The organism is Tistrella mobilis (genome assembly GCF_041468085.1).
GTDB lineage: Bacteria > Pseudomonadota > Alphaproteobacteria > Tistrellales > Tistrellaceae > Tistrella > Tistrella mobilis_A.
Window position 1 is genome coordinate 4746812 of record NZ_CP121017.1, and the last position, 115343, is coordinate 4862154.

Genomic DNA, 115343 nt, shown 5'->3' on the forward strand with positions numbered 1-115343 from the left:
CCGTTCCGGTCGGCTGTTCAGGCCAACTGTTCAGATACGGTCATCGGGCTATGATGAGGCCGGCATCCCGGAAGACGGGGTGCCGGCCTCGTTTTTCTGCCTGCCCGATCGGATCCCCACCTCCCATGACGACATCCACCACGTCGCGCCCCCGCACCATCTTCGCCCGGGCGACGCCGCCCGGGCGCGGCGCCGTGGCGATCATCCGCCTGTCCGGCCCCGACACCGATGCCGCCCTTGCGGCCCTGACGCCTGGCCGTGCACTGCCCGAACCCCGCCTGGCCAGCCTGCGCCGGATCGCCGATCCGGTCTCGGGTCGGGCGATCGACGAGGCGCTGCTGCTGCGCTTCCGGGCACCCGCCAGCTATACCGGCGAGGATGCGGCCGAGCTGCATCTTCATGGCGGCCCGGCGGTGGTGGCGGCGGTGATCGATGTGTTGGGCCGTCTGCCCGGGCTCCGGCCGGCGGAGGCGGGGGAGTTCACCCGCCGCGCGGTGCTGTCCGGCCGGATGGATCTGACTGCGGCCGAAGCGGTCGCCGACCTGATCGCCGCCGATACCGCCGGCCAGGCGGTTCAGGCCCTGGCCCAGCTGGGCGGGCGGCTGGGGCGGCAGGTGGAGGACTGGCGGGCACGGCTGATCCGCGCCGCGGCGATGATCGAGGCCGAGATCGACTTCCCGGATGAAGAGGTACCCGACGGCATCGCCCTGGCTGTTGCGCCCGAGCTTGAGGCGATCGCGACCGAGTTCCGCGCCTGTCTGGCCGATGGCCGGTCGGGGGAGCGGCTGCGCGAAGGTGTGGTCGTGGCGGTGGTCGGTCGCCCCAATGCCGGCAAGTCGAGCCTGGTGAATGCGCTGGCCGGGCGCGAGATCGCGATCGTCACCGATCGGCCGGGCACCACCCGCGATGCGATCGAGGTCGCGCTCGATCTGGACGGCGTGGCGCTGACCCTGATCGATACCGCCGGGCTGCGCGACACTGACGACCCGATCGAGCAGGAAGGGGTGCGTCGCGCCCGGGCCCGCGCGGCCGAGGCCGATCTGCGCCTGGTGGTGATCGATCCCGAGACCGCCGATCCGTCCAAAGCGATGATCGAGGCGGGAGCGCGTCCGGGAGATCCGATCGTCTTCACCCGCCGGGATCGTCTGGCGGCCGATGCCGCCGACCGGCTTCGGGCGGCCGTGGCCGGGGACCATCCGATGGTCCTGGTCTCCTGCGTCTCCGGTGCCGGCATGGGGGATCTGGCGGCGATGCTGGCCGGGCTCGCCGCCGGGCTCACCGGCGGCGGGGAGGGGGCGATGATCACCCGTGCGCGCCATCGGGCGGCGCTCGATCAGGCGGCGGCGGCCCTCGATGCCGCGGTGGCCGGGCTCACCCATCCGCTGCCGATGCTGGAGCTGGTGGCGGAAGATGTCCGCCGGGCCTGTGATGCGCTGGGCCGGATCACCGGCCGGATCGATGTCGAACACCTTCTGGATGCGATCTTCCGTGAGTTCTGCATCGGGAAATGATATCTGAAGGGCGAGCCCGCGCCGTATCCATCCCTTCAGACCGTGTCTGAACTGCCCCGGCTTTTCGTGTGTGGCACAGGGGGTTGGCGGCGGATGTTCCACGTGAAACGCGGCGGCACCGCCGGCGGGTCCCAGGCCTGGCCGCCATCACCCGCCCGCCTGCCATCACCCGACGACCAGACGAGACCACGATGCCCAGCGATCTGCCCCGTTCCATCCCGGCCACGCCAGAGGCCGTCGTCGATCCGTCGGCGGTCGACGTCATCGTCATCGGCGGCGGCCATGCCGGCGTCGAGGCGGCCGCCGCTGCGGCACGGGTGGGGGCGCGGACCATCCTCGTCACCCACACCTTCGCAACCATCGGCGCGATGTCGTGCAACCCGGCGATCGGTGGGATCGGGAAGGGCACGCTGGTGCGCGAGGTCGATGCCCTCGACGGGCTGATGGCCCGGGTGATCGATCGGGCGGGGATCCAGTTCCGGGTGCTGAATGCCAGCCGCGGCCCTGCCGTGCACGGGCCGCGCGCCCAGGCCGATCGCCGGCTTTATGCCGCGGCGATGCAGAATCTCATCGCCGGCACTGCCGGGCTCGACGTGGTCGAAGGCGCGGTCGATGACCTGATCATGGCGGAAGAGGGCACGGCCCCGCGGGTTGCCGGGGTGGTGCTCGCCGATGGCCGCCGGATCCGGGCGGCCGCCGTGGTGCTGACCACCGGCACCTTCCTGCGCGGCATGATCCATATCGGCGACGCGCGCATCCCTGCGGGCCGGGTGGGGGAGGCGCCGGCCGCGGCGCTGGGGGCGCGGCTCGAAGCTCTGGGCCTGCCGATGGGTCGGTTGAAGACCGGCACGCCGCCCCGGCTCGACGGCCGGACCATCGATTGGGCATCGCTGACGGAGCAGCATGGCGACACGCCGCCGAAGCCCTTCTCGGTGCTCACCGACCGGATCACGGTGCCGCAGATCGCCTGCCATATCACCGCGACCACGCCGGCGGCTCATCAGGTGATCCGCGATCATCTGCACGAGAGCGCGGTCTATTCCGGCCGCATCGCCGGGCGGGGCCCCCGCTACTGCCCCTCGATCGAGGACAAGGTGGTGCGCTTCGCCGATCGCGACAGCCACCAGATCTTCCTGGAGCCCGAAGGCCTCGACGATCACACGGTGTATCCCAACGGCATTTCCACCAGCCTGTCGGCCGAGGCCCAGGCCCGGATGCTCCGCCATATCCCGGGGCTGGAGCGGGTCTCGATCATCCGGCCGGGCTATGCGATCGAATACGACTTCGTCGATCCGCGATCGCTGCTGCCGACGCTGGAGAGCCGGGTGATGCCCGGCCTTTACATGGCCGGCCAGATCAACGGCACCACCGGCTATGAAGAGGCGGCGGCGCAAGGTGTGCTGGCCGGTGCCAATGCCGCGCTGGCGGCGGGCGAGGCCGGCGGTGATCGCCGTCAGGGCGCCCGGTTGCTGCCCGACCGCGGCCGTTCGCTGACCGGGGTGATGATCGACGACCTCACCACCCGGGGCGCCGACGAGCCTTATCGCATGTTCACCTCGCGCGCCGAATACCGGCTGCTGCTCAGGGCCGACAATGCCGACCTGCGGCTGACGGGCGAGGCGATCGCCCTGGGGCTGGTCGGTGCCGAACGTCGTGCCGCTCATGAGGCGAAGCTGGCGGCCCTCGATGATGCCCGGCATCTGGCCCGCAGCCTGACCCTGACGCCGGAACAGGCCCGCACCCATGGTATCCCCGCCAATCGTGATGGCCGGCCGCGCTCCCTGCACCAGCTGCTGGTTCATGCTGAGGCGACCCGTCTGGTGCTGACCGGCATCTGGCCCGAGCTGGCCCGGATCCGCGCCGACGTCTACGAGCAGATCGAGATCGAGGCCCGCTATGACGGCTATCTCGGTCGCCAGGAGGCGGATGTCTCTGCCTGGCGGAGAGAGGGGGGGCTCGCCATTCCGCCCGGCTTCGACTATGGCCGTGTCGGCGGCCTGTCGGCCGAGATGCAGGAGAAGCTGAACCGGAATCGGCCGGCGACGATCGCCGCCGCTCAGGCAATCCCCGGGGTGACCCCGGCGGCGCTCAGCCTGGTGATCGGCGCCATCCGGCGCGGCGCGGCCCTGGCAGCGGAGTAGGGCAGATGGCACGCAAACCCGATGCCCGTCGCGGCGGCCCCAGGCCTGCGGCTCAGCCGCGCGCTGCCGGGCCGGCCGGTCCAGCCGGCGCCGACCACGACATCATCCGGCCGCGCATCGATGCGCTGCTTGCCGGGGTTCCACGTGAAACTCTCGACCGGCTGGAGATTTACGCCGAAAGGCTCATCCGCTGGCAGGGGGCGATCAATCTGGTGGGCCCCGCGACCCTGCCTGAACTCTGGCGCCGGCATATGCTCGATTCGGCCCAGCTTCTGCCGCTGATCGGTCCGGTCGCCGGCCGGCGTCTGGTCGATCTGGGCTCCGGTGCCGGCTTCCCCGGGCTGGTGTTGGCGGCGCTGGCTGATCTGGACGTCCATCTGGTCGAAAGCGACACCCGCAAGGCGATCTTCCTGCGGGAGACCGCCCGGGCGATGGGCATCGCCGTCACCGTCCATGCCGAGCGGATCGAGCGCCTGAAGCCCCTGGATGCCGACCTTGTGTCCGCCCGCGCGCTTGCCCCTTTGGACAAGCTTCTTGAGATGGCCATTCCGCTTGCCCGCCCTGATGCCGTATTCTGGTTTCTGAAAGGCGCCCAGGCCGATGCCGAGATTGCAGCCGCCCGCACCCGCTGGACAATGCAGGTGGTATGCCATAGAAGTATGACCGACGAGGGTGGCGTCATCCTTGAAGCGAAGGGGCTGTCTCGTGTCCAAGACCGTGACCAATCCCGCTGATGCGGCGCCTCAGGGCACCGGTCGCGTGCTGGCCATCGCAAACCAGAAGGGCGGCGTCGGTAAGACCACGACCGCAATCAATCTCGCGACCGCGCTGGCTGCGGCGCGCAAGCGGGTTCTGGTGATCGATCTCGATCCGCAGGGCAATGCGTCGACCGGGCTGGGCATCGGTGCCAGCCAGCGGGATCCGTCGAGCTATGACGTATTGATGGGCGAGGCGAGCCTTGCCGAGGCGATCGTCGAAACCGATGTGCCCGGGCTGGCGGTGGTGCCGGCTGTGGTCGACCTGACCGGTGCCGAAATCGAGCTGATCGAGCGCCCGGCCCGCGAACGCCGGCTGCGCATGGCGCTGGGTGCCGAGGGACTACCGCAGTACGACTACATCTTCATCGACTGCCCGCCTTCGCTCGGCATCCTGACCCTGAATTCCCTGGTCGCCGCCGATGCGGTGCTGGTGCCGCTGCAGTGTGAGTTCTTCGCGCTCGAAGGCGTTAGCCAGCTGGTTCGGACCGTCGACCGGGTGCGTCGTTCGCTCAATCCGCGGCTCGACATCCAGGGTGTGGTGCTGACCATGTTCGACAACCGCAACAACCTGTCCAATCAGGTGGCGGCCGATGTGCGCAACTTCTTCGGCGACAAGGTCTACAAGACCGTCATCCCGCGCAATGTCCGCGTCTCGGAAGCGCCCAGCCACGGCAAGCCGGTGCTGCTCTATGATCACCGCTGCGCCGGGGCCAAGGCCTATATCCATCTGGCGGGTGAGGTGCTGAAGCGCGAACGGGGGGTGGCCGCGTGAGTGCGGAAGAGACCGGCGGCCGCAAGCGCGGCCTGGCGCGCGGCCTGTCCGCGCTGCTTGGTGATACGGCGATCGAGGATGCGGCCCCCGCGGCCGCAACCGCCGATGTCCGGATGATGCCGGTAGAGCGGCTGCGCCCCGGCCGCTATCAGCCCCGCCGGCATTTCGACGAAGAGGCCCTGTCGCAGCTGGCCGCCAGCCTGCGTGAACGTGGTGTGGTCCAGCCGATCCTGGTCCGGCCGCTCGATGACGGCGGGTTCGAAATCGTCGCCGGCGAACGTCGGTGGCGGGCGGCGCAGCTTGCCCGGCTGCACGAGGTTCCGGTCATCGTCCGCCATATGGCGGATCATGATGCGCTGGAAATCGCCCTGGTCGAGAACATCCAGCGCCAGGATCTGACGCCGCTGGAAGAGGCTGACGGCTATCGCCGGCTGATGGGGGAGTTCTCCTACACCCAGGAGGAACTCGGCCGGGTGATCGGCAAGAGCCGCGCCCATGTCGCCAACATGCTCCGCCTGCTGAACCTGCCCGATGCGGTCAAGGAGATGCTCGACGACGGCCGGCTGTCCATGGGGCATGCCCGGGCGATCGCCACGGCTGAAGACCCTTCGGCCCTGGCGAAACGCATTGCCGATCGGGGGCTGACGGTGCGTGAGGCAGAAACTCTCGCACGGGGCGAAGCGGAAAAGCGGGCGACCCGCGATGGCAGCCAGCGCAAGCCTGTCGGTGGCCGGCCGCGCCGGGCCGAGGCCGCTGGTGGTTCTACCAAGGACAGCGATACACTGCGCCTGGAAGAGGATCTGAGCGAGAGCCTGGGGCTCAAGGTCTCGATCAACCCGATCTCGCCGACCGCCGGCTCGATGACCATCGCCTATGGGTCTCTCGAAGACCTCGATGACCTGCTTGCCCGGCTGGGCGGGCGGGGCTGAGGCATCGATCAGGGCCAGTTTACACCCAAAATATTATCGGTCGTGGAGGCTGGTTTTCAGGCCTCAACGGCGACGTTTCCGCTGCCCGGCTTCGGCAGCAAGACCGAGCAATGCCTGGCCGACCAGGGTTTCCTGAGGCAGCCCCTGTTTGGCCCGGGCCTCGGCATCGGCCAGCCGGCCCAGCGCCCGGGCCAGAGCCGCAGTCGGCCATACCGCCAATGCCGCCTTGAAGCCGCTGGTCTGCTTGAAGAAGACCGGCGGTTTCAGCGATTTCATCGCCGTCTCGGGATCCGCTCCCTCGTCGATCTCGGCCCGTGCCTGAAGCAGCCTGCCGAAATGGCGGGAGACCGCGCGCAGCAGGGCGATGGCCGATGTGCCCTCGGCGAAGGCCCGGTCCAGAGCCCGGTCCAGAGCCGCGGCATCGCCGCCGGCTGCGGCCAGCGCCACATCATCCAGTGCCACGGTCCGCGCATCGCCGATCACGGCTTCGACGTCATCGAGCGTGACCCGGCCGCGGCCATGGGCGTAGAGGGCCAGCTTGTCCAGCTCCATCCGGGTCATCGCCCGGTCGGCCCCCAGAGAACCGGCCAGCGCCATCAGCGCATCGGCATCGGCCTGGAGCCCTGACTCCGACAGGTGATTGCGGATCACTTCGGCCAGATCCCGGCCTTCATCGGCATAGCAGGCGATGGCGGCCGCGTTGGCGGCGGTTTCGAAGAGTTTGCGAAGCTTCGATCCGGGGCCCAGCTCGCCGCCATCGACCACGATCAGCGCGTCGCCGACCGGGTCGCCAAGGAAAGCGGCCAATGCCGCCGTCTGGCCATCGCCGATATCCCTGAGCCTGACCACCCGCCGTCCGCCACCAAAAGCAATGGCGGCCGCTTCATCGGCAAGCCGGGCAGGGTCCTCCGACAGGGTCTTGCCGTCGAGGGTGGCAATCCGGAAGGGGTCGGTAGGGTCCGGTACGACCGCGCGCACCAAACGGTCCGCCCGTTCCTTCACCAGCCCCCGATCGGGACCGTAGACCAGAACGGCCCGCCAGGCGGCATCGGGCCGGCCGCTTTTGGTATCCGCATCCCGGGGGGCGACCTTCACCATCCGTCTGCCGCCGCCTCAGACCTCGCCATGCTGGTCGAAATAGATCGCGAGCCGGGTATGAACCTCCCGTGCCGCTTCCTGCAGGGCACGCTCGATCGCATCCTGCCGGGACACCAGCGTTGCATAGGGGGCGGAGATCTGGTCATAGCCGTTGATCTGGGTGACCGTCCCGTCGGCCAGCAGCCTGTCGGTCTTGTTGTCGCCGGCATTCGGCGCGATCAGGCGGTAGGTCACGGCGACCCGCACATTATAGCGGCTGGCCGTCGCGTCTTCGTTGATTGCGAGGCCGGTTTCCGTGATCCGGATCGCGCTGTCCAGCCGGTAGCGCCCGGGATTGCCGCGGCCCTCCCCGGCAAGCAGACGCTCCAGACTGTTCCGGTAGATCTGGCCAGCCCGGTCGGGCACCGGTCCGACCGCGACAGCGGCCAGCTGTTCGGTGACCGCGGGGCGGCTGGCCGCCGTCTCGCTGTAGAGCGGCCGGAAGCCGCAGGCCGACAGCGTCAGCGCCGCCGTGGCCATCGCGGCCGCCAGCACCAGCCGCCTTGGGCGGCGGCTGGCGGGTCGGGTCGGAGCGTTGCGGTCAACCGATGAGGTTGAGGATGCGGTTCGGGACATAGATCACCTTCCGCGGGGTGCGGCCGTCGAGAGCGGTCTTGACCTTGTGGTCGGCGAGGGCACGTTCCACAGCCGCATCCTGATCCAGATCCGGCGCGACATCCAGCTTGCTGCGCACCTTGCCGTTGACCTGCACGGGCAGGGTGACGGTGTCGACCGTCACCAGGGCCGGGTCGAAATCGGGCCAGGGCTGTTCGGCCAGCAGGCCGTCATGGCCGGCCATCCGCCAGAGTTCCTCACCCAGATGCGGGGTCATCGGCCCGATCAGCCGGATGACGGCATCCACCGCCTCGCGGGCGACGGCGGTATCGGCGGGCGAGGCCGGGGTGAAGTCGAACAGCGCGTTCGACAGTTCGCGCAGCCGCGCCACACCCTTGTTGAAGTGGAAGCGCTCCAGATCCTCCGACAGGTCGCGGATCGTCCGGTGCAGCTTGCGGCGGATCTCCAGCGCCGTACCCTCGGCCGCCGCCAGATCGGCGCCGATATCGGTGCCGGGGGCGGGCAGGGCGGCCGCCCATTCATCCACCAGACGATACAGCCGGGCCAGATAGCGGTGCGCGCCTTCCGCACCCGCATCGGTCCATTCCAGATCGCGTTCCGGCGGGCTGTCGGACAGCATGAACAGCCGTGCGGTATCGGCGCCATAGGCCTCGATGATCGCCATCGGGTCCACGACGTTGCGCTTGGACTTGCTCATCTTCTCGATGCGGCCGCGGGTCACCGGCCGGCCGGTTTCCACATGGACCAGCTGGCCGTCGGCGTCTTTGGTCACCTCTTCGGGGAAGACCCAGCGGCCCTGATCGTCCTTGTAGGTCTCGTGCACCACCATGCCCTGGGTCAGCAGCCCGGCGAAGGGCTCCTTCACGTCCAGCAGCCCCACCTCGCGCATGGCGCGGGTGAAAAAGCGGGAATAGAGCAGGTGCAGCACGGCATGTTCGATGCCGCCGATATACTGGTCGACCGGCATCCACTTGTCGGCCGCGTCGCGCGGGAAGGGCCGGTCGGTGGTCAGGCCGGTATAGCGGGCGAAATACCAGCTGCTCTCGAAGAAGGTATCGAAAGTGTCGGTCTCACGCCGGGCCGGCTTGCCGCAATTCGGGCAGTCGACATGCGCCCAGCTGGGATGGCGGTCCAGCGGGTTGCCCTGGCCGTCGAACACCACATCCTCGGGCAGGGTGACCGGCAGCTGGTCTTCCGGCACCGGCACCACGCCGCAATCCGGGCAGTGGATCACCGGGATCGGGCAGCCCCAATAGCGCTGGCGCGACACGCCCCAGTCGCGCAGGCGGAAGGTGGTCTCACCCTTGCCGATGCCGATCTTCTCAAGTTCCTCGATCGCGCGGCGCTTGGCGTCTGCGACCGACAGCCCGTCCAGGAAGCCGGAATTCACGATCACGCCGTCGCCGGTCACCGCCTCGGTGCCGATCTCCAGCGAGGAAGCGTCGTCCATGCCTGCGGGCCGGACCACCGGCTTCACCGGCAGGTCGTATTTGCGGGCGAAATCCAGGTCGCGCTGGTCATGGGCCGGGCAGCCGAAGATCGCGCCAGAGCCGTATTCCATCAGCACGAAATTCGCCACATAGACCGGCAGTTTCAGCCCCGGCACGAAGGGATGTTCGGCATCGACCGGCAGCCGGTAGCCCTTCTTCTCGGCCTTCTCCAGCACCTCTTCGCTGGTGCCGGTGCGGTTGCACTCTTCGATGAAGGCGGCAAGCGCGGGGTCGGATGCCGCCAGCGCCTCGGCCAGCGGGTGGTTGGGGGCGATGCCGCAGAAGGCGGCGCCGAACAGCGTGTCGGGGCGGGTGGTGAAGACCTCCAGCCCGTCCAGCCCCTCGGGTGCACCCTCAAGACGGAAGCGCAGCCGGGCACCTTCGGAACGGCCGATCCAGCGCTCCTGCATGGTCTTCACCCGGTCGGGCCAGCGGTCCAGCGTCGACAGGCTGTCGAGCAGATCGTCGCCGAAGGCGGTGATCTTCAGGAACCACTGCGACAGCTTGCGCCGTTCCACCAGGGCGCCCGAACGCCAGCCACGGCCCTCGATCACCTGTTCATTGGCCAGCACCGTCTGGTCGACCGGATCCCAGTTGACCCAGCTTTCCTTGCGATAGGCGAGGCCGGCTTCCAGGAACTTCAGGAACATGCGCTGCTCGTGGACGTAATAGTCCGGTGCGCAGGTGAAGATCTCCCGGTTCCAGTCATAGGACAGGCCCATCGACTTCAGCTGGCCGCGCATGGCCGCGATGTTGTCGTAGGTCCATTTGCCCGGGTGGATGCCGCGCTCGATGGCGGCATTCTCGGCCGGCATGCCGAAGGCGTCCCAGCCCATCGGGTGCAGGACGTTATACCCCTTGGCGCGGCGGTAGCGCGCGGTCACGTCCCCCAGCGTATAGACGCGGACATGGCCGATATGGATGCGGCCGGAGGGGTAGGGGAACATCTCGAGCACGTAGTATTTCGGCTTCGACGACGCTTCATCGGTCGTGAAGGTGCCGTTCTCGTCCCACACCTGCTGCCACTTGGGCTCGATCGCCTTGGGGTTGTAGCGGGCCATTTTTCCGGTACGAAGTGCGGGTGACCGCAACCGGCACCGCCCCCCTTCTGTCAGGGGGCATGCCGCTGCCGGTCACCCGGTTGGAGAGGATGGCGGCAGGGCTGGCCCCGTCGCCGGACTTGTGACGCCGTCAGCTCGCCGTGCTTGACACGCGCAGCTGACGGGCGCGGGTGAGGATGGCGTCCTCGATACGGGTCGCGACCGCGGGCTCGACGGGCTGGTCGACCCAGGTGCCGGTTTCGTCGCGGCGCTGCTTGAAGGCAGCCACGCGGATGCCGTCGGCCCGGAGCTGGCGGTCGAGGATATAGACGGTGAGCTTCATCCGCTCACCCGGCGTTTCGGGCGCGCTGTACCAGTCGGTGATCAGCACACCGCCGAAGGGGTCGGCGGAGGCCAGCGGCATGAAGCTGATGGTGTCGAGCGAGGCCCGCCACAGGAAGCTGTTCACGCCGATCGGCGAGGCGCCGCCGGTGCCGTCGCGGCTCTTCTCATTGTCGAAGATATTGAGCCCGCCGTCGCCGAAGATGGTCTGGCGCTGGGTCTCGTAGGTGCCGCCGGTTCCGCCTGGCATCGAGCGCGGATAGCTGGCTTCGGTCTCCACGCCGCTGCAGCCCGCGAGCAGCGCGAGCGCGCCTGCGAGCGTCGCGAACCGCAAAAGATCCTTGCCCGTGACTGCCATGGCCGTTCCAAACCTCTCTGGCTATTGTCCGACGTGGTCCCGCCGGCGTTGTCTCTGGTCCCGACAGGGCGTCGCCGAAATCTGTCCGAGAGAGGCATTTGCACTCCGTCGGATGCTTCGGTCGGCTGAACTATATGGCAAGCCGCTTCCTGCCTCAACCGAAGCCGATAGCCCGCCGTCCGTGGCACCGGGCAGCCCCGGGGACCGGATCAGGGGGCCGTGACGCCGCCGTGTCATCCCTGTTGCAATCCTGCTACATTGTGACGGAAATCACTGACGCGTCGTATTGCGCCGCGTTGACGGCGCGTGCGCTGCGGAAGAACATGAACTTGCCGCATGGGCGAATTCCCCGCACGCCCGGCGTCCGGATGGCGGCCAAGACCGTCGACCGTCAAAGAGCTTCCGGCCAGCATCAGGCCAATCATGACCAGGCCGGAACCCGAAGCGGGCCGGCTGACCAGATCGTATCCCGGACGTCCCGGCACCCGGCCGGATTGAAGATTTCTGAACGTTCTCACCAGGGGACCCGACCCGATGAAGAAGATCCTGCTCGGCAGCACTGCCATCGTCGCCGCTGCCGCCGCTTTCGCCGCTCCCGCTTCGGCGGCCGAGAAGATCAAGCTCGGCCTCGGCGGCTATTATCAGAGCGCCTTCGTCCTGATCGACGAGGATGTGGCAGATACCCGCACCGACAGCATCAAGCAGGAAGGCGAGATCCACTTCCTGGGTGAGACCACGCTCGACAACGGTGTCACCGTCGGCGTGAACGTGCAGCTCGAGGGCTACACCACCGGCGACCAGATCGACGAGCACTTCGTCTATTTCGAGGGCGGCTTCGGCCGCGTGCAGCTGGGCGCCGCCGACTCGGCCGCCTATCTGATGCACTATTCGGCCCCGACCGCGATCGCAGGTCACGGCGTCGACAGCCCGAACTTCTTCCATGCCTCGCAGCCCGGCACCAATGTGCTGGCCTCGAACTACACCTTCCTGAACACCACCGGCGACGCCAACAAGCTGACCTATTTCACCCCGCGCTTCGCGGGCTTCCAGCTGGGCCTGTCGTACACGCCCAGCCTCGCGGCCGGCACGGGCGGCTCGTCGAACTCCTATGGCAACCTGCCGGATAACACCCCGGGCCAGCAGGAGCAGATCGTCGAGATCGGCGCCAACTACGTGAACAGCATCGGCGGCGTCGATGTGGCCTTCGCGCTGGGCTACCTCACCGGCAAGCAGGAAGTCGATGCCGCAGGCTTCGACGATCAGGAAGCCTTCACCGTGGGCGCGCAGCTGGGCTATGCCGGCTTCACCTTCGGCGGTGGCTACCAGAAGAACAATATGGGCCTGCAGCTCGAAGACGACATGGAGCAGTGGAACGTCGGCCTGACCTACGGCTTCGGTCCCTTCACCGTCGGCACCGGCTATGGCTATGGCAGCCAGACCAGCGGTGCCGGCGTCGAGGACGAGCTGTCGACCTTCGAGATCGGCGGCACCTACGAGATGGGCCCGGGCGTCAGCCTGATGGCCGGCTACTTCCACTACGACTTCGACTCGGATCTGGCGGCGAACCGGAACACCTCGGACGCCTTCATGGTCGGTACCTCGCTCGAATTCTGATCGGGCAGTCGTGGACGCCGCAGTTTCCGCGGCGTCCATCCCCCTCACATAACCGTCTGACGGCCGATCCGGCCCTGCCCGGAGTTGTTGCTTCACAGCCACAGTGTGGCGGGAAGCGCGACGGCAGGGGTGCACCTCGCTTGACCACCGCATGCGCGGGATGGAACATGGCGACGCACAGCGCTTCGGATACGGCTTCGACGGCACCCTATTTACGGGTCGTATCACCTGGCGCTCGATGCCGCGCCGGGCTTTTTTTGCTGGTCTGATGGCAGTTCGCCAGAGGGCCGGCCTCAAGCCTGGCTCCACCGGTTCTAGGGGAACTGACCGATGAAGAAGATTCTGCTTGGCACGTCGGCCATCGTCGCCGCCGGCCTGCTCGCCGCGCCGGCGTCGGCCGCTGAGAAGATCAAGCTGGGCCTGGGTGGCTACTACCAGAGCGCCTTCGTCCTGATCGACGAGGACGTCGAGAACACCCGCACCGACAGCATGAAGCAGGAAGGCGAGATCCACTTCCTGGGTGAGACCACGCTCGACAACGGCATCAAGGTTGGTGTCAACGTCCAGCTCGAGGCCTACACCACCTCGGATCAGGTCGACGAGCACTATGTCTACTTCGAGGGTGGCTTCGGTCGCGTCGTCCTCGGCGCCGAGAACTCGGCTCCGTACCTGATGCACTATTCGGCCCCGTCGGCCGTGGTGGGTCATGGCGTCGACAGCCCGAACTTCTTCCATGCCAGCCGTCCGTCCTACTCGGTTGGCGGCGCCACCGTTCAGAACGCGCTCGCCTCGAACGCGACCTTCCTGAACGCGACCAGCGACGCCAACAAGCTGACCTACTTCACCCCGCGCTTCGCCGGCTTCCAGCTCGGCCTGTCGTACACCCCGAGCCTCCAGGGCGGTCGTGGTGGTTCGTCGGGTGCCTATGGCAACCTGTCGGACAACAACGTCGGCGCGCAGGAGAAGCTCGTCGAGGTCGGCCTGAACTACGTCAACACCTTTGGTGGCATCAATGTGGCGGCCTCGGCCGGCTACAGCGGCGGCTCGCTTGAGCAGGAAGCTGCCGGCTTCGACGATCTCGAAGCCTGGAGCCTGGGTGCGAACCTCGGTTATGCCGGCTTCACCTTCGGTGGCGCCTACATGACCAGCAACCAGGGCCTGCAGCTCGAAGACGATCTCGAGCAGTGGAACGTCGGCCTGACCTATGGCTTCGGCCCGTACAAGGTCGGTGTTGCCTACGCCGATGGCGGCGTCACCCTCGGCACCGGTCGCCAGGACGAGCTGAAGATGATCGAGGTCGGCGGCACCTATGCCCTCGGCCCGGGCGTCAATCTGATGGCCGGCTACTACTACATCGATTTCGACTCGGACGATGCGGGTCTCCGCAACGAGGCGAACTCGTTCATGGTCGGTACCGCCCTGTCGTTCTGATCGACGGAGCAGCCGATCGGCCGGGTCACCGGCCAGACGTGAAAGAGGGGATGGGCTTCGGCCCATCCCCTTTTTTCTTGTCTGCGAGTCTGGTCGGACAGGGGGCGGAATGGTTGCACTGCACACCCGGGAAGGTCCGCAGGATCCCGCGGAATCCGGCACGGAATGCCGCACTGCAACGGTATACCGTTCGCGCCTGCGCTATGTGGCATTGGTGACACAGTGCGCGTCAACCGACACATCGGCGATCCCGGTTTCTTGACGACCCTCACCAGCCCGCGTTTATTTGGTGCGTCTCATGTGACGATGATCACGAAAACCCCGGGAGCGGGTGACGAAGATCACGTCCATCAAGCATCAGCCTTCGGGAGCACGGGCCCCGTCGGTGTATCGTCCGGGCAACACCGCCGGGCGACCTCGATCGAGAGTGAGGGAGAGCATGAAGAAGATTCTCATCGGCACCACGGCACTCGTCGCCGTCGGCCTCATCGCCGGCCAGGCTTCGGCGGCGGAGAAGATCAAGCTGGGTCTGGGCGGCTACTATCAGTCGTTCTTCAAGATCACCGACCAGGACGAGGTCAACGGCGTCGAGTACCGCTCCGACGAGATGGTTCAGGAAGGCGAAATCTTCTTCCTGGGCGAGACCGTCCTCGACAACGGCCTGAAGGTCGGCGTGCAGGTGCAGCTCGAGGGCTACACCACCGGTGACCAGATCGACGAGCACTATGTCTACTTCGACGGCTCGTGGGGCCGCGTGCTGCTGGGTGCCGAGAACTCGGCCCCGTATCTGATGCACTATGCCGCGCCGACCGCGATCGCCGGCCATGGCGTGTCGTCGCCGAACTTCTTCAACTTCTCGACCGGCACCAACCTCGCCGGCCGCGTTGGTCAGGCGCCGAGCACCCTGATCAACAACACCTCGGACGCCAACAAGCTGACCTACTTCACCCCGCGCATGGCCGGCTTCCAGCTCGGTCTGTCGTACACCCCGACCGTGAAGGCGGGTGTCGCGGCCGGCCAGAACGGCAGCGGCGGCGGTTGGTCGGGCTCCTATGGCAACACGGCTGACAACCAGCCCGGTCAGCAGGAGCAGATCGTCGAAATCGGTCTGAACTACGTCAACAAGCTGGGCCCGGTCGATCTGGCCGTGTCGGGTGGCTACCTGAAGGGCAGCCAGGAAGTCGACACCGCTGGCTTTGACGACCTGCAGGTCTGGAGCCTGGGCCTGAATGTCGGCTTCTCGGGCTTCACCTTCGGCGGTTCGTATGTGAACGACAACCGCGGCCTCGACGGCAACAACGACATCACCGGCTGGGACGTCGGCCTGGTCTATGCCTTCGGCCCCTACAAGGTCGGCGCGGCCTATGCCAACCATCAGCGTGAGTTCGACGTTGGTGGCGACGACGAGATCAAGTTCTACGAGATCGGTGGTTCGTACGCGATGGGCCCGGGCATCAGCCTGAATGCGGGCGTGCAGTTCCTCGATGCCGACAGCGACCGCGTTTCGGCTCGTCAGGACGGCACCTCGTTCCTGGTCGGTACCGCTCTCAGCTTCTGATCGGTGTCGCTCGGGCGGCCTTCGGGCCGGATGAGACGGGAAGGGCGGGTCTTCGGACCCGCCCTTTTCCGTATGTATCCTGTGCTTGTGACGCGGCTTTCTTTTGTCCGGCGCGGTTTTCGGCTATGGATTGGGGCTCGATGCCCGGCCGGCACGGTCTGCCGGCAGCCTTCAAGGGAGTCCCGCCGTCATGGGTGCGATCATCTGGCTCGCTTCCTATCCGAAATCGGGCAATACCTGGACGCGGGCGTTCCTGCACAACCTGCTGCGTGACGCCAAGGCGCCGGTTCATCCCGATCGTTTCGCCGATTTCTGCCTGGGCGAGAGCAAGCCCGAATGGTATCTGCGCTATCTGGACAAGCCCCTGTCGCAGGCGACCGAGCAGGAGATCATGAAGATCCGCCCGCTGGTCCATCGCGACATGACCCGGGCCTTTCCGGACAACGTCTTCGCCAAGACCCACAACATCCTGGCGGAGCGGGGCGGTTATCCGCTGATCAGCCTGAACCACACCGCCGGTGCCATCTATATCGTGCGCAACCCGTTGGACGTGGTCTCGTCGGTGGCCGACCATTTCGGTCTCGATATCGACGGGGCGATCGGCATGATGGCCACCGAGGGTGCCGTCACCGCCAATGACGACCGCAATGTCTTCGAGGTGCTCAGCACCTGGTCGCTGCATGTGAAGAGCTGGACCCAGGTGGCGAGCCCCGGCCTGCATGTCATGCGCTATGAAGACATGACCGACCGGCCGCTTCAGACCTTCCGCAAGCTGACCGACTTCCTGGGGCTGAAGCCCCCGCGGGAGCGGCTGGAACGGGCGATCCGCTTTTCCTCCTTCAAGATCCTGAAGCAGATGGAGGAACGCCACGGTTTCCGCGAACGCTCGGTCAATTCCAAGGCCTTCTTCCGCTCCGGCGGTGCCGGCAAATGGCGGGAGCGGCTGACATCCGATCAGATCCGCCGGATCATCGCCGATCATCACGAACAGATGGCGCGGTTCGGCTACATTCCCGCAGATTATGCCGATGCGGTTCCCGGTGCGGCCCTGCCGCAGCCGGCGGTCGCCGGCGAGGGGCCCCGATGAGCGAGCAGCGCGCCAGGCGTTTCGCATTGTCCACCGCACTCGGCTTCGGCAAGCGCGGCTATTTCATCCCGTACCGCTATGCCGAACAGGTGGAGGCGGTGAAGCCCAAGGGGCCGCATCCGGCCGCCGAGGCGCTGTTTCACGCCATGGAGCCGGTTTTCGGTGCGGTGCTGGATGCCGCGACCGATTATCGCGACGACCTGGCCCGGCTGGCGGGGGCCCGGCCGCCGGCACCGCGCTGGTCGCAGGACTGGTTCCCGCGGCTGGATGCGCTGGCCGCCTATACCATGGTGCGAGCGGCCCGGCCGCGGCGGATCATCGAGATCGGGTCGGGCCATTCCACCCGCTTCATCGCCCAGGCGTTGAAGGATGACGGCCATGGCGCCGAGATGACCGCGATCGACCCCGAACCCCGGGCCGCGATCGACGAACTGGGCATCCGGCTGATCCGCAAGCCGATGCAGAGCGTGCCGCTGAGGGAGTTCGCGGTGCTGGAGGCCGGCGACATGCTGGTCGTCGACAGCAGCCATATCCTGATGCCGGGCAGCGATGTCGACGTGGTGTTGAACCGCATCCTGCCGATGCTGCCCAAGGGCGTGCTGGTCCATTTCCACGACATCTTCCTGCCCGACGGCTATCCGCAGAGCTGGGCCTGGCGCGGCTATAACGAGCAGCCGGCCGTTGCCGCCCTGCTGTTCACCGGCGGCTACAAGCCGCTCTTCGCCAGCCGCTATGTCGCAACCCGGATGACCGGGCGGGTGCAGAACGGCATTGCCGGCGGGCTGCCGCTGCTGGAAGGTGCCTATGAATCCAGCCTCTGGCTGGAAAAGCTGGTCGACGCGGCGGTTGCTCCGCCCGAGTAGTCAGGCCAGGTAGTCAGGCCCAACCAGTCAGGCCGGCTTGAAAGCGTCGATGGCGGCAAAACCCGCCAGGTTGCGGCAGGGGGAAAGCTGCCGCAACCGGCTGCGGTCCATGCCGCCCAGCGCGACCACCGGCCGGTCGGCCTGCCGGGCGAGCGCCCGGAAGCGGAGCGGCCCCAGCACCCTGGCCCCCGGATGGCTGCGGGTCGGCAGCACGGGAGAGATCAGCAGCAGCTCTGCGCCCCGCCGCCGGGCCCGGACAAGATCCCGGCGGTCATGGACGGCGGCGCTGGCCGGCAAGGGGCGCGGCAGGCGGCGGATCTCGGGTCGGCGCAGCCGGTGGCCGGGCAGGTGCTGCCCGTCGGCACCAAGTGCAAGGGCCAGGCGACGATCGCCCGCGATCAGCAGCCCGATGCCCCGCGCCCGGGTCAGCCGTCGCCACAGCCGGCCGAGGGCCGGCCGGTCGGGGGCGCCGTAGTCGCGGAAGATCACCAGATCGCCGCGCTTAAGGCCGGTCAGCAGGGCCGGGCGGGGTGGTCCCTGCCGGTTCCGGTCGGTGATCAGCACCGCGATCCCGCGCGGGCCCGGCCGCTGAGAGTTGAGAAGCCCGCCGCCTCGGCTATGATGGCGCCCCATATCGCATCTGCCCGATCCGAAGGGTGGAGGCGGGGTACCGCCCCGCCGGTGATCCGTTCCGAGGGAGCCCGAGCCCCATGACCGACGTCAAGGCAAACCTCGCCCAGGTCCGGGCGGAGATCGATCGCGCCGCCCGCGATGCCGGCCGCGATCCTGCGGCGGTGACCCTGGTGGCGGTCTCCAAAACCCATGACGCGCCGGCCATCCTGCCGGCGATCGAGGCCGGCCAGCGGGTTTTCGGGGAAAACCGGGTGCAGGAAGCGGCCGGCAAATGGCCGGCCCTGCGCGAGCGTTTCCCCGATCTGGAGCTGCATCTGATCGGCCCGCTGCAGACCAACAAGCTGCGCGAGGCGCTGGCGCTGTTCGATGTGATCCAGAGCGTCGACCGCCCGAAGCTTGCCCGGATGCTGGCCGAAGAAGGGGCCAGGGCCGGCCGGCTGCCCCGGCTGCTGGTGCAGGTGAACACGGGTGAAGAGCCGCAGAAGGCGGGTGTGCTGCCCGCCGATCTGGACGGGTTCCTGCGGGAATGCCGCGAGGATCTGGGCCTGATCGTCGACGGGCTGATGTGCATCCCGCCGGTCGACGACCAGCCGGCACCGCATTTCGCCCTGCTGGCCGACATGGCGGCGGCCCATGGTCTTAAGCTGCTCAGCATGGGGATGAGCGGCGACTACCCCATGGCCATCCGCCTGGGCGCCACCCATGTCCGCGTCGGCACCGCCATCTTCGGCCACCGCGACTATTCTGCCCCTGCCGCGGGGTGATCCTCTAGAATCTCGCGCTGATGGTCAGGGTGTCGCCCGGGCCTGCATCCGCCAGCACCCGCACCAGATCTTCCATCGCCAGCGCCACGCAGCCCTCAGTGCCGGAGAAATCCGGCCGGGCGACATGCATAAAGATGGCGCTGCCACGCCCCGGCACCACCGGGGCATCGTTCCAGCCCAGCACCGCGATCAGGTCGTAGACATGGTCGTCGCGCCACAGCCGTTCATGGCGGGCGGGGAAGGGCAGGTCGACGGGCTTGTTGTACCAGGGGTTTTCAGGATCGTCGCACCAGCCGTCCTCAGGACGGATCGCCTGGACGGGCAGGCGGGTGCGTGGGGCCTCGATCCGGTCGGCGCGATACAGTACGCGCCGGATCGGCAGCGTGCCGATCGGTGTCGCGCCATCGCCTTCGCGCTTAGCGACGGTGATGCCGTTACGGCCGATGGCCACCGGCAGGCGCTCGTCCCGCCACCAGAAGCGGAACCGGGCGAGAAGGGGATCGTATCGAACCAACATGGACCCAGTCTGCCACGGCTCCGCCGGGCCCGTGAAGGCCACCGGGCCCCTGACGCGGATTTGTCACGCCGCCGATCGCCTGGTGAGGGCCGATTACAAGTTCCTTGAGACCGTCGCGCCCTTGCCCTGGCCGGCGCGCATCTGGGCCTGATAGCGGTCCAGCGCCTGGTTCATCCGCGCGGCGAAATCATCGAGCGGGATCGGGCCGGTCTCGGCGGCATCCGTGCCGGCGGCATTCATCTCGCGCAGCTGGGCTGCCCGTGCGGCATCGGTTGCCGTCCTGTCGTCCTGCTGTTCACGACCGCGTGGCGGGGTCGTGCGCGCGGCATAGGCTGAGGCACCCGGGGCCGATACCGGCGGGGCCGGCTTACGGGCGGTGGGGCCGTCGACGCCCATGAAGGCGGCTGCCGGGATGATCCGTCCCATCTCGGTATTGCCGCCGGCACTGCCGCCCGGCAGATCGGCGAGCGGCGTGCTGCCGGCGCCGCCTGCCGGTACGCTCTGGCGCAGCATGGCCTCGATCTCGCGCTCGCTGGGCCGGCCGTTGCGGCCGCGGGCGGTGGAGAGGTCGTTCGCTGCCAGGCGCTCCTCGGCCGGGGTGGTGGTGGTGCGGGTCTGCGCTGCCCGCGGCGCCCGGTCGGCGGTGGCGGCGATCGATGCCTGCGCCCCGGAGGATGCCTGCGCCCCGGAGGTCTGGGGCCCACCGCCGGCTGCCCCGTCGGCTGGCTGGTTGCCATTCGCCGCCGCCGGTGCCGGCGCGCCGAAGGCCCCCAGCAGGGCGGCGAACTGGGCCTCGCTCATCCCCTGATCGCCATCCGTGACGGGAATGTCCTTCGCGCCCACCGGCTTGCCCGCCGGCGCGGCGAGCGAGGCGATCTGGGAGCCGGCGACCCGTGCGCCGTCGTCGGCGGCGCTCTCCACCCGGCCGGAGGCGGCATCGGCTGCGGCCAGTGCCGTGCCGCCGGTATCCTCGTCTTCGCCGATCAGCGCTGCCAGCGCCCGATCACCGGCGGTCTTGCCCGCGGCGTCCATGGTGGCGTTTTCCATCATCGCGCCGATCATGCCCACCGGCCCGCCGAAAGCGATGCCGCCGATCATCCGGGCACCGGGCGAGACGGTATCGCCTGTGAGCGCGCGATAGACCGTGCCTACCACCGGCAGCTGCTGCAGCGGGTTCACGATATCGAGCAGGTCGCCGAAGCTGAAGCCGTCTTCGCCCCAGAAGCCGGCGGGTTCCGCGTTCGCGGTCCGGGTCGTCCGGTCGGCCTCTGCGGTGTCGGTCGAAGACGTGCGCGCAGGTTCCCCGCCGGCCCAGGCGGGCGTGTCGTAGCGGTAACCGCGGGAAGCGTCGACGAGCATGGCAGAAACCCCGGGGGCGCCCTGGCCGGCTGGCCTGTCGGGCGGGCGGTCGTGGCGCGCGGACCGGCGCCGTCCCGGATGTCGAATTCAAGCATCGTGCCAGTCGCGAACCGGCCCACATCGCTCCGATCCGGGCAAAAACCTGCCGCAAGCCATTGATGGCTGACATCCTGCCGTTCGTGGCGCCCTGATCGGCCCGGCAGGAACTGCCGGGCGGCAGGCATTGCCCGGCGGGCCGTGCCGCTATGCGGAGACGGCCCCTCCCGGCGTCTTGTCCCTGTAACGGCAGAGATCGGCCACGATGCAGGCGGGGCAGTCGGGCCTGCGGGCCTTGCAGACATAGCGGCCGTGCAGGATCAGCCAGTGATGGGCGTGCAGGCGATAGTGTTTCGGCACGCGGCGCTCCAGCCCGCGCTCGACATCGAGCGGGGTTTTGCCGGGGGCAAGGCCGGTGCGGTTGCCGACCCGGAAGATATGGGTGTCGACCGCAATCGTCGGCTCGCCGAAGGCCACGTTCAACACCACATTCGCGGTCTTGCGGCCGACCCCGGGCAGGGCCTCAAGGGCGACACGGTCGCGCGGCACCTCACCCCCATGCTGCTCCACCAGAATGCGGCTGAGCGCGATGACGTTCTTCGCCTTGGCATTGAACAGGCCGATGGTCTTGATATGGGCGCGCAGGCCCTCTTCGCCCAGCTCCAGCATCTGGCCCGGGGTGAAAACCTGCTGGAACAGCAGCCGGGTCGCCTTGTTGACGCCGATATCGGTCGCCTGGGCAGACAGCACCACCGCCACCAGCAGCTGGTAGACGTTGCCATAGGCAAGCTCGGTCTCGGGCGCCGGATCGGCGGCGGAGAGCCGGCGGAAGAATTCTTCGACATCGGCGCGCTTCATGGACGCTGACGATAGCCGCTTGGGCAGGCCTTGGGAAGCGGCGGCCGCATCCACGGATCAACCTGTCCCAGGTCCCTGAAGAATAACGGCTTGGCGGGCCGCCCGGCCGCTCCATATACTGAACCCATGAGCCAGCCAGAGACCAGAGACGAGAGCCGGCCATCTTCCGACGGTCCGCTCATTTTCGATGCGCTGCTGACCCCCCATCGCTCCCTGCCGCCCAGCGGGTTCAGATGGGTGATGTTCGGCATCGCAGGCGTGCTCGCGCCCATGGGCATCTATTTCATGACCCTGGGCGCCTGGCCGGTCTTCGGCTTCTGCGGGCTTGAAATCCTGCTGATCTGGCTGGGCTTCCGCGCCAGCTATATCAGCGGCCGCGCGTTTGAGCGGCTGCACCTCACCCATGAACGGCTGCGGGTGGAACAGACCGACCATCGCGGCCGCACCCGCGCCCATGATTTTCAGCCCTACTGGCTGCGGGTGGAACTGGTGGAGCCCGATGCCGGCGAGGAAGACGGCTTCGGCCCGCGCGAACTCGCCCTCACCAGCCATGGCCGGCGGCTGATCATCGGCCATTTCCTGACGCCCGAGGAACGGCGCGACCTGGCCCGGGCGCTGGAAACCGCGCTGCACCGGGCCAGGATGCCGCAGCCGACGGAGACGCTGCTCGCCTGAGGTGAACTGATCGATAGTGTTCGCCCACGCTCGGTGCATATATATATTTTAAATAAATTTTCAGATATGAAGAGTCTTAATTGAGACACCAAGAATTAATTATTTCTAGAGTCCAAATATTTTTGACAAAAAATTTGCCAATTTATTCCCTGGGATTCGTTTTCATTTCCACCTCAACGCCATATGAGATATGCTCTGAAACCGTATTTAAACCCCAAGGCGCAAGGTGCTACGACACGGATTTGTTGCTGGTCAGCCTGTGTCGTTTCCGCCGCAAAAACGAAGCTTCAGGCGCTATGGATCTGGAAACCATGGCGTTTGCAACCATTTTCCGATGGCGTAGCTGGGCGCACTTCGATAACGTCCACTAGACAAACTCCATCGTGCTGAAGGGGGAAGAGCTTTAGCAGCTCAAGCTCACAGCCACTGCGTGTCTTCTAAAGCACGCCGATCTAAAAATAAGAGCTGACAAAGCCTTTCCTTATGCACTCATCGGCCAATGAATGGGAAAGTATGAGATGAATGCGATGCGCAAGAATCGTGACTACGCCATTTATGGTCAGATGCGTCCAGATCGGGAAGCGTCCTGGTTAGACAGCTTTAGTGCGTTGACCCTTGACTTTAGCCCTACTCCATCTAGCTCTTATCGTAGCGACGGGCTATTCGGCGATGCCGTAAAAATACGACAGGACGCTGACAAAGTTATGAAAAATGCTGTATTGCGTCACATATTGTCACGGTCGCAGAATTTCTAATTTGGAAATTTTTATGAGATAATTTCATGAACGAACGCACGCCGAATCCAGAAGACAGCGAGATGGCTGAGCGCTTGAACGAGGTCATCCGCCAGAACGCCATCTCGAAACTTAAAGATCTGAATTCTAATACGGTTAAATCTAACAACAGAGAAGCGCTCGCCCAGCTTGTTGCAGATGTGGCGAGCGATTCTCTGTTGGAAATCATTGAAATTTCAGAGATTGAGAAAAGCCACTACCATATGGGTCCTTTACCGGATCCGGCTACGCTTCGTGGATATGACGAGGTTGTTCCAGGATCGGCAGCGCAAATCGTTAATTCCCTTGCAGAAGAACAGCGGCATCGGCACAATTGGGAGAATAAGGCGCTATCCTCTGCTTCCAAAGAACGTGTAAGACGAGACTTAATTGCCAGTTTTCTTGCCTCTCTAGCCTTCGTGGCTGGCATATATCTTATATATCTAGGAAATTCATGGGAGGCAGTCGCTCTTATTTTAGGCGTCGTCTTGGGTGGCAGTGCTCTTTTTCTGGGTAGACAGATACTTGTCAGATTGGGACAAAATATTCTGGTAGAGAGCCAATCAAACCATGATCCCTTGAACTCTAATGGTCGCAGGGAAAATATAAAATCCCAGAAAAAAATTCGAAAAAAATAGTCGATCTGAATTTACGAATATTTCGAATCCCCGGTTTTTCCAGCCGTCAGATTGACAAAGCTACCGCTTAAGAAAATGGGCGGATTTGAAAATCAGCCTGCGCCCAAGCCGTAGATATCCGCTGCATAATCTGAAAAATTATTTACCCTTGCACAAAAAAGGTGTGAAAGCCAAGCCGCCGTCCCGTCTCGAAATGGATCAGCACCGAGAAATACATCTGGCCAGAGCGGGCTGATTATCACTCTGGCGCCAGGGAGCTTGCAACATCTTCGCTGTCAACAGGCCTAGCGCCGACAGGCCACGAGGCAGACTTGGCCACATCCCGACAGGGTACCGGTCGCCTTGAGAGATGGGCGAGCGGAAAACCGATAGACGACGCCTGATCAACGCCGCCAACTCGGAGCGGCTGCCCTGTCGACGACACTTCTGCGGCCTAAAAAGCCTCAACCATGCCGCGTGACGTTTCACGAGCCCGGCCGATGATGACTCCGACGTCGGTCACCACGCAGGGATGTTACCCGACCCCTACCGCAATGGCTGGCAATTGCCCCAAATTATCAGCTCATTTCTTGACGCCCGAGGAACGGCGCGACCTGGCCCGGGCGCTGGAAACCGCGCTGCACCGGGCCAGGATGCCGCAGCCGACGGAGACGCTGCTCGCCTGAGCATGCAGTGTCTGCAGCAGCCTGACTGCCCAAGGCGATTCCCGAGTATTGCGACGCTGAAACGTGTCGCTCTATTTAAAAATTTCGGCAGACAAAACATGGGCCGCCTCCCCGGCGCCGATCCCACGCAACCTTTGCGGCATAAGTCCTTCTAAAACTACCGGGTGATAAGACAAAATGCCGCGAGCCGCGTATGATCACATGGAAGATTATTCGCCGGGCTTGATGTGTCGTATATTTTTTCGGGACTGCCGTTTCGCGCATGATATACGAAGAGAGCTCAATATGGGTTGAAGTTTAACGAGGCTGCGCAGCCTTCAATTTTCAACCCAAACCGTGAAGCCACTTGAACGGGTTCATTCTTCATACTTAACCGCCTCAGCCGAGCGAAATTCTTCTCATAGAAGTAAATTATCAATAATTTACTCGTTATAGTAGTCGCGTGTCTCCAGTTACACGTCAAGGTATTTATGCTTGTGTATGAACACGCATTAGCTGTAAATGACTCTGATAGCTTCGTTTTATCCCCATGATTATTGACGAAATCATGGTGGTCGACTAACGATCAGGTAGAACAGAGTCTGAAGAAAGCCAACACGCCACCCGCCGATGGCGTGTCGCGAAGGGGTTCGTGCGTGCGGACGTTGTGGACAGATCCACCGACCCGGATCGACAGATGCACCGATGGCCTCCCGGCCGGAAACCGGGGGCGACGCCGTTGACCGCGCGCGTCGATACCATCGCGCTGACCGGCATCCGGGCAGTCCCCGTCGAGGTTCAGGTGGCGATCTCGGCCGGGCTGCCGGCCTTTGCCGTGGTCGGTCTGGGCGACAAGGCGGTGACGGAAGCACGGGAACGGGTGCGTGCGGCGCTCGGCCGGCTGGGGCTGACCCTGCCGGCGAAGCGTATCCTGGTCAATCTGGCGCCGGCGGGTCTGGCCAAGGAAGGCTCGCATTACGATCTGCCGATCGCGCTCGCCCTGATGCTCGGCATCGGCGCCCTGCCGTCAGGGGTGTTGGACGGCCATCTGGCCCTGGGCGAACTGGCGTTGGACGGCACGCTTGCCGCGGTGGCCGGCGTGCTGCCGGCAGCCGTTCTTGCGGCGGAAACCGGCCGGCGGATCATCTGCCCGGCCGCATCGTCGGAAGAGGCGGCCTGGGCGGGCGATCGCCATGCGGTGATCGCGGCCCCCGATCTGCTGGGCCTGTTGGGCCATCTGACCGGGCGCAGCACGCTGCCGACACCGCCGGAACCCCGGCTGGAGGGGGAACCGTCCCTGCCCGACATGGCCGACATCCGCGGCCAGCCGGTGGCACGGCGGGCGCTGGAGATCGCCGCGGCCGGCCGCCACAATCTGCTGATGATCGGCCCGCCCGGTGCCGGAAAATCCATGCTGGCCCGGCGCCTGCCCGGCCTGCTGCCGCCGCTGGCCCCGGCGGAATCACTGGATCTGTGCCTGATCGAAAGCGTGGCCGGCCGCGGGCAGGTGCGGCCGCGGATCAGCCGGCCGTTCCGCGACCCGCATCATTCGGCATCGGCCGCAGCCCTGGTCGGCGGCGGCAACCGCGCCCGCCCGGGCGAAATCAGCCTGGCCCATGGCGGCGTGCTGTTCCTGGACGAGCTGCCGGAATTCGCCCGGCCGACGCTGGAAGCCCTGCGCCAGCCGGTGGAAAGCGGTGAGGCCGTGGTGTCGCGGGCGGCCTTGCATGTGTCCTATCCGGCGCGCGTACAGCTGCTGGCGGCGATGAATCCCTGCCGTTGCGGCCATGTCGCCGACCCGATGCTGGCCTGCAACCGCGCGCCGCGCTGTGCGGCGGATTATCAGAACCGCCTCTCCGGCCCGCTTCTCGACCGCTTCGACATGACGATCGAACTGGCGCCGACACCGCCGGCCGCGATTCTGGCCCACGGGCCGGGAGAGGCAAGCGCCCCGATCCGGGCGCGGGTGCTGGCGGCGCGCGCCCGTGCCGATGCCCGCAATCGCGGGCTCGCCGGGCTGGACGAGGCTCCGGCCCATCTGCGCCGGCCGATGACCAATGCCGAGCTGGAAGGCACGGCCCTTGATCAGGCGGCCGCACTCGACGGACCGGCGCGGGAATTGATGCTGCGCGCATCGGAACGGCTTCGTCTGTCGGCACGGGGCGTGACCCGGGTTCTGCGGGTTGCGCTGACCATCGCCGATCTGGCCGGCCGCGAGCGGATCGGCCGCACCCAATTGAGCGAGGCGCTGGCCTATCGCCGCCCGCCCGGCCCGGCGGCAGGGCTGCGCACCGCCGGGCAGCCCCATGATCGTGGTGGTCCGAACGCCCGGCCCTCCCATCCTCCACAGTGACCAACGGACCCCTTGGCCATGACCGACGACAACCAGCATGACGGCCCGAAGCGCCACACCAAGCCGACGCAAAAGGGCACGGAGCCCCAGAAGGGCGTACCGGCAGAAAAGAGCCCGGGCGGTGGATCGGGGGGCCCGTTGATCGCGGAAGGCGGCGTGCCCGACTGGCCGCCGGTCGAGCCCGCGCAAATCGATCCGGAAATCCGGTCGGCCAGCGCCCAGATGATCGATGCCCATGTCGGCGCGCGCCTGCTGGCCCTGCGCCAGATGCGCGAGATCAGCCAGCACCAGCTGGGCGAAGCCCTGGGCCTGACCTTTCAGCAGGTCCAGAAATACGAGCGCGGCCTGAACCGGATCAGCGCCGGCCGGCTGTACATCGCCGCTACCTTCCTGGGGGTGCCGGTCGCCTATTTCTTCGATGGTCTGCCGACCGGCACGGACCTGGAAGCCTGGCTGAGCGGCGACCAGCTGGCAGAGGCGCCTGCTACATTGTCGGCCGGCACACCGGTTACAACAGAAGATCGACAGCTTCAGGATCTGCTGGTTGCCTATGCCCGGATCGAGGATCCGGGGCGGCGGCAGGCGCTGGCGGCGGCCGTGCAGAACATCGCCGACGCCTGCGATGGTGTCGTGGGGGGCGAGGGGCGCCGTTCCCCCTTGCGCCGCCGCCGCGGCCGGCCGCCCAAGAAGCGGGATTGAGCGGACGATACCGGCGGGGACGGCGGCGTCATCCTGGAGGCTTGATCCGGGGCGGGCTTCGATCAACCATGCGTCGATCAGCCCCATGCCATTCCAGCCCGAAAGGACCTGCCGGATGATCGAGACCGCCCGCCTGGAGATTGCGGGGCCACGCGCCACCCTGACCCTGACCCGGCCGGCCAAGCGCAATGCGCTGCTGATGCGCGAGATCCCGGCAGTGATCGGGCTGATCGATCAGGCAGAAGCCACGCGCGGCGTGCGGGTGATGGTGGTGACGGGCGAGGGCGGGACCTTCTGTTCCGGCGTCGCCTTCGACGATCTGGCCGGGGTGGACTGGACCGACAACCCGCTGGAAAAGCTGTGCGAACGGGTGGCCCGGGTGGCGGTACCCACGATCTGCGCCCTGAATGGCGGGGTCCATGGCGGCGGGGTGGATCTGGCGCTGGCCTGCGACATCCGCATCGGCACCCCCGCCAGCCGGGCGGTGGCGCCGCCGGCGCGAATCGGGGTGATGTATCACGTGACGGGGCTTGAGCGTTTCGTCGCCAGACTGGGCATCACCGCCGCCAAACGCCTGCTGGCCCTGGCCGAGCCGATGGAGGCCGACGAGCTGCTGCGCATCGGCTTTCTGGATCAGCTGGCCGGCGGGGAAGAGGGGGCGCTGGCCGCCGCGGTGGATGCCCATGCCGCCCGCATCGCCGGGCTGGCCCCGCAAACGGTGCGCAATTTCAAGCGCCTGCTGGACGATATCGCCGCCGGCCGGCTGGACCGCGCGGCGGCGGTGGCCGAAATCGGCGCCAGCTTCACCTCGGCCGAGGCCCGGGAAGGCTATGCCGCGCTGACGGAGAAGCGGGCGCCGGTCTATGACGATGTCTGACGGAAGCCGTATCTGACGGAAGTCGTATCTGACGGAAGTCGTATCTGACGGAAAGGCGGCGTCTTAAAGCGCGGCCAGCACCAGCCGCGCCACCTCGCCCGAGCTTTGCGGGTTCTGGCCGGTGATCAGCCGGCCGTCCTGCACGGCCTTCACATTCCAGTCGGCAGCGCCTTCATGCAGCGCGCCCAGCTGCGTCAGCCGGGTTTCGAGCAGGAAGGGCACGTTCCGGGTGCCGCCCACCGCCGCTTCCTCGCTGTCGGTGAAGGCCGCAAGCCGGCGCCCCTTCACGAAGGGCGTGCCGTCGGGGCGGCGCATGTCGCCGAACACCGCCGGCGCATGACAGACGGCGGCGACCAGCCGGCCGCTGTCGGCAAAGGCGAAGAGCAGATCGTGGAGGCGGCGATTGAACGGCATGTCGAACATGGTGCCATGGCCGCCGGGCAGATAGACGGCATCGAAGCCGCTGGTATCGATGCGGTCATAGGCCGGCGTGCTCTTCAGCGCCGCGATCGCCGGCGCCCAGGCCGTCGCCTGTTCGGGGGAGGGGGTGCTGCCCGGATCGACCGGCACATCGCCGCCGGCCACCGAGGTGACCGTGACCTCGTGCCCGGCTTCGGTGAAGGCCATATAGGGCACGGCATGTTCTTCCAGCCAGAGCCCGGTGGGCTTGCCGTCGAGCAGGCGGTCATGGCTGGTGAGGATAAACAGGATGCGGCTCATGGGGATCGGACCTCCATTGATGAGGGTGATGATCTGTCCTGGTCGATCCTTCAGGTGGCAGCGGCCTCAGGCGGATTCAAATTCGCGGTGCCGATGCCAGATATCAGCTAGAATGATATCTGATGATGTATGACCTGAACCTGATGCGGATCTTCGCCGCCCTGATCGACGAGGGCAGCGTGACCCGCGCCGCCCACCGGCTGGGCATGACCCAGCCGGCGGTGAGCGGCGCGCTGACCCGGCTGCGCGCGCTGATCGGCGATCCGCTGTTCGTGCGCGAGCGCTATGGCATGCGGCCGACCGAAAAGGCCCTGGCACTGGCCCCGGCGATCACCCGGGCACTGGCCGGCATCGATGATGCGGTGATGGCGGCACAGGGCTTCGATCCGGCGACCGCGCGGCGCAGCTTCGTGATCTCGGCCAACAGCTATGCCGAATTCGTGCTGCTGCCGGCGCTGGTGGCGCGGGTTCAGGCCGAGGCCCCGGGGGTGCGGCTGCGCGTGCTGCCCTTCGGCGCAGATCTGGCCGAAACCGGGCTGCTGACAGGCGATACCGCCCTGGCACTCGGCCGGATCGTCGATCCGCCGGACACGCTGGTGGTGCAGGAAATTCTGACCGACGGGCTTTCCTGCGTGCTGCGCGCCGATCATCCCGATGCGGCGGGGGGCAGGCTGGACCGCGCGGCCTTCGAACGGCTGCGCCATGTGAACCTGCTGCCACCCGGCCGGCTGAAGGTCGGCCTGTTCCAGGTGCTGGAGCGGCTGGAGTTGCAGCGCGAGGTCGCGGTCTCGGTGACCCATTTCCTCGCCATCCCGGAACTGGTCGCAGCCACCGATCTCTGCGCAACCTTGCCGACGGCGATCTGCCGCAGGCTGGCCGGCGACGCGCGGCTGAAGGTGCTGGAGCCGCCTGCCGATTTCGGCCGTTTCCCGGGCCATATGGCCTGGCATCTCCGCCACCGCGAGGATGACGGCCATCGCTGGCTGCGCCGGCTGGTGCGCGAGATCGCGGCCGCAGCGGTCAGACCATGACGACCGTCAGAGATTGAGCCGGTAGCCGCCCGCCTCGGTGATCAGCAGGCGGGCATTGGCCGGGTCGGGCTCGATCTTCTGGCGCAGGCGATAGATATGGGTCTCCAGCGTATGGGTGGCGACCCCGGCATTATAGCCCCAGACCTCGTCGAGCAGCCGCTCACGCGGGACCGGCTTGTCGCCCGCGCGGTAGAGATATTTCAGGATCTGGGCTTCCTTGTCGGTGAGCCTGATCTTGCGCTTGCCGTCTTCGGTGACCAGCATCTTCACTGCCGGCCGGAACTGATAGGGGCCGATCGCAAACACCGCATCGTCGGATTGTTCATGCTGGCGCAGATGGGCGCGAACCCGCGCCAGCAGCACCGCGAAGCGAAAGGGCTTGGTGACGTAGTCGTTCGCCCCGGCATCCAGGCCCAGAATGGTGTCGGCCTCGGTATCGGCACCGGTCAGCATCACGATCGGCGCCTTCAGCCCGGCGCGGCGCATCAGCCGGCAGACCTCGCGGCCATCCAGATCGGGCAGGCCGATATCCAGGATGACCAGGTCGTGGGGGGCGGATTTCAGCGCCACCTTCACCTTCTCCAGCGCCTGGGCACCGCTCGCCGCCTCTTCGATCGCAAACTCCTCGTAGAGCGCCAGCTGCTCGGCAAGCGTCTGGCGCAGCAGGGGGTCGTCGTCGATCAGCAGGATGCGCTTCTGGGCGGTCATGGGCGGCGCTTTCCATCGATGGCGTCCCCCAAGGTTTTACGGGCCCCTTACCGGATCAGGCAAGTGCTGGATCAGGCAAGGCCCGGCGGTATGCCCAGCAGATCCAGATGCCCCACCACCAGCCGTCCCGGGCCGGCGGCGGCGCGGCCGGCCCGGAAATCCGCGACCAGCCCGGCCGGTGCCTCGCCGCTGTCGACCAGATCGACCAGGGCGCCTGCGATGCCGTCGACCATGGCCCGATGCATCGCCCGATGATCGGGGCCGATTTCCCAGTCGGAGCGGGCAAGGGTCACGTCGAAACCATGACGCCTCAGCGCCTCGGCAAAATACGGCGCCGCGCCAGGCCCGAGCGCCGGGCCACCCAGCCCCTTGTCACGACGCTGATGGCGGGCGAAGCCGGCCACCGCATCCGCATCGGGCGCGGCGGCCGGATCCCAGTTCATCCGCCCGTCCCAGGTCAGGGCGCCCAGCACCGGCACGCCGGCCCGGGCCAGGGCGTCGGCCAGGTCGTCCAGCCAGGCACGCCCGGCCAGATCAATGAGGGCGGTGAAATGGACGAGACCGGCACCTTCCAGAACCGGGGCCAGATCGGCGGTGGCGAGATCCGCCTCCAGCCAGTTGACCGAGACACCGGCGGCTTCGGGTTGCACCGACAGCCGGGCGCGACCGGCGGCGATCAACACCGGATCACGCTCCACCAGACACCAGGACTGACGGAGCTGTGCGCCCAGCCTTGGTGCCAGATGCACCAGCCCGGCACCCGTGCCGGCCCCCAGATCGACCACCCGCAGGTCTTGCAGACCGGCGATATGGCGGACCAGCCGCGCTTCAATCTCAGTCGCCCGCGCGGCGGTGTCGAAGCCGGCGCGCAGCGCCAGCCAATCGGGATCGAATCCCATCAGACCTCCGGGATCAGGGTGGCCAGCCGCCGGGCCTGATCGGGCCAGCGGGGCAGGCGGGCGCCGGCTTCTGTCGCCCCGCGGGCAAGACGGTGGCGCAGCGCCGCATCCGCCATCAGCCGCCGCAGGGCATCGGCCAGCGCATCGACATCGCCGGGCGGCACCAGGGTCCCGGCGCTGTCGGGCACCAGTTCCGGTACCGCACCGGCACGGGCGGCCACAACCGGCAGGCCGGCGGCCAGGGCCTCGGCAAAGGCCATGCCATAGCCCTCGAAGCGCGAGGGCAGCACGAAAAGATCGGCCGCGGCATAGCGCCGGGCAAGGTCGGTGCCCGAGAGCACGCCATGGAGGTGAATCCGGTCGCCCAGCCCGGCCGCCTGGATCGCCGCGCGCACCCGTGCGGCATGGGGCGGGTCCAGCGTGTCGGGACCGACGAGATCCAGCCGCCAGTCGTGATCACGGCCGATCTGGCCGAGCGCCGCCACCAGATCCTCATGGGCCTTGCGCGGGGTCAGGCTCGCAACCGTGAGCAGGCGCAGGGTGCCGTCCGCGGCGGCCTCGCGGGGGAGGGGCTCCACCGACAGACCCGGCTCGATCACCCGCACCGGCAGATCGGTCCAGCGCTGGTCACGCAGCAGGGTCGCGGTGGCGGGGCTGGTGGCGACCACGGCATCGACCCGGGCCAGCGCCGCCCGCTCCAGCCGCTCCAGATCGGCCGCGACCTCGGGCGCCAGACCGGTTTCGAGCGCACAGGGGTGGTGGACCAGCGCAATCCGCCGCGGCCCGCCCCGGGCGGGCGCAATCTCGTCCAGCAGCGGCGCCAGCCCCGGCAGGGCCAGCCCGTCGATCAGCAGCGCGCGAACCGGACCGGCGGCCAGCCGGTCACGCAGCACCGCAAGCGCCGGTGGCCCGACCGGCGGCGGCCCGCCGGGCAGGGCCAGCGTCTCGACGCCGAGCCCCAGCCCGGCGGCAGCCGCCATGATCCGGCGGTCATAAACATAGCCACCGGTGGCAAGATCGACCGGCCCCGGCACCGCAAGCAGAAGATCGACGGCGTCCGTCATCGCTGCGGGCCCCTCAGCCCGCGCGGGCGGCGTTGCCGACCGGGCCTTCATAGGCGGCCCAGGCGACATGGCTTTCATGGAGCACGATCCGGATCGCATCGATCCCGGCGGCCGAGGCACCGAGATCACCCGCATCGATCGCCGCCGCCATCCGGCCATGGATGTGGCGGGCCAGAAACTCGGTGGTGGTGTTCTGGCCGGCAAATTCCGGCAGATCGTCGAGATTGCGATAGGCCAGCGGCTCCAGCGCCGCCTTCAGCGCCTGATGGGCCAGGCCGATATCGACCACCAGACCGTCATCATCCAGCGCGCGCCGCCTGAATTCGACATCGACCACATAGGTCGCGCCATGCAGACGCTGGGCCGGGCCGAAGATCTCGCCACGGAAACTGTGGGCGATCATCACATGGTCGCGGACGCCGAGGGTGAACATCGGGTGCAGATCCTCAGATAAGGGGGCGCAGAGGGGAGAGCGTGGATCAATAGACGATACGCAGCACCGTGCCGCGCAGATCGGGATCCGGCCCGCAGAGATGGGTGGCGAGCCGGGCGGGAGCGGCGGCGAAGGCGACCTCGTCGACCACCAGCGCATCCAGTGCGGCATCGTCGAGCAGGCGGAGCGCCAGGTCCAGCCGGTCGGCATGGCTCCAGCGTGCCCGCCGGCCGGCCGAAACCTGGCCGACCTGCGACGAGATCAGCTTCAGGCGCCGGGCGTGGAAGGCGCGGCCCAGATTGATCGGGGTCTCGCGGTCGCCATGCCAGCTGGCCTCCACCACCCGCGCCTCCATGCCGGCCAGATCGAGCGCCAGATCGAGCCCGGCGGCGGAGGCGCTGGCATTGATCACCAGATCGCGGTCGGGGGTTGCGGCATCGGGCGCGCGGAAGGGCAGGTCGAGCGCCGCGGCCGCCGCGGCCCGGCCGGGATCGCGGTCGATGATTTCCACCGCGGCACCGGGCAGCCTGCGGGCCAGACGGGCGATGAGCAGCCCGACCAGACCGGCGCCGACCACCGTGATCCGGTCGCCCGGTCCGGCGCCTGCATCCCAGAGCACGTTCACCGCGGTTTCCATATTGGCGGCCAGCACCGCCCGGGCCGTCGGCACCGCCTCGGGCACCGGGCGGAGCATGGCGGCCGGGGCCAGAAACCGGTCCTGATGAGGATGGAGCACGAAGACGCGATCACCCTTCGGATCCAGCCCGACCATGGCGTAGCCATATTTGACCGGGAAGGGGAAATCGCCTTCCTGAAGCGGCGCACGCATCCGTTCGTATTCGCTTTCGGGCACCAGACCGCCGGCAACCAGCCGTTCGGTGCCCCGGCTGACCGCGCTTTGCAGGGCACGGACCTCGATCAGGCCGGGGGTATGGGCGGGGAGCGTGCCGGTGCGGATCTCGAAACGGCCGGGGCCGACCGTCCAGAGGGCGCGGGTCATCATCCGGGATGTCCTCCGTCAGGGCGCCGGACCAGATCCAGACAGCATTCGACCAGGATGTCGGCACCCATGATGAAATGGCGGACCGGCGGACGGATCGCCTGATCGAGATGATCGATTTCAGGCAGGCACAGCACCGGGCGGCCCGATCCGAGCAGCACCGGCGCGATTGCCATCTGCAGCCGGTCGACGGCGCCCGCCTGAATGAGCTTCGAAACCGTGACTCCGCCGCCTTCGACGAAGATCCGGCGAATGCCGCGGGCCCGCAGCTGCCGCAGCGCCTGATGCGGGTCGAGCGTACCACAGGGCCGGCGCGGCACGGCCACCGGCTCAACCTGATCGGTCGCCGGCGGGGGCGGGGTATCGGCGGCATGGAGAACCAGGGTACGGGCGGCACCGTCTCCGAACAGTTTGTGGCCGGCTTCAAGCCGTCCGCCGGCATCGATCACCACCCGGACCGGGTTGGGGCCGGGCACCAGACGCACGGTCAGGCGCGGGTCATCGGCCGCGACGGTGCCGGCGCCGACCAGCACCGCATCGGAAAGCGCACGCATGCGATGGGCGTGAACAAGGTCTTCCTCGCCCGACAGCCATTGCGAACAGCCGCTGGTGGTGGCGATGCGGCCGTCCAGGCTCTGGGCCAGATGGGCCGAGACCCGCGGCCGGTCGGCCGGGGCAGGGCGGAGCACCGGAAGATAAAGGTCGAGCAGCCGGGCGGCGGCCGGATCGAGCTCGATCCGTGTCGCCCAGCGCATGGCGGGCTCGTCCGCGTGGTCATCCAGCAGCACCGCATCGGCGGCAAGCGGCGTCGCCGCCGGCACCAGCCGGCCGTCGGGCCCCAGCGCCAGACCCGCCGGCAGATCGGGCGCGGCGGCAAGGGCCAGAAGCCCGTCCCAGACCGCGGCGGCATCAAGGCGAACCGGAGCGGGGCCAACCGGAGCGGGGCGGGCAGGACGCGGGCGCACCGGCCGGGGCGGGAATGCGACGGAACCAGCCCGGGCGGGGGCGGTTCCGTTCTCCGTCACCGGATTGCGGGCGGCAGGGACGGCATCGGCTGGTGGCATGTCCATCCTCCTGGTCTTTCTCCCCCTGCCCTCGACCCTTCGATCGGTGCCGCCCGGCATAACCGACAGACGGTGAGCGATCCGAAGGCGTGGCGATTGCGTAAAGCTATTGCAACTTACGCAAATGCCTGGCCGCCGGATCGGTTCCCGGGTCACATCCCGGATCAGGTTCCTGGTCTCCGTCGGCACGATCCGCCGTCTTTCCCGGCAGTCGCCCCATACAACCAGGGCGCTCCCGTCTCCATATGGTGATGCATGGCGAGGAAACGAGAGGCCGCTGCCCTGGCGCGGCTCAGACTGGATGCAGGCCTGCATGCAATCGGTGCGACCGGGCTGGTCGCGGCTGCGGCGGTGTTTGCCGCCGCGCGGGCAGGCGATGCGCTGGGACCGGCCTACCCGTTGAAGGCGGTGGCCTGGCTCGCCTTCGCGCTTGCCATTGCCGGCCCGGCCCTGGCCCAGCATCTGCCCCAGGCCCGTTTCGGCCCGGCCAATCGGGTGACCCTGCTGCGCGCCGGGCTGGTGGCACTGGTCGCGGCCACGATCGGCGAGCCGTTGATGGCGCTGGATCACGGTGCCGCCGCCGGGCCGGTCGCCTGGATGTTGTTTCTGACCGCGGCGATCTGTCTGGCGCTGGACGGCGTGGATGGCTGGATTGCCCGCAGGCGCGGCGTGGCCAGCCCCTTCGGCGCCCGGTTCGACATGGAACTGGATGCGCTGTTCGTGGCGGTGCTGTCCTGGGCGGCGCTGGATGCGGGGCGCGCAGGCCCCTGGGTGCTGGCGGCGGGCGCGCTGCGCTATCTGTGGGTGGCGGCGGCCTGGGCCTGGCCGCCCCTGAAAGCCCCCCTGCCCCCCAGCAACCGCCGCCGGGCCGCCTGCGCCTTCGGCGTGGCGGCGCTGGTCGGCGCGCTGAACCCGCTCTCCGCCACTGCCGGCATGGTTTCGGCCGCGATCGCGGTTGCCGTGCTCGGCTGGTCCTTCACCGTCGACCTTCTGGCCGTGATCAGGCTGCATCGCAGCCGCACCCCTCGCGAGGAGATCCCGAGATGACGATGCGTACCGCCCGGGCGGCGGCCCTGCTCGCCCTCCCCACCCTGCTCGCCCATCCCTTCCTGACGGCGCCGGCGGCGCTGCTGACGGCCGCAGCCCTGACCGCCCCCCCGGCAGCCGCCGCACCCGCAACCTACACGCTTGATCCGGAACATGCCGTGGTCGGCTTCCTGGTCATGCATGCGGGCTATGCCAACGTGCTGGGCCGGTTCCGCGAGGTCGAAGGCGAGATCAGCTTCGACGAGGCGACGAAACAACTCGGCGGCGGCGAGATCCGGGTGAAGACCGCCAGCGTCTTCACCGATCACGACAAGCGGGACGAGCACCTGCGCGGGCCCGATTTCCTGAATGCCGAGGAATTCCCCGACATGATCTTCCGACTGGAGGGCGCCGAGGCGACCGGCGAACGAACCGGGCGGATCACCGGCACGCTGGAGCTTCTGGGTGTGCGAAAGCCCATGTCACTCGACGTGACATGGAACAAGAGTGCCGAATACCCGTTCGGGACTGGCGTATTCGGTACGCGCCCCTATGTTATCGGAGTTTCTGCGCGTGGTACCATTCGCCGCAGCGACTTCGGCATGACCTATGGCCTGGACGGCGACCTCGTCGGTGACGAGATCTCCCTGATCCTTGAAATGGAGGCACGCCGGCAGTGAACGCGACATCCGGCTCCGACGGACTCCCCCCCGCGGACAGGTCCAATGACGAGGACGATCAGATGAGTGAGGCGACGGAGCGGCGACTTCAGCGTGCCCAGGCCGAATTGCGCGCCGGTGGCGCCGTGCTGCTGCGCGACGATCAGGCCGATGTGCTGGCGCTCTCTCCCGAACGGGCCTCACCCGATCGTCTTGCCGCCCTCGCCATTCTGACCGGTGCGCCGGCAGATCTGCTGATTTCCCGCCGCCGGGCCGCACTGGCCGGGCTGGTCGCGCCGATCGAGGCCGATGATCCGCGCGGCGTGGAGCCGGTGGCGGCCCCCATCCGCGACATCAGCGATCCGGCCTGGCGGCTGGCCGCCGACCCCACCCGCAGCGATGACGGCACGGCCGCCCGCGAACGCGCCCTCGGCCGGCTGCGCCCGGCCGGGCGGGCCTCGGCGGCAGCGATCGCACTGGCCAAGCGGGCGGGCCTGCTGCCGGCACTGGTCTCGGTGGAACTGCCCGCGGGCCGGCTGCCCGGCGGGGCCTCGGCACTCGACCCGGTGATCCTTGAGGCGAAGCTGCTGAAAGAGGGCCAGGTTGCGGCCGGCCGTCTGAAGCGGGTGGCAGAGGCCCGGGTGCCGCTGGCGGATGCCGAGAACTGCCGGATCATCGCCTTCCGCCCGTCGGATGGCGGGCCCGAACATCTGGCGATCGTGGTGGGAGAGCCGGCCGCGGATGCGCCGATCCTGGCCCGGCTGCATTCGGAATGCTTCACGGGCGATCTGCTCGGCTCTCTGCGCTGCGACTGCGGTGAACAGCTGAAGGGCGCGATCCGGACCATGGCCGCCGCAGGCGGTGGCGTGGTGCTGTACATGGCCCAGGAAGGCCGGGGCATCGGGCTGATCAACAAGCTGCGCGCCTATGATCTGCAGGACCGCGGGCTGGACACGGTGGATGCCAATCTGGCCCTGGGCTTTGAGGCCGACGAACGCGATTTCCGCCCGGCAGCCGAAATGCTGCGGGCGCTGGGCCATCAGCGCATCCGGCTGCTCACCAACAACCCCACCAAGGTGCAGGCGCTGGGCGCCCATGGCATCGAGGTGGTGGAGCGGGTGCCCCATGCCTTCCCCGCCAATGGCCACAATGCCGGCTATCTGTCGACCAAGGCCCGCCGGGCGGGCCACATGCTCTGACCACATGGTCCGGTCCTGCCCTGGTCCGACGCAGCTGCCCGAAGACGCCATCTGTTGATCAGGACAAAGGCCGGCGGAGCGATCCGCCGGCCTTTGCAGTCTGGTCGGGGTCTGATCGACGCCGGCTCACTTGCCGGCGCGGGCGACACCTTCCTCGATCAGCCGCTTGGCGGTGTCGATGTCGTCCCAGCCGGTGACCTTCACCCACTTGCCCTTCTCAAGGTCCTTGTAGCGGGTGAAGAAATGCTCGATCTGGCGGATCAGCAGCTCCGGCAGGTCGGTATAGCTCTGGACATGGTCGTAGAGCGCCGAGACCTTCTGGTGCGGAACGGCCAGGATCTTTTCGTCCATGCCGCTCTCGTCTTCCATCTTCAGCACGCCCACCGGCCGCGCGCGGATCACCGAGCCCGGCACGACGGGGTACGGCGTCACGACCATCACGTCCACCGGGTCGCCGTCATCGCCCAGGGTGTTGGGGATGAAGCCGTAATTGGCCGGGTAGAACATGGGCGTGGCGACGAAGCGGTCGACCAGGATGGCGCCGCTGTCCTTGTCCAGCTCGTACTTCACCGGATCGGCGTTGGCAGGGATCTCGATGACGACATTGATGTCCGCAGGCACCGCGCGGCCGGCGGCGATCTTGGTCACGTCCATTGGTCGGGCCTCTTTCCCCGGTGGTACAGAAATGGCGATGTACACCCGGGGGTCGAGACGGGACGGCCGGGTGCGACCTCGCCGATCGAGGTGCTAGATAGCACGATCTGCGGTTCTGCGCGAGACGAGCCGCAGCAGGATCAGCCCCGGAATCGCCGCAACCGTGGTGGCGAGGAAGAAGGCCGACCAGCCGAGTTCCTCGGCCATGATGCCGCTCGACGACGACAGCCAGGTCCGTGCCACCGCCATGAAGGACGACAGCAGCGCATACTGCGTGGCGGTATAGGAGACATTGCACAGGCTGGACATGTAGGCGACGAACACCGCCGTTCCCATGCCGCCGGCCAGGTTCTCGAAGCCGATCACCGCCGCCAGCACCGCGACATCGGGGCCGGCCTCGGCCTGCACCATGAAGGCAAGGTTCGACAGCGCCTGCAGGATGCCGCAGATCCAGAGCGAGCGGACCGTGCCCAGCGCCCCCAGCAGCGTGCCCCCGGCCCAGAAGCCGACCATCGAGGCCCAGAAGCCGAACAGTTTGGAAATCTCGGCGATCTGGGTCTTGTCGAAGCCGATATCGACCAGGAAGGGGTTGGTCATCACCCCGGCCAGGCTGTCGCCGAATTTGTAGAAGGCGACGAAGGCCAGGATCAGCCAGGCATGGGGGCGGGTCAGGAATTCCTGAAAGGGGGCCACCACCGCGGCATGAAGCCAGGCGCCGGCGCGGCCGATCGGCCCCCCGGCACCCAGCCGTTCCAGCACCCGTTCCGCCCGGGCTTCGGCCTCGGCCGCATGGCTGCGGTCGACCCGGGGTTCGGGGCCGGCGAGTACGGCGAGCACGCCCAGACCCATCGCCCCTGCCATCACGGCATAGGCGGTGAACCAGTCGAAATAGGCGGCGAGATAAAGCGCGCCCGCGCCCGAGGCGAGCATGCCCAGCCGGTAGCCGAACACCACCATCGCCGCACCGGCGCCCTGGCGATCTTCGGGCAGGCGCTCCACCCGATAGGCATCGATGACGATGTCCTGGCTGGCCGAGGCGAAGGCCAGCAGCACCGCCCAGAGCGCCGTGGTCCAGGGGTCGGCGGCGGGGTCGGACAGCCCCAGCCCCAGCATGGTCAGGATCACCGCCGCCTGGGTCAGCAGCAGCCAGGACCGGCGGTGGCCGAACAGCCGGGCCAGGCCCGGCAGCCGCAGCTGGTCGATCAGCGGCGCCCAGATGAATTTGAGCGCATAGGGCGTCCCCACGGCGGCGAACAGGCCGATCGCCGCCTTGGAGATGCCGTCTTCCGTCAGCCGGACGCTGAGCGTGCCGAAGCTGAGCGCCAGCGGCAGGCCGCTCGCAAAGCCCAGCAGCAGGATCTGGAGGAGGCGCGGTTCCAGATAGATCCGCGCCCCGGCAAGGAATCGGCTGCCCCTGCCTGTCTGATCCCTGCCCTCGCCACCATCGGGTGTCGTCATGCGGGCATCCGTCCGACGGGTGGGATCAGGCCGAAGCGACGGCGCGGGCCGCCTTCTTGCGGTCGTTGGGGTCCAGGAAGCGCTTGCGCAGCCGGATCGACTTGGGCGTGACCTCGATCAGCTCGTCCTCGTCGATATAGGCGATCGCCTCTTCCAGGCTCATGATCTTCGGCGGCGTCAGGCGGATGGCGTCGTCCTTGCCGGCCGAGCGGATATTGGTCAGCTGCTTGGCCTTCAGCGGGTTGACGTCCAGGTCGTTGCCGCGCGAATGCTCGCCGATCACCATGCCGCCATAGACCCGGGTCTGGGGCTCGACGAACAGGATGCCGCGCTCCTCCAGGTTCCACAGCGCATAGGCGACCGCCTCGCCGGTGCCGTTGGACACCAGCACGCCGTTGCGCCGGCCTTCCACCTCACCTTTGTGCGGGCCGTAATGCGAGAACAGCCGGTTCAGCACGCCGGTGCCGCGGGTGTCCGACAGGAACTCGCTGCGATAGCCGATCAGGCCGCGCGACGGCGCCATGAACACGATCCGGGTCTTGCCGCCGCCCGAGGGGCGCATGTCGGTCATTTCGGCCCGGCGCAGGCTCATCTTCTCCACCACGACGCCCGAATACTCTTCGTCGACGTCGATGTGGACTTCCTCGATCGGCTCTTCCAGCTGGCCGGTCTCGGCATTCTCGCGGAACAGCACGCGCGGGCGCGAGATCGACATCTCGAAGCCTTCGCGGCGCATGGTCTCGACCAGCACGCCCAGCTGAAGTTCACCGCGGCCGGCCACCTCGAAGGCGTCCTTGCTCGGCAGTTCGGTCACGCGGATCGCGACATTGCTTTCCGCCTCGCGGAACAGCCGGTCGCGGATCATGCGCGAGGTGACCTTGTCGCCTTCCTGGCCGGCCAGCGGGCTGTCGTTGACCGAGATGCTCACCGCCATGGTCGGCGGGTCGATCGGCCGGGCGGCCAGCGGCTCGGTGATGCCGACGGCGCCGATGGTGTCGGCGACCGTGGTCTTCGACAGGCCGGCGATCGAGACGATATCGCCGGCTTCCGCCTGGTCCACCGGTTCGCGCTTCAGCCCGTCGCTGCGCAGGATCTTGGTGATCCGCGCATCCTCGACCACCGTGCCGTCACGGCGCAGCGCCCGGACGGCCTGGTTCATCTTCACGACGCCCGAGGCGACCCGGCCGGTCAGCACGCGGCCGATATAGGGGTCGCTCTCGATCATGGTGGCGAGCATGGTGAACGGCGCCTCGCGATCCACATCCGGTGCGGGCACATGGGCGACGATCAGATCGAGCAGCGGGTGCAGGTTCTCGCCCGAGGTCACCGGCTCCATCGAGGCCCAGCCCGACCGGCCCGAGGCATAGGCCACGGGGAAGTCCAGCTGGTGCTCGTCGGCCCCCAGGGCCGCGAACAGGTCGAAGACCTCGTCGAGCACGGTGTCGGGGCGGGCGTCGGGGCGGTCCATCTTATTGACCACCACGATCGGGCGCAGGCCCTTGGCGAGCGCCTTGGAGAGCACGAACTTGGTCTGGGGCCGCACGCTTTCGGCCGAATCCACCAGAAGCAGCGCGCCGTCGACCATGTCGAGGATCCGCTCGACCTCACCGCCGAAATCGGCGTGGCCGGGGGTGTCGACGATGTTGAGGCGGTAATCCTTCCAGGCGACTGCCGTGCATTTGGCCAGGATGGTGATGCCGCGCTCGCGCTCGAGATCGTTCGAGTCCATCGCCCGTTCGGCGAGCTGCTGGTGGGCGCGCACGGCGCCGCTCTGCTGGAGCAGGGCGTCGATCAGCGTGGTTTTGCCGTGGTCGACGTGGGCGATGATCGCGAGATTGCGCAGGACGGTCATACGGGTCTGACAAGCCTTGAGAGATGACGGCGGCACCTCTTGTGCCGCCGTCCGCCCGCTTGAGCCCCGATTCAGGCCGATCGCGCGACGAGATCCGCGATCGATCCGGCAGGGCGCGGGCCGATTTGGCCGATGATTCCGGCAGCCGCCAGGCCGCCGAGTCGGGCGGACCGCGCGAGATCGAACCCGTGGGTCAGCCCGTAAAGGAAACCAGCCGCATAGAGATCACCGGCGCCGGTGGTATCGATCACCGCGTCGACCGGGCTCGCCTCCACCACGACCGGCGCCCCCTCGCGGGGCACGATCACCGATCCGTGTTCGCTGCGGGTCAGCGCCGCGATCTCCACCCGGCCCGCCACCGAACGCATGGCCGCGTCGAAGTCATCGGTCTCCGCCAGGGCGGTGATCTCGGCTTCGTTCGCGAACAGGATGTCGATGTGGTCGTCGATGAGCCGGTGGAACTCGGCACGGAAGCGGTCGACGCAGAACTTGTCGGACAGGCTGAAGGCCACCCGTGTCCCATTGCGCCGTGCCGCCCGCATCGCCTTGAGGCAGGCTTCCTTCGCGGGTGCAAGATCCCACAAATAGCCTTCCACGTACAGTATTTCGGCACGCGCGACTTCGTTTTCGTCGACATCGTCGGGCGACAGGTGGACGCTGGCCCCCAGATAGGTGTTCATCGTGCGCTGGCCGTCGGGGGTGATCAGCACGAAGCAGCGCGCGGTGGGCGGGGTCGGATCGGCGGCGGGCGTGTCGTAAGCCACGCCCAGCGCCCGGATGTCGTGCCGGAAAACCTGGCCCAGCGTGTCTTCGGCCACCCGGCCGATGAAGGCGGTGCGCGCGCCAAGCGCCGCCAGGCCCGCGATCGTGTTGGCCGCCGATCCGCCCGAGCTTTCGATCGCCGGGCCCATTGCCGCATAGATCGCCTCGGCCCGGTCGGTATCGATCAGGGCCATTGTGCCCTTGACCATGCCCTGGGCGTCGAGGAAACCGTCCTCCGTGCGGGCCAGGATGTCCAGGATGGCGTTGCCGAGGCCGAGCACGTGATAGGTCTTCTCCGTCATGATCGGTTCGTCTTCCTTTGCGCGGGAATGCGGGCTTCGTTCGAGGATACGGGCGGGGCCACCCGGGCATCCGGGAGGATCTCAACCAGCAGCTGCATGGGCGGTCGGCGGCAGTATAGCGACCCTGGTGCGCGGAGGCGATGCCGGGCGCGCGGCCATCCGTCCGCTTTTGCGACGCAATGTCCATTGGGCCCTTGAGTCCGGCCGGCCCCCGTCGTATGTATCGAAGCGGCTTCGCAGCTGCACCGCGACCGGGTCACGGACCGGGGGTGCAGCTGTCACGGGCTCCCTCCTGCCTCCCCTCCCCGCGCTCCCCGGAGACGACCTGCGCCATGGCGCTGATCACCACCACCGTCGGACGCACTGTCGGCAATCTCGACGATGCGCGCATGTGGCGCCCGCTCGGCATCGGCATCGTCGGTTCGGCGATCCTGATGGGGGTGTTGTGGTGGCTGGCGGTCGGCTGGGTTGATGCGACCGGGTTGACCGGCATCGGCTGGCTGGACACCACCATCTCTTATGCCGGCGATTTCGCCGTCGTCATCATCTCGGCCTGGCTGCTCTTCGTGCCGATCACCTCGGCGGTGATGTGTCTGGTGATCGACGAGGTCGCCGAGGTGGTGGAGCGGCGCAGCTATCCCGGATTGCCGCCGGCCAAGGGGGCCGGGTTCTGGGCCTCGCTCTGGTCCGGTGTCAGGTTCGGCGTCTTCGCGCTTCTGCTGAACCTGCTGGTGCTGCCGCTCTATTTCGTGCCGGTGGTCAACCTGGTCCTGTTCGTCGGGCTGAACGGTGTCCTGCTCAGCCGGGAATATTTCGAACTGGCGGCGCTGCGCCGTCTCGGCACCGCCGAGGCGAAGGCCATGCGGCTCCGCCACCGAACCACGCTCTTCGTGCATGGCGCCGCGGTTTCCTTCCTGTTCGCGATCCCCTTCGTGAACCTGACCGCGCCGATCATCGCCGCTGCCCTGTTCACCCATCTCTTCACCCTGATCCGGGAGCGCGAAGCCCGTGAGCTGCGCCGTCCGTAGCCAGATCGCCCGTCCTTTGGCCATTCTTCTTCTCGGCCTTACCGGCCTTGGCCTCGCCGGCTGCCAGACCACCGGCTCCGATATCGGTGCCGCCCAGATGCGCCCGGCACCCAAGCCCGTGCATGCAGTGCAGCCCTCGGGGGTGGCAGAGCTGCTGAAGCTGGATCAGAACGATCTGACCAGCCGGTTCGGCCGGCCTGCGGTGGCACGGCGCGAAGGCCAGTCGGTCTTCTGGCGCTATTCCGACAATCGCTGTGCGCTGATCCTCTATTTCCCGGCGATCGATGCGGCAAAGCCGGGCGGGGCCCGTCCCACTCATGGGGTGGTACGCTGGTTCGGTCCGCGGGCGGCGGGTGCGGGCGATGCCGATTGCGTGGCGGGGTTCGACCACGCCACCATTCAGGCCCGGCTGGCAGCGCCGGGCGTCTGAGCCTGTCTAGCCGGTTGCGGGCAGCAGGTTGATCGGTTTGCCCGGGGCGTCTGCAGGCGCCGTCTCGTCTGGATAAGGTGCCAGGCCCGACGGCGGCACCGGTCCCACCGGCGTGGCCGGCGCCGTCGGCGGTGGCGGCACCTCTCCGGGGGATGGAAGCGCCGGGGGTACCGGTACCACGGCCTCGGTTGCCGGGGGCGGCGTATCCGATGTAACGGGCGGGGGCGCCTGCATGGCGGCCTGCATTGCCTCCAGACGGCGGCGCATCTCGTCGATCTGCCGGCGCTCTGCCGCGGCTTCATTGGCGGTGATGACCCCCTGGCGCACCCAGCCGTCGATCCGCCGGCCATGGGCGTCCAGTTCTTCCATGGTCATTTCATTCGGGTAGGGCAGCGTTTCTGCCGGGGCGGGCGGCAACAGGGCATCGATGATCCGTGCCTGTTCGGCCCGCGCCTCTTCGATGGTCATCTCGCGCGCGGCGACCATCTGTTTCAGCGCCTCGAAGCGCGCCAGGGTCTCGCCGGGGGTGGGTGCCTGGGCGAGCGGGTCCACGGTGACCGACGGGGTATGCGACAGCGGCAGCAGCCCGCCCAGATTGGTCGCCCGGCGTTCCGCCGCCAGCCGGGCCGTCACCAGATCGGCGGCGCGCAACCGCTCCATGGTCTGGAAGCGCCGTACCAGGCCGGCGTCCAATGCCTGGTCCACCGGGGCGGGGCCCGGCCGTGGCCGGCTGCCGGGCGGCCAGACCACCGGCTGCCAGGCCACCATCTGCACCGCGACCGGCGATTCGACCGTGATCGGCGCCTCGACGATGATCGGGTCGGTGCTGGGCAGGATCCGTTCCTCATCCGCCGGCGGTTCGGTCGTCATGGTCTCCATGCAGCCGGTCAGGATCGCCGGCATGGCCAGCAGGGCCAGCAACAGGGCGATGGGGCGGCGCAGAAACAGGGGCATCGGGCGAACGGGTGTCATGCCCAAGAGAATAGGGTGTCCCGGCCGCGCCCGCCAGCCCTGCCCCTGCGGCAACATGCGGCGTCAGCCGATCCGCCGCCCGGCCTCGATATGGGCCCGACCGCCGCGCAGCCGGCGGTCCAGCCGCTGGGCGAACCGCCCGGTGCCCACGGTCAGGCTCTGAACCGTCTCGGGTTCGGCGGCCAGTTCGGCATGTCTGTCTGAGAAATAGCCGATTCGGCTATTTTGGCCCATATTCCTAGCCGATCCGTCAAGTGGGGTCATCGCTTCCCACACCGGGCGACCGCCATGGGGATCGGGTGCGATCGTATGTTCAAGCCCCATCATCGCCAGCATGGTCGGCATGATGTCGGCGGTACCGGTCGCGGTCTCGATCCTGGCCCCGCTCCGGAAGCAGTCACCGACCAGCGCCCCCAGGCTCAGGATCTCCTTCGGGTGCAGCCCGCCATGGATGCCCACCCCGTCGCCCAGCCCGTTGTCATGCAGACAGGTCCCCGTCAGGCCCCACTGATCCGGCGTATCGAAGTTCCGCAATACGAAAACCAGATCGGCTGCACGGGCATGGTCGATGCCCGCCAGCCGCCGGTCGAAGGTCCCCGGGGCCTGGCCTTCCACCCCGTCCCGGCCGGGGGCCGAAAACACCATGCCGATCTCGTCCATCTCCATCAGCGCTGCCGCCACTTTCGCCGCCAGCGCCGGGGAACGATCACGCACCAGCATGTTTCCGCAATAACCCGGAATCAGGGCCACATCGGCTCCGTCGGCCAGGTGCCGGTCGACCCTGAACCCCGCCGACCTCAGCGCAGCCGCCAGATCGAAGCGCCGTGTCTGGGTAACATGTGCATGATCGGACACGAAAATCAGCTGCACACCGGCAGCCCGGCCCTCGGCTTCCCACCAGTCGGCCACCCGGCCGATCTGATCATCCACCGCCCGCATCGCGCCCAGCGAGGTTTCGGATCCGATGCCGAAAACGTGGTAGGCATTATCGGGTTCGCCGTACCACAGAATGGTGACATCCGGCAGGTCTCGGGTGATGACCGTCAGGAAGGCATCGGTCATCCAGCGGGTGCCGGCCAGGTCCGGATACTGCTTGGGTGCCTCGGGCCGGCCCACCTCGTCCAGGATTGCCCGCACCTCGGCCTCAGGGAAGGAACTTTCGGGCTGGTGGACCGACAGGCACAGGGCATCCAGCCCGGTCATCGGCTGCTTCAGCCGCACGCTGCCGGCGGAATTGGCCGACAACACCTTCAGCCGCCGGCCGTTGGCCGCCAGAATCTCGCCCAGGGTCGGGGTCGTGAACAGCCGGCCGTCATAGGCCGCAGTCGCCTTCTCGATCTTGGCGATGTCGTAGCCCTCGAAGCGCTCGCGGGCATCCACCCGGGGATCCAGGAAGAAGTTCGCCACCATGCCGTGGCCCGACGGCCGGGCGCCGGTCACCAGGGTCGGCAGGTTGACATAGGTCTCGGTCGGGAAGGCGGCGGAATGGCGTGCCAGCACCGTGCCCCGCTTCAGCAGCGCCGTCAGCACCGGCATGCGATCGTGGGTGACGAGTTCCGGGCGCAGGCCGTCCAGGCCGATCAGCAGAAAGCGCATGGGGATGAACTCCGGGGGCGGCGGCTGCCGTGAGGATCGGAAGACGAGTGACATACCAGGATGATGTTGCACCTGTGCGGATGGCCTGCCTAGGGCTGACTGGTTTAACCCAGAAAAGGATCCTGTCTTCGGCTCTGGCGGCAGGTCCGCCGCTGCTGCTAGGTTGAACCGGTTTCCCCGGATGGACGATCGGATGACCCTGCGCGACCCCATCTATCTCAAGGCCAAGACATATCTGAGTGAAGGTCTGGACGAGGGCCGCTGGTGTCCGGGTGACAAGCTGCCCTCGGAACGCGATCTGGCGCGCCAGCTCCTGCTGGACCGCAATCTCGTCCGTCACGCCCTGATGGCGCTGGAAGGCGAAGGGCGGGTGATGCGGCTGGATCGCCGGGGCTGGTTCGCCACACCGCCGCGCCTGGCCTTCGACCCGGTCAACCACGTCAACTTCGCCCGGGCCGCGCGCGAACAGGGGCGGGAGCCCGGCTGGCAGTCGCTTCAGCGCGACATGGTGCCAGCCCCCGGGCCGGAGGCGCGGGCGATGCGGATCCCGGCCGGCACGCCGCTTCTGCGCACCTTTGCCTGGGGCGCGCTCGACGGGGTGAAGGTCTATGTGGAAGAGACTTTCTACAACCCTCGTCTCGGTCCGGTTGCCGACACGCGCTGGCACGGAAGATCCACCACCGAGGTCTGGGAACAGGAATTCGGGATCCGGCCCCGCCAGCGCAATCTTCTGGTCCGTCCCGTGCGGCTGGCGGGGGAGGTGCTTGAGGTTCTGGCACTGGCCCCGGGTGCTCCGGGCGTGTACATCCGTCGGATCAAGGTCGACGAGGTGGGGAATGTCATCGAGATCGACCATGAATACTGGCGGTTCGATGCCGTCGAATTCAGAATGTAGGCCTGACCATGCCACATGGGGAATCCGCCAGCGCGGGCCCCGTGCAGCTGCCCGAGGAGAGACCGGATGAAGACCCGCGCCGCCGTCGCTTTTGCGCCGAACACGCCGCTCGAGATCGTCGAGCTCGACCTGGAAGGTCCGAAAGAGGGCGAGGTTCTGGTCGAGATCATGGCCACCGGCATCTGCCATACCGATGCCTATACGCTGTCGGGCAAGGACAGCGAGGGCGTGTTCCCCAGCATTCTGGGGCACGAGGGCGCGGGCATTGTCCGCGAGGTCGGCGCCGGCGTCACCTCGGTCAAGCCGGGTGATCATGTGATCCCGCTCTACACGCCCGAATGCCGCCAGTGCAAGACCTGCCTGTCGCAGAAGTCGAACCTGTGCACGGCGATCCGCGCCACCCAGGGCAAGGGTCTGATGCCCGACGGCACCAGCCGTTTCTCGCTCAACGGTCAGCCGATCTACCACTATATGGGCTGCTCGACCTTCTCCAACTTCACCGTGATGCCCGAGATCGCGGTCGCGAAGATCCGTGAGGATGCCCCCTTCGACAAGGTCTGCTATATCGGCTGCGGCGTCACCACCGGTATCGGCGCGGTGATCTACACCGCCAAGGTGGAAGCGGGCGCCGATGTGGCCGTTTTCGGCCTGGGCGGCATCGGCCTCAACGTGATCCAGGGCGCGAAGATGGTCGGCGCCGACCGGATCATCGGCATCGACATCAACCCGGCCAAGCGGGCGATGGCCGAGGCTTTCGGCATGACCCACTTCATCAACCCCAAGGAGGTGGGTGCCGACAAGGTCGTGCAGGCGATCACCGATCTCACCGGCGGCGGCGTCGACTATTCCTTCGACTGCACCGGCAACACCACCGTGATGCGCCAGGCTCTGGAATGCTGCCATCGCGGCTGGGGCCAGTCGATCATCATCGGTGTCGCCGAGGCGGGGCAGGAAATCTCCACCCGTCCCTTCCAGCTGGTCACCGGCCGGGTCTGGCGCGGCTCGGCCTTCGGTGGCGCCCGCGGGCGGACCGACGTGCCGAAGATCGTCGACTGGTACATGCAGGGCAAGATCCGGATCGACGAGTTGATCACCGATGTCATGCCGCTGGATCAGATCAATCACGGCTTCGATCTGATGCATGAAGGCAAGTCGATCCGCTCGGTTGTGGTCTACTGACCCGATGATCGTGAAGAACATGGAGACGATCTCCACCAGCCGCTGTTTTGGCGGTACCCAGGGGATCTACGCCCATGCATCGGCCGAGACCCGCACCCGCATGCGGTTCTCGGTCTTCGTGCCGCCGCAGGCAGAGCAGGGGCCGGTGCCGGTGGTCTGGTTCCTGTCGGGGCTGACCTGCACGGAAGAGAACTTCACCGTCAAGGCCGGTGCCCAGCGCATGGCTGCGGCGCTTGGGCTGATGCTGGTCGCCCCCGATACCAGCCCGCGCGGGGTGGACGACGGCGGCGAGACGGTGCCCGACGATCCCGAGGGCGCCTGGGATTTCGGCCTGGGGGCCGGCTTCTATGTCGATGCCACCGAAGCCCCCTGGGCGCGCAACTACCGGATGTTCTCCTACATTTCGGACGAGTTGCCGCAGCTGATCGCCGGGGCCTTCCCGGCCGATATGGAGGCCCAGGGCATCATGGGCCATTCCATGGGCGGCCATGGTGCGCTGACCATCGCGCTGCGCCATCCCGGCCGGTTCCGGTCGGTCTCGGCCTTCGCGCCCATCGTGTCGCCGTTGAACTGCCCCTGGGGCGAAAAGGCGCTGGGCGGCTATCTGGGGCCCGATCGCAGCGGCTGGCGGGCCCATGACGCCGTCGCCCTGATCGAGGACGGCGCTCGCTGCCCGCATATCCTGGTCGACCAGGGCATGGCCGACGGGTTCGTCGCCAGCCAGCTGAAGCCCGAACTGCTGGAAGCCGCCTGCAATGCCGCCGGTCAGCCGCTGACGCTCAACCGGCGCGACGGCTATGACCACAGCTACTACTTCATCGCCAGCTTCATGGAAGACCATCTCCGCTGGCATGCGGCGGCGCTCAGGGACTGATATCGTCCATCGGCCCGGGGTGGGAGGGATGACGTCGGGCGAGATCAGGCCTCGTCCGGCTCCTCTCCGTCCCCGCCCTGCGGGCGCTTATCCGGATGGGCCGGAGCATCGGGGTCGGTGAGTGCCCGGATCAGATCGGCAATCGCCCGACGGGCCAGCGGATGCGATACCGCTTCGATACGTGGCGGTTCCGGAGGGCTGCGATCAGGCGTGCGGCGGCGCGGGGGGACCGTCATCGGGTCGGTGGTGTCGTCGAGCAGGGCGGAGGGAGCCACTTCCAGCACGTCTGCCAGCATCACCAGCGTGCTGGCGGCGATGCGGTTACGGCCCTTCTCGTATTTCTGAAGCTGCTGGAAACTGATGCCGAGCGCCGCGGCACAGCGTTGCTGGGTGAGCCCGCGCGCACGACGGATGGTGCGGATCCGTCGGCCGACCGCCGTAGCGAAGACCTCCTCCGTGACCTTCCCGCGCCGTGCGCCCGACGACGGCGCCAGATCGTCGCCATCATCCTCCCACAGGTCATCGGCTTCCCACAAAACGGTCGTGCCGGAATACAGCAGCTCCATCCACGTCCTCCCGTCGGCAGAGTACAGGCGTACTTCCACCTCAGATTGAAGCACATTTCGTGAGGAGAGCGCTACATATCAATCGCCATGCGAGATGGGCGGCAAGGCCTGTGCCACGTGATGAGAACTCGACCAGAGGTAATGCGACCGCCGATGAGCGACGGCAGCCGCATTTCAGGCGATCAGAGCAGGGTGTCGATGGCTTCGGTCGGGCGGCCGATCACGGCGCGGCTGCCGCGTAGCACAACCGGGCGCTCGATCAGCCGCGGCGTTGCGGCCATGGCGGCGACGAGATCGGCATCGTCCTTCGCCGGATCATCCAGGCCAAGCCCCTTGTATTCCGGTTCGGCCTTGCGGATCAGTGCTCTGGCGCCGCCCACCGCCGCGGCGACGCGGGCGATCTCTTCGGCCGAAGGTGGCGTGTCCAGATAGCGCAACACGTGTGGCGTCAGGCCACGAGCCTCGATCCGCTCAAGGGCTGCACGCGATTTGGAGCAGCGCGGGTTGTGCCAGATCACGATCTCGTCGGTGGTCATGGTGGGTATCCGTTCCGGTTCAGCTGCGCTTCGCTTCGATGGCATCCCAGATCGCCGCGGCGAGATCGGTGCCGTCGAAGCGCTCGATCTCCTGCAGGCCCGTGGGCGAGGTGACGTTGATTTCGGTCAGATAGTCGCCGATCACGTCGATGCCGACGAAGATCAGCCCCTGCCGGCGCAGTTCCGGGCCGATCGCCTCGCAGATCTCGCGCTCGCGCGGGGTGAGTGCCGTGGGCTCGGGGCGGCCGCCGACATGCATGTTCGACCGGGCCTCTCCCTCGGCCGGCACGCGGTTGATGGCGCCCAGCGGCTCACCATCGACCAGGATGATGCGCTTGTCGCCCTTGCGCACGTCGGACAGATAGCGCTGGGCGATGATCGGCTCGCGGCCCAGCCGGCTGAACACCTCGATCGCGCTGTTGAAGTTCTCGTCGTCCGGGCGGATGCGGAACACGGCCGCACCGCCATTGCCGTAGAGCGGCTTCAGGATGATGTCGCGGTGCTCGGCCCGGAAATCGCGCAGGGCCTGGACATCGGCCGTGATCAGGGTCGGCGGTGCCAGTTCGGGATAATGGGTCACCAGCAGCTTTTCGGGGGCATTGCGCACCGAATGCGGGTCGTTCACCACCAGGGTCCGGGGATGAACGTGCTCCAGGATATGGGTGGTGGTGATGTACGCCATGTCGAAGGGCGGATCCTGGCGGAGCAGCACGACGTCCATGGTGGTCAGGTCGCGCAGCTCCAGGGCTCCCAGGCGGAAATGGTCGCCGGCCATGCGGCGCACGGTGACCTCGTGGCCGCGGGCGGTGACCTTGCCGTCGCGCAGCGCCAGATCGCGGGGCAGGTAATAGAACAGGCTGTGCCCGCGACGCTCGGCCTCCAGCATCAGGGCGAATGTGCTGTCGGCATTGATGTCGATCGACTGGATCGGGTCCATCTGGACCGCGACGGCGAGGCTCATGGGACGGGAACTCCTCAGCGCGGATGAAGCCTGTGGCGGCCGATATGGGGTGGATCCGGGGGCGGCGGAAGACCGGGCGATCCTGATCCCACTCTATTGCGGATCCCGTCCCGGCTCAGTTCAGTTCGGCGCGCAGCCGTTCGACCAGGGTGAGGGCCCGCCGGCGGGGTTCTTCGGCAGTGGTGTTGGCGGCGAAGACCTCCAGAGCCTGCACGGCGCCCAGCTGTTCGCCCAGCCGGGCGCGCATCAGCCCCAGCTCGTACCACAGCGCCCAGTCGGTGGGGGCGATCAGCAGCATGCGCGCCAGCACGTCGCGGGCGCGGTCCAGCTCGCCTCGGCCGGCGGCGCGGATTTTCAGATTGTTCTGCAGGCGCAGCAGCACCGCCCGCCGGTCCACCGCCCGATAATGCTCGGGTTCCAGCTCGGCGGTGTCGCCCGCCACCTGCTTCAGCAGTGCGCGAAGATCCGAGGTTTCCACCACCCGGCCACGGTCGAAAGGATCGACCAGCACCCGGTCCATGCCGCCTTCCACCCGGATCAGGAAATGGGCGGGAAAATTGACCCCCACGACCGGCCAGCCCAGCGTTTCGCCCAGATGCATGGCCAGCACGCCCAGGGCCACCGGCAGGCCGCGGCGGCGTTCCAGCACCCGGGCCAGGCTCGCATTGTCGTCGTGGTCATAGGTCTCGTCGTCGCCGTCGAAACCGTAGCGGCCGTGAAGGATATCTGCGATCAGCACCGCCCGGTCGCGGGCGCCGTCATCGGCATCGGCGGCATCGACCCCGGTCTTCAGCCCGCGGGCCATGGCCTCGGTCTCGGCGGCCAGGGATATCTCTTCCAGCAGTGCCCGCGCCTTTGCGAGATCGGCTGTCGGATGGTCGAGTGCCGAGAGCAGCAGGGCTGTTTCCGCGATCGGGATCGCCTCGTCGTCCAGCCGGCCGACGGCTTCCAGTCTGCGGGCGATGGCCGCCCGCTCCGACGGGGCGCCCGCGCTCATGCCCCGGCCCCCGGCCGCTTGACCTCGACATAGGACACCACCCGTTTGACCCCTGAAATGCCGCGGGCGATCTCCACGGCGCGGGCATGTTCCGCATCGCTGGCCGCAAGCCCGATCAGATAGACCACGGCGCCAGAGACCTCGATGTTGTAGTTGAAGGAATTGACCGTCTTGTCGGCCAGAAGGGCGGCCCGGACCTTTGTGGTGAGCCAGGTGTCACGTGCGTAGTCGCCGAGATCGCCCTCCCCCACCACGCGGATCTCGTCCATCACCTGCGTGACGCCCGGAACGCCCCGCGCGATGCTCACCGCCTCGGACTTCCAGGTCTGGGTGGCCACCCGGCCGGTCAGCAGCACCCGGCCCTGATTGACCTGGATGTGCACCGGGCGGTAAAGCTCGTCGACCTGGCGCTCGAAGTAACGCCGGGCGATGCCGGCGCGGATATCGGCATCCGACACCACGCCGCCGACGCCGCGTTCATCCGCGGCGGCCGAGACGGCCGTGGCACCGCCGGTGGCCACGGCAGCGGCACAGGCCTGAAGCAGGCCGGCCAGGGCAATCGCGACCAGCGGCAGGGCCAGGCGACGGAGATGAGTGGTCCGGGAAAGAAGCTCGGTCATGGGCTCGGTCGTCGGGGGTGACGTCAGAAGTTGAACGGCTGGCGCATCCTAGCACCGCCTGCGGGCGCTGCGCCATGCGGTGTGCGCGGTCAGGATCCGTCAGGGCGCCAGGCATCGGGCAGATGGTGCGGCAGGCCCAGCCGGTCGACCCAGATCAGATCGAAGCGCAGGCCTTCGACACCGCCGGCCCCCAGCGCCTCGCCGCGCGCCAGCACCCAGTCGGCGGCGCGGGCCAGACGGTGGCGTTGGGCCGGCAGCACCGCCTCGCCGGCGGTTGCCCGATCCGGGCGGCGCTTGACCTCGACGACGGCGAGCATCCGCCCGCGCCGGGCCAGGATATCGATCTCGCCTGCGGGTGTCTTCAGCCGCCGGGCCAGGATCCGCCAGCCGGTGAGACGCAGGCGAAGTGCCGCCAGCGCCTCCGCCCGCCGGCCGGCACGTTCCGACGACCGGCCACGGGCGGCACGGGGGCCGCTCACCTCTCGTCTCCCTCACCGTCATCGCCGGTCAGCGCGGCAGCGCGGGCATAGAAGGTCTTTCGCGGTGCGCCGGTCAGCTCCGCCAGCAGCTTCGCCGCCCGATTGGCGCCCATCGCCTTGACCAGCGGCGGCATCAGCTTTTCCACCGCGGCCGAATCAAGAGCGCCACCGGCGGGCAGGCTGTCGTCCCCGGCCTCGCTTTCCCGCGCCGGCGTCCGATGGCCCTCGACCAGCAGCACGATCTCGCCCCGCGGGGGTGTCGCCTCGAAGCGAGCCGCAAGCTCAGGGAGCGGGCCGCGGACGACTTCCTCGAAAAGCTTGGTGAGTTCCCGCGCAACCGCCGCCTGGCGCGGCCCCAGGGCCTCGACCAGTTCGGCAAGGGTGCGGGCGATGCGGTTGGGGCTTTCATAGAACACCAGCGTCGCCGGCTCGTGGGCAAGGCCGGCAAAGGCACGTCGCCGTTCCCCGGCCTTTGCCGGCGGAAACCCCAGGAACAGCACCCGGTCGGTGGGCAGCCCCGCGATCGAGAGTGCGGCGGTCAGGGCCGAGGCGCCGGGCACCGCCCGGACCTGGTGGCCGGCACCTGCCGCGTCGCGCACCAGCTTGTAGCCGGGATCCGACACCAGCGGCGTCCCGGCATCCGAGACGAGTGCAATCCGTTCCCCCGCCTCCAGCCGGCGCAGCACCTCGGGTCGCATCCGGGCGGCATTGTGCTCGTGATACGGGGCGAGCTTCGCCCTGACACCCCAATGACCCAGCAGCCGGCCGGTGGTGCGGGTATCCTCGCACAGCACCAGGTCTGCCTGGCCCAGCACATCCAGGGCGCGCGGGGTCATGTCACCCAGATTGCCGATCGGGGTTGCCACGGCATAAAGCCCCGGATCGATCCGCCGGCCGGGCCGTGACGGCAGGCCTGCCTCACCCTCGGGGTCGTCCGTGTGTTGTCTCGGGCCGGGGCTGCCATTACTCTGATCGCCACCCTGGTCGCCGCAGTCCGGGCCGTGGCCGCTTCCGCAGTCCGCCGGGCCGGCCTCTGCCGCAACGACATCCGATGAGATCCGATCCCGTGAAAACTGACCGGTCCCGTGTCCGTCCGGCTGAACCCGGCCCGCTCCACCGCCTGCTTCGTCGCTCGCGCGCGTCGTCATTGCGTCTCTTGCCTCTTGCGGCGATGCTCGTGCTTGCCGCCTGTCAGAGCCAGAGGGTAGAGCCGCCGGCGCCTCCGGCACAAGTGCAGCCGCAGCAGCCCCAGCAGCCGGTGCAGGTTCTGCCCCAGGAGCCGCCGAAGCCGGCAGTGCCGGAAAGCCCGCTCGACCTGCCGCCGGGCGCACTGCGCGTCGGCCTGCTGGTGCCGATGACCGGCCCCCAGGCCGGTTTCGGCCAGGCCATGATCGATGCCGCCACGCTCGCGCTCTCGGATGTGAAGGCCGACGATGTGGTGCTGCTGCCCCGCGACAGCGGGGCGGAACCCCAGCAGACCGCCGCTGCCGCCCGCGATCTGGTCGAGAACCAGGCCGCGACCGTGCTTCTCGGCCCGATCTACGGCCGCAACGTGCCGGCCGTGGCCGAGGTCGCGGCCCCTCGCCAGGTGCCTGTGGTCGCCTTCTCGAACGATACCTCGGCGCTGCGCCCGGGTGTTCATCTGATCGGCCTTGCGCCCGAGGTGCAGGTCGAACGGGTGGTTGATTACGCCGTCCAGCAGGGCAAGAGCCGCTTTGCCGCCCTGCTGCCCTATGGCGCTTATGGCGACCGGCTGGCCGAGAGCTACCGCAAGGCGGTGTCCCGCACCGGAGCGGAGCTGGTCGATATCGTCCGCTATTCCGATCCCGGATCCGATGCCCAGGATGCCGTCCGGCGCCTGTCCGGCGGGCAGCAGACCCCGCCCTTCGACAGCCTGCTGCTGGCAGAGACCGGCGAGCGGCTGCGCGGCATCGCCAGCCTGTTGCCCTATTACGGCATCGATGCCGGCGAGGCGCAGATTCTGGGCACGGCCCTCTGGATGGACCAGCCGGTCGGTCGCGATCAGAACCTGCAGGGCGCCTGGTATGCAGCCCCCGACCGCGGTGCCTGGGACGGCTTCGTGCGCCGTTTCAGCGCGCTGTTCGGTGCCCAGCCGCCTGCGTTGGCAGGGCTTTCTTACGATGCGACCGCTCTTGCCGCGGTGCTCGGCCGCAAAGGCCAGCTCGCCCGCGAACTCGACAATCCGGACGGATTTGCCGGCGTGAACGGCCTGTTCCGTTTCGATCAGAAAGGGGCGGCCGAGCATGCGCTCGCCATCTATCAGGTGACGGCAGCCGGCGGCGAGCTGCTCGATCCGGCGGCCCAGCGGTTCACTGCCGGTGCACGGCCGGGGGAAGGCGCAATCCGCTCCAACCCGCTCGCAGCTCCCACCCAGCCGGCGGCGTCGAGCGTACCGCCCACCACCGGTGCCGCCCCGGCCAGCGGTGCCAATCCTGGGTCAGGCGTCGCTCCCGCCGCCGCTGCGACGACTGGCGCGCCGGCGACCGGTGCTGCAAGCGGCGCGGCACCGCAGGGACTTACCGGCACCACGCCGGCCGGTTCGGTACCACCGGTGCGCTGACGGCGCGCCGTCAGCTCTCGGGAAAACGCTCGTCCAGATCATCGGCGAGCAGATGGGCGGTCAGCGCCCCCAGCACCAGCCGGCCGGCGGGCGTTGCCACCAGCCGGTCGGTGCGGTCGGCGACGAAACCGCCCTCCACCGCCTGGGCAAGGCGGGTGGCGTCCACCGCATCGCGCAATGCCACGCCGGTGCGGCGCTCGAAGACCACGGGTTCGATGCCGGCATCGAGCCGAAGCCCCATCATCAGCGCCTCTTCCGCAGCCCGTGCCTGCCCTACCACCACGGCCTCATCGCGGCCGTGACCATGGGTATCGACCAGGTCGAGCCAGGTCTCGGGCGCACGGGCCCGCCGTGTGGCTTCGCGCCGGCCGCCCGGACCGGTCGGCACGCGGCCATGGGCACCGGGACCGATGCCGGCATAGTCGGCATAGGTCCAGTAGGCGAGATTGTGGCGGCATTCGAAACCCGGCCGGGCGTGGTTCGATACCTCATAGGCCGGCAACCCCGCGGCAGCGAGCCGCGCGGTCGTGGCCTCGTAAAGGTCGGCCGCTTCGTCATCCTCGGGCAGAATCAGTTCGCCACGGGCATGACGGGTGTGGAAAGCGGTGCCGGGCTCGATGGTCAGCTGATAGAGCGACAGATGATCGGCAGCCAGCCCGACCGCGCGGTCAAGCTCTGCCATCCAGGCGGCCATGGTCTGGCCCGGCCGGGCATAGATCAGGTCGAAGGACATGCGCGGGAAGATCTCCCGCGCATGTCCGATCGCATCCAGCGCCTCTGCCAGGTCATGCGCCCGCCCCAGCGCCTTCAGCGCGGTCTCGTCCAGCGCCTGGACACCGATCGACAGCCGCTCGACGCCGGCCGCGCGGAAATCCTTCAGCTTGGCGGCTTCGACCGTGGTCGGGTTGGCCTCCAGGCTGATCTCCGGCATGATTTCCGCCGGGAACAGGGCGCAGGCCCGGTCGATGATCCGTGCAGTGGTTGCCGGATCCATCAGCGAGGGCGTGCCGCCGCCGAAGAAGATCGATCCCAGGGGGCGCGGCCCCAGGCGTCGGGCTTCGTCTTCCAGTTCGGTCAGCAGGGCGCGTTCCCAGCGCGCGCCGTCGATCTTCTCCCGCACATGGCTGTTGAAGTCGCAATAGGGGCATTTGGAGACGCAGAACGGCCAGTGGACGTAGAGCGCGAGCGGTTCGGTTGCGGCAGTCGTCATCCCGGCGTTCAGTCAGGCTCGAAACAGGCGCGGACCAGCTGGCGGAAGGCGATGGCCCGATGGCTGATCGCATGCTTCTCCGCCGGCTCGAACTCGCCGAAAGTGCGGCTGTCGCCTTCGGGCACGAAGATCGGGTCGTAGCCGAAGCCGTTGCTGCCGCGCGGCGGGAATTCCAGATGTCCCTGAATGATGCCTTCGAAGGTCTCTACTGCGCCATCCGGCCAGGCCAGCGCCAGAGCGCAGACGAAGGCACCCCGGCGGTTGGGATCGTCGCCCATCCGGGTGCGGACCAGTTCGATCGCCACGGCGAAATCCTTGGACGGGCCGGCCCAGCGCGCGGAATAGATGCCGGGCGCCCCGTCCAGAGCCTCGACCGTCATGCCGCTGTCGTCGGCGAGGGCCGGCAGACCGGAGGCCTCGGCGGCAGCCCGCGCCTTGAGCACCGCATTCTCGATGAAGGTCAGGCCGGTCTCTTCGGGCTCGGGCAGTCCGAGGTCACCGGCCGAGACCACATCCACGCCGAAGGGCTCCAGCAGCTCGCGGATCTCGATCACCTTGCCCTTGTTGTGGCTGGCGATGACGAGGCGGTCTTCGGTGAAACGACGATGGGGAGTGGTCATCTGGCGATCTCCGGTCAGCGGTCCTTGCGCTGGGCGGCCGCCAGCGCATCGCCCAGGGTGCCGAGCGGCCGTCCCTGCTGGTTGCGGTCGCGATCGGGCGCGCGGCCGCCGCTGCCATTGTTGCCGCCGCCCTTGCCGCCACCGCCCTTGCCGCCACCGGCACTGCGGTTGCCACCGCCCGGCTTACCGCTGCCCTGTTTCTGCGCCTTCTGCTGCTGGGCCAGCTGTTCGGGCGACAGCGGCGGTGGGGTGGCGAGGTCGGGCCGGCCTTCCATGGCAGCGATGATCGCTTCTTTCTGCAGCTCGAACAGTCGTGCCGTGCCGATTTCGGCCAGCTCGATCAGGCGGCGGAACTGCGTGGGCGAGAACGGGTCGGCCTCGGCGGTCGCCTGAACCTCGACGATGCCCCCGCCTTCGGCGAGTACGAAATTGGCATCGGCCTCGGCGCGGCTGTCCTCTTCGTAGTCGAGATCGAGCACGGCCTCGCCGTCGACCAGGCCACAGGAGATGGCGGCCACCGCGCGGGTGATCGGGTGCTCGGCCAGATCGCGCGTCGCCACCAGCCTCTGCAGCGCCAGCCACAGCGCCACATAGCCACCGGTGATCGAGGCGGTGCGGGTACCGCCATCGGCCTGGATGACGTCGGCATCCACCCGGATCTGGCGCTCGCCCAGCTTCTGCATGTCGACGACCGCGCGCAGGCTCCGGCCGATCAGGCGCTGAATCTCGACCGTGCGGCCCTGCTGTTTGCCCTTGGCGGCCTCGCGATCGGTGCGGCTGTGGGTCGCGCGCGGCAGCATGCCGTATTCCGCGGTGACCCAGCCCTTGCCGGTGTTGCGCAGGAAGGGCGGCACCTTTTCTTCCACCGTCGCCGTCACCAGCACCTTGGTGTCGCCGAAATGGACCAGGCACGAGCCCTCGGCATATTTGTTCACCATCGGCTCGAACCGGATGACGCGGAGCGCATCGACGGCACGGCCGGACAGGCGCATCGGAGACTGACGCATGGGGAGACGAGGCCTCGGCAGCGGGCGATGCGGATGCATCGCGCCGGATAACGGATCGGGAGGGGGCGGTGCGAAGCACGGTTGCGACGACGCACCGGCCGGCTGGCTGGTAAAGCTACGCGCTCGGGCCCGGGCTTGCAATGTCGGGAGACTGTCGCCGCACTATGCGCCGACCTGCGCCATGTCCTAGAGTTGACGGTCGGATGCCCCCTGCTTACATACCGGCTCGGACCGTCACCCGGGCTGGTCGGACCGTGATCGACCCGGAGGGCCAAGGTGGAGCGGATCAGACCCATGTCGCGCGCAAATGACCGGGAGAACGTCGACCGTCAGGCGCTCGAAGCCCTGGAAGGTTTCGGGGGGCCGCCGCGCGTCTTCCAGCAGCTGAACGAGCGCTCCCGCGAGGTCTTCCGGCATGTCGTCGACGCCTTCGTCGAGACCGGTGAGCCGGTGGCGTCGCGGACCATCGCCCGCCGGCTGGGCAGCAGTCTGTCGGCCGCCACGATCCGCAATGTGATGGCCGATCTTGAAGAAAGCGGCCTGCTCTATGCGCCGCACACTTCGGCCGGGCGGCTGCCGACCGATATCGGGCTGCGGTTGTTCGTCGACGGCCTCCTTGAGATCGGTGATCTGTCCGACGACGAGCGCCGGACGATCGACAGCCAGTGCAATGGTGCCGGCCGCAGTATGGCTCAGGTCCTTGCCGAAGCGAGTGGCGTGGTTGCCGAGATGTCGCGCTGCGTCGGACTGGTGATCGCCCCCAAGAGCGAGGCCGGGCTCAAGCATGTGGAATTTGTGCCACTGTCGGAGAACCGGGCCCTGGTGATTCTGGTCGACGACAACGGGATGGTCGAGAACCGGGTGATGCCGCTGCCGCCCGGCCTGCCGCCGGCCAAGCTGATCGAGGCCGGCAATTATCTGAGCGCGAGGCTGCGTGGCCGCACGATGGACGAGGCCCGCCAGCTGATCGGCGACGAAATCGCCCGCAACGCCGCCGAGATCGACACCCTGACCGCCCGGGTGGTGGAACAGGGGCTGGCCACCTGGTCGGGTGGCCATGACGAGGGGTTGCTGATCGTGAGCGGCCAGTCGCGGCTGCTCGACAACGTCTCGGCCCTGTCGGATCTTGAGCGGATCCGCCGGCTGATGGAGGCGTTGGAAACCAAGAAGGACATCCTGCGTCTGCTGAATGAGAGCCAGCGGGCGGAGGGGGTCCAGATCTTCATCGGGGCGGAGAGTGCCTTGTTCGGCCTGAGCGGCTGTTCGGTGATCGCAGCTCCCCTGACCGACCAGAACCGGCGCTATGTGGGCGCGATCGGCGTGATCGGGCCCACCCGGGTGAACTATGCCCGGATCGTGCCGGTGGTGGATTACACGGCAAAACTGATCGGGCGGTTGATCGGCTGACGGTCTGGGGCAGAATGTCCCGGATCTCCGATCGGCCCCCATGGCGACGGATGCCGCGGCTGGGGTGGAACTGCCCGGCCGGGCCATCTGCGGAGCGCGGCCGGGGCAGGCCCCGAAGCGGGCGGCCCGGGCCGCGGGTTCGAATGAGAAGACGATGGAGCAGGCTTGAGATGACCGACCAGAACCAGACGCCCGAGGGCACCGAGGCCGAGGCCAGCCCTGAGACCGCCGCAGCCGAGAGCCCTGAGGCCCGGATTCAGGCGCTTGAGGCGGAGCTGGCACAGATCCGCGACCAGCATCTGCGCGCGCTGGCCGATATGGAAAACCTGCGCCGCCGTGCCCAGCGCGAGGTGGAGGATGCCGGCAAGTATGCGGTGACGAAATTCGCCCGCGACGTGCTCGCCGTCTCGGACAATCTGGAGCGTGCCGCCCAGGCTGTCCCCCCTGAGAAGCGCGGCGACGATCCGCTGGTCGACCAGCTGGCCCAGGGCGTGGACATGACCCTGTCCTCGTTCCGCCAGACGCTGGAGACCCACGGCATCCGACGCGTTGATCCGCTGGGTGAGCGCTTCGACAGCAAGCTCCATCAGGCGATGATGGAAGTCGAGGATCGCACGAAGCCGGCCGGCACCGTGGTCCAGGTCCTCCAGACCGGCTATGTCATCGCCGACCGCCTGCTTCGCCCGGCCATGGTCGCCGTCTCGCGCGGCGGCCCGAAGGAGGGGACGCCCGCGCCCGAAACCCCCGGCAGCCGGGTCGATACCTCGGCCTGACCTCCTCGGCCTGACACAGTGACGGTCCGGCTCTGACCGTTTTCCGGCCCGTTCCGCCTGCCGATCCCCTGAGGGACCGGCGGCGGGCGGGCCGTCGTCGTGTCGGGAGGGGGGGAACCGAGGCTGGCGTGGCCGTGCTGCCATGCGCGACATGTCGCAGCATTTCTGAGACGCCCCCATGGTTGCGCCCCCGCCCGGCCTTCCCTATATGACGCTCGACCGCAGATGTCGGGGCGAAATTGGGCATCGCTCCGCCATCTGCCTGGACCCTTCCACCCCTTCACGCATGGAAACGGGGGGGCCGTCGGCGCCGCTCTGATCAGGGCCGTCGGCGCCCGCTACCTGAGAGAGACCGAACCCATGAGCAAAGTCATCGGCATCGACCTGGGCACCACTAACTCTTGCGTCGCGATCATGGACGGCAAGAATGCCAGGGTCATCGAGAACAGCGAAGGTGCACGCACGACGCCCTCGATGGTGGCCTTCACCGAGGATGACGAAATTCTGGTCGGCCAGCCGGCAAAGCGCCAGGCGGTCACCAACCCCGAGAACACCATCTTCGCGGTCAAGCGCCTGATCGGCCGGACCTTCAACGACCCGACGACCCAGAAGGACGCCAAGATGGTGCCCTACCGGATCGTCAAGGCGGACAATGGCGACGCCTGGGTGGAAGTGCGCGGCAAGAAGCAGTCGCCGAGCCAGATCAGCGCGCAGATCCTGAAGAAGATGAAGGAAACCGCCGAGGCCTATCTGGGTGAGACCGTCACCCAGGCGGTCATCACGGTGCCGGCCTACTTCAACGACAGCCAGCGTCAGGCGACCAAGGATGCCGGCAAGATCGCCGGACTTGAGGTCCTGCGCATCATCAACGAGCCGACGGCGGCGGCGCTCGCCTATGGCCTTGAGAAGAACGACGGCAAGACCATTGCCGTCTACGACCTGGGCGGCGGCACCTTCGACGTGTCGATCCTGGAGATCGGTGACGGCGTGTTCGAGGTGAAGTCGACCAATGGCGACACCTTCCTCGGCGGCGAAGACTTCGACATGCGGATCGTCGATTACCTCGCCGACGAGTTCAAGAAGGAGAACGGCATCGACCTGCGCAGCGACCGTCTGGCCCTGCAGCGGCTGAAGGAAGCCGCCGAAAAGGCCAAGATCGAGCTGTCCAGCGGCATGCAGACCGAGGTCAACCTGCCCTTCATCACCGCCGACCAGACCGGGCCGAAGCATCTTGCGATCAAGGTGACCCGCGCCAAGCTGGAAGCCCTGGTGGGTGATCTGGTCGAGCGCACCATCGAGCCCTGCCGCAAGGCGCTGAAGGATGCGGGCCTCACTGCCGGTGAGATCGACGAGGTCGTGCTGGTCGGTGGCCAGACCCGCATGCCCAAGGTCATCGAGAAGGTGAAGGAGTTCTTCGGTCGCGAGCCCCATCGCGGTGTGAACCCGGACGAGGTGGTCGCCATCGGTGCCGCCATCCAGGCCGCCGTGCTGAAGGGCGAGGTGAAGGACGTCCTGCTGCTCGACGTGACCCCGCTGTCGCTGGGCATCGAGACGCTGGGTGGCGTGATGACCAAGCTGATCGAGCGCAACACCACCATCCCGACCAAGAAGAGCCAGGTGTTCTCCACCGCCGACGACAACCAGACGGCGGTGACCATCCGGGTCTTCCAGGGTGAGCGCGAGATGGCGGCGGACAACAAGCTGCTTGGCCAGTTCGATCTGGTCGGCATCCCGCCGGCGCCGCGTGGCGTGCCGCAGGTCGAGGTGACGTTCGACATCGACGCCAACGGCCTGGTAAACGTCTCGGCCAAAGACAAGGCGACCGGCAAGGAACAGGCGATCCGCATTCAGGCTTCGGGCGGCCTGTCCGATGCCGAGATCGAGCGGATGGTCAAGGAAGCCGAGGCGAATGCCGCCGAGGACAAGAAGCGCAAGGAGCTGGTCGAGGCCCGCAACCACGCCGACGGTCTGGTGCATTCGACCGAGAAGAGCCTGAAGGAGCACGGCGACAAGATCGGCGCGGAAGACCGCTCGGCGATCGAGGATGCCGTCACCGCGCTCAAGGCTGCGCTCAACGGCGATGATGCCGACGACATCAAGACCAAGACCGAGGCGCTGTCGATGGCGGCGATGAAGCTTGGCGAGGCGATGTACAAGGCCGGTGAGCAGGGCGATGGCCCGACCGCGTCGGGCCCGGGCGCCGGCGCCGGTGCCAGGGCGGCTGACGACGGTGTCGTCGACGCCGATTTCGAGGAAGTGAAGGACGACAAGGGCGGCCGGGCCTGAGGCCCGCCACCCGTTTCCGGGGGCGGTCGGTGCCGATAAGGCACCGGTCGCCCGCGGTCGTTTTCAGAGGGAGCTGCGCGGGGGTCCGGTTCTCGTGCGCGCGCCCATGATCGAAGGCACCGGCAGAGGCGTCCGCCACGGCAGGCGCGCGGATGCCCCGGCTCAAGGTACAGTCCACGACCATGGCGAAGGCCGATTACTACGAGATGCTCGGCGTTGCGCGAGACGCCGATGAAGCGACGCTCAAGAAGGCGTTCCGCAAGCTGGCGATGCAGTATCATCCGGACCGTAATCCGGGTGACGCCGAAGCGGAGAAGCGCTTCAAGGAAATCAACGAGGCTTACGAGGTCCTGAAAGACCCGAAGAAGCGTCAGGCCTATGACCAGTTCGGTCATGCAGCTTTCGAGGCGGGCATGGGCGGTGGTCGCGGGGGACCGCGCGGCTTCGACTTCGGCTCGTCCTTCGCCGATGTCTTCGAGGATATCTTCGGGGAGTTCATGGGCGGTGGCCGTGGCGGCGGTCGCAGTGGCGGCGGGGCCCGCGGGGCCGATATGCGCTTCGACCTCGAAATCACGCTTGAAGATGCCTTCAACGGCAAGCAGACCGAGATCACCGTCCCCGCTTCGGTGACCTGCGAGGTTTGTGACGGCTCTGGTGCGGCCGAAGGCACCCAGCCCGTGACCTGCCCTACCTGTAACGGCCATGGCAAGGTTCGCGCCACCCAGGGCTTCTTTACCATCGAACGCACCTGCCCCGCCTGCCATGGCGTCGGGCGGGTGATCAAGGAGCCGTGCAGGAATTGTGGCGGCGCCGGTCGTGTGCGTCGCGACAAGACGCTGGCGGTCAACATCCCGGCCGGTGTCGAGGACGGCATGCGCATTCGCCTGTCGGGCGAAGGCGAGGTCGGCGTCCGGGGTGGACCTCCGGGGGATCTCTACATCTTTCTGGCAGTGGCCCCCCATCCGGTGTTTCAGCGCGACGGTGTGGACGTGTCCTGTCGGGTGCCGATCCCGATGACCAGGGCAGCCCTCGGCGGCACGGTCGAGGTGCCGACCCTGGAAGGTGCACGGGTGCGGCTCAACATCCCCGCGGGCACCCAGTCGGGTCATCAGTTCCGCCTGCGTTCCAAGGGCATGCCCTCGGTTCAGGGGCGCGGCGGGCGCGGCGACATGTATGTGATCATCAATGTCGAGACGCCGGTCAATCTCTCGGCCCGCCAGCGGGAACTGCTCGAAGAATTCGAGCGCGAGGGATCGGAAGGCGGCACCTCGTCCAGTCCGCAGTCCGAGGGCTTCTTCGCCAAGGTGAAGGAGCTGTGGTCGGATCTGACCGATTGAGCCGATCTCAGCCTCGGGCGGGCCGGGATCGGCTTTCGCGGGGGCCTGAAACGCGGTAGGAAAGGGGCGCAGCCGTCTTGAAGCGGCTGTGCCCTTTTTTCGTGTCGGAACTCTCGAAAGGACCGGAAGATGAGCGCGAGCGGGATCGCGATCGGCGTGGTCGGCTGTGCCGGCCGGATGGGGCGCACCTTGCTGGCTGCCATCGCCACCACCCCGGGCTGCCGCATCGCCGGCGGCACCGAACGCCCCGGCAGCGATGAAATCGGCCAGGATCTGGGCCGGTTTGCCGGTGTCGACCCGCTGGGCATCGCCGTCGGTGACGATCCGGCGGTGCTGTTCGCGGCCGCCGATGTGGTGATCGACTTCACCCGGCCCGCCGCCACCACCGCCCATGCCCGCCTGGCTGCCGGCAGCAGCACCGCCCTCGTCATCGGCACCACCGGCCTGTCGGCGGAAGACGAAGCCGTGCTGGCCGATGCTGCCCGTTCGGTGCCGATGGTCTATGCGCCGAACATGTCGCTGGGCGTCACTCTGCTGATGCATCTGGTGGAGCAGGCGGCGGCACGGCTTGACCCGGATTACGATATCGAGATCGTCGAGATGCATCACCGCCACAAGGTCGACGCGCCCTCCGGCACCGCGCTCGGCCTGGCGCGAGCGGCTGCCCGTGGCCGCGAGGTCTCGCTCGACGATGTGGCGGATCGCGGTCGCGACGGTCTGACCGGCCCGCGCAAGCGCGGTGCCATCGGCATGGCGGCGCTGCGCGGTGGTGATGTGGTCGGTGACCATCAGGTCATCTTCGCAACCGATGGCGAGCGCCTGGAGCTGGGCCATCGTGCCTCGTCGCGCGAAACCTTCGCCCGCGGTGCGGTCAAGTCGGCACTCTGGGTTGCCGGACGGGCACCGGGGCTCTACGACATGCGCGACGTGCTGAACCTGCGCTGAGGCAGAAGGGCGGGGCGTTCAGCGTCTGCGGCGATTGGCGACTGTGATCGCCGACAGGATCAGCCCCAGCGCCAGAAAGGCGTTCAGGCTGGGCTGTTCACCCAGCAGCAGAATGCCCCACATCACGCCGAAGGCGGGGATGAGGTAGTTGTTGAGCGCAACCAGCACCGCCCCGCCCCGTGCCATCAGCCGGTAGAACAGCAGATAGGCAAGGCCGGTACAGGCGATGCCGAGCAGGGCGACGGCGGCCATCGCCTCCGGCGCCGGTGCCTGGGTCCAGGGCTGTTCCAGGACGGCGGCGACCGGCAGGGCCAGCACGGCCCCCGAGGTCAGGGTCGCGGTCGCCGAGACCAGCGGCGGCACATGGCGCACCCGCTCGGCATAGAGCGAGGCGACGGCATAGCAGAGGGCCGCGCCCAGGATCGCGAGTTCCCCGATCCCGCCGCCGGCCTCGGTCAGGGCCGAGGGGCCGACCAGCACGACTACGCCGGAAAAGCCGAGCGCAATACCCGCCACCCGCCCGGCGGTGATCGGGTTTTCCGCCGGTTTGGCGACTCGCGCCAGCACCAGGGTGAACAGCGGCATCGCCGCCATCAGGATCGCCGCCACCGCCGAGGGCACATGCTGCTGCCCCCAGGCGATCAGGGCGAAGGGGGCGAGATTGCCGATCGCGCCGAACACCACGAAGGGCAGCCAGTCGGCCGCCCGGGCGGGCAGGCGCAGCCCCCGAAGCTTCAGCACTGCATAAAGCGCCGCTGCTCCAAGCGCCAGCCTGCTGACCACGATGGTGAACGGCCCCATGGTCGGCAGGGCGGTCTTGATCAGCATGAAGGATCCGCCCCACAGCGCGGCGAGCAGGATCAGGCAGCCATAATCCGCCGGTCCGAAGCCGCGCGCGGCCAGGGCACCGGCAACGCCCGCCGGGCGCACGTCATCCGACATCGCCATCCTCGAAGCGTTGCGGGGGAGGGGATCGCGAAAGCCGGATGATCGCGCGTGGGGTGGGTGAAGGTCAAGACAAGGGCGGAAGGATCACTTCTGGAACACATAACTTCCCGGCGCCGCGCCCAGCGCCGGATAGCCCTTGTCCGGAGCGGCCATGGGCGGCGGGGCGACGGGGGCCGAGGAATGGGCGTGGAGCCAGTCGGTCCAGGCCGGCCACCATGAGCCGTCGCGGATTTCGGCGGCTGCCACCCAGGCGTCGGGGGCCTTGTAGAAGCCGTCGGCCGGGGTGGTCATGATCCGGAATTTGCGGCCCTTGTGACCGGGTTCGGAGACGATGCCGGCATTGTGGCCGCCGCCGGTGAGCACGAAGGTGACCTCGGTATCGGCGAGCAGGTGGATCTTGTAGGCCGAGACCCAGGGGGCGACATGGTCGCGTTCCGTCCCGACTGCGAAGATCGGTGCACGGATGTCCGAGAGACTGATCGGCTGACCGTCGACTTCGAAACGACCTGTGGCGAACTGGTTTTCGAGGAACAGCCGGCGCAGGTATTCGGAGTGCATCCGATACGGCATGCGGGTGGCATCGGCATTCCAGGCCATCAGCGCATTCATCGGCGTGCGCTGACCCATCATGTAGTCATGCACCATCCGCGACCAGATCAGGTCGTTGGAGCGCAGCAGCTGGAAGGCGCCGGCCATCTGGGTGGTGTCGAGGAAGCCCTGGGCCCACATCATGTCCTCAAGGAAGGTGACCTGGGCCTCGTCGATGAACAGGGTCAGCTCGCCCGCCTCGGTGAAATCCGCCTGGGCGGCGAAGAGGGTGACCGATCCCAGCCGCTCGTCGCCGTCGCGGGCCATGGTGGCGGCGGCGATGGTGAGCAGGGTGCCGCCCAGACAATAGCCGGTGGCATGGATGGGGTGCGGGCCGGCAATGGCCTCCACCGCATCGATCGCCGCCATCACGCCTTTCATCCGGTAGTCGTCGAAGCCGACATCCCGGTCGGCGGGGCCGGGATTGCGCCACGAGATCATGAATACGGTGAAACCCTGGGCGACCAGATACTCGGCGAGCGATTTACCGGGCTCCAGATCCAGGATGTAGTACTTCATGATCCAGGCCGGCACGATCAACACCGGTTCCGGATGCACGCTGTCGGTGGTGGGCGTGTAGCGAATCAGCTCGATCAGGTGGTTGCGGAACACCACCTCGCCCGGCGTCATGCCCATATTGCGGCCGACCGCGAAATCCTCGGTGCCGGCAGGGCCGGTGCCGGTGACCGTCCGCCACATATCGTCCCAGAAATGCAGGGCGCCGCGGACGAAATTGGCACCGCCTTCCTCGATGGTGCGGTTGATCACTTCGGGATTTGTCAGCGGATTGTTGGACGGCGAGAAGACGTCCAGCATCTGTCGGGCGGTGAACTCCATCACCTTTTCGTGCGCCGGGGTCACGCCGCGCACGCCGGTGGTGGCGTTATACCACCACTGCTGGTTCAGCAGAAAACTCTGGTAGAGCACGTCGAAGGGCCATTGCTTCCAGGCATCGGCCCGGAAGCGGCTGTCCTGGGGCAGGGGCTCGATGCAGGCAGGCAGCTTTGCGTGGGGTACGCCTTCAGCTTCCGCCGCATCCACCGCTCCGGCCAGATAGGCGGAGGGGAAGGGAAGGCCGGGCAGGGGGGTGTCGCCATCGGCGAACCCTGCCCGGTGGGCGATATAGCTGCCGAGGCGGGCAGCCTTGCGCATCGCCTTTTCGACCAGCTCGGCCCGCTTGCCCGGCGCACTCGCCAGATGAACCGCCCAATCCGCCCAGGCATCGGTGAGAGAGGCGGGTGACAGCCCGCCCGTCACCCGCGCCATGGCGGCATGCACGGCGCGGTCTACGGCCTCGCGCACGGCGGCACCGGCCATCTCGCCCGGTTCTTCGACACAGGGCCCGGTCGCGGCCGGCGGGGCGGGATCGGGGGTCTTGTGATGCAAGGGGTGATGGGCGGGCACCGGATGCTCCGCAGGCGCTGTGGCCGGCGCTGCGGGCGCGTCGACGGTGGGGTGGCGGCGGGCATCGGCATTCATCGATCCGGCTCTCCTCGAAGATCCCCCGGGGCCTGCGGTCGGGGTGCGTGGTCCGCTATTGCAGCGCATCATCGCCTGCCTTGCCGCAGGCACCCATGATCCATGTCAATGTGTTCGCCTTTCGCGCATGCGAAAACAAGCCTGTTCCGTCACGGGCCAGGGAATGACATGATCGCCGTACAGCATGTCGGGTGCCAGTGACACACGCATGACGATGGTCTGCCGGCGGAGACCGGCGACCCGCAGATCATGCGAAGTTCGGAGGTCCGGAAGATCATGCGTATCGGACGCTGGATGGCAATCGTGATCATCGCTGCCGTTGCCGCGGGGGCAGGGGTTATCTACTGGCGCTCGGTGACCCGCGATGCCCTGCCTGAAGGCTTTGCCCGCACCAATGGCCGGATCGAGGCCGAGCAGATCGACATCGCCACCAAGATCGCCGGCCGGCTGGCCGATATCACGGTCGAGGAAGGCGACATGGTCGAGGCCGGCCAGGTGGTCGCCCGGCTGGACGACGTTCAGATCCGGGCCCAGCTGGCGGCGGCAGAGGCCGAGCATCGCCGGGCCATCCAGGCAAAGGCCGAGGCCGAGGCCCAGCTCGCCTATCGGCGCAGCGAACTGGTCTATGCCCGTGCGGAGCTTTCGCGCGGGGAGACGCTTGCCGCGCGTGGTCATTTCACACGCGAAGGCGTCGACCAGCGCCGGATGCAGGTCGCAACCGCCCAGGCGGCCGAAGCGGCCGCGATGGCGGCCGTCGATCAGGCGGCGGCGGCCATTGATGCGGCGGCGGCCCAGGTTGCCCAGACCCGCGCCGTTCTGGACGATACCGTGCTGACCGCACCGCGGGCGGGCCGCATCCAGTACCGCCTGGCGGTCCCGGGCGAGGTCCTGGCGGCGGGCGGGCGCATCGCCACCCTGCTCGACCTCACCGATGTTCAGATGACGATCTTCCTGCCGGCACGTGATGCCGGCCGGCTTGCCACCGGTGCCGAGGCCCGGCTGATCCTGGATCCGGTTCCGGAATATGTCGTCCCGGCCGCCGTTTCTTTCGTTGCCGGCGAGGCCCAGTTCACACCCAAATCGGTCGAGACCCGCGACGAGCGCGATACGTTGATGTTCCGGGTGAAACTGCGCATCCCGGCGGACCTGCTCGCCGCCCATGCCGATCGGGTGAAGACCGGCGTGCGCGGCACCGCCGTGGTCCGGGTCGATCCCGCCGCTGCCTGGCCGGCGGAGCTGGCGGTGAAACTGCCGTGACCGTCGCTGCCGCACCGGGCCCGATGGCGGTGCTGGGCGGGGTCACCCATCGCTTCGGCAAGGTGACGGCGCTCGACCGGGTCGATCTGGAGATGACGGCCGGCAGCACGCTGGGGCTGATCGGCCCCGACGGCGTGGGCAAGTCGACACTGCTGTCGCTGATCGCCGGCGTCCGGCGTATCCAGGCCGGGCGCGTGGAGGTGCTGGGCGGCAACATGGCCGATGCGGCGCATCGTCGGCTGGTGGCGCCGCGCATTGCCTATATGCCTCAGGGGTTGGGCCGAAATCTCTACCCCACGCTCAGCGTGTTCGAGAATGTCGATTTCTTCGGGCGGCTGTTCGGCCAGGGCAAGGCGGAACGTCGGGCACGGATCGCCGAACTGCTTGAGGCCACGGGGCTGGCCCCCTTTCCGGACCGGCCGGCGGGCAAGCTCTCGGGCGGCATGAAACAGAAGCTGGGCCTGTGCTGTGCCCTGATCCACGATCCCGATCTGCTGATTCTGGACGAGCCGACCACCGGCGTCGACCCGCTGTCGCGCCGCCAGTTCTGGACGCTGATCGATCGCATCCGTGCCCGCCGTCCGGGCATGGGGGTGCTGGTTGCCACCGCCTATATGGAAGAGGCTGCGCGCTTCGACCGCCTGGTTGCGATGGATGGTGGCCAGGTCATTGCCGCCGGCACGCCGGCCGAGCTGCGGGCCCGGACCGGCGAGGCGGATCTGGAGCGGGCCTTCATCCGCCTGCTGCCCGAGGCGCGGCGTCGCGACCATCAGGCGCCGGTGATCCCGCCGCGGGCCCCCGACGGCGACGGGTCGCCCTCGATCGAGGCGCGCGGCCTGACCTGCCGCTTCGGCGATTTCACCGCGGTGGATGCGGTGGATTTCGCCATCGGCCGCGGCGAGATCTTCGGCTTTCTGGGCTCGAACGGCTGCGGCAAGACCACGACCATGAAGATGCTGACCGGCCTGCTGCCGCCGACCGACGGCGAGGCGCTGCTCTTCGGCCGGCCCCTCAATGCCGGGGATATCGAGACCCGCCGCCGGGTCGGCTACATGTCGCAGGCCTTCTCGCTTTATGGCGAGCTGACCGTGCGCCAGAATCTCGACCTGCATGCCCGGCTTTATGGACTGGACGACACTCGGACCAGGGACCGGATGGCCGCGATGATGGCCGAGCTTGACCTGGCAGGGGTCGCGGACCAGGTCTCGGATGCGCTGCCGCTCGGCATTCGCCAGCGGCTGCAGCTTGCCGCCGCCGTTCTGCATGAGCCCGATATCCTGATCCTGGACGAGCCGACCTCCGGCGTGGACCCTGTCGCCCGCGACCGTTTCTGGGCCTATCTGGGGGTGCTGGCGCGCGAGCGCGGTGTGACGATCTTCATCTCCACCCATTTCATGAACGAGGCGGCACGCTGCGACCGCATCTCGCTGATGCATGCCGGCCGGGTGCTGGCGGTGGGCACGCCCGCGGAGCTGGCGGCAGAGGATCCCGGCGGCAGCCTGGAGGAAGCCTTCGTGGCCCGGCTTCAGTCGGCGACCAATGGGGCGGCGACCAATGGGGCGGCGGCCGATGGGGCGGCAGCCGATGGGACGGCGACTGAGGGAGCGGCACCTGCGGCCGCCGTCGCGGAGCCGGCACCGGCCCTGCCGGCCCGGCCGCCCAGGCGCCGGGATCTCCGCCGGCTCTGGGCCTATGCCCGGCGTGAGACGATGGAGCTTGCCCGCGATCCGATCCGGCTGGCCTTCGCGCTGCTCGGGCCGGTGATCCTGATGCTGACCTTCGGCTTCGGCATCTCCTTCGATGTGGAGGATCTGCCCTATGCGGTCTATGACCAGGATCAGTCCACCGAAAGCCGGTCGCTGATCGAGGCCTTCGCAGGCTCGCGCTATTTCGAGGAACATGCGCCCATCCACAGCCCCGCAGAGATGGACCGGCGGCTTCAGGCCGGCGAGCTGAAGCTCGCGATCGAGATCCCGGCCGATTTCGGCCGCGACCTGACCCGTGGCCGGGTGCCCGAAGTCGGTGTGGTGCTTGATGGGGCCATGCCCTTCCGGGCCGAAACCACGCGCGCCTATGTCCAGGGCGTGGCGCAGCGCCATCTGGAGGAAATGCGCGAGGCCTCGTCCCTGCCGGTTTCGACGACGCCCTCGGTCACGATCGAGACCCGCTTCCGCTACAACCAGGCGTTCCGCAGCGTCGAGGCGATCGTGCCTGGCGTGATCATGCTGATGCTGGTGCTGATCCCGGCGATGATGACCGCGGTGGGCGTGGTGCGCGAGAAGGAGACCGGCTCGATCGCCAATTTCCGCGCGACGCCGGTCACCCGCTTCGAATTCCTGGCCGGCAAGCAGTTGCCCTATTTCGGCATCGCGGCGCTGAGCTTTCTGGTGCTGTCCATCGTTGCCGGCCTGGTCTTCGGACTGGAGGTGAAGGGGTCGGGCCTGGCGCTGCTGACGGGCGCCCTGCTCTATGTGGCGGCGACGACGGCCTTCGGCCTGCTGGTCTCGGCCTTTATGAAAAGCCAGCTGGCGGCGCTGTTCGCCACGGCCATCGTCTGCATGATCCCGGCAATAAACTTTTCGGGCCTGCTGACCCCGGTGTCGGCGCTCACCGGTGGCGGCCGGGTGTTGGGCCTTGCGTTCCCGGCGGCCTGGTTCCAGCAGATCAGCATCGGCACCTTCACCAAGAGCCTGGGCTTTGCGGAGCTGTGGCACAACCATCTGGCACTGGCCGGTTTTGCGCTGCTGTTCCTGATCGCGGCCCAATGGGTGCTGCCCAAGCAGGAGCGTTGAGCCGATGCGTCCCGCCAACATCTTCCGCCTGGGCGTGAAGGAGCTGCGCAGCCTCGCCGCCGACCCGGTGCTGGTCTTCCTGATCCTCTACACCTTCACCTATGCGATCTATGCGGTCGCAAGCGGCGCTAATTTCGAGGTCAGCAATGCGGCGGTGGCGGTGGTCGACGATGACCGCTCGGCGCTGTCGCTCAGGCTGCGCGATGCGGTGCTGCCGCCGCAGTTCGCATCCGTGGTCGAACTGACGGCACCCGAGGCCGATGCTGCGCTCGATGCCGGCGATGCGGTCTTCGTGCTGCACATTCCTTCGGGCTTCGAAGCCGATCTGCTGCGTGGCCGGGATGCGACGCTGCTGCTCGACATCGACGCCACCGCCATGACCCAGGCGGGCAACGGCGCTGCCTATCTCCAGTCGATCATCGCGCGCGAAATCTCCGCGGCGGCCGGGCGCGACGACGGCATGTCGGGGGATCTGCCGATCGATCTGGTCGTGCGGTCGCGCTTCAACCCCAACCTGTCTTCGGTCTGGTTCAACGCGGTGATGCAGGTGATCAACAACGTCACCATGCTGTCGGTGATTCTGGCCGGTGCCGCGCTGATCCGCGAGCGTGAGCACGGCACGATCGAGCATCTGCTGGTGATGCCGGTTCGCCCGGCCGAGATTATGGCCGCCAAGATCTGGGCCAACGGCTCAGTGATCGTCGTCGCCTCGGTGCTGTCGCTGATCGGCATGGTCCAGGGGGTGCTTGCGGTCCCGATCCACGGCTCGCTGCTGCTCTATACCGCAGGGGCGGTGCTCTACCAGTTCTCGGTAACCGCGCTCGGCATCCTGCTCGCCACCATCGCGCGGTCGATGCCCCAATTCGGCCTGCTGGTCATCCCGGTGATCGTGACCATGAACCTGCTCTCGGGTTCGTCCACGCCGCTTGAGAGCATGCCGCTCTGGCTGCAGAAGGTGATGATGCTCTCCCCCGCCACCCATTTCGTGGCGTTCTCGCAGGCCGTGCTCTATCGCGGTGCCGGTCTGGATGTTGTCTGGCCGACGCTGGCCATTCTGGCGGGGATCGGGTTTGCGATCTTCGCGATCGCCCTCGCACGGTTCCGGCGGAAAATTGTGGAGATGGGGTGAGGCGTCGAAATGGGGTGATGTCCCGGCCCGTCTCGATGATCAGGACAGCTGATCGAGAAAACTGGCGCAGTCATCGAGCCGCGGTCTGGCGGCGCGCAGGACGCTGTCGTGGATGTCCGGAGGAAAGCCTTCCGGCAAGTCGGTGACCACCACGGCATCGAAAGCGGTTTCCCCCCGCTCGACCACCTGCTGCAGGGCGGCCTTGAAGATCAGGGGCGGGATGCCGGCTTTTTCTGCCGTCTGAGTGAAGTGGCGGGGCTGAATCTGATCCAGGCGATAATGATGGTTCGGCCCGACCGACATGGCGAGCTTCATCTGTCTGTGCTCGGCCTGCCTGTGATCGAAGCCGGGTTGTGCGGTCAGGATGTCATAGAGCGGGGTCATCCTGAACCGCCCGCCGGGTGCCAGGAAAACACTGAAGTTCTTCGCGTGGCCGTCCGTTGCCCCGATGATCCAGAACAGGATCTGGGCTATCAGAAAATGACGATGATCCCGGCCCGGATCATCGCTGCCCTTCAGGGCGTTGAGAATATCGACGATCCCGGGGCCGCCTTCGCTCTGGTATTTGAGGGTCGGAGGCGTACCGGTGAGCTGGCAGAAATCTTCCTGCGGCAGCCGGATGAGCCAGCCATTGTTGAGCCGCTTGCGATCGAAACGCCTGACGACCAGCGCCTTGACCCCTGAAAAGACCATCATCGCGGCGTGATTGACATCCAGAAGGCCTGGGCGAGTTTCAGGCAATAGAACTCGTTCTCGACGCTGTTCGACAGATCTGTGCCGTCGGGCGGATGGCCGATCTGTGTGTTCAGGATATGCGTGGTGGGTGTGGTTCCTGTCGGTTTCAGCCATTGCCCCTCGTGGAACAGAAGCGCCGTCTTCTCCTGCGCGCCGGCAATGGAGATCCGGAAATCGTCATCCCCCTGCAGACTGAGCGGGATCTGTCCCAGGTTCTTGAGCATGGTGGCGATGTCGTCGTCCGAGACCGGTTCTCCCTCGATTCTGTCGAGCGATGAGGGAGGTGTGTCGTCGTCGAGAAACTGGAGCGCACCGACGCAGTCCTGGCCGATCCTGGAGAGCAGGCCGTAAGCGTCCGTGCCGGTTGCGCCGACCCGTTCGGCGACACGTCGCCTGATGGCCGGCTGATCCGGCAACAGATTGTCGAGAAATGCGGTCACTTCCGGGCCGCGGTGCGCTTCATGGCGCAGTGGCAGGGAGAGCGACACCGGGATCGCATCCGGCCGGTCTGCCCAGGCCGGATCGTAGGTGAAAACCACGGCGCCGTTCAGCTGCTTTGACAGACGGCCGACAAGGTATCCGTTCAGATAAACATGGTGGTCGGCATAGGTTTTTCGCCGTGCCATCAATCGTCGTTCCCGCCAAGAAGCATTCGGGCGATGGCGTCGTCGACGGTGGATCGGTCGCGAGGCGCAGCCTGAAGGCCGAGATCGAGAGCGGCCAAAAGATCGATGAGCGTATCCAGGCGGAGGCTGGGATAGCCTTGCTAGATCTGAGAGATCATGCTCTGCCGCTGACCTGTCCTGACACCGAGAGCTGCCTGAGTGAGGCCGAGCTTCCGCCTTTGTCTGCGGATGAGGTTGCCCAGCTGTTGGGGCGTGCGGCATGATATCTGCCATGGCCGGCATGTCCTCACCAGGTTGCCAGAAAACCGTATAAGAACAATTTATCTCCGATTCCGAATAAAGTGATTTTATCCGGAATCGGAGATAGTGCCGCCATATGCTGTTTCAGACATAAAAGCGGGGGCCCTCAAGCTGCCGGCGGAGCCCGGGATGTCAGTCGATCAGCCCGCCCTTCGCATCGAAGAAGGGATGGGGGCCGTCGAACCGGCCCGGATAGGCCAGATGGCTGACCAGAAGCCGCGGCGGGGTGAAGCGGAAGAGACGGATCGCCGGCGGTTCCATGGTGAAGGTGGAAGGCCCGCCCAGGGTCAGATCCAGCGTTACCGCATGGGCGGCATTGGGGGCGATCGAGACCGCGACCCCGTCGAGCACCGTGTCGATGGCGCGATGGACATGGCCGCAGGCGAGATGCAGCACCTGGGGGTGGTGGCGGAGGACCGCGATCAACTCGGCGCCGTCCTTCAGATTCTGCACGTCCATATGGCCGATGCCGGTCTCGAAGGGCGGGTGGTGGACGAAGACCAGGGTCGGCCGGTCGGCACCGGCGGTGAGCATCCGGTCGAGCCAGGCGAGTTGGGCCGCGCCGACCATGCCCCATGGTACACCCGCGACCGAGCTGTCGAGCCCGATCAGCCGCACCGGATGATGGTCGATCAGGCAGGCGGCGAAATCGGCATCGTCGACATAGGGGACCACATCCGCGAAGGCGGTGCGCATCTCATCGGCGCGATCGTGATTGCCGGGTACGGCATACCAGGGGGCTTTGATCCGGTCGAGCAGCGGCCGGAGCACGGCATATTCCGCAGCAGAGCCCGTATCGGTGAGGTCGCCCGACAGAATGACGGCGTCGACCTCGGGCACGAAGGCGTTGACGTAGTCCACGGCCGCCGTCAGCAGGCCGGCGGTATCGACCCGGCCATAGGCCGGCCGGCCGCCGGGTTTCAGATGGGTGTCGGTCAGTTGGGCGATCAGCATGAGGGTTCAGGCTCCGAGGCGGATACGGGCGGCGGCGGGCACGTCGATGCCGAGCAGGGTACCGGTCTCGGGCAGATCGGCGCGGGCGGCGGTTTCGACCATCCAGCTTTCGCCTGCGGGGCCTGAGAGTTTCAGCCGGCAGCGATCGCCCAGGAAATGGCAGACGGTGACGGTGCCGGTGAGCAGCCCGTCGCCCGGAGCCGTCAGCCGGGCGTCTTCCGGGCGGAAGAGCAGTGTCTCGCCCCGGGCATCGACCGCGCGGTTCATGGTGCCGACGAAGCCTGCGACGAAATCATCGGCGGGCGCATGATAGATCTCGCGCGGGGTGCCGCGCTGGGCGATGCGGCCGGCATTCATCACCACGATCTCGTCACCCAGCACCATCGCCTCGGCCTGGTCGTGGGTGACGTAGACGGCGGTGATGTGCAGGCTGCGCAGCAGGGCGTCGATCTCGGTCCGCAGATGCTCGCGTAGCGCGGCGTCGAGCGCCGTCAGCGGCTCGTCGAGCAGCAGCAGGCGCGGCCGGACGGCGATGGCGCGGGCAAGCGCCGTGCGCTGGCGCTGGCCGCCCGACAGCTGGTCGATCCGCCGGTCGGCCAGGGCGTCGATCCGCATCAGCGCCAGCATCTCGTCGACCCGGCTGTCGATCTCGCGCCGGGGCAGGCGCCGGACCTTCAGCCCGTAGGCCACGTTGCCGCGCACGGTGAGATTGGGGAAGAGCGCATAGGACTGGAACACCATGCCCACCTCGCGCGCCTCGATCGGCAGCCGGGTGACGTCCTCGCCGTCGAACAGCACCCGTCCACCCGGATCGGGCCGGTCCAGCCCGGCGATGATCCGCAGCAGCGTGGTCTTGCCGCAACCCGAGGGGCCGAGCAGCACGGCGGTGCGGCCGGCGGGAATGTCGAGATCGATGGGCGTCAGCGCCCGGGTGCCGTCGGGCCAGGTGCGGGCGCAGCCGCGGAGTTCGACCGCGGTGGCGCCCGAGGAAGCGGTATCAGTCGTCATCGATGGTCCTTCCGGCCACGGCGTCCGGCCAGCTGCATCGCGACCAGCAGCGGCACGATCATCACGAAGAAGACGAGGGTGTAGGCGCTGGCGATTTCCAGCCGCATCGAGGCATAGCTGTCGGCCAGGCCCACCGGCAGGGTCTTGGTCAGCGGGGTGTGCAGCATCCAGGTGAGATTGAATTCGCCGATCGACAGCGTGACCACCATCAGCCCGCCGGCCAGCACGCCCGGCCAGGCATTGGGCACGATCACGGTCAGGAAGCGCCGCACGAAACTGGCGCCCAGGCTGGCGGCGCCTTCCTCCAGCGTCTTCATGTCGGTCGCCACCATCACCGCGATCACCGAGCGCAGCATGAAGGGCAGGGTGTAGATCACATGACCGGCGAGCACGAAGCCGCTCGACATGCGGAAGCTGCCGGCACCACCCCAGGTCAGCAGCAGGCCGAGCGCCAGCGCCAGGCCCGGGATCGCGATCGGCAGGGCGACGGTCTCTTCGATCGCGCGGGCAAGCGGCCCGGGCCGGCGGGCCAGGGCATAGGCCGCGGGTACGCCGATCACCGCGGTGATGGCCAGTGTGGCGAAGGCCAGCCAGATCGACCGCCAGATCGTGTCGGCGTAAAGCCGCCAGACCTCTGCCACCCAATCGAGGGTGAGGCCGCTTTCCAGGCCGCGGAAGAAGTTGACCGTAACGCCGGCAAGACCTGAGAGCACCACCGGCACGATCATGAAGGCGGCGACCACAAGGGTGAAGGCGAGGCCGGCCCAGAAGCCCGCCCCGCGTGGATGTCCGCGTCGCATGGCCATCAGCCGCCCCCCGCAGCCGCGCCGCGGCCGCCGAGCGTGCGGGCGATGAACAGGGTCGCCCAGGTGATCAGCCCCAGCACCAGGGCCAGGGCCGAGGCGCCGGCGATGTTCGCCTGCAGGGTGAATTCCGTGTAGATGGTCATCGGCAGCACCGCGATGTCGGTGGCGAGCGCGAAGGCGGTTCCGAACGCGCCCATGGCGGTGGCGAAGCAGATCGCGCCGCTGGCGATCAGCCCCGGCATCAGCGCCGGCAGGGTGACCGAGAGGAACACCCTGACCGGCCCGGCACCCAGCGAGCGGGCGGCCTCGGGCAGGGACGGATCCAGCGTTTCGGCCGCGGCCATGACGTTCAGGATCACCCGCGGGATCGAGAAATAGAGATAGCCCACGAACAGGCCGGCGGCCGAATAGGCGAAGACCAGCCGGTCGCCGGTGAGCGCCTTCGAGACCAGATTGGCGAGGCCCTGCCGGCCGCCGAGCATGATCACCAGGAAGCCGACCACCACGCCCGGAAAGGCGAGAGGGAAGGTGAGCATGGCAATCAGCGCCGACCGGCCCGGGAAGACATGGCGGGCCAGAAACAGCCCGGCGATGGTCGACACCACCAGGGCGGCCAGCGTGACGGTGACGGCGAGGATGAAGGTCATCACCGTGTCGTGGCCATGGCGGGGGTTGGTCAGGATCGAAAAATAGGCCGCGATGCCGTCCGGCCCCGAGGCGCCGGCAATGGCGAGACGGACCAGCGGCACCAGAAGGAAGGCGGCGAGCACGATCCCGGCCGGCAGCAGCATCAGGACCAGGCGCGGGGTTTCGCGGCCCGAGGCGGATGACATCGGTCGGTGTTCCACGTGAAAAGGCGGCCCGCTGGCATCTTGCCGGCGGGCCGTGGATCATGGGCGGGGTGAAACCGGGCGGCCCTGGACGGCCGTCACTTCACCTCGGCGAGATAGGTTTCGGCGAAAGCCTTCTGGCCGGCCGCCATCGCGGCATAATCGACCGGCTTTGCCCGGGCGTAATCGGCGGCGGGCAGGAAGCGGGCCTCGATCTCGGCCGGCAGCTTCACCTCGCGTACCGGGCGCAGATAGGCATTGGCCCAGAGCGACTGGCCCTTTTCCGAGAGCACGAAGTCCAGGATCCTGCGGCCGTTATCGGCATGCGGCGCACCCTTGACCAGGCTCATGACGTAAGGGACGACCAGCGTACCTTCCTTCGGGATCACGAATTCGATATCGCCCTTGTCCTTGTAGCGGGCGCGATAGGCGTTGAAGTCGTAGTCGATCATGATCGGGATCTCGCCCGACAGAACCCGGGCATACGAGGTCTGCTTGGGCACGATCGGGGCGTTGCCGGCCAGCTTCTTAAAGAAGTCGATGCCCGGCTGCCAGTTGGTGAAATCGCCGCCGAAGGCACGGTTGATCGCAACCGCGCCGGCATAGCCGACGAAGGCACTGGTCGGATCCAGATAGCCGACCATGCCCTCATATTGCGGGTTGAGCAGGTCTTCCCAGCTCTGCGGCACCGGCAGGTCGCCGAGCGCTGCCTTGTTCACGAACAGGCCGATCGTGCCCGAATGGATCGAGAACCAGCTGCCGTCCGCGGCCTTGAGACCGGGGTCGATCTCATCGAAGCCCGCCGGGCGGTAGGGGTCCACCAGCCCCTGTTCGGCCGCCTGGATGCCGAAGGAGACGCCGTAATAGGCGACATCGGCAACCGGATTGGCGCGCTCGGCAGCAAGCTGGGCCAGGGTCTGGCCCGAATTCTTGTTGTCATGGGGCACGTCCAGCCCCAGGTCGGATTTGATCGCCGCCAGCTGCGACGCCCAGTCCGCCCATTCGGGCGGGCAGTTGTAGCAGATGGCGTCCGCGGCGGCGGCGCCTTGCGCGGGGATCGTGGCGGCGGCTAGGATCAGCCCGGCCGCAGCGGCCACGGATTTCAGAGCGGTACCGATCATGGGTCGACGTGTCCTCGTTGGCGTCGTGGTCGGTGGCGACCGGGGCGGCGGGAATGTGCCTGGCAGTGCGTTCCGCCGTTCCGGTCACGTCGTGCCCGAGCGCTCTTTTGCCGGGCGCGCGGGAAAGGAGGAGGCCGGGCCGGTCTGATGGCCGGAAGGCCTGAAGGTGAAGGGCAGGATCAGGTCGCCGCCCGCCTTGTCGTTTGCCTCGCCGAGCATGGCGATCAGCCGAAGGGCCGCCTGCCGGCCCATCTCGGCCGAGGGCTGGACGATGGTGGCGAGCGGGGGTGTCAGATGGGCGCCGACCGCGATACCGTCGAAACCGGTCACCGCCACATCGCCGGGAACGGCCAGGCCGCGGCGCGCCAGGGCGCCGATCGTGGCGATGGCCAGCCAGTCGTTCGAACAGAACAGCGCCGTCGGCAGCCCTTCCGGCTCCGCAGCCATGGCGGCGAGGGCGGCATCCGGGTCCGGGGTCTCGAACTCCACCTCGCGCACGGCAGGCGCTGGCAGCCCGGCTTCGGCCGCACCGGCCAGAAAGCCGCGCAGCCGCGCAGCCGCACGATCGGAGCCACCGAGCGCTCCGGTGATCATGCCGAGCCGCCGATGACCGAGCTCGGCGAAATGCCGGGCCACCGCCCGACCGGCGTCCTCGTTGTCGACCGTGACCGTCGGCGCCCGGCCGGGGGTCGGCTGGTTGTAGACCAGGACATGCGGCACCCGGGCGGCTTCGAGGGCGTCGAGCGCCTGACTGCCGGCGGGGTCGGTGACGGTCAGGATCATGCCGTCGACCCGGTAGGCGAGCAGCGCCTCGACCGCGCGCACCTCTTCCTCGGCGTGATAGCCCGAGACACCGAAAAGCAGGGTGAAGCCGGCGGCGCGGGCGGCGGTTTCGATACCGGCCACCGCATCGGCGAAGACCGGATTGGCCAGCGACGGGATCATCACCCCGATCAGCCGGCTGCGCTGGGATTTGAGGCTGCGGCCCAGCCCGTTCGGCCGGAAGCCGAGATCTTCCACCGCCTGACGGATGCGCGCCGCCGTCTCGGCACCGACACGGCCGGTCCCGTTCAACAGGCGTGACACGCTGGCAACCGATACGCCGGCCTTGAGCGCGACGTCGCGGATGGTGGGGGACATGGGTCTCGAGACCTCCGGCGGGGGATCGGTCATCTCTCGTCCCCCAGAGAATGCGGCAGATCGTCTCGTGGGTAAACGTTTACATCATGAAGTTTGAGCGGCAGCCATGTGACCGTCGGATGACGCTCAGCGTCTGCGGCGGCGCAACATGCCCTTGAAATCCTGCACGCGCGCGGCGCCGGTGATCAGGCTGAAGGCCACATAGGCCGGTATGGTCGCGCCGATCAGCAGGGTGAGCCAGAGCACGCGGGCGGCATGGGGCATGGTTCCGAAGGCCGGCAAGGCTTCGAGCACGCCGAGGATCGCGGAGGCGAAGAGCAGGTTGGCAAGCAGGATCCTGGGCAGGGTGCGGCGCAGCCGGGCATCGCCCACCAGCAGCCGGTCGCGGTTGAGCCTGCGGGCAAGCAGGAAGACGTTGATCCAGGCCGAGAGCGCCGTTGCAAGTGCGATGCCGATATGCGCCAGGTACTGCATGAAGGCTAGGTTCAGCACGACATTGGCCACCAGCGCCACCACGGCATAGCGGGTGGGGGTGGCGGTATCCTCGCGGGCATAGAAGCCCGGACTCAACACCTTGGCGAGCACGAAGGCGGGCAGGCCGAAGGCGAGCACGGTCATGACCTCGACCGTGCGGATGGTGGCCTCAGGGGTGAAGGCGCCACGCTCGAACAGGGTGGCGACGATCGGCAGGCCGAGGGTGGCGAGGCCGACCAGGGCCGGCAGCGCCACCAGCAGGGTCATCTCCATCGCCCGGTTCATGTGGTTGCGGGCGTCGTCGAGTGCGCCTTCCTTGATCCGGGTGGAGAGCAGCGGCAGCAGAGCGGTGCCGACCGCGATGCCGACCACCCCCAATGGCAGCTGGACCAGCCGGTCGGCATAATAGAGCGCCGATACCGTGCCTTCCGCCAGCAGCGAGGCGATCATGGTGTCGACCAGAACGTTCACCTGATAGACGCCGGCACCGAGCGCCGCCGGTGCCGCCACCTTCAGCAGGCGCTTCACCTCGGGCGTCAGCCGTGGCAGTCGGAAGCGCAGTCGGGCGCCGGCCCGGTTGGCGGCGACCAGCATCGCCCCCAGCTGCACCACCCCCGACAGCATCAGTGCCCAGGCCTGGACCACCGCCGGATCGGCATCGACCCAATGCTGCAGCGAGACCACGCAGCCGGCGATCAGACAGAGATTGAACAACACCGGCGCGCCGGCGAAGGCGCTGAAACGGCCGAGCGAGTTCAGAACGCCGCCGACCAGGGCGACGGCCGAGATGAACACGATATAGGGAAAAACGATCCGGGCGAGATCGACGGCGAGCTGGAATTTCTCGGGGTCGTCGGAGAAGCCGGGAGCGAAGACCGTGACCACCCAGGGCATTGCCGCCTGGGCTGCGAGCAGGATCACCAGCAGGCTGCAGACCAGAACCGACAGGGCGGATTCGGCGAAGGCATGGGCGGCGGTTGGGCCGCTTTCGACCCGGATCCGGTTGTAGATCGGCACGAAGGCGGCACTGAACGCGCCTTCGGCAAACATGCGCCGCAGCAGGTTCGGCAGCTTCTGGGCCACGAAGAAAGCATCCGCCGCCGCCCCCGCACCCAGCAGGCCGGCCACGAGAACATCGCGCGCGAATCCGAGGATCCGCGACATCATGGTGAGGCCACCCACCGTGGCCGCGGCGCGCATCAGGTTCATGAGGTGCGGGTGTATCCGAAACCGCGCCCGGCGGAAAGGGGCATCAATGGGGCGACGGGGGCGGCTCTGCAGCTGCCCCGTCGCTGATCATTCGGCAGCGTCGCCGGCAGCGGTGGCGGTACTGCGGATGGTACCGTCATCGGCGATCACCGGCCCGGCGGCATCGAGGGCGGCCAGCAGTTCTTCACGGATCCTGGTGAGCTTGCCCTGATGAGTGATCTTCAGGCCGAACACGTCCTTGACGTAGAAGGTGTCGACCGCCCGCTCGCCATAGGTCGCGACATGGGCGGACGAGATGGTCAGGGCCAGATCCGAGAGCACGCTGGTGATCGCGAACAGCAGGCCCGGCCGGTCCCGGGCGGTCACCTCGATGACCGTCTGGGTGTTGCTTGCCCGGTTGTCGATCAGCACCCGGGGGGTGACCTGGAACACGTCGGTGCGCTTCGGCCCGTCGCGCCGGGCAGCCAGCGCCTTGGCGGGCCTGAGCTCGCCCGAGAGCGTCCGCCCGACCAGATCGCGCATCCTGGCGACCCGGACCTCGTCGTCATAGGCGGAGCGGTCGGAGTCCTGCACCCAGAAGGTGTCGAGTGCCATGCCGTCGGTGGTGGTGACGATGCGGGCGTCGACGATGTTGCCGCCGGCTAGTGCCATGGCACCGGCGACGCCGGCGAAGAGGCCGTGATGGTCCGGGGCGTAGACCGTGATTGCCGCCACCGAGCGGAAGCGGTCGGGGGCGACGTCGATCACCAGCGGCGCCGGGCCCTGACGGTCGGCCTTGGCGACCAGGCGGGCGTGGCGCTCCAGAACTTCTGCGTCATGGGCCAGCCAGTAGGAGCCGGGCATGCGCTCCACATGGGCCTGGAAGGCGGCGCCGGTCCAGTCGGCCAGACGCTCGCGCAGCTTGTCCTGCACCGCCTGGATCCGGCCGGCACGGTTCAGCCCCTCGACATGGCCACCGGAGAGCTGTTCGGCCGCGCGGTAGTAGAGTTCACGTAGCAGCGTGCCCTTCCAGCCGTTCCAGACATTCGGGCCGACGGCACGGATATCGGCAACGGTCAGGACGGTCAGCAGGCGCAGCCGTTCCATTGACTGGACCATGTCGGCGAAGTCGTGGACGGTCTTCGGATCTTCAATGTCGCGCTTGAAGGCGACCGCGCTCATCAGCAGGTGCCAGCGTACCAGCCAGGCGACGGTCTCGGTTTCCTCGGGCGTCAGACCGACCCTGGGGCACAACTTGCGGGCGACCTCTTCTCCCAGCACGGAATGATCGCCGCCGCGCCCCTTGGCGATGTCGTGGAGCAGCACCGCCATATAAAGCACCCGGCGCGACAGCACCTCGTGCACGATCCGGGTCGCGAGCGGCAGTTCGTCGGGGAAGTTGCCCTTCTCGATCCCCGACAGGATGCCGATCGCCCGGATGGTGTGCTCGTCGACCGTGTAGACATGGTACATGTCGTGCTGGGTCTGAGCCACGACCCGCCCGAAATCCGGAATGAAGCGGCCGAAGACACCAGCTTCGTTCATGTGGCGCAATGTGGCTTCCGGATCCTTGGGTGAGGTCAGGATGTCGAGGAAGACCTGGTTGGCCGCCGGATCCTCGCGCACGCTGTCGTCGATGTATTTCAGGTTCTGGGTGATCCAACGCAGAATCTGCGGATGGACATCCATCTCGCGACTTTGGGCGACCCGGAACAGCTTCAGCATCTTGATCGGCTGTTCGGCGAGTTCGTGGCGATTGGCGAGCGTCAGACGGCCGCCCTCGATCCGGAAGCCGTCGATCTCGCGCCGCATCAGGATGCTGGGCATGCGGATCTTGGGCTGGCGCTGATTGGCGCTTTCCAGCGCTGCGCACAGAATCCGGGTCAGGTCGCCCACATCCTTGGCGACCAGATAATAATGCTTCATGAAGCGCTCGACCCCGCGCACCCCCGGCCGGTCGGCATAGCCCATCAACCGGCCGATTTCGGTCTGGACGTCGAAGGTCAGACGATCCTCGGGCCGGCCGGCGATATAGTGCAGGTGGCAGCGCACCGTCCACAGGAAGTTCTGGGCCTTGGCGAACCGCCGGTATTCGCCGGCGGTGAAGACCTTCTGCTCCACAAGATCCGACAGATTGTGGACGCGATAGGAGTATTTGGCGATCCAGAACAGGGTATGGAGGTCGCGCAGGCCGCCCTTGCCCTCCTTGACGTTGGGCTCCAGCACATAGCGGCTGTCGCCCATCCGCCGGTGGCGCTCGTCGCGCTCGGTGAGCTTGGCCTCGATGAACTCACCCGCCGTGCCGACCATGATGTCGGTGGCGAAGCGCCGGCGCAGATCCTCGTACAGCACCATTTCGCCACAGAGCTGGCGGCTTTCCAGCAGGCTGGTGCGGATGGTCATGTCGCCGCGTGCCCGCGAGATGCACTCGTCGACCGAGCGTACCGCATGACCGACCTTGAGCCCCAGATCCCAGAGCAGATAGAGAATGTATTCCGCCACCTGCTCGCCGCGCGGGGTCTGCTTGTAGGGCATCAGGAACAGCAGATCGACGTCGGAATGCGGTGCCAGTTCGCCACGGCCATAGCCGCCGATCGCCACCAGGCACAGCCGGTCGGCCGAGGTGGGGTTCGCGACCGGATAAACATGGGTGGTGGCCAGATCGAACAGGGTGCGCACGATCTGGTCGATCAGATAGCAGTTCTCGCGCACCACATGGGCGCCGTCGGCCCCGGCATCGAAGCGCTTGCGGATCTCCTCCCGTCCCTTCGCCAGATGCTCCTTCAGCATGGCCAGGATCTCACGCCGGAGCTTTTCCACCGGTTTGCCCGTCTCCTCCACCAGCTGCTCGATGTCGGCCATCAGGGCGCGACGGTGGATGATCTGCCTCTTGTTGCGGATGGCGGTCATGTGGATCGGGGCCTCGGATGTCGGCGATACGGCGGTGGTATGTGCGACGGGGGCGGGGGATCCTCGTGCAACGGCGAAGGCCGGACCTCCCGTAACGGGCGGCCGGCCTTGTCAGACTACCTGAGAGATGGGGCGGAGGCGAGGTGCCGTCACCCCTTGATCCACGTGGCGGAATCAGTCTCTTGCCGGCTTACCAGGCGGGCAGGATCGCGCCCTTGAACCGCTCGGCCAGGAAAGCCTTCACCTCGTCGGACTGGTAGGCCGCCACCAGTTTGCGGATCTGCGGCGCATCCTTGTCGGCCGCCCGGGCGGCGACGAAATTGCCGTAGGGGTTGTTGGTCCGGCTTTCGATCGCGATTGCGTCCTTCGTCGGATCAAAGCCGGCGTCATGGGCATAGTTGCCGTTGATCGCTGCCGCATCCAGATCGGGCACCGCGCGCGGCAGCTGGGCGGCGTCGAGTTCGACGATCTCGATCTTTTTCGGGTTGGCGGTGATGTCGAGCAGGGTGGGGGTGAGGCCTTTGCCCGGCGCCAGGTCGATCACGCCGTCACGCGCCAGCAGATTCAGCACCCGGCCGCCGTTCGACGGGTCGTTCGGGATGCCGAGCTTCGCGCCCTCGGGCAGATCGGCCAGGGTCTTCACCTTCGTGGAATAGATTCCGATCGGCTCGACGATGGTGTAGCCGACATTGACGATGTCATAGCCATGGACTGCGATCTGGGCATCCAGATAGGGCTGGTGCTGGAACGCGTTGGCATCGAGGTCACCGGCCGCGAGTGCCTCGTTCGGCAGCACATAGTCCTGAAAGGTGATGATCCTGACGTCAAGCCCGTCCCTGGCAGCCACCTGCTTGACCACCTCGGCAATTTCTTCTTCCGCGCCGGCGATGACCCCCAGCCGGACGGTATCGCCTTCTGCCGCACGGGCGGCGAGGCCGCCGGCGGCAAAGGCGGCAACCAGGGCAGCGAGACCCAGGATGGCCGTGAACAGGCGGCGGCGACCATCTTCGACGGCGGATTTGCGCCGGGGCCGCGACGGGGCGAAGGAGCGGAACATGATGGCGATCCTGTACGGTGGCCCTGCGGGGGACGAGAACGACCGGCGGAGAGGCAGTGCCGGGCCCATTCCGTTGATGTCGCGGAATGCTGTGTGGAACGATAAATTTCACATGGATAATAGTCAACACAGAAAAATATACATCTACTATATGTTATTTTTAGGCAGACGGGTAAGGCCGACCCAGGCATGCGTCGGATCACCAGGCCGGCAGGAACGCGCCCTGGAAACGGGTGTTCAGAAAGGCAGCAACCTCGGGCGACTGAAAGGCTTCGAGCAGGGTGTGGATGTCGATCCGGTCCTGATCCAGGCGGCGAACGACAAGGATATTGCCATAAGGATTGCTACGCCGGTTCTCGATGGCGATCGTATCGCTCCGCGGATCAAGACCTGCCGCCTGGGCGTAATTGCCGTTGATCGCCGCCGCGTCCACGAGATCGATGGCACCCGCAACCTGATCGGCCGGCAGCTGGACGAACTGGAACTTGCGGGTGTTGATCATCACGTCCTTCGGCGTCGGCGTAAGTTTCGCCCCCGGTGCCAGACCGATCATCGCCCGCTCGGCCAGCAGCCGCAGGGCCCGGCCACCATTGCTCAGGTCTTCCGGAATGGCGATCCGGGCGCCGTCGGGCAGGTCGCGCAGCTGCTTGTAGTTCCGGGAATAGATGCCCATCGGCTGAACCATGGTGTAGCCGATCGAAACCAGATCGTAGCCTTTCGCCGCTATCTCCGCCTCCAGGAAGGGCCGGTGCTGGAAGGCATTGGCATCAATCTCCCCGCGTGCGAGAGCCGCATTGGGCTGGCTGTAGTCGGTATAGGTCACAAGCTCCACCGGTAGTCCCCTGGCGGCAGCCACCGTCTTCACCACCTCGGCCACCTCGGCCTCCGGGCCTTTCATCACCCCGAGACGGATTGGTGTCGATGGCTTCGCGGCGCCCCCGGCACTGGCGGCTTCGGCCCTTATGGCCGGGCCGCAGATCGCCAGTACAAGAACAAGGGCCGGCAGGATCACCGGGATCAGCAGGGAAAAGGCCCGCGAAGAACGGTCGGGGAGACGGGGCATGCAAAGTGCTCACGCATGATTGTGGCCGCACATGACGGGCAGATCCGAGGCCTGCGACATCGCCCCTGGCCCGAGGGTACATGAATGTCTCGGTATACGGTACAGGTACCCGGTCAGAAGACGTGCCGCCTGCGGCTTTCCAGTCGGCACGGCGCCTCTCCCGACAGCTCACGATGTGGCCCGGATCCCTTGATGGTCAACAGCTTTTCGGAGAATGACGGCTCAGCTTCGACCGGTTGTCCGGCCCTCTGGCGCCATGCGTTCCAGGAGTTGCAAAACCTCGCCTGAGGCGCTGGTCAGACGGTCGAGGGCTGCGAGGGCATCACGCGGCCGCCCGGCCGCCATCGCCCTTGCCGCCTCGCGACCATGGTCATGTACAGCCGCATGCGGCTTTTCGAGGGCGCGGAAGGTGGCATCCCCCTTCCAGGCGGCAGACTGGTCACCGTAATACCAGCGGCCCAGCCGGCAGGAATGATGGTCGGTCAGCTCCTTCTCGGAGAGCTTCGCCCGGCCGGTTGCCATCGCCGCCAGACGTTTCTTCCAGAGCGCGTGATCGGCTTTGGCGAGACGTACGACCTGGTCGGGGAAGTGGCGGGAGGCAAGCGCCTGAAGGGCGGGGCCGATCCGGCCTTCCAGGTTATCGAGGGCATCGGCCACCGCTTCGATGCCGGCGCGGTTGTCGGCACCAAGGTCTGCCAGGGCTGCGATGTCGCCAGCCAGCCGGTCGGACGCGACACCCTGGTTGTCGATCTCGCCGGCGATCTCAGTCATCTGCCGGGACACGTCGGCGATGCCTCGGCCCAGTGCCTCGATCTCGCGGCCGAGCCCGTCGATCGCGGCCCGGCCTTCGGCGGCACCGCGGGCACCATCGCCCATCACCGCCACGATCGCGGCCATTTCGCTGCGCAGCCCGTCGATGCGCGAGCGGATGTCGTCGGTGGCGGCAGCGGTCTGCTGGGCGAGATTCTTCACCTCGGAGGCCACAACCGCGAAGCCCTTGCCGGCCTCGCCTGCCCGGGCGGCCTCAATGGTGGCATTCAATGCCAGCAGGCGGGTCTGGCGGGCGATTGCCTCGATCGAACCGACGATGGCGTCGATCTGCTCGGATGCCGCCGCCAGGGCGTCCACCCGGCCGGCCGCCGCGGTGACGCCGTCGGCGAGCGTCGCGACCGAACGGGCCGAGGCACGCAGCTGGCGCACGCCGGCCTCTGCCTGTTCATTGGCGACGGCCGCCGCTTCGGCGGCCCGGCGCCCGCCCTCGCGCACCCGATTGCCGCTGGCTGCAAGCTCGGCCACGGCAGAGGCGGCGCCGGCCGTGCGCGCCTCAAGGTCGCGGGCGGCTGCGACGGCATGAACCATGCCGACACTGGCTTCGGCCGAATCGATGCAGGCACCGACGATACGATCGGTGTCCTCCCTGGCCTGTTCGGCAAGCCGGGCACCAAGCCGGAGAATGGCAGCCCCAAGCGGGTCGTTCGCCGCCGGTGGCGTGGCGTCATAGCGGCCCTGGGTCAGGGCGTCGACATAGGCGATCAGAGCGTCGCCGGCAGAGGTGCCTGCGGCCAGGGGTGCGTTCACGATGGGGGTCTCCGGTCGGCGTCAGCCGCGCAATGCGGCCTTCAGGGCGTCGATGGAACGGGCCACCGCATCGCGCGCCTGATCGAGCGCGCCCGCGGTGTTGATGAAACCGTGCAGCATGCCGGGATAGACCCGGTGTTCGACCGCGACACCCGCCCGGCTGAGCGCCTCGGCATAGGCCAGGCCCTCATCGGCGAGCGGGTCGCAACCGGCGGTAACGATCATCGCCGGCGGCAGGCCGCGGTGATCCGTGGCCCTCAGCGGCGAGGCCCGCCAGTCGAACGCCGCGGCCCGGTCGGGCACGTACTGGTCCAGGAACCAGGTGATGGTGGCGTCGTCGAGCAGATAGCCCTCGGCGAAATCGTCACGCGACGGATGACGATGGGCAAGATCGGTGGCCGGATAGACCAGCCATTGCAGCCGCGGCAGGTGCATGCCCTCGTCCCTGGCTGAAAGCGCCACCACCGCCGACAGATTGCCGCCGGCGCTGTCGCCGCCGATTGCGAGGCGGTCGGGATCGATGCCGAAGCGGGCGGCTGCCCCGGGCAGGGCCGCCCAGGTGGCAATCGCGTCTTCGACCGCAGCCGGGAAGGGATGTTCGGGCGCCAGGCGATAATCCAGCGAGACGACGGCGATGCCGGCTGCTGCTGCGATATGGCGGCAAAGGCGGTCATAGGCGTTCAGGCTGCCGATGGTCCAGCCCCCGCCGTGAATGTAGAGCAGAGCCGGCAGGGGGGCCGCATCGGGATCGAGGGGGACCGGCCGGTAGAGACGGACCGGCATGGGGCCGTCCGGACCCGGCAGGGTGTGATCCTCGACGACCGGCAGCTCGGCCCTCGGCAGATCCAGCAGCACCACAACCTCGTCGAACATCCGGCGGGCAGCTTCTACCCCCATCTTTGGGTAGGGGTCGCGGCCGGATGCCTTGACCAGATCCAGGATCCAGGCAGCCTGGGGATCCGGGGTACGATTACGGGTGCTGCTCATGCGGACGGGGTCTCCATCTGTCGCCGGATGCGGCGGAGCCGCGGCAACAGTTTTGCGCCGGAGACGGGTCCGGATCAACGGCAACGTTGGCGGAGATGCGCTCACTTCGCTGCGGCGGTCCGGGCCTCGGCGACAGTGGGGGTGGCATCGGCATGCGCAAGCACAAGATCGGCCAGACGGTCGTAATCGCCGTCGAAATGATGGCCGCCGGGCAGGGGAATGACCGCCGCGTGGCCGGTGAGCTTCGGACAGGCAGAGACGTCGGTCTCGTCGGTACCGTAGACACAGACGATCGGCGGATGAGCGAGCGCCAGCGCGGGGGCCACCACATCGGTCGACTCCTCATGCGGCTTGTCCAGAAGCCAGTCGCCCGGATGCACTTCCCAATTCGCCCAGGTGTTTGAGGTGAGCATCACCGCCAGCACCGAACGGTCGATCAGATCCGCAGGCAGCCGGGCCGCGACATCCGGCAGGATACCGGCACCGAAGGAGAAGCCGATCAGGATCAGCCGGTCGCGCTTCCAGCGGGCCATGCGGTCGGCGATCGGCGTCGCCAGATCACGCGCCACCTGTTCCGGCGTGCGGCGGATCCAGAAATAGTGCAGTGCGTCCACCCCCAGCACCGCCACGCCACGGGCTTCCAGACGGGCTGCCAGATCGCGGTCGAGATCGGCCCAGCCGCCGTCGCCCGAGATGATCACCGCCAGATCCCGGGCATGAGGACCGGTGGCGCCCGCAGCCGGTTCGTCGACCAGCCAGTTGGCATGTGTCGTGTCGTGATCGGGTTCCTGCGCCGCGCCCCCATGCACCGCACAGAGCACGGCCAGAACCGCAAGATGCGCCATCCGGCGCCGCGACCGCCAGATCATCGCCCGATAACCCCCTTGATGCCGCCCGAGATGAGTGCGACGACGTCGAGCCCGACCTGCGGCAGGGCGGTGCCGCCAGGCGAGGCGAGATAGCGCGGCCGCCAGTCGGGCAGGAATTTCTGCTTGAAGCGGCGCAGCCCCTGGAAGTTGTAGATGCCCTCGCCATGCTCGTAGATGAAGGTGCCGACCCGGCTCCAGGCCGAGGCGAGCGGGTTGTCCGGCAGGCCGGCGAGGGGAGTCATGCCCAGCGAGAAGTGCTTCCAGCCGGCATCGCGGGCGTGGAGCATGATTTCCACCATCATGTAGTCCATGATCCCATAGCCGGCATCGGGCAGGTGTCGCATCAGGTCGAGCGCCATTTCCTCGCGCCCGGCCGAGGGCCAGAGATTGGCGAAGGCGACGATACGGCCGTTCTGCCGGACGATCGCAATCGGACAGCGGTTCAGATAGGCGGGCTCGAACCGGCCGAGAGAGAAGCGCTTCTCGCGAGCCTGGCGCTGCTCCATCCACACGTCCGACACCTTGCGGAGCTCGGGCATCAGCAGACGAGCCTCGCCCGGGGCGAGCATCTCGAAGCTGGCCCCGTCCTTGATGGCGCGGCGATGGGCATAGCGCAATTCCGCCCGCGGCTTGCCGTCGAGCGAGAACTGCGTGAGCGGCACCACCGCCTCCTCGCCAAGCTTCACGATCCGGAGGCCCAGATCGAGGTAGAGCGGCAGGGCCTCGGCCGAGACCTGGTAGAAGACCGGGATCGCGCCATGGGCGTCGCAGAGTTCCCGGAACATCCAGGCGACATTGGCCCAGGCATGACGCGGCCCGATCGGATCGCCCATGGCGACGAGCGAGCGGCCCGAGGCGGCATACATCACGAAAGCATCGCCGCATTCCGAGAAGATGAAGCTCTTGTCGCCGGTGAAGGCGAGCTGTGCGGTGCTGGAGGTGGATGCCGCCACGATCCGTTCGGCCTGAACCAGATCTTCTGCGGTGGGGGGCCCGGGGCGGGCACGGACGGGGGCGAAGAGGCGGGCGGCGAACAGCACCAGCCCCAGCGCCAGCACCGCGACCGTCGCCCGAAGACTGCGCGGCGCCTCGGCTTCAAGGGCAAAGGTGAACAGGCCTTGGGAAAACAGGGCCTCGTGACGGAACGAGAACCAGGCAAGCCAGGCGGCAGCCCCCACGACCATGGCGAGGGAGCCGACCCAGGCCGGGGTCATCGGCTGACGCAACAGCGAGCCGCGGCGATAGAAGGCGCGCCGGGCGAGTACCAGCAGCAGGCCGACCACCGCGAGCAGGCTCGCCTCTTCCCAGTCCCAGCCCTTGAGCAGGGAAAGGACGGCGCCCAGGGCCGACAGGATGGTCGCCGCCATCCAGGCCGCATCCACCCGACGGGCAAGCCCGCGTGCGATCACCAGCAGCAGCAGGCCGACCACACCGCTTGCGACATGCGACGTCTCGATGACGGCGAGCGGCAACCAGCCCAGAAGATCCAGCCGGCCGCTTGCCGCCGGGGTTGCAGCCGAGGCGAGCAGCACCGCCCCGGAGGCAATGGCGAGCAGGGCGAAGGCGATGGGCGCGATCTGCGCGGCCCCGGCACCGGCCCGGCGGATGGCCGGTGCCATCCGTCCGGCGGCCCGGCCGGCCTCGGCCAGCGCGATCAAGGTTGCGGCCAGGATCAGCGGCACCAGGTTGTAGACGAACCGGTAGACGACCAGCGCGCCCAGGACCTCGGGCGCCGGCACGCCGGGCAGGAAAAGCAGGACGATGCCTTCGAACACGCCGAGCCCGGCCGGGACGTGAGCCAGCACCCCTGCCACGATCGCAACCACATAGAGGCCGAGGAAGGCGGGGAAGGACAGCGGCAGATCGGCCGGCAGCAGCACCCAGAGCACGGCACCTGCGGTGATGAGGTCGCCGATGGCAAGCAGGGTCTGCCCGATGGTGACCGGCAGGGCGGGAACGGCGATCCGCCAGCTGCGGACCTGGAGGCCGACGCCGCGGGCGGAGGCGACGGCGTAGATCAGGAAGGCCGCCAGTGCCAGAATGCCGGCCAGATGGACCAAGGTTTCAGGCAGGTTCAGGGCGGCCGCGACCCGCCCCCCTTCGAACAGCCCGGCAAGCCCGCCCAGGGTGACGGCGCCGAGCGTGAAAGCCGTGGCGCAGAAGACCATCAGCTTCGCCACCGCGGCGGGCGGCACGCCGGCATTGCCATAGACCCTCAGCCGGACCGATGTGCCGGTCAGGGCCGCAAAGCCGGCGGTATGGCTGATCGCCTGTGCACAGAAGGCGGCAAAGGCGATGCGCGGGAACGGCACCCTGATCCCCGACGATCTGAGCGCCAGGGCATCGAAGCCGATGAGCATCACGAAGGACAGTGCCGTCAATCCGAAGCCGGCGGCGACGTCGAGCATGCCGACATTGCCGATCGCGGCGCGGATATCCTCGAAGGACATGGTCCGGGTTTCGTGGTGGATCACCCAGAGCGCCAGTCCGAACACGGCGAACATCGCAATCGCCGCGGCCGGCCGCAGGATCTGCGGTGCCAGCAACCGTGCCAAACGTCCTTGCCCGTTCATCCCGTTCCTCGTCGCTGGACCAGCCAGATGCGAACATCCCACGCCCCCGTCCGGGCCGGACGGTTCGGAGGGACGACACTATCCGGCCGTCTGCGCGGGGGGACAAGCGACAAGAAGACCGGCCCCTCCGGGCGCAGGTCTGCCCGTCGGGATCATCGATCCCGACGGGATAGTCCATCCGTGGTTAAGAAATCTTCCGCGTTGGATCCCGACCCTGGAAATCCGGCTCAGGATGCGCCTGCCACCAGCGGGCAGCCGCCTTCCGGCATCGGCCGGACGACCTGTTCGGCCGGGATGCGGTTCAGCACGGTGTAATAGTCCCAGGGCGCCTTCGATTCGGCCGGCGACTTGACCTGTACCAGGAACAGATCCTTCATCATCCGTCCGTCGGCGCGAACATGGGCGCCTTCGCCGAAGAAATCGTCGACCGGCAGTTCCTTGAGCTTTTTCGACACCGCCATCGCCTCGTCGGTGCCGGCCGCCTGTATGGCCTTGAGGTAGGAAAGGGTGGCGCTGTAGACGCCGGCATGGTTGTGCGTGGGGGCCTTGTCGGTCTTCATCGCGGCCCGCCAGCGGCGGGTGTAGTCCCGCGAGGCGTCGTTGCGGTCCCAGTAGAACGGCGTCACCACCTGCAGACCCTGTGCGGCCTCAAGCCCCAGCGCGTGGACGTTCAGGATATAGAAGGTCGTCCCGGCCAGCTTCTGTCCGCCCGCGACCAGGCCGAATTCGGCGGCCTGCTTGATGGTGTTGGTGGTGTCGCCGCCGGCATTGAGCAGGGCGATCATCTTCGCGCCCGAAGCCTGGGCCTGCAGGACGAAGGAGCTGTAGTCGGTAGTACCGACCGGGTGACGCACCTGGCCCAGGACCTTGCCGCCGGCCGCGGTGATCACCCGGGTGAGCTGTGCCTCCATGGCGTGGCCGAAGGCATAATCGGCGGTGATGAAGAACCAGCTGTCATTGCCGGCCTCGACCGAAGCCTTGCCGATGGCATTGGCAATGGCTGTGGTGTCGTAGTTCCAGAGAAAGCCGGTGGGCGAGCAGCGCGGGCCGAAGAGCGCATCCGAGGCAGAGCTGACATGCATCACCACCCGCTGGCTCGCGGTCAGATCCTGCACCGCGAGGGAGACCGCCGAATTGCCGAAGTCGATGATCATGTCGACGCCTTCGGTGTCGACCCAGCGCCGGGCGAGCGAAACGCCCAGATCCGGCTTGTTCTGGTGATCGCCCGAGATCACCTCGATCGGCTTGCCGAGCACCGTGGGGCCAAAATCCTCGATCGCGAGCCGAGCCGCGGCGACCGAGCCTTCCCCGCCGAAATCGGCATAGGCACCGCTGCGGTCGTTCATGACCGCAATCCGGACCACATCGTCGGAAACCTGCGCCTGACCGGCCGCAGGGAACAGCATCAGAGCGGCCGCAGCGATCGCGGTCCTCCAGCGAGACGTCATGGATGTCCTCCCCAGGACGATGGGTTCCGGCGCGAAACCAGGGGGCCGCGCGTGCCACCGGAGCCGCCGGTCCGAGTGGATGGCGGTTCCGTATTCTAACTGTTGTTAGATTATTTACTCACGGGTAAGGTATATGCTCATGGGTTCGGGCGTCAAGTATCCCTGCAAGGAAAACCGCGGGACCGCATCTGCGGCCAAGAAAACAGCGCCCTGATCAGGCAGAATGCCGGAAACAACCCGGTTCTCTTCCCTGCATCGCAGCAATCTATTGCGTTGCATCATGGAAAACGTACCGGGGTTCGGTGCGACGACACGAAGAAAGACCAGGGTGGGTGTCACGAATCCACCCGCTCCAGGGAGGTTCACGTGAACGGACTTATGCAGGACATGCCGCTGCTGATCTCGTCGATCATCGAGCATGCGGCGCGGGCCCATGGCGCCACGGAAATCGTCACCCGCACCAATGAAGGCCCGATCCTCCGCACCAGCTATGGCGAGGTCGCAGCCCGGGCGCGGCAGGTGGCCAATGCCCTGGCGACACTTGGCATCGCCGAGGGGGACCGGGTTGCGACGCTGGCCTGGAACACCCATCGCCACTACGAACTCTATTTCGGCGTCTCGGGCTCCGGCGCCATCCTGCACACCGTCAATCCGCGGCTGTTCCGCGACCAGGTCGCCTTCATCATGAACCATGCCGACGACCGGGTGGTGTTCGTCGATCTGAATCTGGTGACGGTGGCGGAGAGCGTGGCGGCCGACCTGCCCGGGGTGACCCATTGGGTGATCCTGACCGATGACGCCCATATGCCCGACACCACACTGCCGGGCGCGCTCTGCTACGAGACGCTGATCGCAGCCCAGCCGGCGGTGTATGACTGGCCGCAGCTGGATGAAAACGCGGCGGCCGTGCTCTGCTATACCTCGGGCACGACCGGCAATCCCAAGGGTGTGCTCTACAGCCACCGTTCGACCGTGCTGCACGGCCTGATCAGCTGCTCGGTGGACAGCACCATCGCCGCCTCCGCCGCCGAAACGATCCTGGTACTGGTGCCGCTGTTCCACGCCAACGCCTGGGGTGTGCCCTATGCCGCGGCGATGGCCGGATCGAAGCTGGTCTTTCCGGCCTCCAGGCTCGATCCGGCAAGCCTGGTGGAGTTGATCAATGGTGAGGGGGTGACGGTCAGCGGTGGCGTGCCGACGGTCTGGGTGACCTATCTCCAGCATCTGGATCAGCATCCTGAATGCCGGCCGACCCGGCTGAAACGGGTCTTCGTCGGCGGCAGTGCCTTGCCGCGGGCGCTGATGGAACGCTTCGACCGCGAGCTCGGCGTGACCATGATCCATGCCTGGGGCATGACCGAGACCAGCCCGATCGTGACCGTGGCCCTGCCGCTGGCGAAGCATGAAGGGCTGGACGAAGAGGCTCTGCGCACCTTGCGCCTGACCCAGGGCCGGCCGGTCTATGGCACCGAGGTCCGGATCGTCGACGAGGCGGGCGCAGCCGTCGCCCATGACGGCAAGACGCCCGGCCATGTTCAGGTTCGCGGACCCTGGATCGTGAAGGGCTATTTCGGCCGCGAGGAACTTGCCGTCGACGAGCAGAACTGGTTCCCGACCGGCGATGTCGGCACCATCGACGCCGACGGCTATCTGCGGCTCACCGACCGGACGAAGGATGTCATCAAGTCGGGCGGTGAGTGGATCAGCTCGATCGAGATCGAAAACGAGGCCGTCTCCCATCCGGGGGTGCTGGAGGCGGCAGTGATCGGTGTGCCCCATCCCCGCTGGCAGGAACGGCCGCTGCTGATCGTCACCCCCCGGGCCGGGGCGGAGCTGACGCGCGAGGATGTGCTGGCTCATCTTGAGTCGCGCATCGCCCGCTGGTGGATGCCGGATGACGTGGTGGTGCTGGACGAACTGCCCCACACCGCCACTGGCAAGATCTGGAAGATCAAGCTGCGGGAGGCATTCAGGGACTACCGGTTGCCGACGGCCTGACCGTCCTCTGTCGGCAGGGCCTCTCCCCGCGCTTCACGCCGGAGCCGGTAGACCAGCTCCAGCGCGGCGCGGGGGGTCAGATCGTCGGGATCGAGCGCGGCAAGGCGCATCTTCAGCGCAAGCGCCGCCTCGGCTTCGGGATCGGGTTCCGGTGCCGCCGGTGCGGGCGGCGGTTCCGGCAGGCGCAGGCTGGCAAACAATGGCAGATCGTCTGCGAGTTTTGCCGCCGGCGAGCCGGCCTCGCCACGTTCGATCTGGCCGAGCACGGCCTCGGCGCGGCGGATTACCCGTCTCGGCAGCCCGGCGAGCCGGGCGACATGGATGCCGTAGGACCGGTCGGCGGCACCGGCTGCCACCTCGTGCAGGAACACCACCTCACCCTGCCATTCCTTGATCCGCATGGTGTGGCAGGACAGGCGGTCGAGCCGGGCCGAAAGGGCGGTCAGTTCATGATAATGGGTGGCGAACAGCCCCCGGCAGCGGTTGACGTCGTGCAGATGCTCCACCACCGCCCAGGCGATCGACAGCCCGTCCCAGGTGGAGGTGCCGCGGCCGATCTCGTCCAGGATCACCAGCGCCCGGGGGCCGGCATGATTGAGGATGGTCGCAGTCTCGACCATCTCGACCATGAAGGTGGAGCGGCCCCGGGCAAGGTCGTCGGCCGCACCCACCCGGCTGAACAGCCGGTCGACCACGCCGATTCGTGCGCTCGTCGCCGGCACGAAGCTACCGGCCTGGGCCATTACCGCGATCAGGGCGTTCTGGCGCAGAAAGGTGCTCTTGCCGGCCATGTTCGGGCCGGTCAGCAGCCAGAGACCGGGCCTGCCGTCATCCCCGGCCTGTCCTGCCGGCCCCCCCAGATCGCAGTCATTGGCAACGAAACGACCGCCGCCGCTTGCCTCGACGAAGGCTTCCACCACCGGATGGCGGCCGCCCTCGATCGCGAAGGCGGTGCTGCGGTCGATTTCGGGGCGCACATAGTTGCGGGCGCGGGCGAGTTCGGCGAGCGCGGCCGAGACGTCGATCACCGCAAGGGCTGCGGCGGCCGCGGCGATCCCATCGGCGGCCGCGACCACCTCGGCGGTCAGCTGCTCGAAGGCCTGAATCTCGGCGGCGAGTGCCTGATCGGCGGCGCGGGTCAGGCGGGTTTCCAGCTCGCCCAGTTCGACGGTGGTGAACCGCACCGCGTTGGCGAGAGTCTGGCGATGGATGAAGCCGTCACGGCCTGCCAGCTTGTCGGCATGGGCGGGTGTGACCTCGATGAAGAAGCCCAGCACGTTGTTGTGCTTGACCTTGAGCGAGGTGATGCCGGTGTCGCGGCGGCATTCGCCTTCCAGCGCGGCAATATGGCGGCGCCCCTCGGTTGCGAGCGAGCGCAATTCGTCGAGTGCAGGGTCGAAATGACGGGCGATGAAGCCGCCATCCCGGGCAAGCAGCGGTGGTTCCGGCTCGATTGCACTGCGCAACCGATAGGCAAGGGCTCCATGAGAGCCGAGCGCGGCAAGGCCCCGGGCCAGCTCGTCGGGCAGGTCACCGAAGCCCTTGCGGTCTTCGAGGAGCCGGTCGCGGATTTCGCCCGCCCGGAAGAGACCGTCGCCGATGGCACGCAGATCGCGGGGGCCGCCGCGGCCGAGCGACAGCCTTTGCAGGGCTCGCTCCAGATCCGGCATGCCGCCCAGCAGCTCGCGCAGGTCTTCCGACAGCAGGTCGTCATTGAGCAGATGAGCAACCGCATCCAGCCTGGCGCCGATCGCCTCGGGATCGGTCAGCGGCGCCGACAGCCGGCGGGCGAGCAGCCGCGCGCCGCCGCCGGTCACCGTCAGATCCATCAGCCCGAGCAGGCTGCCGCGACGCTCCCCGGCCATGGTCTGGACGATTTCAAGGCTGCGGCGGGTGGCGGGATCGATCGCCATCACCGTTTCCACGCCTTCGCGCCGGGGCGGCGACAGATGCGGTACGCGGCCCTTCTGGGTGAGCATGACATAGTCGATCAGCGCGCCGCAGGCGGCGGCTTCGGCGCGGCTTTCGATGCCGAATGCATCGAGCGCGCCCACGCCGTAATGCTCCATGACCCGCTTCGTGGCGGCACCCGGGTCGAAGAGGGCCGCGGGTTGCGGGGTGAGGGCGGGGCCGAGTTCGGCGAGGGCGGCGGCGATTTCGGGCCTTTCCAGCAGCCGGTCGGCGACCACCAGTTCGCAGGGCTCCAGCCGCGCAAGCTCGGCGGCAAGGGCAGCCATCTCGATGCCGGTCACCGCAAACTCGCCTGTAGAGACGTCGACCCAGGCCAGGGCCAGACGGCTGTCGGCCCGGGCGAGGGCCACCAGATTGTTGGAGCGACGGGCGTCGAGCAGCGTATCCTCGACGATCGTGCCCGGGGTGACGACGCGCACCACCTCGCGTCGGACCAGGGCCTTGTAGCCCCGCTGGCGCCGCGCCTCGGCCGGGTCTTCGGTCTGCTCGCAGATCGCCACCCGGTGGCCGGCGCGGATCAGCCGCGACAGATAATGCTCTGCCGCATGCACCGGTACGCCGGCCATGGGGATGTCCTCCCCCTTGTGCTGGCCGCGGCGGGTGAGGGTGATATCCAGCGTGCGTGCGGCCTCGATCGCATCGTCGAAGAACAGCTCGTAGAAATCGCCCATGCGATAGAACAGCAGGCAGCCCGGATGCTCGCGCTTGACCGCCAGATACTGGGCCATCATCGGCGTGGCACCGGCGATCTCGTCGTCGGCCGCAGCTTCGGGCCGGTCGTCGGGGGTCCGCGGGCGGGATCTGGTCATCGGGCAGCTCGGCAGAAGGGGGTGGGCCGCAAGGTCGGCTGCGGGCCGGCCGACCCTAGCGCGAGAGCCCGGCACCCGACAAGGGGCGCCACCGGATCCCCTTATCCGGGGTGGGTTTCACCCGTCGACACATGGACCGGGTTCGGCTATAAAAAAACGGACAACCGCGACCTTTTGGAATAATGCGACCGGAAGCCGATGATTTATAAAACTGTATGACCCATCGGCGGTGCCCTCTCCGCCGGTGGCGGCGGAGACGGAGAACGGAGCCAGCGGCCCCCTGCCTGCACGGCATGCGGCCCCAATCATGTCGCGCGACGATCCCTTGAAATTTCGTTACAGTGTCTGCCTTTCGTAACCCGCGCAAGGGTTGCGGCCGTTTGCGGCCTGGGGGGCGGGCCGTCGTCTTGACCTCAGAGAAGATCAAAAACCCGAAGGGCTACCCGGATGGATGGCGAGAAGTATTACGTGACCGAGCAGGAGGCGCTGGAGTTCCACCAGGGCGACCGGCCGGGCAAGCTGTCGATCACGCCGACCAAGGCGCTGATGACCCAGCGCGACCTGTCGCTCGCCTACAGCCCCGGCGTCGCCTGGCCGTGCCTGCACATCAACAAGGACGAGAACAAGGCCTACGACTACACGTCGAAGGGCAATATGGTCGCCGTCATCTCGAACGGCACCGCAGTTCTCGGGCTCGGCAACCTGGGGGCGCTCGCCTCCAAGCCGGTGATGGAGGGCAAGGCCGTCCTGTTCAAGAAGTTCGCGGATATCGATGCGGTCGACATCGAGGTCTCGACCGAGGACGTCGAGGAATTCGTGAACTGCGTGCGCTTCCTGGGCCCCACCTGGGGCGGCATCAATCTGGAAGACATCCGCGCCCCGGAATGCTTCATCATCGAGCAGCGCCTGCGCGAGCTGCTGGACGTGCCCGTCTTCCATGACGACCAGCACGGCACTGCGATCATCGCGGCGGCAGGGCTGATCAACGCGCTCGACATCACCGGCAAGTCGCTGCGCGACATCCGCATGGTGGTGAACGGCGCCGGTGCCGCCGGTATCGCCTGCCTGGAGCTGGTCAAGGCCATGGGCATGCCGCATGAGAATGCCATTCTCTGCGACACCAAGGGCGTGATCTACAAGGGCCGCCAGGACGGCATGAACCAGTGGAAGTCGGCACATGCGGTGGAAACCGATGCCCGCACCCTGGCGGACGCCCTGAAGGGCGCCGATGTCGCCTTCGGCCTGTCGGCCAAGGGGGCCTTCACCCCCGAAATGCTGGCTTCGATGGCGCCCAGGCCGATCATCTTCGCCATGGCCAATCCGGACCCCGAGATCACCCCGGAAGAGGTTGCCCAGGTCCGCGACGACGCCATCGTCGCCACCGGCCGGTCGGACTATCCGAACCAGGTCAACAACGTGCTGGGCTTCCCCTACATCTTCCGCGGTGCGCTGGATGTGCGGGCGACCGAGATCAACGAACAGATGAAGATCGCGGCCGCCTATGCGATCGCGAGCCTGGCGCGCGAGGACGTGCCCGACGAGGTGGCCCGTGCCTATCGCAACCGCCGCATGCAGTACGGCCCCGACTACATCATCCCGGCGCCGTTCGATCCGCGGCTGATGTCGACCGTGCCGGTTGCCGTGGCGAAGGCTGCGACCGCGACCGGCGTCGCCCGCAAGCCGCTGGTCGACGCGCCCCGCTATGTCCGCGCGCTCCGGGCCCGGCTCGATCCCACCGCCGACAGCCTGGAGCGGCTGATCGAGCGTGTGCATGAGAACCCGAAGCGGGTCGTTTTCGCCGAAGGCGAGGAAGAGCAGACTATTCGCGCCGCCATCCAGTGGGCCAAGTCGGGCCTGGGTAAGCCGGTGCTGATCGGCCGCGACGAGCGGATCAAGGCGAGCATGCTGCGCCTGGGTCTGGGCGATGGATCGGATCTCGACATCGAGATCTATAACGCCCGGCTGTCGGACAAGAACAAGGTCTACGCCGACTTCCTGTACAAGCGCCTGCAGCGCCGCGGCTATCTCTATCGCGACGTCCAGCGCCTTGTGAACCAGGATCGTAACGTCTTCGGCGCCTGCATGGTGGCCTGCGGTGATGGCGATGCCCTGATCACGGGCCTGACCCGCAACTATTGGGTCGCGCTCGAGAACGTGCAGCTGGTGATCGACCCTCAGCCGAACGAGACCCTGATCGGCCTGTCGGTGATGGTCAGCCGCGGCCGTACCATCGTCATCGCCGACACGACGGTGAACGAACTGCCCGAGGCCGAGGCTCTGGCCGACATCGCCATGCAGGCAGCGGCATCGGCCAAGCGCTTCGGACTGGAGCCCCGGGTGGCATTGCTGTCCTACAGCAATTTCGGCAACCCGCATCGCGAGAAGGCCGACCGTATCCGGGCGGCCTGCCGGATCCTGGAAGAGCGCGGGGTCAGCTTCGAGTTCGATGGCGAGATGTCGGCGGATGTGGCGCTGGATGAAGAGCTGATGCAGCGCTACTACCCGTTCTCGCGCCTGACCGGGCCGGCCAATGTGCTGGTCATGCCCGGCCTGCACAGCGCCAACATCTCGGCCATGCTGCTGCAGAAGCTGGGCGGCGGTGTGCAGATCGGCCCGATCCTGCGCGGCATGTCGAAGCCGGTGCAGATCGTGCAGATGGGCGCGACCGTGGCCGAGATGGTGAACATCGCGGCCGTGGCCGCCCATGACGCCATCCTCGATCAGGAGGAGAAGGCCGGCCGCTGATCGCGGCCGCTCTCCCTCTTCCGGGGTTCCTCCTGCCTCTTTGCGACGCGCGTGTCCCCGGGGATGCGCGCGTCGTAAAACTTTCATGCGCAGGCTGCTTGACCGGCCGCCGGGCTCGGGCAGTCTGGCGGCCCGCGTCCGCGACGGACAGATGCGGGACAGACAGGCGCGGCGCGGCCGATGGCGGGTGAACATGGCGGTATTCGACCGGAATGAGATCAGGCGGTTCTTCGGCGCGACGGCGGCAATCGCCGCTCCCGCCGTCGGCACGCTTGGCGGCCTGTGCTTTGCCGGTGCGCTCGACTGGCACTGGGCGCTGGCCGGTGTGGCGGTTTCGATTGTCGGCTCCATGGCCGTCGCCCGCCTGCTGCTCGGCGGCTTTCATGCCCTGCGCGATTTCGCCGAAGCGCTTGCCCATGGCGAGGAACGCCCGGCCCCGCCACCGGGCGGACGGATCGTCCAGGACATCGCCCGTGCCATGCTCCGGCTCTGGCTCAAGGAACGCCGCCGTGCCGAGCGGCTGGCGGTTCAGGCCGATGATTTCGGTCAGATTCTCGACCGGCTGCCGTTGTTGGTGCTGACGGTCGATGATCAGGTGCGGATCCGCTCGGCCAATCGCGCCGCCGAAGAGGCGATGGGTGAGGGGCTGGTCGGGCGCGAGCTGGTTGCCGTGCTGCGCCATCCGGCCCTGCTGGACGCGGTTGATCAGGCGCTGATGCGCGGCGAGTTTGCCGATGTGGTGTTCTCGACCGCCGCTCCCGACCGTCGGGAATACAAGGCCCATATCGAAGCGCTGCGGGCGGGAGATGAGCATACCGATGCCCGCCGTGCGGTCATCGCGCTCCACGACCTGACGCAGATCCGCAAGCTGGAACAGATGCGTGCCGATTTCGTCGCCAATGCCAGCCATGAGATCCGCACGCCGCTCGCGACACTGATCGGCTTCATCGAGACCCTGCGCGGGCCTGCCCGTGACGATCCGGATGCAGCCGAGCATTTCCTGTCGATCATGGACGATCAGGCCCGGCGGATGTCGCGGCTGGTCAACGATCTGCTGTCGCTCTCGCGGATCGAGATGAATGAGCACATGCCGCCGGCAGCGGCGGTCGACCTCACCGATGTGATCGACGACGTTATCTCGGGGCTGGAGTTCAAGGCTCATGCCCGGGGAATCGAGATCGAGGTCATGGCCGATCACGCCCTGGTGCCGGCACTTGGCGATCCGGACGAGCTGACCCAGGTCGCGCAGAACCTGATCGACAATGCGATCAAATACGGCCGCAATGACAGCCGGATCACGATCCGTCTGTTCCGCACCACCGAGGCACCGCGGCCTGTGGGGTTGGCTGCAACCCTGGAGGCGGTGGGTTTCTCGGTAACCGACCAGAGCGACGGCATCCCGCGGGAGCACCTGCCGCGGCTGACCGAGCGTTTCTACCGCGTCGACAGTGCCCGGTCGCGCCAGGTCGGCTCAACCGGTCTCGGGCTGGCGATCGTGAAGCACATCGTCAACCGCCATCGCGGCCATCTGGCGATCGACAGCCGGGTGGGCGAGGGGTCGTGCTTCACGGTCTATCTGCCGCTCGCCGGCCGTGGCAACGGCCGTGCGCCGGCTGCAGCCGCTTCCTGACATCCCCGCACGCCATCCTGTGCACTGCTGCCGTGGCCGCTTCCGCTGCCCCGTGAACCCGGATTCATGCTATGAGCTGAAGAACCGCCTTGCGGTGCAAGAAGATCGAAGCTTGAGGGAACGCCATGTCGGATCTGATCCGCCGAAACACCATCAATGATGCGGTGCGCCGTGCGGCCGCCAAGTTCCGCGACCGCCTGGCGCTCCGCCACGGCGACCGGCGCTGGAGCTTCGCCGAGGTGAACCGCGCCGCCGATGCCATCGGCCGCCGGCTGATCGAGGCCGGGCTCAACCGCGGCGACCGGCTGGCGGTCTATGCCCGCAACTCCGACACCTATCTGCTGGTCTGGCTGGGCGCCCTCCGCGCGGGCCTCGTCCATGTGCCGATCAACTACGCACTGACCGAGACCGAGTTGCACTACATCGTGGAGCAGTCCGGCGCGCGCGGGCTGATCTATGATCCCGATCTCTCCGGGACCGCCCGGGCAGTGGCGGAGCAGGTGGAGCTCGCCTTTGCGATCCCGATGACGGGGGGCGAGGATTTCGATCCGCTTCAGGTGGCCTTGGGCTCGGCCGGGACGGAGGCGCTGGAGGTCGGGCTTGCCGACGAGGATCTGGCGCAGATCCTGTACACCTCGGGCACCACGGCGGCGCCCAAGGGGGCGATGATGACCCATCGTGCGCTGCTGGCGGAGTACACCAGCTGCATCGTTGAGCTGAATCTGAAGGGCAGTGATCGGGCGCTCGCAGCCCTGCCGCTCTACCACTCGGCCCAGATGCACTGCTTCACCATGCCCCAGCTGCTGGTGGGGGCCACCACCATCCTGATTCAGACGCCGGTGCCGGAACAGTGCCTGGCACTGATCGAGGAAGAGGCGATCACCTCGTTCTTCGCGCCGCCCACCGTATGGATCAGCCTGCTGCGCCATGCCGATTTCGATCGGCGCGACCTCTCCAGCCTGAAGAACGTCTATTATGGCGCCTCGATCATGCCGGTGCCGATCCTGCAGGAGCTGCGCCGGCGGCTGGCCGGCGCCCGGCCCTATAACTGCTATGGCCAGAGTGAGATCGGCCCGCTTGCCACCGTGCTCGGCCCCGATGAGCATGAGGCGCGTCCCGCCTCTGCCGGCCGGCCGGTGATGAATGTCGAGACCCGGATCGTCGATGGCGAGATGAACGATGTACCGGCGGGCGTGCAGGGGGAGATCGTTCACCGTTCGCCGCAGCTGCTGACCGGCTATTGGAACAAGCCCGACGAGACCGCTGATGCCTTCTCGGGCGACTGGTTCCATTCGGGTGATGTGGGCTATTTCGACGAAGAGGGGTACCTCTACGTCGTCGACCGGGTGAAGGACGTGATCAAGACCGGCGGCGTGATCGTGGCCAGCCGCGAGGTCGAAGATGCGATCTTCACCCATCCGGCAGTGTCGGAGGTGGCCGTGATCGGCCTGCCCGACCCCAAATGGATCGAGGCGGTGACTGCTCTGGTCGTGCTCCGGCCCGGCCAGGAGGTCGGCATCGATGAACTGCTGGCCCATGCCCGCGAGCGTCTGGCGCCATACAAGGTGCCGAAAGCGGTGCATTTCGTCGATGCCCTGCCGCGTAACACGGCGGGCAAGATCCTGAAGCGCACGCTGCGCCAGGAGTTCGCCGTGCAGGGCTGATGCCGCACCACGTGACGGCAGCCATGCGTTCAGATCAGGCCGCGGCAGGTCACACTGCCGCGGTTTTCCTTTGTATGACAGTCGCTTCCGAAGGATGGTCCAGGAGGTATAGACAAGTTTGGCCAGATTGTCGGCAGGGTCGTGCGAATGCCCGTTCTTCTGGATTAATCCAAGGAAATACAAGCAGTTGCTCAGGGAGAATCTCTGGAGGGCTGCGGCGACGTGTGTCATGATTCCGTCATGAAACTGTGATATTCCCGTCGTCGAGCAGGATTAGACCATGTGTGACGCGAGGCCGGGTGGAAACACGACGCCGCCTGCCGCGTTTCGAGATCGGGCCTGGTGGTGTTCCGCCGCCAGCCAGCACACATGACGAACATCCAACAGGAGTTGGAACGGTGTTCAAGAAAGCCGCGCTTCTGTCGGCAGTTGCGATCGTTGCGGTCGCCACTCCGGCCCTTGCCCGCGATCAGATCCGCATCGTCGGCTCGTCGACCGTCTATCCCTTCGCCACCGCGGTCGCCGAAGAATTCGGCAAGACCTCGGGCTTCGCGACCCCGGTCATCGAGAGCACGGGTTCGGGCGGCGGCCTGAAGCTGTTCTGCGCCGGCGTCGGCACCCAGCACCCCGACATCACCAATTCCTCGCGCCGGATCAAGAAGTCCGAGGTCGAGGAATGCGCCAAGAACGGCGTGACCGAGATCACCGAGGTGAAGATCGGCTTCGACGGCATCGTGCTGGCGAATGCGGTCAACGGCCCGGCCATGAACATCACCCGCGCCCAGATCTGGCAGGCGCTGGCGAAGCAGGTTCCGGTCGACGGCAAGCTGGTCGAGAACCCCTACAAGAACTGGTCGGATATCGACGGCTCGCTGCCGAACGAGCCGATCGAGGTGCTCGGCCCCCCGCCCACCTCGGGCACCCGTGACGCCTTCGTCGAGCTGGTCATGGAGCATGGCTGCGAGGAATTCGACGCCGTGAAGGCGATCGAGGACAAGAAGATGCGCGGCGCGGTCTGCAAGTCGATCCGCGAAGACGGCGCCTTCATCGAAGCCGGCGAGAACGACAATCTGATCGTGCAGAAGCTGGCTTCGAACCCGGCCGCCTACGGCATCTTCGGTTACAGCTTCCTTGAGCAGAACGGCGACAAGGTGAAGGCTGCCACCGTCGAGGGTGTTGCGCCGGAATACGACGCGATCTCGAGCGGCGAGTATCCGGTCTCGCGGTCGATGTACTTCTACGTGAAGAACGCCCATGTCGGCACCGTGCCGGGCATCAAGGAATATGTCACCGAGTTCACCTCGGAAGACGCCTTCAGCCCGGTCGGCTATCTGGCCCAGCGCGGCCTGATCGCCCTGCCGGACGCGGAGCGCGCCGAGGTGTCGAAGAACGCCCAGGCTCTGACCCCGCTGAAGATGTGATCGGACGTCTGGCGGCCGCACGGGGTGACCGGTGCGGCCGCTACCGACCATCGCATGACGACCCGGCGGCTTCGTCCGGTGCAGGCTGGCACCGCCGGAGCCGCCGTTCGCCTGCCGGGACCTGCCCTCCGGCCGGCCCGATACGAAGCGGCTGCGACAGAACGGCTGCATCGAACGTTTCGTCCGCGACCTCGCGGAACCCGCGAACCTGAAGGGCCCAACCGGCCCGATGCCTGAAGGCAGAGGCGGCGCATGACGGTAAGCTCCTTCGTGCTCATCGTGCTCATCCTGAGCGCGGTGGCATTCTACCTCGGACGGCGGCGCTCGGTGTCGCTTGCGAATGGCAGGCTCTCCACCCTGCATTCGCGCCCCGGCTATTACGGCTGGTACGTGGCATTGTGGTGCGGCCTGCCGGCGGTGCTGCTGGCGCTGGTCTGGATCGTGGCCCGGACCCCGATCGTCAACGGCGCCGTCCATGACGTGATACCGGAAGACGTGATGGCGGCCGGTACCGGTGCCGTGAACCTGTTCATGGCGGACGCCTACAACCTCGCCACCGGCAATATCGTCTCGTCCAACCCGAGCCCCGCAGTACGCGAGGCGGCCTCGATCATCACCGGTCTGACCCGGACGGTGAACCTGGCCTTCGCCGGCATCGGTCTTGCCCTGGCGCTTGCCGGACTCACCGCGGCCTATCGGCGGATCACCGCGGATTTCCGCTCCCGCAACCGGGTTGAGCGGATCCTGCGCATCCTGCTGATCGTGGCCTCGACGCTGTCGATCTTCACCACCATCGGCATCGTGTTCTCGGTGCTGTTCGAATCGATCCGCTTCTTCCAGCGGATCCCAATCCTCGACTTCCTGTTCGGCCTGCACTGGAGCCCGCAGATCGCGATCCGTGCCGACCAGGTGGCAGCCGAGGGCTCGTTCGGCATCATTCCGCTCTTTGCGGGCACCTTGCTGATCACCTTCATCGCGCTGGCGGTGGCGATCCCGGTGGGCCTGCTGGCGGCGATCTATATGTCGGAATATGCCGGCCGGAAAACCCGTGCGATGGCCAAGCCGCTGCTCGAGATCCTGGCCGGTATCCCGACCGTGGTTTACGGCTTCTTCGCCGCACTGACGGTGGCGCCGCTGATCCGCGGCTTCGGCGAGAGCCTTGGCATCGATGCCGCTTCCGAATCGGCACTCGCCGCCGGTCTGGTCATGGGCATCATGATCATTCCCTTCGTGTCGTCGCTGGCCGACGACGTGATCAACGCCGTGCCCCAGACGCTGCGCGACGGATCGCTCGGCCTTGGTGCCACCACCTCCGAGACGATCAAGCTGGTGATCCTGCCGGCGGCCCTGCCGGGCATCGCCGCCGCCTGCCTGCTCGCCTTCTCGCGCGCCATCGGCGAGACCATGATCGTGGTGATGGCCGCCGGTCTGGCTGCAAACCTTACCGCCAACCCCTTCGAGGCGGTCACGACCGTCACCGTGCAGATCGTCACCCTGCTGGTCGGTGATCAGGAATTCGACAGTGCCAAGACGCTCGCGGCCTTCGCGCTGGGTCTGGTCCTGTTCGTCATGACCCTGGCGCTGAACGTGGTGGCCCTGCACATCGTCCGCAAATATCGCCAGGCCTATGACTGAGCGACGGGAGCAACAGGTCATGACCGACAGCACCCTGAACCCCGCCGAGGCACCGATGGCCGGGCGGGAGAGCCCCCACGCCGGTCAGGCGGCTGCCGCCCGCCTGAGGGCCCGGCGCCGCTCGGAGCGCCGCTTCAAGGCCTATGGCCTGGGGGCCGTTCTGCTGGCCATCGTCATGCTGGTCGTGCTGATCGGCACGCTGGCGGGCCAGGGCCTCGGCGCCTTCACCCAGACGCAGATCGCGGTCGAGGTCAATCTCGACCCGGCCCGGCTGGACCCGCAGGGCACGCGGGATCCGAAGACGCTCGCCGATGCCAACTACACCGGCCTGCTGACCGACATCGTCCGCGACAATTTCGGCGCCACCCAGCGCCGGGACGTGCTCAAGGCGCTGGGACTGTTCAGCCGCGACGCCCGTTTCGAGCTGCGTGACTTCGTTCTGGAGAACCCGGATCTGATCGGCACCACCCAGACGGTGTGGCTGACGGCCTCGGGCAATCTCGACATGCTCGACAAGGGCTGGATCGACCGCGATCTGCCCGAGGCGCAGCGGCCGGTCGACGATCAGACGCTCGGCTGGTACGACGCGCTCGCTGCCAAGGACGCTGTCGGTCGCGACTTCAACACCCGCTTCTTCACCGGTGCCGACAGCCGCTCGCCCGAGCTCGCCGGCATCTGGGGGGCCACGGTCGGCTCGGCGCTTACCCTCTTCATCTGCTTCATCCTCTCCTTCCCGATCGGCGTCACCACGGCGATCTATCTGGAGGAGTTCGCCCCTAAGAACCGCTGGACCGACCTGATCGAGGTCAACATCAACAATCTCGCGGCGGTGCCTTCGATCGTGTTCGGTCTGCTGGGTCTGGCGGTGTTCATCGGTTTCTTCGGCATGCCGCGATCGGCGCCGGTGGTCGGTGGCTTCACGCTTGCACTGATGACCCTGCCCACCATCATCATCGCGACCCGTGCCGCGCTGAAGGCGGTGCCGCCCTCGATCCGTCAGGCGGCGCAGGGGCTGGGTGCGAGCCCGGTGCAGGTGGTGTTCCATCACGTGCTGCCGCTGGCCATGCCGGGCATCCTGACCGGCACGATCATCGGCATGGCCCAGGCGCTGGGTGAGACGGCGCCGCTGCTGATGATCGGCATGGTCGCCTTCATCGCCGACGTGCCGGGTGGGTTCACCACGCCGTCGACGGTGCTGCCGGTGCAGATCTTCCTCTGGGCCGACAGTCCGGAACGCGCCTTCGTCGAGAAGACCGCCGCCGCCATCCTGGTGCTGCTCGGCTTCCTGATCATCATGAACGCGATTGCCGTCCTGCTGCGCAGGCGCTTCGAGCGCCGCTGGTAAGCCGGTACGGGAGACCTTCCTCCTCCCCCGGCCGGGGCGTCCTTCGCGGGGCCCTGCCGGGCGGATCAGAGACCTTCAGCGGAGAGCCCGCCCATGACTTCCGGCCTCGTGCCCAAGATGACCGCGCGCAAGCTGAACCTGTTCTATGGTGAGAAGCAGGCGCTGTTCGACGTCGATCTCGACATCCACGCCAACAGCGTGACCGCGCTGATCGGCCCCTCGGGTTGCGGCAAGTCCACCTTCCTGCGCTGCCTGAACCGGATGAACGACACCATCCCCAATGTCCGGATCCAGGGCGAGGTGAAGCTGGAGACGGCTGATATCTACGACCGCATGGTCGATGTGGTGCAGCTGCGCGCCCGGGTCGGCATGGTGTTCCAGAAGCCCAACCCCTTCCCGAAGTCGATCTACGACAACGTCGCCTACGGTCCCCGCATCCACGGCCTGGCCGACAGCCGGGAAGAACTGGACGAGATCGTCGAGCGGTCGCTGAAGCGTGCCGGCCTTTACGAAGAGGTGAAGAGCCGCCTGCAGGAAAGCGGCACCGGTCTCTCGGGCGGTCAGCAGCAGCGTCTGTGCATCGCCCGTGCGATCGCGGTCGATCCCGAGGTCATCCTGATGGACGAGCCCTGCTCGGCGCTGGATCCGATCGCGACCGCACGCATCGAGGAGCTGATCGACGAACTGCGCGAGAACTACACCATCGCCATCGTCACGCACTCCATGCAGCAGGCGGCCCGTGTGTCGCAGCGCACCGCCTTCTTCCATCTGGGCCAGCTCGTCGAGTTCGGCGACACCGAGCAGGTGTTCACCAACCCGCGTGAGGTCCGGACCCAGGACTACATCACCGGCCGCTTCGGCTGACCGGATCCGCCAGGGAGACCAGTCTCATGCCCATTTCCGGTCAGCACATCGTGAAATCCTTCGACGAAGAGATCGCACGCCTCGGCAACGACATCGTCCGCATGGGCGGACAGGTGGAAGCGCAGATCGATCTTGCGATGCGCGCCATCGCCAGCCGTGACAGCGAGCTGGCAAGCGATGTCGTCGCGGGCGACAGCAAGGTCGACGGCCTGGAGGATATGATCGAGGATCAGGTGGTGCGGCTGTTCGCGCTGCGCGCGCCCGTCGCCAACGATCTGCGCCTGGCCTTCGCCTCGCTGCGCATCGCGGCCGAGCTGGAGCGCATGGGCGATCTTGCCAAGAACGCCGCCAAGCGCGCGATCATCCTGAACCAGTCTGCCCCGGTTCGGCCGGTGCATGTGCTGCCGCGGATGGCCGCGGTGGTGCAGCGCATGCTCAAGGATGTACTCGACGCCTTCGTCGAGCGTGATGCCGGCCGTGCCCGCGCGGTCTGGCAGAACGACGCCGAGGTCGACGAACTGCACAACAGCCTGTTCCGCGAACTCCTGACCTACATGATGGAGGATCCGCGGCACATCACGGCCTGCACGCACATGCTGTTCATCGCCAAGAACATCGAGCGGATGGGCGATCACACCACCAACATCGCCGAGCAGGTGATTTTCGTGGTCGAGGGCACCAAACCCGACACCGCCCGCCCCAAGGCCGAGACCGTTCTCGACCGGTCGGGCGACGCCGTTCTCGACGATTGACGGCCCGGTGGTCCGCCCGGCGGACCACCTCTTCCCCTGCGCGCACCCCGCCCTCTGACCGGCCGGCACTCCCTTCGGGGCTCTGGTGCCGGCCACCTAGACTTCCTGGAGGACATCCGAGCGATGCGTCCGAAGATCATGGTCGTCGAAGACGAAACCGCGATCGTTACCATCCTGCGCTACAACCTCGAACGCGCAGGCTTCGCCGTCGAGGAGGCGAATGACGGCGAGGAAGCGCTCTGGCGCATTCGCGAGGTGAAGCCCGACGTCCTGCTGCTGGACTGGATGCTGCCCAAGCTGTCCGGGTTGGAGCTTTGCCGTCAGCTGCGCCGCGACCCCGAGACCCGCAACCTGCCGATCATCATGCTCACCGCCCGGGGCGAAGAGACCGATCGGGTGCGCGGGCTGGACAGCGGTGCCGACGACTATGTGCCCAAGCCCTTCTCGCCCCAGGAAGTCGTTGCCCGGATCCGTGCCGTGCTGCGCCGCATCCGCCCCGCTTTCTCGGAAGAGGTGCTCTCTTACGCCGATCTGCAGATGGATCTGGCGGCCCACAAGGTGACCCGTTCGGCCGAGCCCGTGCATCTGGGGCCGACCGAATTCCGCCTGCTGCGCTTCCTGATGGAGCATCCGGGCCGGGTCTTCTCGCGCGAGCAGCTGCTCGACGGGGTCTGGGGCCAGGACATCTATGTGGAGCCGCGCACGGTGGATGTTCATATCCGCCGGCTGCGCAAGGCGCTGAACGGCGAGAACCTGCCCGATCTGATCCGCACCGTGCGTTCCGCCGGCTATGCGCTCGATGCCCAGGGGACTGCCGCCTGACGTTACCCCAGCCTGACTTGGTGTGGACGGGCGCCCGCAGCCGGGCGTAGCATGGGGCCCTGCCCAACGGGCGGTTTCTGACGTGGGGGGCCCATGACGCTCGATATCTGGCTGATCTATCTGGCGGCGGCTGCCGGGCTGTCACTGACGCCCGGACCGAACGGGCTCCTGTCGCTCAATCACGGCGTGCGCTTCGGCGTACGCCGGACGGCCTTCACCGCTGCGGGCGGGGTGACCGGCTTCATGGTGCTGGTCGCGGCCTCGCTGGCGGGGTTGGGGGCGCTGCTGGCTGCCTCGGAACAGGCCTTCACCATCGCCAAATGGATCGGTGCTGCCTATCTGGTCTGGCTGGGCATCCGCACCTTTCGGGCGCCGCCGCCATCGGTGACGCTTGAGGACGCAGAGGGACGCATTGCCGGGGGTGGCCCCTGGCGGCTGTTCACCCAGGGCTTCCTGGTGGCGGTGTCGAACCCCAAGGCGCTGATCTTCTTCGCCGCTTTTCTGCCCCAGTTCATGGTGCCCGGCGTGTCGTTCCTGACCCATCTGGTGGTTCTGGGCGGCACCTTCGCCGTGGTCGAATTCGTCTACGAACTGATTCTGGCCGGTGCGGCGCGGCGCATCGCTCCCTGGCTGGGGCGGCATGGCCGGTGGTTCAATCGTGCCACCGGGGCGGCCTTTGTCGGCATCGGCGGCGTCCTGACCACCGCCAACCGGATCTGAGCCGGACGCATCGCCTCTTCCGTGAAAAATCGTCGTGTCGGCGGTGCTTGACCGCACCCCGGCCCGCGCGTGATATAGGCGCGTTTCCATTGAACCGCGCATCGCGGACCCAAGCTCCGGCCGGCATCCACACCCGGCGGGCGGCCCGCTGATGCCGAAGGCGAGGACCAGATGGCGAGGATCTTCTCCGGCGCACAGCCGACCGGCAACCTGCATCTCGGCAACTATCTGGGCGCCATCCGCAACTGGGTGACGCTGCAGGACAGTTACGAGTCGGTGTTCTGCATCGTCGATCTGCACGCCATCACCGTCTGGCAGGACCCCAAGGCGCTGATCCGGCAGACCCGTGAACTGACCGCCGCGTATATCGCCGCCGGCATCCATCCCGAGCGCTGCGTGATCTTCAACCAGTCGGCCGTGACCGCGCATTCGGAACTGGCCTGGCTGCTGAACTGCATGACGCCGATCGGCTGGCTGAACCGGATGACCCAGTTCAAGGAGAAGGCCGGCAAGGATCGCGAGAAGGCGAGCCTTGGCCTCTATG

94 protein-coding genes and 2 pseudogenes (1 of these 96 cut by a window edge) are annotated in these 115343 nt (G+C 67.5%); 46 read left to right on the forward strand and 50 right to left on the reverse strand.

What is annotated here, in order from left to right:
• Positions 1-125 precede the first annotated feature (125 nt).
• The 5 genes from mnmE (at position 126) to P7L68_RS27080 (ending at position 6111) form a co-directional block, all read left to right on the forward strand.
• On the forward strand, positions 126-1511 hold the full coding sequence (mnmE, locus tag P7L68_RS27060; protein ID WP_372002975.1) for a tRNA uridine-5-carboxymethylaminomethyl(34) synthesis GTPase MnmE: 1386 nt from the start codon (positions 126-128) through the stop codon (positions 1509-1511).
• Positions 1512-1702: 191 nt separating this feature from the next.
• Complete coding sequence (gene mnmG / locus P7L68_RS27065) at positions 1703-3652, forward strand: tRNA uridine-5-carboxymethylaminomethyl(34) synthesis enzyme MnmG (RefSeq protein WP_372002976.1); 1950 nt, start codon at positions 1703-1705, stop codon at positions 3650-3652.
• A gap of 5 nt (positions 3653-3657) precedes the next feature.
• Positions 3658-4386: a 16S rRNA (guanine(527)-N(7))-methyltransferase RsmG gene (gene rsmG, locus P7L68_RS27070; RefSeq protein WP_372002978.1), complete on the forward strand. Its 729-nt coding sequence runs from the start codon at positions 3658-3660 to the stop codon at positions 4384-4386.
• On the forward strand, positions 4358-5182 hold the full coding sequence (locus P7L68_RS27075) for a ParA family protein (protein WP_372002980.1): 825 nt from the start codon (positions 4358-4360) through the stop codon (positions 5180-5182). Before rsmG ends, P7L68_RS27075 begins: the two co-directional genes overlap by 29 nt.
• Positions 5179-6111 (forward strand): ParB/RepB/Spo0J family partition protein, encoded by a 933-nt coding sequence (locus P7L68_RS27080; protein WP_372002982.1) that lies wholly within the window; start codon positions 5179-5181, stop codon positions 6109-6111. Before P7L68_RS27075 ends, P7L68_RS27080 begins: the two co-directional genes overlap by 4 nt.
• A 63-nt stretch (positions 6112-6174) precedes the next feature.
• On the opposite strand, the gene holA is transcribed toward P7L68_RS27080, so the two are convergent.
• The 4 genes from holA to P7L68_RS27100 all read right to left on the reverse strand — a co-directional run bounded on the left by holA (position 6175) and on the right by P7L68_RS27100 (position 11054).
• Positions 6175-7209, reverse strand: coding sequence for a DNA polymerase III subunit delta (gene holA / locus P7L68_RS27085; protein ID WP_372002984.1), 1035 nt, complete (start codon positions 7207-7209; stop codon positions 6175-6177).
• Positions 7210-7224: 15 nt separating this feature from the next.
• Positions 7225-7824 carry an LPS assembly lipoprotein LptE gene (gene lptE, locus P7L68_RS27090; RefSeq protein WP_372002986.1) on the reverse strand — a complete coding sequence of 200 codons (600 nt, stop codon included), beginning with the start codon at positions 7822-7824 and terminating at the stop codon, positions 7225-7227.
• Entirely contained in the window at positions 7790-10375 is a 2586-nt protein-coding gene (gene leuS / locus P7L68_RS27095; protein ID WP_372002988.1) for a leucine--tRNA ligase, read from the reverse strand. The genes lptE and leuS overlap by 35 nt, the downstream gene beginning before the upstream one ends.
• A gap of 130 nt (positions 10376-10505) precedes the next feature.
• Positions 10506-11054, reverse strand: a complete 549-nt coding sequence (locus P7L68_RS27100; protein ID WP_372002991.1) for a DUF3576 domain-containing protein — start codon at positions 11052-11054, stop codon at positions 10506-10508.
• Between the two features lie 534 nt (positions 11055-11588).
• On the opposite strand from P7L68_RS27100, the gene P7L68_RS27105 reads away from it, so the two are divergent.
• The 5 genes from P7L68_RS27105 (at position 11589) to P7L68_RS27125 (ending at position 17607) form a co-directional block, all read left to right on the forward strand.
• Positions 11589-12668 (forward strand): porin, encoded by a 1080-nt coding sequence (locus P7L68_RS27105; protein ID WP_372002993.1) that lies wholly within the window; start codon positions 11589-11591, stop codon positions 12666-12668.
• Between the two features lie 330 nt (positions 12669-12998).
• Positions 12999-14099, forward strand: a complete 1101-nt coding sequence (locus tag P7L68_RS27110; protein ID WP_372002995.1) for a porin — start codon at positions 12999-13001, stop codon at positions 14097-14099.
• A 439-nt stretch (positions 14100-14538) separates the two neighbouring features.
• Entirely contained in the window at positions 14539-15657 is a 1119-nt protein-coding gene (locus tag P7L68_RS27115; RefSeq protein WP_372002996.1) for a porin, read from the forward strand.
• 190 nt (positions 15658-15847) lie between these two features.
• Entirely contained in the window at positions 15848-16744 is an 897-nt protein-coding gene (locus tag P7L68_RS27120) for a sulfotransferase domain-containing protein (protein ID WP_372002998.1), read from the forward strand.
• A complete protein-coding gene (locus P7L68_RS27125; RefSeq protein WP_372003000.1) occupies positions 16741-17607 on the forward strand; it encodes a class I SAM-dependent methyltransferase in 867 nt (288 codons plus the stop codon). The genes P7L68_RS27120 and P7L68_RS27125 overlap by 4 nt, the downstream gene beginning before the upstream one ends.
• A gap of 27 nt (positions 17608-17634) precedes the next feature.
• On the opposite strand, the gene P7L68_RS27130 is transcribed toward P7L68_RS27125, so the two are convergent.
• Positions 17635-18171 carry a thiamine phosphate synthase gene (locus tag P7L68_RS27130; protein WP_372003001.1) on the reverse strand — a complete coding sequence of 179 codons (537 nt, stop codon included), beginning with the start codon at positions 18169-18171 and terminating at the stop codon, positions 17635-17637.
• A 146-nt stretch (positions 18172-18317) separates the two neighbouring features.
• On the opposite strand from P7L68_RS27130, the gene P7L68_RS27135 reads away from it, so the two are divergent.
• Positions 18318-19004 carry a YggS family pyridoxal phosphate-dependent enzyme gene (locus P7L68_RS27135; protein WP_372003003.1) on the forward strand — a complete coding sequence of 229 codons (687 nt, stop codon included), beginning with the start codon at positions 18318-18320 and terminating at the stop codon, positions 19002-19004.
• Between the two features lie 4 nt (positions 19005-19008).
• On the opposite strand, the gene P7L68_RS27140 is transcribed toward P7L68_RS27135, so the two are convergent.
• The 3 genes from P7L68_RS27140 to nth form a co-directional block, all read right to left on the reverse strand.
• Positions 19009-19521 carry a L,D-transpeptidase gene (locus P7L68_RS27140; RefSeq protein WP_372003005.1) on the reverse strand — a complete coding sequence of 171 codons (513 nt, stop codon included), beginning with the start codon at positions 19519-19521 and terminating at the stop codon, positions 19009-19011.
• 93 nt (positions 19522-19614) lie between these two features.
• Complete coding sequence (locus P7L68_RS27145; RefSeq protein ID WP_372003007.1) at positions 19615-20880, reverse strand: hypothetical protein; 1266 nt, start codon at positions 20878-20880, stop codon at positions 19615-19617.
• A gap of 243 nt (positions 20881-21123) precedes the next feature.
• Positions 21124-21774 carry an endonuclease III gene (nth, locus tag P7L68_RS27150; RefSeq protein WP_372003008.1) on the reverse strand — a complete coding sequence of 217 codons (651 nt, stop codon included), beginning with the start codon at positions 21772-21774 and terminating at the stop codon, positions 21124-21126.
• A gap of 126 nt (positions 21775-21900) precedes the next feature.
• On the opposite strand from nth, the gene P7L68_RS27155 reads away from it, so the two are divergent.
• The 5 genes from P7L68_RS27155 to P7L68_RS27175 all read left to right on the forward strand — a co-directional run bounded on the left by P7L68_RS27155 (position 21901) and on the right by P7L68_RS27175 (position 28433).
• A complete protein-coding gene (locus P7L68_RS27155) occupies positions 21901-22449 on the forward strand; it encodes a DUF2244 domain-containing protein (protein ID WP_372003010.1) in 549 nt (182 codons plus the stop codon).
• A gap of 781 nt (positions 22450-23230) precedes the next feature.
• Positions 23231-23860, forward strand: a complete 630-nt coding sequence (locus tag P7L68_RS27160; protein ID WP_372003012.1) for a DUF2335 domain-containing protein — start codon at positions 23231-23233, stop codon at positions 23858-23860.
• Positions 23861-25243: 1383 nt separating this feature from the next.
• Complete coding sequence (locus P7L68_RS27165) at positions 25244-26857, forward strand: YifB family Mg chelatase-like AAA ATPase (protein ID WP_372003014.1); 1614 nt, start codon at positions 25244-25246, stop codon at positions 26855-26857.
• Positions 26858-26875: 18 nt separating this feature from the next.
• A complete protein-coding gene (locus P7L68_RS27170) occupies positions 26876-27556 on the forward strand; it encodes a helix-turn-helix domain-containing protein (protein ID WP_372003016.1) in 681 nt (226 codons plus the stop codon).
• A gap of 115 nt (positions 27557-27671) precedes the next feature.
• Entirely contained in the window at positions 27672-28433 is a 762-nt protein-coding gene (locus P7L68_RS27175; protein WP_372003018.1) for an enoyl-CoA hydratase/isomerase family protein, read from the forward strand.
• A 63-nt stretch (positions 28434-28496) separates the two neighbouring features.
• Here P7L68_RS27175 and P7L68_RS27180 read toward each other — a convergent pair whose 3' ends face one another.
• On the reverse strand, positions 28497-29153 hold the full coding sequence (locus P7L68_RS27180) for a type 1 glutamine amidotransferase domain-containing protein (protein ID WP_372003020.1): 657 nt from the start codon (positions 29151-29153) through the stop codon (positions 28497-28499).
• Positions 29154-29275: 122 nt separating this feature from the next.
• Here P7L68_RS27180 and P7L68_RS27185 point away from each other — a divergent pair, with 122 nt between their 5' ends.
• Positions 29276-30184 (forward strand): LysR family transcriptional regulator, encoded by a 909-nt coding sequence (locus P7L68_RS27185; protein WP_372003022.1) that lies wholly within the window; start codon positions 29276-29278, stop codon positions 30182-30184.
• A gap of 6 nt (positions 30185-30190) precedes the next feature.
• Here the strand turns inward: P7L68_RS27185 and P7L68_RS27190 are convergent, their stop codons facing one another.
• The 6 genes from P7L68_RS27190 to P7L68_RS27215 all read right to left on the reverse strand — a co-directional run bounded on the left by P7L68_RS27190 (position 30191) and on the right by P7L68_RS27215 (position 35358).
• Complete coding sequence (locus P7L68_RS27190) at positions 30191-30892, reverse strand: response regulator transcription factor (protein ID WP_372003024.1); 702 nt, start codon at positions 30890-30892, stop codon at positions 30191-30193.
• A gap of 71 nt (positions 30893-30963) precedes the next feature.
• Complete coding sequence (locus tag P7L68_RS27195; RefSeq protein WP_372003026.1) at positions 30964-31791, reverse strand: hypothetical protein; 828 nt, start codon at positions 31789-31791, stop codon at positions 30964-30966.
• Complete coding sequence (locus P7L68_RS27200) at positions 31791-32855, reverse strand: glycosyltransferase family 4 protein (RefSeq protein WP_372003028.1); 1065 nt, start codon at positions 32853-32855, stop codon at positions 31791-31793. The genes P7L68_RS27195 and P7L68_RS27200 overlap by 1 nt, the downstream gene beginning before the upstream one ends.
• A gap of 13 nt (positions 32856-32868) precedes the next feature.
• Positions 32869-33288: a 6-pyruvoyl tetrahydropterin synthase family protein gene (locus tag P7L68_RS27205; protein ID WP_372003030.1), complete on the reverse strand. Its 420-nt coding sequence runs from the start codon at positions 33286-33288 to the stop codon at positions 32869-32871.
• Between the two features lie 46 nt (positions 33289-33334).
• Positions 33335-34291: a zinc-binding alcohol dehydrogenase gene (locus P7L68_RS27210; RefSeq protein WP_372003032.1), complete on the reverse strand. Its 957-nt coding sequence runs from the start codon at positions 34289-34291 to the stop codon at positions 33335-33337.
• Positions 34288-35358, reverse strand: a complete 1071-nt coding sequence (locus tag P7L68_RS27215) for a RibD family protein (protein WP_372003034.1) — start codon at positions 35356-35358, stop codon at positions 34288-34290. The genes P7L68_RS27210 and P7L68_RS27215 overlap by 4 nt, the downstream gene beginning before the upstream one ends.
• 249 nt (positions 35359-35607) lie before the next feature.
• On the opposite strand from P7L68_RS27215, the gene P7L68_RS27220 reads away from it, so the two are divergent.
• From P7L68_RS27220 to ribA, 3 genes are all read left to right on the forward strand, one after another.
• Positions 35608-36399: a CDP-alcohol phosphatidyltransferase family protein gene (locus tag P7L68_RS27220; protein WP_372003036.1), complete on the forward strand. Its 792-nt coding sequence runs from the start codon at positions 35608-35610 to the stop codon at positions 36397-36399.
• Positions 36396-37058 carry a YceI family protein gene (locus P7L68_RS27225; protein ID WP_372003038.1) on the forward strand — a complete coding sequence of 221 codons (663 nt, stop codon included), beginning with the start codon at positions 36396-36398 and terminating at the stop codon, positions 37056-37058. Before P7L68_RS27220 ends, P7L68_RS27225 begins: the two co-directional genes overlap by 4 nt.
• A 62-nt stretch (positions 37059-37120) precedes the next feature.
• A complete protein-coding gene (gene ribA, locus P7L68_RS27230; protein ID WP_372003040.1) occupies positions 37121-38236 on the forward strand; it encodes a GTP cyclohydrolase II in 1116 nt (371 codons plus the stop codon).
• Between the two features lie 126 nt (positions 38237-38362).
• Here the strand turns inward: ribA and ppa are convergent, their stop codons facing one another.
• The 4 genes from ppa to P7L68_RS27250 form a co-directional block, all read right to left on the reverse strand.
• Positions 38363-38890: an inorganic diphosphatase gene (gene ppa, locus P7L68_RS27235; RefSeq protein ID WP_014746965.1), complete on the reverse strand. Its 528-nt coding sequence runs from the start codon at positions 38888-38890 to the stop codon at positions 38363-38365.
• A gap of 93 nt (positions 38891-38983) precedes the next feature.
• Positions 38984-40348, reverse strand: a complete 1365-nt coding sequence (locus P7L68_RS27240) for an AmpG family muropeptide MFS transporter (protein WP_372003042.1) — start codon at positions 40346-40348, stop codon at positions 38984-38986.
• A 25-nt stretch (positions 40349-40373) separates the two neighbouring features.
• On the reverse strand, positions 40374-42200 hold the full coding sequence (gene typA, locus P7L68_RS27245) for a translational GTPase TypA (protein WP_372003044.1): 1827 nt from the start codon (positions 42198-42200) through the stop codon (positions 40374-40376).
• A gap of 71 nt (positions 42201-42271) precedes the next feature.
• Positions 42272-43264: an adenosine kinase gene (locus tag P7L68_RS27250; RefSeq protein ID WP_372003046.1), complete on the reverse strand. Its 993-nt coding sequence runs from the start codon at positions 43262-43264 to the stop codon at positions 42272-42274.
• A gap of 332 nt (positions 43265-43596) precedes the next feature.
• Here P7L68_RS27250 and P7L68_RS27255 point away from each other — a divergent pair, with 332 nt between their 5' ends.
• Together P7L68_RS27255 and P7L68_RS27260 are read left to right on the forward strand one after the other, a co-directional pair.
• Positions 43597-44292, forward strand: a complete 696-nt coding sequence (locus P7L68_RS27255) for an EI24 domain-containing protein (protein WP_372003048.1) — start codon at positions 43597-43599, stop codon at positions 44290-44292.
• Positions 44293-44308: 16 nt separating this feature from the next.
• Entirely contained in the window at positions 44309-44722 is a 414-nt protein-coding gene (locus P7L68_RS27260) for a hypothetical protein (RefSeq protein ID WP_372003051.1), read from the forward strand.
• A gap of 6 nt (positions 44723-44728) precedes the next feature.
• On the opposite strand, the gene P7L68_RS27265 is transcribed toward P7L68_RS27260, so the two are convergent.
• Positions 44729-45676, reverse strand: a complete 948-nt coding sequence (locus P7L68_RS27265; protein ID WP_372003053.1) for a hypothetical protein — start codon at positions 45674-45676, stop codon at positions 44729-44731.
• 81 nt (positions 45677-45757) lie between these two features.
• On the reverse strand, positions 45758-47290 hold the full coding sequence (locus tag P7L68_RS27270) for an alkaline phosphatase family protein (protein ID WP_372003055.1): 1533 nt from the start codon (positions 47288-47290) through the stop codon (positions 45758-45760).
• A 193-nt stretch (positions 47291-47483) separates the two neighbouring features.
• Here P7L68_RS27270 and P7L68_RS27275 point away from each other — a divergent pair, with 193 nt between their 5' ends.
• The 3 genes from P7L68_RS27275 (at position 47484) to fghA (ending at position 50238) form a co-directional block, all read left to right on the forward strand.
• A complete protein-coding gene (locus P7L68_RS27275; RefSeq protein ID WP_372003057.1) occupies positions 47484-48185 on the forward strand; it encodes a GntR family transcriptional regulator in 702 nt (233 codons plus the stop codon).
• Positions 48186-48251: 66 nt separating this feature from the next.
• The gene (locus P7L68_RS27280) at positions 48252-49364 is read left to right on the forward strand and encodes an S-(hydroxymethyl)glutathione dehydrogenase/class III alcohol dehydrogenase (protein ID WP_372003059.1); all 1113 of its coding nucleotides are present in this window, start codon (positions 48252-48254) and stop codon (positions 49362-49364) included.
• A gap of 19 nt (positions 49365-49383) precedes the next feature.
• On the forward strand, positions 49384-50238 hold the full coding sequence (gene fghA, locus P7L68_RS27285) for an S-formylglutathione hydrolase (RefSeq protein ID WP_372003061.1): 855 nt from the start codon (positions 49384-49386) through the stop codon (positions 50236-50238).
• A 44-nt stretch (positions 50239-50282) separates the two neighbouring features.
• On the opposite strand, the gene P7L68_RS27290 is transcribed toward fghA, so the two are convergent.
• From P7L68_RS27290 to rsmI, 7 genes are all read right to left on the reverse strand, one after another.
• A complete protein-coding gene (locus P7L68_RS27290) occupies positions 50283-50804 on the reverse strand; it encodes a helix-turn-helix domain-containing protein (protein WP_372003063.1) in 522 nt (173 codons plus the stop codon).
• Positions 50805-50986: 182 nt separating this feature from the next.
• Positions 50987-51340, reverse strand: coding sequence for an arsenate reductase (glutaredoxin) (gene arsC / locus P7L68_RS27295; RefSeq protein WP_372003065.1), 354 nt, complete (start codon positions 51338-51340; stop codon positions 50987-50989).
• A 19-nt stretch (positions 51341-51359) separates the two neighbouring features.
• Positions 51360-52301, reverse strand: coding sequence for a glutathione synthase (gshB, locus tag P7L68_RS27300; protein ID WP_372003067.1), 942 nt, complete (start codon positions 52299-52301; stop codon positions 51360-51362).
• A gap of 115 nt (positions 52302-52416) precedes the next feature.
• Positions 52417-53298, reverse strand: a complete 882-nt coding sequence (locus P7L68_RS27305) for a SirB1 family protein (protein WP_372003069.1) — start codon at positions 53296-53298, stop codon at positions 52417-52419.
• Positions 53295-53918: a BON domain-containing protein gene (locus P7L68_RS27310; protein ID WP_372003071.1), complete on the reverse strand. Its 624-nt coding sequence runs from the start codon at positions 53916-53918 to the stop codon at positions 53295-53297. The genes P7L68_RS27305 and P7L68_RS27310 overlap by 4 nt, the downstream gene beginning before the upstream one ends.
• An 89-nt stretch (positions 53919-54007) precedes the next feature.
• On the reverse strand, positions 54008-54397 hold the full coding sequence (locus P7L68_RS27315; RefSeq protein WP_372003073.1) for a YraN family protein: 390 nt from the start codon (positions 54395-54397) through the stop codon (positions 54008-54010).
• Entirely contained in the window at positions 54394-55263 is an 870-nt protein-coding gene (gene rsmI / locus P7L68_RS27320) for a 16S rRNA (cytidine(1402)-2'-O)-methyltransferase (protein ID WP_372003074.1), read from the reverse strand. The genes P7L68_RS27315 and rsmI overlap by 4 nt, the downstream gene beginning before the upstream one ends.
• A 365-nt stretch (positions 55264-55628) precedes the next feature.
• Here rsmI and P7L68_RS27325 point away from each other — a divergent pair, with 365 nt between their 5' ends.
• The gene (locus tag P7L68_RS27325) at positions 55629-56978 is read left to right on the forward strand and encodes a penicillin-binding protein activator (protein WP_372003076.1); all 1350 of its coding nucleotides are present in this window, start codon (positions 55629-55631) and stop codon (positions 56976-56978) included.
• A gap of 10 nt (positions 56979-56988) precedes the next feature.
• On the opposite strand, the gene hemW is transcribed toward P7L68_RS27325, so the two are convergent.
• The 3 genes and pseudogenes from hemW to rph form a co-directional block, all read right to left on the reverse strand.
• The gene (gene hemW, locus P7L68_RS27330; RefSeq protein ID WP_372003078.1) at positions 56989-58188 is read right to left on the reverse strand and encodes a radical SAM family heme chaperone HemW; all 1200 of its coding nucleotides are present in this window, start codon (positions 58186-58188) and stop codon (positions 56989-56991) included.
• A gap of 8 nt (positions 58189-58196) precedes the next feature.
• Positions 58197-58808, reverse strand: coding sequence for an RdgB/HAM1 family non-canonical purine NTP pyrophosphatase (rdgB, locus tag P7L68_RS27335; RefSeq protein ID WP_372003080.1), 612 nt, complete (start codon positions 58806-58808; stop codon positions 58197-58199).
• Between the two features lie 284 nt (positions 58809-59092).
• Positions 59093-59800, reverse strand: a pseudogene (gene rph / locus P7L68_RS27340) (ribonuclease PH); the annotation flags it as partial.
• Positions 59801-60109: 309 nt separating this feature from the next.
• On the opposite strand from rph, the gene hrcA reads away from it, so the two are divergent.
• From hrcA to dapB, 5 genes are all read left to right on the forward strand, one after another.
• Positions 60110-61222, forward strand: a complete 1113-nt coding sequence (gene hrcA, locus P7L68_RS27345) for a heat-inducible transcriptional repressor HrcA (protein WP_372003082.1) — start codon at positions 60110-60112, stop codon at positions 61220-61222.
• A gap of 170 nt (positions 61223-61392) precedes the next feature.
• Positions 61393-61995 carry a nucleotide exchange factor GrpE gene (gene grpE / locus P7L68_RS27350; protein ID WP_372003084.1) on the forward strand — a complete coding sequence of 201 codons (603 nt, stop codon included), beginning with the start codon at positions 61393-61395 and terminating at the stop codon, positions 61993-61995.
• 360 nt (positions 61996-62355) lie between these two features.
• Complete coding sequence (dnaK, locus tag P7L68_RS27355; protein ID WP_372003086.1) at positions 62356-64281, forward strand: molecular chaperone DnaK; 1926 nt, start codon at positions 62356-62358, stop codon at positions 64279-64281.
• Between the two features lie 182 nt (positions 64282-64463).
• Complete coding sequence (gene dnaJ, locus P7L68_RS27360; RefSeq protein ID WP_372006979.1) at positions 64464-65618, forward strand: molecular chaperone DnaJ; 1155 nt, start codon at positions 64464-64466, stop codon at positions 65616-65618.
• Between the two features lie 144 nt (positions 65619-65762).
• The gene (gene dapB / locus P7L68_RS27365) at positions 65763-66563 is read left to right on the forward strand and encodes a 4-hydroxy-tetrahydrodipicolinate reductase (RefSeq protein WP_372006980.1); all 801 of its coding nucleotides are present in this window, start codon (positions 65763-65765) and stop codon (positions 66561-66563) included.
• 18 nt (positions 66564-66581) lie between these two features.
• Here dapB and P7L68_RS27370 read toward each other — a convergent pair whose 3' ends face one another.
• Both P7L68_RS27370 and P7L68_RS27375 read right to left on the reverse strand, forming a co-directional pair.
• Complete coding sequence (locus tag P7L68_RS27370; RefSeq protein ID WP_372003088.1) at positions 66582-67505, reverse strand: DMT family transporter; 924 nt, start codon at positions 67503-67505, stop codon at positions 66582-66584.
• Positions 67506-67595: 90 nt separating this feature from the next.
• Complete coding sequence (locus P7L68_RS27375; RefSeq protein WP_372003091.1) at positions 67596-69578, reverse strand: PHA/PHB synthase family protein; 1983 nt, start codon at positions 69576-69578, stop codon at positions 67596-67598.
• A 276-nt stretch (positions 69579-69854) separates the two neighbouring features.
• Between P7L68_RS27375 and P7L68_RS27380 the strand changes: the two genes are divergently transcribed.
• Genes P7L68_RS27380 through P7L68_RS27390 form a run of 3 tightly spaced genes read left to right on the forward strand, consistent with a single transcriptional unit; the run spans position 69855 to position 74756 of the window.
• Positions 69855-70835, forward strand: a complete 981-nt coding sequence (locus P7L68_RS27380; RefSeq protein WP_372003094.1) for an HlyD family secretion protein — start codon at positions 69855-69857, stop codon at positions 70833-70835.
• A 23-nt stretch (positions 70836-70858) separates the two neighbouring features.
• Entirely contained in the window at positions 70859-73627 is a 2769-nt protein-coding gene (rbbA, locus tag P7L68_RS27385) for a ribosome-associated ATPase/putative transporter RbbA (protein WP_372006981.1), read from the forward strand.
• 4 nt (positions 73628-73631) lie between these two features.
• The gene (locus tag P7L68_RS27390) at positions 73632-74756 is read left to right on the forward strand and encodes an ABC transporter permease (protein WP_372003097.1); all 1125 of its coding nucleotides are present in this window, start codon (positions 73632-73634) and stop codon (positions 74754-74756) included.
• 39 nt (positions 74757-74795) lie between these two features.
• Here the strand turns inward: P7L68_RS27390 and P7L68_RS27395 are convergent.
• From P7L68_RS27395 to P7L68_RS27470, 16 genes and pseudogenes are all read right to left on the reverse strand, one after another.
• Positions 74796-76117 (reverse strand): annotated as a pseudogene (locus P7L68_RS27395) (type II toxin-antitoxin system HipA family toxin).
• 432 nt (positions 76118-76549) lie between these two features.
• The gene (locus tag P7L68_RS27400; RefSeq protein ID WP_372003100.1) at positions 76550-77371 is read right to left on the reverse strand and encodes a phosphodiesterase; all 822 of its coding nucleotides are present in this window, start codon (positions 77369-77371) and stop codon (positions 76550-76552) included.
• A 6-nt stretch (positions 77372-77377) separates the two neighbouring features.
• Positions 77378-78379: an ABC transporter ATP-binding protein gene (locus P7L68_RS27405; protein WP_372003103.1), complete on the reverse strand. Its 1002-nt coding sequence runs from the start codon at positions 78377-78379 to the stop codon at positions 77378-77380.
• Positions 78376-79179 (reverse strand): ABC transporter permease, encoded by an 804-nt coding sequence (locus P7L68_RS27410; RefSeq protein ID WP_372006982.1) that lies wholly within the window; start codon positions 79177-79179, stop codon positions 78376-78378. The genes P7L68_RS27405 and P7L68_RS27410 overlap by 4 nt, the downstream gene beginning before the upstream one ends.
• A gap of 5 nt (positions 79180-79184) precedes the next feature.
• A complete protein-coding gene (locus P7L68_RS27415) occupies positions 79185-80018 on the reverse strand; it encodes an ABC transporter permease (protein WP_062766868.1) in 834 nt (277 codons plus the stop codon).
• A 95-nt stretch (positions 80019-80113) separates the two neighbouring features.
• The gene (locus P7L68_RS27420) at positions 80114-81136 is read right to left on the reverse strand and encodes an ABC transporter substrate-binding protein (protein WP_372003106.1); all 1023 of its coding nucleotides are present in this window, start codon (positions 81134-81136) and stop codon (positions 80114-80116) included.
• 84 nt (positions 81137-81220) lie between these two features.
• Positions 81221-82276 carry a LacI family DNA-binding transcriptional regulator gene (locus P7L68_RS27425; RefSeq protein ID WP_372003108.1) on the reverse strand — a complete coding sequence of 352 codons (1056 nt, stop codon included), beginning with the start codon at positions 82274-82276 and terminating at the stop codon, positions 81221-81223.
• A 126-nt stretch (positions 82277-82402) separates the two neighbouring features.
• Positions 82403-83959 (reverse strand): murein biosynthesis integral membrane protein MurJ, encoded by a 1557-nt coding sequence (murJ, locus tag P7L68_RS27430; RefSeq protein WP_372003111.1) that lies wholly within the window; start codon positions 83957-83959, stop codon positions 82403-82405.
• 87 nt (positions 83960-84046) lie between these two features.
• Positions 84047-86854, reverse strand: a complete 2808-nt coding sequence (locus P7L68_RS27435) for a [protein-PII] uridylyltransferase (protein ID WP_372006983.1) — start codon at positions 86852-86854, stop codon at positions 84047-84049.
• 184 nt (positions 86855-87038) lie between these two features.
• Positions 87039-87905, reverse strand: a complete 867-nt coding sequence (locus P7L68_RS27440) for a MetQ/NlpA family ABC transporter substrate-binding protein (RefSeq protein WP_372003114.1) — start codon at positions 87903-87905, stop codon at positions 87039-87041.
• 199 nt (positions 87906-88104) lie between these two features.
• A complete protein-coding gene (locus P7L68_RS27445) occupies positions 88105-88968 on the reverse strand; it encodes a MetQ/NlpA family ABC transporter substrate-binding protein (protein WP_372003117.1) in 864 nt (287 codons plus the stop codon).
• A gap of 222 nt (positions 88969-89190) precedes the next feature.
• The gene (locus P7L68_RS27450) at positions 89191-90546 is read right to left on the reverse strand and encodes a methyl-accepting chemotaxis protein (protein WP_372003120.1); all 1356 of its coding nucleotides are present in this window, start codon (positions 90544-90546) and stop codon (positions 89191-89193) included.
• Between the two features lie 21 nt (positions 90547-90567).
• Positions 90568-91533: an alpha/beta hydrolase gene (locus P7L68_RS27455; protein WP_372003123.1), complete on the reverse strand. Its 966-nt coding sequence runs from the start codon at positions 91531-91533 to the stop codon at positions 90568-90570.
• A 101-nt stretch (positions 91534-91634) separates the two neighbouring features.
• Positions 91635-92402, reverse strand: a complete 768-nt coding sequence (locus P7L68_RS27460; protein ID WP_372003126.1) for an AcvB/VirJ family lysyl-phosphatidylglycerol hydrolase — start codon at positions 92400-92402, stop codon at positions 91635-91637.
• Complete coding sequence (gene mprF, locus P7L68_RS27465; protein ID WP_372003129.1) at positions 92399-94948, reverse strand: bifunctional lysylphosphatidylglycerol flippase/synthetase MprF; 2550 nt, start codon at positions 94946-94948, stop codon at positions 92399-92401. Before mprF ends, P7L68_RS27460 begins: the two co-directional genes overlap by 4 nt.
• Positions 94949-95202: 254 nt before the next feature.
• The gene (locus P7L68_RS27470; protein ID WP_372003134.1) at positions 95203-96423 is read right to left on the reverse strand and encodes an ABC transporter substrate-binding protein; all 1221 of its coding nucleotides are present in this window, start codon (positions 96421-96423) and stop codon (positions 95203-95205) included.
• 366 nt (positions 96424-96789) lie between these two features.
• Here P7L68_RS27470 and P7L68_RS27475 point away from each other — a divergent pair, with 366 nt between their 5' ends.
• Positions 96790-98421, forward strand: coding sequence for a long-chain-fatty-acid--CoA ligase (locus P7L68_RS27475; RefSeq protein WP_372003137.1), 1632 nt, complete (start codon positions 96790-96792; stop codon positions 98419-98421).
• Here P7L68_RS27475 and mutS read toward each other — a convergent pair.
• Positions 98400-101201, reverse strand: coding sequence for a DNA mismatch repair protein MutS (gene mutS, locus P7L68_RS27480; protein ID WP_372003140.1), 2802 nt, complete (start codon positions 101199-101201; stop codon positions 98400-98402). The genes P7L68_RS27475 and mutS overlap by 22 nt on opposite strands.
• Before the next feature lie 447 nt (positions 101202-101648).
• Here mutS and P7L68_RS27485 point away from each other — a divergent pair, with 447 nt between their 5' ends.
• The 11 genes from P7L68_RS27485 to trpS form a co-directional block, all read left to right on the forward strand.
• Entirely contained in the window at positions 101649-103946 is a 2298-nt protein-coding gene (locus P7L68_RS27485; RefSeq protein WP_372003144.1) for an NADP-dependent malic enzyme, read from the forward strand.
• 85 nt (positions 103947-104031) lie between these two features.
• Complete coding sequence (locus P7L68_RS27490) at positions 104032-105576, forward strand: sensor histidine kinase (protein ID WP_372003147.1); 1545 nt, start codon at positions 104032-104034, stop codon at positions 105574-105576.
• Positions 105577-105701: 125 nt separating this feature from the next.
• Positions 105702-107240 (forward strand): acyl-CoA synthetase, encoded by a 1539-nt coding sequence (locus P7L68_RS27495; RefSeq protein ID WP_372003150.1) that lies wholly within the window; start codon positions 105702-105704, stop codon positions 107238-107240.
• A gap of 398 nt (positions 107241-107638) precedes the next feature.
• A complete protein-coding gene (locus P7L68_RS27500; protein WP_372003152.1) occupies positions 107639-108661 on the forward strand; it encodes a PstS family phosphate ABC transporter substrate-binding protein in 1023 nt (340 codons plus the stop codon).
• 252 nt (positions 108662-108913) lie between these two features.
• On the forward strand, positions 108914-110296 hold the full coding sequence (pstC, locus tag P7L68_RS27505) for a phosphate ABC transporter permease subunit PstC (RefSeq protein WP_372003155.1): 1383 nt from the start codon (positions 108914-108916) through the stop codon (positions 110294-110296).
• Positions 110297-110315: 19 nt separating this feature from the next.
• Complete coding sequence (gene pstA / locus P7L68_RS27510; RefSeq protein WP_372003158.1) at positions 110316-111641, forward strand: phosphate ABC transporter permease PstA; 1326 nt, start codon at positions 110316-110318, stop codon at positions 111639-111641.
• A 93-nt stretch (positions 111642-111734) separates the two neighbouring features.
• The gene (pstB, locus tag P7L68_RS27515; RefSeq protein ID WP_062764110.1) at positions 111735-112505 is read left to right on the forward strand and encodes a phosphate ABC transporter ATP-binding protein PstB; all 771 of its coding nucleotides are present in this window, start codon (positions 111735-111737) and stop codon (positions 112503-112505) included.
• A gap of 26 nt (positions 112506-112531) precedes the next feature.
• A complete protein-coding gene (gene phoU, locus P7L68_RS27520; protein WP_372003161.1) occupies positions 112532-113257 on the forward strand; it encodes a phosphate signaling complex protein PhoU in 726 nt (241 codons plus the stop codon).
• Between the two features lie 123 nt (positions 113258-113380).
• A complete protein-coding gene (phoB, locus tag P7L68_RS27525; protein WP_014747025.1) occupies positions 113381-114079 on the forward strand; it encodes a phosphate regulon transcriptional regulator PhoB in 699 nt (232 codons plus the stop codon).
• A 93-nt stretch (positions 114080-114172) separates the two neighbouring features.
• Positions 114173-114799: a LysE family translocator gene (locus P7L68_RS27530; RefSeq protein WP_372003165.1), complete on the forward strand. Its 627-nt coding sequence runs from the start codon at positions 114173-114175 to the stop codon at positions 114797-114799.
• Between the two features lie 171 nt (positions 114800-114970).
• Positions 114971-115343 carry the beginning of a tryptophan--tRNA ligase gene (trpS, locus tag P7L68_RS27535; protein ID WP_372003168.1) on the forward strand. It continues 620 nt past the right edge of the window, so the window shows 373 of its 993 coding nt (coding positions 1-373); it begins with the start codon at positions 114971-114973; the stop codon falls past the right edge of the window.

Bases quoted from the DNA above. Each gene is read 5' to 3' on its own strand.
- P7L68_RS27190 (WP_372003024.1), bottom strand. From the start codon at position 30,892: ATGACCGCCCAGAAGCGCATCCTGCTGATCGACGACGACCCCCTGCTG.
- P7L68_RS27455 (WP_372003123.1), bottom strand. From the start codon at position 91,533: ATGAGCAGCACCCGTAATCGTACCCCGGATCCCCAGGCTGCCTGGATC.
- P7L68_RS27170 (WP_372003016.1), top strand. From the start codon at position 26,876: ATGACCGACGACAACCAGCATGACGGCCCGAAGCGCCACACCAAGCCG.
- rdgB (WP_372003080.1), bottom strand. From the start codon at position 58,808: ATGACCACTCCCCATCGTCGTTTCACCGAAGACCGCCTCGTCATCGCC.
- P7L68_RS27380 (WP_372003094.1), top strand. From the start codon at position 69,855: ATGCGTATCGGACGCTGGATGGCAATCGTGATCATCGCTGCCGTTGCC.
- P7L68_RS27280 (WP_372003059.1), top strand. From the start codon at position 48,252: ATGAAGACCCGCGCCGCCGTCGCTTTTGCGCCGAACACGCCGCTCGAG.
- arsC (WP_372003065.1), bottom strand. From the start codon at position 51,340: ATGACCACCGACGAGATCGTGATCTGGCACAACCCGCGCTGCTCCAAA.
- P7L68_RS27115 (WP_372002996.1), top strand. From the start codon at position 14,539: ATGAAGAAGATTCTCATCGGCACCACGGCACTCGTCGCCGTCGGCCTC.
- P7L68_RS27180 (WP_372003020.1), bottom strand. From the start codon at position 29,153: ATGAGCCGCATCCTGTTTATCCTCACCAGCCATGACCGCCTGCTCGAC.
- P7L68_RS27305 (WP_372003069.1), bottom strand. From the start codon at position 53,298: ATGAGCGCGGGCGCCCCGTCGGAGCGGGCGGCCATCGCCCGCAGACTG.
- hemW (WP_372003078.1), bottom strand. From the start codon at position 58,188: ATGACGACTGCCGCAACCGAACCGCTCGCGCTCTACGTCCACTGGCCG.
- P7L68_RS27100 (WP_372002991.1), bottom strand. From the start codon at position 11,054: ATGGCAGTCACGGGCAAGGATCTTTTGCGGTTCGCGACGCTCGCAGGC.
- pstB (WP_062764110.1), top strand. From the start codon at position 111,735: ATGACTTCCGGCCTCGTGCCCAAGATGACCGCGCGCAAGCTGAACCTG.
- P7L68_RS27225 (WP_372003038.1), top strand. From the start codon at position 36,396: ATGACGATGCGTACCGCCCGGGCGGCGGCCCTGCTCGCCCTCCCCACC.
- P7L68_RS27310 (WP_372003071.1), bottom strand. From the start codon at position 53,918: ATGACCGAGCTTCTTTCCCGGACCACTCATCTCCGTCGCCTGGCCCTG.
- P7L68_RS27420 (WP_372003106.1), bottom strand. From the start codon at position 81,136: ATGATCGGTACCGCTCTGAAATCCGTGGCCGCTGCGGCCGGGCTGATC.
- P7L68_RS27405 (WP_372003103.1), bottom strand. From the start codon at position 78,379: ATGACGACTGATACCGCTTCCTCGGGCGCCACCGCGGTCGAACTCCGC.
- P7L68_RS27210 (WP_372003032.1), bottom strand. From the start codon at position 34,291: ATGATGACCCGCGCCCTCTGGACGGTCGGCCCCGGCCGTTTCGAGATC.
- P7L68_RS27195 (WP_372003026.1), bottom strand. From the start codon at position 31,791: ATGGGATTCGATCCCGATTGGCTGGCGCTGCGCGCCGGCTTCGACACC.
- P7L68_RS27415 (WP_062766868.1), bottom strand. From the start codon at position 80,018: ATGTCATCCGCCTCGGGCCGCGAAACCCCGCGCCTGGTCCTGATGCTG.
- P7L68_RS27135 (WP_372003003.1), top strand. From the start codon at position 18,318: ATGACCGACGTCAAGGCAAACCTCGCCCAGGTCCGGGCGGAGATCGAT.
- rbbA (WP_372006981.1), top strand. From the start codon at position 70,859: ATGGCGGTGCTGGGCGGGGTCACCCATCGCTTCGGCAAGGTGACGGCG.
- P7L68_RS27470 (WP_372003134.1), bottom strand. From the start codon at position 96,423: ATGACGTCTCGCTGGAGGACCGCGATCGCTGCGGCCGCTCTGATGCTG.
- typA (WP_372003044.1), bottom strand. From the start codon at position 42,200: ATGACCGTCCTGCGCAATCTCGCGATCATCGCCCACGTCGACCACGGC.
- P7L68_RS27125 (WP_372003000.1), top strand. From the start codon at position 16,741: ATGAGCGAGCAGCGCGCCAGGCGTTTCGCATTGTCCACCGCACTCGGC.
- ppa (WP_014746965.1), bottom strand. From the start codon at position 38,890: ATGGACGTGACCAAGATCGCCGCCGGCCGCGCGGTGCCTGCGGACATC.
- P7L68_RS27240 (WP_372003042.1), bottom strand. From the start codon at position 40,348: ATGACGACACCCGATGGTGGCGAGGGCAGGGATCAGACAGGCAGGGGC.
- murJ (WP_372003111.1), bottom strand. From the start codon at position 83,959: ATGAACCTGATGCGCGCCGCGGCCACGGTGGGTGGCCTCACCATGATG.
- P7L68_RS27375 (WP_372003091.1), bottom strand. From the start codon at position 69,578: ATGAATGCCGATGCCCGCCGCCACCCCACCGTCGACGCGCCCGCAGCG.
- phoB (WP_014747025.1), top strand. From the start codon at position 113,381: ATGCGTCCGAAGATCATGGTCGTCGAAGACGAAACCGCGATCGTTACC.
- P7L68_RS27410 (WP_372006982.1), bottom strand. From the start codon at position 79,179: ATGCGACGCGGACATCCACGCGGGGCGGGCTTCTGGGCCGGCCTCGCC.
- P7L68_RS27220 (WP_372003036.1), top strand. From the start codon at position 35,608: ATGGCGAGGAAACGAGAGGCCGCTGCCCTGGCGCGGCTCAGACTGGAT.
- P7L68_RS27440 (WP_372003114.1), bottom strand. From the start codon at position 87,905: ATGTTCCGCTCCTTCGCCCCGTCGCGGCCCCGGCGCAAATCCGCCGTC.
- nth (WP_372003008.1), bottom strand. From the start codon at position 21,774: ATGAAGCGCGCCGATGTCGAAGAATTCTTCCGCCGGCTCTCCGCCGCC.
- P7L68_RS27485 (WP_372003144.1), top strand. From the start codon at position 101,649: ATGGATGGCGAGAAGTATTACGTGACCGAGCAGGAGGCGCTGGAGTTC.
- P7L68_RS27400 (WP_372003100.1), bottom strand. From the start codon at position 77,371: ATGCTGATCGCCCAACTGACCGACACCCATCTGAAACCCGGCGGCCGG.
- P7L68_RS27530 (WP_372003165.1), top strand. From the start codon at position 114,173: ATGACGCTCGATATCTGGCTGATCTATCTGGCGGCGGCTGCCGGGCTG.
- dnaK (WP_372003086.1), top strand. From the start codon at position 62,356: ATGAGCAAAGTCATCGGCATCGACCTGGGCACCACTAACTCTTGCGTC.
- P7L68_RS27105 (WP_372002993.1), top strand. From the start codon at position 11,589: ATGAAGAAGATCCTGCTCGGCAGCACTGCCATCGTCGCCGCTGCCGCC.
- P7L68_RS27270 (WP_372003055.1), bottom strand. From the start codon at position 47,290: ATGCGCTTTCTGCTGATCGGCCTGGACGGCCTGCGCCCGGAACTCGTC.
- P7L68_RS27205 (WP_372003030.1), bottom strand. From the start codon at position 33,288: ATGTTCACCCTCGGCGTCCGCGACCATGTGATGATCGCCCACAGTTTC.
- P7L68_RS27215 (WP_372003034.1), bottom strand. From the start codon at position 35,358: ATGGACATGCCACCAGCCGATGCCGTCCCTGCCGCCCGCAATCCGGTG.
- P7L68_RS27290 (WP_372003063.1), bottom strand. From the start codon at position 50,804: ATGGAGCTGCTGTATTCCGGCACGACCGTTTTGTGGGAAGCCGATGAC.
- P7L68_RS27460 (WP_372003126.1), bottom strand. From the start codon at position 92,402: ATGATCTGGCGGTCGCGGCGCCGGATGGCGCATCTTGCGGTTCTGGCC.
- P7L68_RS27160 (WP_372003012.1), top strand. From the start codon at position 23,231: ATGAACGAACGCACGCCGAATCCAGAAGACAGCGAGATGGCTGAGCGC.
- P7L68_RS27445 (WP_372003117.1), bottom strand. From the start codon at position 88,968: ATGCCCCGTCTCCCCGACCGTTCTTCGCGGGCCTTTTCCCTGCTGATC.
- P7L68_RS27200 (WP_372003028.1), bottom strand. From the start codon at position 32,855: ATGACGGACGCCGTCGATCTTCTGCTTGCGGTGCCGGGGCCGGTCGAT.
- P7L68_RS27425 (WP_372003108.1), bottom strand. From the start codon at position 82,276: ATGTCCCCCACCATCCGCGACGTCGCGCTCAAGGCCGGCGTATCGGTT.
- leuS (WP_372002988.1), bottom strand. From the start codon at position 10,375: ATGGCCCGCTACAACCCCAAGGCGATCGAGCCCAAGTGGCAGCAGGTG.
- P7L68_RS27110 (WP_372002995.1), top strand. From the start codon at position 12,999: ATGAAGAAGATTCTGCTTGGCACGTCGGCCATCGTCGCCGCCGGCCTG.
- dnaJ (WP_372006979.1), top strand. From the start codon at position 64,464: ATGGCGAAGGCCGATTACTACGAGATGCTCGGCGTTGCGCGAGACGCC.
- P7L68_RS27155 (WP_372003010.1), top strand. From the start codon at position 21,901: ATGAGCCAGCCAGAGACCAGAGACGAGAGCCGGCCATCTTCCGACGGT.
- P7L68_RS27120 (WP_372002998.1), top strand. From the start codon at position 15,848: ATGGGTGCGATCATCTGGCTCGCTTCCTATCCGAAATCGGGCAATACC.
- ribA (WP_372003040.1), top strand. From the start codon at position 37,121: ATGAGTGAGGCGACGGAGCGGCGACTTCAGCGTGCCCAGGCCGAATTG.
- mutS (WP_372003140.1), bottom strand. From the start codon at position 101,201: ATGACCAGATCCCGCCCGCGGACCCCCGACGACCGGCCCGAAGCTGCG.
- pstA (WP_372003158.1), top strand. From the start codon at position 110,316: ATGACCGACAGCACCCTGAACCCCGCCGAGGCACCGATGGCCGGGCGG.
- pstC (WP_372003155.1), top strand. From the start codon at position 108,914: ATGACGGTAAGCTCCTTCGTGCTCATCGTGCTCATCCTGAGCGCGGTG.
- grpE (WP_372003084.1), top strand. From the start codon at position 61,393: ATGACCGACCAGAACCAGACGCCCGAGGGCACCGAGGCCGAGGCCAGC.
- P7L68_RS27255 (WP_372003048.1), top strand. From the start codon at position 43,597: ATGGCGCTGATCACCACCACCGTCGGACGCACTGTCGGCAATCTCGAC.
- P7L68_RS27265 (WP_372003053.1), bottom strand. From the start codon at position 45,676: ATGCCCCTGTTTCTGCGCCGCCCCATCGCCCTGTTGCTGGCCCTGCTG.
- lptE (WP_372002986.1), bottom strand. From the start codon at position 7,824: ATGTCCCGAACCGCATCCTCAACCTCATCGGTTGACCGCAACGCTCCG.
- phoU (WP_372003161.1), top strand. From the start codon at position 112,532: ATGCCCATTTCCGGTCAGCACATCGTGAAATCCTTCGACGAAGAGATC.
- mnmG (WP_372002976.1), top strand. From the start codon at position 1,703: ATGCCCAGCGATCTGCCCCGTTCCATCCCGGCCACGCCAGAGGCCGTC.
- P7L68_RS27175 (WP_372003018.1), top strand. From the start codon at position 27,672: ATGATCGAGACCGCCCGCCTGGAGATTGCGGGGCCACGCGCCACCCTG.
- P7L68_RS27250 (WP_372003046.1), bottom strand. From the start codon at position 43,264: ATGACGGAGAAGACCTATCACGTGCTCGGCCTCGGCAACGCCATCCTG.
- P7L68_RS27140 (WP_372003005.1), bottom strand. From the start codon at position 19,521: ATGTTGGTTCGATACGATCCCCTTCTCGCCCGGTTCCGCTTCTGGTGG.
- holA (WP_372002984.1), bottom strand. From the start codon at position 7,209: ATGGTGAAGGTCGCCCCCCGGGATGCGGATACCAAAAGCGGCCGGCCC.
- P7L68_RS27185 (WP_372003022.1), top strand. From the start codon at position 29,276: ATGATGTATGACCTGAACCTGATGCGGATCTTCGCCGCCCTGATCGAC.
- P7L68_RS27275 (WP_372003057.1), top strand. From the start codon at position 47,484: ATGACCCTGCGCGACCCCATCTATCTCAAGGCCAAGACATATCTGAGT.
- mnmE (WP_372002975.1), top strand. From the start codon at position 126: ATGACGACATCCACCACGTCGCGCCCCCGCACCATCTTCGCCCGGGCG.
- gshB (WP_372003067.1), bottom strand. From the start codon at position 52,301: ATGAGCCTCGCCGTCGCGGTCCAGATGGACCCGATCCAGTCGATCGAC.
- hrcA (WP_372003082.1), top strand. From the start codon at position 60,110: ATGTCGCGCGCAAATGACCGGGAGAACGTCGACCGTCAGGCGCTCGAA.
- P7L68_RS27490 (WP_372003147.1), top strand. From the start codon at position 104,032: ATGCGCAGGCTGCTTGACCGGCCGCCGGGCTCGGGCAGTCTGGCGGCC.
- P7L68_RS27495 (WP_372003150.1), top strand. From the start codon at position 105,702: ATGTCGGATCTGATCCGCCGAAACACCATCAATGATGCGGTGCGCCGT.
- rsmG (WP_372002978.1), top strand. From the start codon at position 3,658: ATGGCACGCAAACCCGATGCCCGTCGCGGCGGCCCCAGGCCTGCGGCT.
- P7L68_RS27390 (WP_372003097.1), top strand. From the start codon at position 73,632: ATGCGTCCCGCCAACATCTTCCGCCTGGGCGTGAAGGAGCTGCGCAGC.
- P7L68_RS27370 (WP_372003088.1), bottom strand. From the start codon at position 67,505: ATGTCGGATGACGTGCGCCCGGCGGGCGTTGCCGGTGCCCTGGCCGCG.
- P7L68_RS27145 (WP_372003007.1), bottom strand. From the start codon at position 20,880: ATGCTCGTCGACGCTTCCCGCGGTTACCGCTACGACACGCCCGCCTGG.
- fghA (WP_372003061.1), top strand. From the start codon at position 49,384: ATGGAGACGATCTCCACCAGCCGCTGTTTTGGCGGTACCCAGGGGATC.